This window comes from Paenibacillus sp. FSL P4-0176 (assembly GCF_037975265.1).
Lineage (GTDB): Bacteria > Bacillota > Bacilli > Paenibacillales > Paenibacillaceae > Paenibacillus > Paenibacillus amylolyticus.
Window position 1 is genome coordinate 5,359,097 of record NZ_CP150242.1, and the last position, 115,343, is coordinate 5,474,439.

98 protein-coding genes (1 of these 98 cut by a window edge) are annotated in these 115,343 nt (G+C 45.8%); 33 read left to right on the forward strand and 65 right to left on the reverse strand.

The features are described 5' to 3' along the window. Positions 1 to 609: 609 nt before the first annotated feature. The 5 genes from MKY95_RS24865 to hcp form a co-directional block, all read right to left on the reverse strand. Positions 610 to 1,641: an NAD(P)/FAD-dependent oxidoreductase gene (locus MKY95_RS24865; protein WP_076318799.1), complete on the reverse strand. Its 1,032-nt coding sequence runs from the start codon at positions 1,639 to 1,641 to the stop codon at positions 610 to 612. Then, positions 1,642 to 2,658, reverse strand: coding sequence for an ABC transporter substrate-binding protein (locus MKY95_RS24870; protein ID WP_339194896.1), 1,017 nt, complete (start codon positions 2,656 to 2,658; stop codon positions 1,642 to 1,644). A gap of 102 nt (positions 2,659 to 2,760) precedes the next feature. Then, on the reverse strand, positions 2,761 to 4,386 hold the full coding sequence (locus MKY95_RS24875) for a helix-turn-helix domain-containing protein (protein ID WP_339194899.1): 1,626 nt from the start codon (positions 4,384 to 4,386) through the stop codon (positions 2,761 to 2,763). 227 nt (positions 4,387 to 4,613) lie between these two features. Then, positions 4,614 to 6,023 carry a PTS transporter subunit EIIC gene (locus MKY95_RS24880; RefSeq protein WP_339194902.1) on the reverse strand — a complete coding sequence of 470 codons (1,410 nt, stop codon included), beginning with the start codon at positions 6,021 to 6,023 and terminating at the stop codon, positions 4,614 to 4,616. A 297-nt stretch (positions 6,024 to 6,320) separates the two neighbouring features. After that, a complete protein-coding gene (gene hcp / locus MKY95_RS24885; RefSeq protein WP_339194905.1) occupies positions 6,321 to 7,613 on the reverse strand; it encodes a hydroxylamine reductase in 1,293 nt (430 codons plus the stop codon). A 309-nt stretch (positions 7,614 to 7,922) separates the two neighbouring features. On the opposite strand from hcp, the gene MKY95_RS24890 reads away from it, so the two are divergent. Further along, on the forward strand, positions 7,923 to 10,574 hold the full coding sequence (locus MKY95_RS24890; protein ID WP_339194908.1) for a cation-translocating P-type ATPase: 2,652 nt from the start codon (positions 7,923 to 7,925) through the stop codon (positions 10,572 to 10,574). 63 nt (positions 10,575 to 10,637) lie between these two features. Here MKY95_RS24890 and MKY95_RS24895 read toward each other — a convergent pair whose 3' ends face one another. Next, the gene (locus MKY95_RS24895; protein WP_339194911.1) at positions 10,638 to 11,021 is read right to left on the reverse strand and encodes a VOC family protein; all 384 of its coding nucleotides are present in this window, start codon (positions 11,019 to 11,021) and stop codon (positions 10,638 to 10,640) included. Between the two features lie 284 nt (positions 11,022 to 11,305). Here MKY95_RS24895 and MKY95_RS24900 point away from each other — a divergent pair, with 284 nt between their 5' ends. Then, positions 11,306 to 12,646 carry an MFS transporter gene (locus tag MKY95_RS24900; protein ID WP_339194915.1) on the forward strand — a complete coding sequence of 447 codons (1,341 nt, stop codon included), beginning with the start codon at positions 11,306 to 11,308 and terminating at the stop codon, positions 12,644 to 12,646. A gap of 153 nt (positions 12,647 to 12,799) precedes the next feature. Here the strand turns inward: MKY95_RS24900 and MKY95_RS24905 are convergent, their stop codons facing one another. Beyond that, positions 12,800 to 13,456 carry a DUF2625 domain-containing protein gene (locus MKY95_RS24905; RefSeq protein WP_339194917.1) on the reverse strand — a complete coding sequence of 219 codons (657 nt, stop codon included), beginning with the start codon at positions 13,454 to 13,456 and terminating at the stop codon, positions 12,800 to 12,802. Between the two features lie 102 nt (positions 13,457 to 13,558). On the opposite strand from MKY95_RS24905, the gene MKY95_RS24910 reads away from it, so the two are divergent. Next, on the forward strand, positions 13,559 to 15,046 hold the full coding sequence (locus MKY95_RS24910; protein ID WP_339194920.1) for a DUF5123 domain-containing protein: 1,488 nt from the start codon (positions 13,559 to 13,561) through the stop codon (positions 15,044 to 15,046). Between the two features lie 130 nt (positions 15,047 to 15,176). Here MKY95_RS24910 and MKY95_RS24915 read toward each other — a convergent pair whose 3' ends face one another. Both MKY95_RS24915 and MKY95_RS24920 read right to left on the reverse strand, forming a co-directional pair. After that, positions 15,177 to 16,160, reverse strand: a complete 984-nt coding sequence (locus MKY95_RS24915) for a sensor domain-containing diguanylate cyclase (RefSeq protein ID WP_076328183.1) — start codon at positions 16,158 to 16,160, stop codon at positions 15,177 to 15,179. A gap of 25 nt (positions 16,161 to 16,185) precedes the next feature. Continuing rightward, on the reverse strand, positions 16,186 to 16,992 hold the full coding sequence (locus MKY95_RS24920) for an alpha/beta hydrolase (protein ID WP_036617433.1): 807 nt from the start codon (positions 16,990 to 16,992) through the stop codon (positions 16,186 to 16,188). 219 nt (positions 16,993 to 17,211) lie between these two features. Between MKY95_RS24920 and MKY95_RS24925 the strand changes: the two genes are divergently transcribed. Both MKY95_RS24925 and MKY95_RS24930 read left to right on the forward strand, forming a co-directional pair. Next, a complete protein-coding gene (locus MKY95_RS24925; protein WP_076328184.1) occupies positions 17,212 to 18,426 on the forward strand; it encodes an MFS transporter in 1,215 nt (404 codons plus the stop codon). Next, positions 18,419 to 18,982 carry a TetR/AcrR family transcriptional regulator gene (locus tag MKY95_RS24930; protein ID WP_076328185.1) on the forward strand — a complete coding sequence of 188 codons (564 nt, stop codon included), beginning with the start codon at positions 18,419 to 18,421 and terminating at the stop codon, positions 18,980 to 18,982. Before MKY95_RS24925 ends, MKY95_RS24930 begins: the two co-directional genes overlap by 8 nt. Positions 18,983 to 19,067: 85 nt before the next feature. Here the strand turns inward: MKY95_RS24930 and MKY95_RS24935 are convergent, their stop codons facing one another. Then, positions 19,068 to 20,702 carry a DUF1593 domain-containing protein gene (locus tag MKY95_RS24935; RefSeq protein ID WP_076328186.1) on the reverse strand — a complete coding sequence of 545 codons (1,635 nt, stop codon included), beginning with the start codon at positions 20,700 to 20,702 and terminating at the stop codon, positions 19,068 to 19,070. Positions 20,703 to 21,034: 332 nt separating this feature from the next. Between MKY95_RS24935 and MKY95_RS24940 the strand changes: the two genes are divergently transcribed. Genes MKY95_RS24940 through MKY95_RS24950 form a run of 3 tightly spaced genes read left to right on the forward strand, consistent with a single transcriptional unit; the run spans position 21,035 to position 22,978 of the window. Beyond that, on the forward strand, positions 21,035 to 21,685 hold the full coding sequence (locus tag MKY95_RS24940; protein WP_076328187.1) for a hypothetical protein: 651 nt from the start codon (positions 21,035 to 21,037) through the stop codon (positions 21,683 to 21,685). A 34-nt stretch (positions 21,686 to 21,719) separates the two neighbouring features. After that, entirely contained in the window at positions 21,720 to 22,277 is a 558-nt protein-coding gene (locus MKY95_RS24945; protein WP_036668647.1) for a DUF1697 domain-containing protein, read from the forward strand. Between the two features lie 53 nt (positions 22,278 to 22,330). Then, entirely contained in the window at positions 22,331 to 22,978 is a 648-nt protein-coding gene (locus MKY95_RS24950) for an Imm50 family immunity protein (RefSeq protein WP_036668648.1), read from the forward strand. Positions 22,979 to 23,100: 122 nt separating this feature from the next. On the opposite strand, the gene MKY95_RS24955 is transcribed toward MKY95_RS24950, so the two are convergent. The 3 genes from MKY95_RS24955 to MKY95_RS24965 form a co-directional block, all read right to left on the reverse strand. Next, positions 23,101 to 23,544, reverse strand: a complete 444-nt coding sequence (locus MKY95_RS24955; protein ID WP_047843886.1) for an Hsp20/alpha crystallin family protein — start codon at positions 23,542 to 23,544, stop codon at positions 23,101 to 23,103. A 191-nt stretch (positions 23,545 to 23,735) separates the two neighbouring features. Next, a complete protein-coding gene (locus tag MKY95_RS24960; RefSeq protein ID WP_076328188.1) occupies positions 23,736 to 24,938 on the reverse strand; it encodes an MFS transporter in 1,203 nt (400 codons plus the stop codon). Between the two features lie 111 nt (positions 24,939 to 25,049). After that, positions 25,050 to 26,009, reverse strand: coding sequence for an AraC family transcriptional regulator (locus tag MKY95_RS24965; protein ID WP_339194927.1), 960 nt, complete (start codon positions 26,007 to 26,009; stop codon positions 25,050 to 25,052). Between the two features lie 320 nt (positions 26,010 to 26,329). Here MKY95_RS24965 and MKY95_RS24970 point away from each other — a divergent pair, with 320 nt between their 5' ends. After that, entirely contained in the window at positions 26,330 to 27,916 is a 1,587-nt protein-coding gene (locus MKY95_RS24970) for a stalk domain-containing protein (protein ID WP_339194929.1), read from the forward strand. A 134-nt stretch (positions 27,917 to 28,050) separates the two neighbouring features. Here MKY95_RS24970 and MKY95_RS24975 read toward each other — a convergent pair whose 3' ends face one another. The 3 genes from MKY95_RS24975 to MKY95_RS24985 all read right to left on the reverse strand — a co-directional run bounded on the left by MKY95_RS24975 (position 28,051) and on the right by MKY95_RS24985 (position 33,293). After that, on the reverse strand, positions 28,051 to 28,263 hold the full coding sequence (locus MKY95_RS24975) for a hypothetical protein (protein WP_289390004.1): 213 nt from the start codon (positions 28,261 to 28,263) through the stop codon (positions 28,051 to 28,053). Between the two features lie 146 nt (positions 28,264 to 28,409). Continuing rightward, the gene (locus tag MKY95_RS24980; RefSeq protein ID WP_036617400.1) at positions 28,410 to 30,653 is read right to left on the reverse strand and encodes a carboxylesterase family protein; all 2,244 of its coding nucleotides are present in this window, start codon (positions 30,651 to 30,653) and stop codon (positions 28,410 to 28,412) included. A gap of 726 nt (positions 30,654 to 31,379) precedes the next feature. Beyond that, positions 31,380 to 33,293 carry an AraC family transcriptional regulator gene (locus MKY95_RS24985; protein ID WP_036617397.1) on the reverse strand — a complete coding sequence of 638 codons (1,914 nt, stop codon included), beginning with the start codon at positions 33,291 to 33,293 and terminating at the stop codon, positions 31,380 to 31,382. Between the two features lie 228 nt (positions 33,294 to 33,521). Here MKY95_RS24985 and MKY95_RS24990 point away from each other — a divergent pair, with 228 nt between their 5' ends. Continuing rightward, entirely contained in the window at positions 33,522 to 35,174 is a 1,653-nt protein-coding gene (locus tag MKY95_RS24990; protein ID WP_036617394.1) for an alkaline phosphatase, read from the forward strand. Between the two features lie 165 nt (positions 35,175 to 35,339). Continuing rightward, positions 35,340 to 35,705, forward strand: a complete 366-nt coding sequence (locus MKY95_RS24995) for a VOC family protein (RefSeq protein ID WP_036617391.1) — start codon at positions 35,340 to 35,342, stop codon at positions 35,703 to 35,705. A gap of 125 nt (positions 35,706 to 35,830) precedes the next feature. Here the strand turns inward: MKY95_RS24995 and MKY95_RS25000 are convergent, their stop codons facing one another. From MKY95_RS25000 to MKY95_RS25015, 4 genes are all read right to left on the reverse strand, one after another. Further along, the gene (locus MKY95_RS25000; RefSeq protein ID WP_081746085.1) at positions 35,831 to 37,054 is read right to left on the reverse strand and encodes a GNAT family N-acetyltransferase; all 1,224 of its coding nucleotides are present in this window, start codon (positions 37,052 to 37,054) and stop codon (positions 35,831 to 35,833) included. A 186-nt stretch (positions 37,055 to 37,240) separates the two neighbouring features. Next, positions 37,241 to 38,719: a methyl-accepting chemotaxis protein gene (locus MKY95_RS25005; protein WP_036617389.1), complete on the reverse strand. Its 1,479-nt coding sequence runs from the start codon at positions 38,717 to 38,719 to the stop codon at positions 37,241 to 37,243. Positions 38,720 to 39,020: 301 nt separating this feature from the next. After that, a complete protein-coding gene (locus tag MKY95_RS25010) occupies positions 39,021 to 40,049 on the reverse strand; it encodes a pectate lyase (protein WP_235200863.1) in 1,029 nt (342 codons plus the stop codon). Between the two features lie 305 nt (positions 40,050 to 40,354). Beyond that, on the reverse strand, positions 40,355 to 41,197 hold the full coding sequence (locus tag MKY95_RS25015) for an AraC family transcriptional regulator (RefSeq protein WP_036617384.1): 843 nt from the start codon (positions 41,195 to 41,197) through the stop codon (positions 40,355 to 40,357). 114 nt (positions 41,198 to 41,311) lie between these two features. Here MKY95_RS25015 and MKY95_RS25020 point away from each other — a divergent pair, with 114 nt between their 5' ends. Next, the gene (locus MKY95_RS25020) at positions 41,312 to 43,297 is read left to right on the forward strand and encodes a beta-galactosidase (protein ID WP_081746084.1); all 1,986 of its coding nucleotides are present in this window, start codon (positions 41,312 to 41,314) and stop codon (positions 43,295 to 43,297) included. A 119-nt stretch (positions 43,298 to 43,416) separates the two neighbouring features. Here MKY95_RS25020 and MKY95_RS25025 read toward each other — a convergent pair whose 3' ends face one another. The 7 genes from MKY95_RS25025 to MKY95_RS25055 all read right to left on the reverse strand — a co-directional run bounded on the left by MKY95_RS25025 (position 43,417) and on the right by MKY95_RS25055 (position 47,906). After that, entirely contained in the window at positions 43,417 to 44,556 is a 1,140-nt protein-coding gene (locus MKY95_RS25025; protein WP_036617383.1) for a DUF4179 domain-containing protein, read from the reverse strand. Continuing rightward, positions 44,546 to 45,094 (reverse strand): sigma-70 family RNA polymerase sigma factor, encoded by a 549-nt coding sequence (locus MKY95_RS25030; RefSeq protein ID WP_307720268.1) that lies wholly within the window; start codon positions 45,092 to 45,094, stop codon positions 44,546 to 44,548. Before MKY95_RS25030 ends, MKY95_RS25025 begins: the two co-directional genes overlap by 11 nt. Before the next feature lie 180 nt (positions 45,095 to 45,274). Beyond that, on the reverse strand, positions 45,275 to 45,676 hold the full coding sequence (locus MKY95_RS25035) for a hypothetical protein (protein ID WP_036617381.1): 402 nt from the start codon (positions 45,674 to 45,676) through the stop codon (positions 45,275 to 45,277). A 36-nt stretch (positions 45,677 to 45,712) separates the two neighbouring features. Beyond that, on the reverse strand, positions 45,713 to 46,039 hold the full coding sequence (locus MKY95_RS25040) for a hypothetical protein (RefSeq protein ID WP_051447478.1): 327 nt from the start codon (positions 46,037 to 46,039) through the stop codon (positions 45,713 to 45,715). 14 nt (positions 46,040 to 46,053) lie between these two features. Beyond that, positions 46,054 to 46,701, reverse strand: coding sequence for an SMI1/KNR4 family protein (locus MKY95_RS25045; RefSeq protein WP_036617379.1), 648 nt, complete (start codon positions 46,699 to 46,701; stop codon positions 46,054 to 46,056). 28 nt (positions 46,702 to 46,729) lie between these two features. Further along, the gene (locus MKY95_RS25050; protein WP_036617377.1) at positions 46,730 to 47,410 is read right to left on the reverse strand and encodes a hypothetical protein; all 681 of its coding nucleotides are present in this window, start codon (positions 47,408 to 47,410) and stop codon (positions 46,730 to 46,732) included. Between the two features lie 28 nt (positions 47,411 to 47,438). After that, the gene (locus tag MKY95_RS25055; protein WP_036617374.1) at positions 47,439 to 47,906 is read right to left on the reverse strand and encodes a DUF6386 family protein; all 468 of its coding nucleotides are present in this window, start codon (positions 47,904 to 47,906) and stop codon (positions 47,439 to 47,441) included. Between the two features lie 188 nt (positions 47,907 to 48,094). Here MKY95_RS25055 and MKY95_RS25060 point away from each other — a divergent pair, with 188 nt between their 5' ends. Next, a complete protein-coding gene (locus tag MKY95_RS25060; protein ID WP_036617371.1) occupies positions 48,095 to 48,472 on the forward strand; it encodes a PilZ domain-containing protein in 378 nt (125 codons plus the stop codon). A 75-nt stretch (positions 48,473 to 48,547) separates the two neighbouring features. On the opposite strand, the gene MKY95_RS25065 is transcribed toward MKY95_RS25060, so the two are convergent. Both MKY95_RS25065 and MKY95_RS25070 read right to left on the reverse strand, forming a co-directional pair. After that, complete coding sequence (locus MKY95_RS25065) at positions 48,548 to 49,855, reverse strand: uracil/xanthine transporter (RefSeq protein ID WP_036617608.1); 1,308 nt, start codon at positions 49,853 to 49,855, stop codon at positions 48,548 to 48,550. A gap of 85 nt (positions 49,856 to 49,940) precedes the next feature. Further along, positions 49,941 to 50,528: an ankyrin repeat domain-containing protein gene (locus MKY95_RS25070; protein ID WP_036617369.1), complete on the reverse strand. Its 588-nt coding sequence runs from the start codon at positions 50,526 to 50,528 to the stop codon at positions 49,941 to 49,943. A gap of 184 nt (positions 50,529 to 50,712) precedes the next feature. Between MKY95_RS25070 and MKY95_RS25075 the strand changes: the two genes are divergently transcribed. Continuing rightward, positions 50,713 to 51,615, forward strand: coding sequence for a LysR family transcriptional regulator (locus tag MKY95_RS25075; RefSeq protein ID WP_036617367.1), 903 nt, complete (start codon positions 50,713 to 50,715; stop codon positions 51,613 to 51,615). A gap of 72 nt (positions 51,616 to 51,687) precedes the next feature. On the opposite strand, the gene MKY95_RS25080 is transcribed toward MKY95_RS25075, so the two are convergent. From MKY95_RS25080 to MKY95_RS25105, 6 genes are all read right to left on the reverse strand, one after another. Beyond that, the gene (locus tag MKY95_RS25080) at positions 51,688 to 53,598 is read right to left on the reverse strand and encodes a beta-glucoside-specific PTS transporter subunit IIABC (RefSeq protein ID WP_036617365.1); all 1,911 of its coding nucleotides are present in this window, start codon (positions 53,596 to 53,598) and stop codon (positions 51,688 to 51,690) included. Positions 53,599 to 53,726: 128 nt separating this feature from the next. Beyond that, the gene (locus MKY95_RS25085) at positions 53,727 to 54,578 is read right to left on the reverse strand and encodes a PRD domain-containing protein (RefSeq protein WP_036617363.1); all 852 of its coding nucleotides are present in this window, start codon (positions 54,576 to 54,578) and stop codon (positions 53,727 to 53,729) included. A 233-nt stretch (positions 54,579 to 54,811) separates the two neighbouring features. Then, entirely contained in the window at positions 54,812 to 56,242 is a 1,431-nt protein-coding gene (locus MKY95_RS25090; protein WP_200868526.1) for a glycoside hydrolase family 1 protein, read from the reverse strand. Between the two features lie 42 nt (positions 56,243 to 56,284). Continuing rightward, the gene (locus MKY95_RS25095) at positions 56,285 to 57,967 is read right to left on the reverse strand and encodes an S-layer homology domain-containing protein (protein WP_036617359.1); all 1,683 of its coding nucleotides are present in this window, start codon (positions 57,965 to 57,967) and stop codon (positions 56,285 to 56,287) included. A gap of 135 nt (positions 57,968 to 58,102) precedes the next feature. Then, positions 58,103 to 59,560, reverse strand: a complete 1,458-nt coding sequence (locus tag MKY95_RS25100; protein ID WP_036617358.1) for a glycoside hydrolase family 1 protein — start codon at positions 59,558 to 59,560, stop codon at positions 58,103 to 58,105. Positions 59,561 to 59,847: 287 nt separating this feature from the next. Beyond that, on the reverse strand, positions 59,848 to 60,141 hold the full coding sequence (locus MKY95_RS25105; protein ID WP_051447477.1) for an antitoxin Xre/MbcA/ParS toxin-binding domain-containing protein: 294 nt from the start codon (positions 60,139 to 60,141) through the stop codon (positions 59,848 to 59,850). Positions 60,142 to 60,288: 147 nt separating this feature from the next. On the opposite strand from MKY95_RS25105, the gene MKY95_RS25110 reads away from it, so the two are divergent. The 3 genes from MKY95_RS25110 to MKY95_RS25120 all read left to right on the forward strand — a co-directional run bounded on the left by MKY95_RS25110 (position 60,289) and on the right by MKY95_RS25120 (position 63,031). Beyond that, positions 60,289 to 61,353, forward strand: a complete 1,065-nt coding sequence (locus MKY95_RS25110; protein WP_339194951.1) for a suppressor of fused domain protein — start codon at positions 60,289 to 60,291, stop codon at positions 61,351 to 61,353. A 26-nt stretch (positions 61,354 to 61,379) separates the two neighbouring features. Beyond that, a complete protein-coding gene (locus MKY95_RS25115) occupies positions 61,380 to 62,141 on the forward strand; it encodes a LuxR C-terminal-related transcriptional regulator (protein WP_076318764.1) in 762 nt (253 codons plus the stop codon). A 110-nt stretch (positions 62,142 to 62,251) separates the two neighbouring features. After that, entirely contained in the window at positions 62,252 to 63,031 is a 780-nt protein-coding gene (locus tag MKY95_RS25120) for a hypothetical protein (RefSeq protein WP_076318763.1), read from the forward strand. Positions 63,032 to 63,145: 114 nt separating this feature from the next. On the opposite strand, the gene MKY95_RS25125 is transcribed toward MKY95_RS25120, so the two are convergent. Next, positions 63,146 to 64,897, reverse strand: coding sequence for an ABC transporter ATP-binding protein (locus MKY95_RS25125; protein WP_305955670.1), 1,752 nt, complete (start codon positions 64,895 to 64,897; stop codon positions 63,146 to 63,148). Between the two features lie 150 nt (positions 64,898 to 65,047). Here MKY95_RS25125 and MKY95_RS25130 point away from each other — a divergent pair, with 150 nt between their 5' ends. From MKY95_RS25130 to MKY95_RS25140, 3 genes are all read left to right on the forward strand, one after another. Then, on the forward strand, positions 65,048 to 66,490 hold the full coding sequence (locus MKY95_RS25130) for an ABC transporter permease subunit (protein WP_256721293.1): 1,443 nt from the start codon (positions 65,048 to 65,050) through the stop codon (positions 66,488 to 66,490). A 36-nt stretch (positions 66,491 to 66,526) separates the two neighbouring features. Then, complete coding sequence (locus MKY95_RS25135) at positions 66,527 to 68,038, forward strand: ABC transporter permease (protein WP_076318760.1); 1,512 nt, start codon at positions 66,527 to 66,529, stop codon at positions 68,036 to 68,038. Positions 68,039 to 68,114: 76 nt separating this feature from the next. Then, the gene (locus MKY95_RS25140) at positions 68,115 to 69,935 is read left to right on the forward strand and encodes an ABC transporter substrate-binding protein (RefSeq protein ID WP_076318759.1); all 1,821 of its coding nucleotides are present in this window, start codon (positions 68,115 to 68,117) and stop codon (positions 69,933 to 69,935) included. Between the two features lie 61 nt (positions 69,936 to 69,996). On the opposite strand, the gene MKY95_RS25145 is transcribed toward MKY95_RS25140, so the two are convergent. From MKY95_RS25145 to MKY95_RS25155, 3 genes are all read right to left on the reverse strand, one after another. After that, positions 69,997 to 70,641 carry a sugar O-acetyltransferase gene (locus MKY95_RS25145; RefSeq protein ID WP_243391449.1) on the reverse strand — a complete coding sequence of 215 codons (645 nt, stop codon included), beginning with the start codon at positions 70,639 to 70,641 and terminating at the stop codon, positions 69,997 to 69,999. 58 nt (positions 70,642 to 70,699) lie between these two features. Continuing rightward, a complete protein-coding gene (locus MKY95_RS25150) occupies positions 70,700 to 71,707 on the reverse strand; it encodes an ROK family protein (RefSeq protein ID WP_076318758.1) in 1,008 nt (335 codons plus the stop codon). Between the two features lie 547 nt (positions 71,708 to 72,254). Next, positions 72,255 to 72,509, reverse strand: coding sequence for a hypothetical protein (locus MKY95_RS25155; RefSeq protein ID WP_143781056.1), 255 nt, complete (start codon positions 72,507 to 72,509; stop codon positions 72,255 to 72,257). A gap of 215 nt (positions 72,510 to 72,724) precedes the next feature. Between MKY95_RS25155 and MKY95_RS25160 the strand changes: the two genes are divergently transcribed. Then, positions 72,725 to 72,925, forward strand: a complete 201-nt coding sequence (locus MKY95_RS25160; RefSeq protein WP_026080945.1) for a hypothetical protein — start codon at positions 72,725 to 72,727, stop codon at positions 72,923 to 72,925. A gap of 263 nt (positions 72,926 to 73,188) precedes the next feature. On the opposite strand, the gene MKY95_RS25165 is transcribed toward MKY95_RS25160, so the two are convergent. The 3 genes from MKY95_RS25165 to MKY95_RS25175 form a co-directional block, all read right to left on the reverse strand. Then, positions 73,189 to 73,647, reverse strand: coding sequence for a GNAT family N-acetyltransferase (locus MKY95_RS25165; RefSeq protein ID WP_047843914.1), 459 nt, complete (start codon positions 73,645 to 73,647; stop codon positions 73,189 to 73,191). A 64-nt stretch (positions 73,648 to 73,711) separates the two neighbouring features. After that, positions 73,712 to 73,927: a hypothetical protein gene (locus tag MKY95_RS25170; RefSeq protein ID WP_256721304.1), complete on the reverse strand. Its 216-nt coding sequence runs from the start codon at positions 73,925 to 73,927 to the stop codon at positions 73,712 to 73,714. Positions 73,928 to 74,173: 246 nt separating this feature from the next. Further along, positions 74,174 to 74,911: a cyclase family protein gene (locus MKY95_RS25175; protein WP_339194963.1), complete on the reverse strand. Its 738-nt coding sequence runs from the start codon at positions 74,909 to 74,911 to the stop codon at positions 74,174 to 74,176. Between the two features lie 200 nt (positions 74,912 to 75,111). Between MKY95_RS25175 and MKY95_RS25180 the strand changes: the two genes are divergently transcribed. Beyond that, positions 75,112 to 75,747, forward strand: a complete 636-nt coding sequence (locus MKY95_RS25180; RefSeq protein ID WP_339200040.1) for a type 1 glutamine amidotransferase family protein — start codon at positions 75,112 to 75,114, stop codon at positions 75,745 to 75,747. On the opposite strand, the gene MKY95_RS25185 is transcribed toward MKY95_RS25180, so the two are convergent. Further along, the gene (locus MKY95_RS25185; RefSeq protein ID WP_339200042.1) at positions 75,731 to 76,657 is read right to left on the reverse strand and encodes an NADP-dependent oxidoreductase; all 927 of its coding nucleotides are present in this window, start codon (positions 76,655 to 76,657) and stop codon (positions 75,731 to 75,733) included. The two genes, MKY95_RS25180 and MKY95_RS25185, sit on opposite strands and share 17 nt — an antisense overlap. A 196-nt stretch (positions 76,658 to 76,853) precedes the next feature. On the opposite strand from MKY95_RS25185, the gene MKY95_RS25190 reads away from it, so the two are divergent. Next, the gene (locus tag MKY95_RS25190; RefSeq protein WP_339194966.1) at positions 76,854 to 77,732 is read left to right on the forward strand and encodes a PhzF family phenazine biosynthesis protein; all 879 of its coding nucleotides are present in this window, start codon (positions 76,854 to 76,856) and stop codon (positions 77,730 to 77,732) included. Between the two features lie 69 nt (positions 77,733 to 77,801). Here the strand turns inward: MKY95_RS25190 and MKY95_RS25195 are convergent, their stop codons facing one another. The 5 genes from MKY95_RS25195 to MKY95_RS25215 all read right to left on the reverse strand — a co-directional run bounded on the left by MKY95_RS25195 (position 77,802) and on the right by MKY95_RS25215 (position 82,092). Next, a complete protein-coding gene (locus MKY95_RS25195) occupies positions 77,802 to 78,749 on the reverse strand; it encodes an alpha/beta hydrolase (RefSeq protein ID WP_339194969.1) in 948 nt (315 codons plus the stop codon). 109 nt (positions 78,750 to 78,858) lie between these two features. Further along, positions 78,859 to 79,575, reverse strand: coding sequence for an expansin EXLX1 family cellulose-binding protein (locus MKY95_RS25200; protein WP_036668609.1), 717 nt, complete (start codon positions 79,573 to 79,575; stop codon positions 78,859 to 78,861). 338 nt (positions 79,576 to 79,913) lie between these two features. Then, on the reverse strand, positions 79,914 to 81,119 hold the full coding sequence (locus MKY95_RS25205; protein WP_076216431.1) for a cation:proton antiporter: 1,206 nt from the start codon (positions 81,117 to 81,119) through the stop codon (positions 79,914 to 79,916). Between the two features lie 3 nt (positions 81,120 to 81,122). Next, positions 81,123 to 81,629 (reverse strand): cation:proton antiporter regulatory subunit, encoded by a 507-nt coding sequence (locus MKY95_RS25210; RefSeq protein WP_036617317.1) that lies wholly within the window; start codon positions 81,627 to 81,629, stop codon positions 81,123 to 81,125. After that, positions 81,619 to 82,092 (reverse strand): GreA/GreB family elongation factor, encoded by a 474-nt coding sequence (locus tag MKY95_RS25215; RefSeq protein WP_076318752.1) that lies wholly within the window; start codon positions 82,090 to 82,092, stop codon positions 81,619 to 81,621. The genes MKY95_RS25210 and MKY95_RS25215 overlap by 11 nt, the downstream gene beginning before the upstream one ends. Positions 82,093 to 82,481: 389 nt before the next feature. Here MKY95_RS25215 and gdhA point away from each other — a divergent pair, with 389 nt between their 5' ends. Continuing rightward, on the forward strand, positions 82,482 to 83,867 hold the full coding sequence (gdhA, locus tag MKY95_RS25220; RefSeq protein WP_174806476.1) for an NADP-specific glutamate dehydrogenase: 1,386 nt from the start codon (positions 82,482 to 82,484) through the stop codon (positions 83,865 to 83,867). Between the two features lie 155 nt (positions 83,868 to 84,022). Continuing rightward, positions 84,023 to 84,877: a pentapeptide repeat-containing protein gene (locus MKY95_RS25225; protein WP_076318751.1), complete on the forward strand. Its 855-nt coding sequence runs from the start codon at positions 84,023 to 84,025 to the stop codon at positions 84,875 to 84,877. Between the two features lie 157 nt (positions 84,878 to 85,034). Here MKY95_RS25225 and MKY95_RS25230 read toward each other — a convergent pair whose 3' ends face one another. The 6 genes from MKY95_RS25230 to MKY95_RS25255 all read right to left on the reverse strand — a co-directional run bounded on the left by MKY95_RS25230 (position 85,035) and on the right by MKY95_RS25255 (position 89,671). Beyond that, positions 85,035 to 86,018, reverse strand: a complete 984-nt coding sequence (locus MKY95_RS25230) for a diaminopimelate dehydrogenase (RefSeq protein ID WP_076318750.1) — start codon at positions 86,016 to 86,018, stop codon at positions 85,035 to 85,037. 207 nt (positions 86,019 to 86,225) lie between these two features. Then, positions 86,226 to 86,804: a hypothetical protein gene (locus MKY95_RS25235; protein ID WP_076318749.1), complete on the reverse strand. Its 579-nt coding sequence runs from the start codon at positions 86,802 to 86,804 to the stop codon at positions 86,226 to 86,228. A gap of 32 nt (positions 86,805 to 86,836) precedes the next feature. Next, on the reverse strand, positions 86,837 to 86,983 hold the full coding sequence (locus MKY95_RS25240; protein ID WP_165790037.1) for a hypothetical protein: 147 nt from the start codon (positions 86,981 to 86,983) through the stop codon (positions 86,837 to 86,839). Between the two features lie 47 nt (positions 86,984 to 87,030). After that, complete coding sequence (locus tag MKY95_RS25245) at positions 87,031 to 88,014, reverse strand: alpha/beta hydrolase (protein ID WP_076318748.1); 984 nt, start codon at positions 88,012 to 88,014, stop codon at positions 87,031 to 87,033. Positions 88,015 to 88,247: 233 nt separating this feature from the next. After that, the gene (locus tag MKY95_RS25250) at positions 88,248 to 89,003 is read right to left on the reverse strand and encodes an exodeoxyribonuclease III (RefSeq protein WP_076318747.1); all 756 of its coding nucleotides are present in this window, start codon (positions 89,001 to 89,003) and stop codon (positions 88,248 to 88,250) included. A gap of 110 nt (positions 89,004 to 89,113) precedes the next feature. Next, on the reverse strand, positions 89,114 to 89,671 hold the full coding sequence (locus MKY95_RS25255; protein WP_076318746.1) for a GNAT family protein: 558 nt from the start codon (positions 89,669 to 89,671) through the stop codon (positions 89,114 to 89,116). A 131-nt stretch (positions 89,672 to 89,802) separates the two neighbouring features. On the opposite strand from MKY95_RS25255, the gene solA reads away from it, so the two are divergent. Then, positions 89,803 to 90,936, forward strand: a complete 1,134-nt coding sequence (gene solA / locus MKY95_RS25260) for an N-methyl-L-tryptophan oxidase (RefSeq protein ID WP_143781054.1) — start codon at positions 89,803 to 89,805, stop codon at positions 90,934 to 90,936. A 130-nt stretch (positions 90,937 to 91,066) separates the two neighbouring features. On the opposite strand, the gene MKY95_RS25265 is transcribed toward solA, so the two are convergent. The 8 genes from MKY95_RS25265 to MKY95_RS25300 form a co-directional block, all read right to left on the reverse strand. Further along, positions 91,067 to 92,911: an RICIN domain-containing protein gene (locus MKY95_RS25265; protein ID WP_076318744.1), complete on the reverse strand. Its 1,845-nt coding sequence runs from the start codon at positions 92,909 to 92,911 to the stop codon at positions 91,067 to 91,069. A 240-nt stretch (positions 92,912 to 93,151) separates the two neighbouring features. Beyond that, positions 93,152 to 94,498: a glycoside hydrolase family 43 protein gene (locus MKY95_RS25270; protein WP_076318743.1), complete on the reverse strand. Its 1,347-nt coding sequence runs from the start codon at positions 94,496 to 94,498 to the stop codon at positions 93,152 to 93,154. Positions 94,499 to 94,940: 442 nt separating this feature from the next. Continuing rightward, entirely contained in the window at positions 94,941 to 97,979 is a 3,039-nt protein-coding gene (locus tag MKY95_RS25275) for a beta-galactosidase (RefSeq protein ID WP_076318742.1), read from the reverse strand. Positions 97,980 to 98,279: 300 nt separating this feature from the next. Next, entirely contained in the window at positions 98,280 to 99,776 is a 1,497-nt protein-coding gene (locus MKY95_RS25280) for a glycoside hydrolase (RefSeq protein ID WP_081746080.1), read from the reverse strand. A 90-nt stretch (positions 99,777 to 99,866) separates the two neighbouring features. Continuing rightward, the gene (locus MKY95_RS25285) at positions 99,867 to 100,712 is read right to left on the reverse strand and encodes a carbohydrate ABC transporter permease (protein WP_036617294.1); all 846 of its coding nucleotides are present in this window, start codon (positions 100,710 to 100,712) and stop codon (positions 99,867 to 99,869) included. After that, entirely contained in the window at positions 100,705 to 101,592 is an 888-nt protein-coding gene (locus tag MKY95_RS25290) for a sugar ABC transporter permease (protein ID WP_036668619.1), read from the reverse strand. Before MKY95_RS25290 ends, MKY95_RS25285 begins: the two co-directional genes overlap by 8 nt. 101 nt (positions 101,593 to 101,693) lie before the next feature. Further along, positions 101,694 to 102,965, reverse strand: coding sequence for a sugar ABC transporter substrate-binding protein (locus MKY95_RS25295; RefSeq protein WP_076252824.1), 1,272 nt, complete (start codon positions 102,963 to 102,965; stop codon positions 101,694 to 101,696). Positions 102,966 to 103,146: 181 nt separating this feature from the next. Beyond that, positions 103,147 to 104,175, reverse strand: coding sequence for a LacI family DNA-binding transcriptional regulator (locus MKY95_RS25300; RefSeq protein ID WP_036617286.1), 1,029 nt, complete (start codon positions 104,173 to 104,175; stop codon positions 103,147 to 103,149). A gap of 275 nt (positions 104,176 to 104,450) precedes the next feature. Between MKY95_RS25300 and MKY95_RS25305 the strand changes: the two genes are divergently transcribed. Both MKY95_RS25305 and MKY95_RS25310 read left to right on the forward strand, forming a co-directional pair. After that, positions 104,451 to 104,825: an iron-sulfur cluster biosynthesis family protein gene (locus MKY95_RS25305; protein WP_237177085.1), complete on the forward strand. Its 375-nt coding sequence runs from the start codon at positions 104,451 to 104,453 to the stop codon at positions 104,823 to 104,825. Between the two features lie 538 nt (positions 104,826 to 105,363). After that, positions 105,364 to 105,957: an IS3 family transposase gene (locus tag MKY95_RS25310; RefSeq protein WP_143781053.1), complete on the forward strand. Its 594-nt coding sequence runs from the start codon at positions 105,364 to 105,366 to the stop codon at positions 105,955 to 105,957. 65 nt (positions 105,958 to 106,022) lie between these two features. Here the strand turns inward: MKY95_RS25310 and MKY95_RS25315 are convergent, their stop codons facing one another. The 3 genes from MKY95_RS25315 to MKY95_RS25325 form a co-directional block, all read right to left on the reverse strand. Next, positions 106,023 to 109,088, reverse strand: coding sequence for an S-layer homology domain-containing protein (locus MKY95_RS25315; protein WP_339194983.1), 3,066 nt, complete (start codon positions 109,086 to 109,088; stop codon positions 106,023 to 106,025). A gap of 409 nt (positions 109,089 to 109,497) precedes the next feature. Further along, the gene (locus MKY95_RS25320) at positions 109,498 to 109,896 is read right to left on the reverse strand and encodes an Ig-like domain-containing protein (protein WP_180361830.1); all 399 of its coding nucleotides are present in this window, start codon (positions 109,894 to 109,896) and stop codon (positions 109,498 to 109,500) included. Positions 109,897 to 109,997: 101 nt separating this feature from the next. Continuing rightward, complete coding sequence (locus MKY95_RS25325; RefSeq protein ID WP_144029824.1) at positions 109,998 to 110,315, reverse strand: hypothetical protein; 318 nt, start codon at positions 110,313 to 110,315, stop codon at positions 109,998 to 110,000. 195 nt (positions 110,316 to 110,510) lie between these two features. Here MKY95_RS25325 and MKY95_RS25330 point away from each other — a divergent pair, with 195 nt between their 5' ends. From MKY95_RS25330 to MKY95_RS25350, 5 genes are all read left to right on the forward strand, one after another. Beyond that, the gene (locus MKY95_RS25330) at positions 110,511 to 112,190 is read left to right on the forward strand and encodes a PucR family transcriptional regulator ligand-binding domain-containing protein (protein WP_339194987.1); all 1,680 of its coding nucleotides are present in this window, start codon (positions 110,511 to 110,513) and stop codon (positions 112,188 to 112,190) included. 241 nt (positions 112,191 to 112,431) lie between these two features. Then, on the forward strand, positions 112,432 to 113,208 hold the full coding sequence (locus MKY95_RS25335) for an ABC transporter ATP-binding protein (RefSeq protein WP_211082670.1): 777 nt from the start codon (positions 112,432 to 112,434) through the stop codon (positions 113,206 to 113,208). Next, positions 113,208 to 114,080, forward strand: coding sequence for an ABC transporter permease (locus tag MKY95_RS25340; protein WP_339194991.1), 873 nt, complete (start codon positions 113,208 to 113,210; stop codon positions 114,078 to 114,080). The genes MKY95_RS25335 and MKY95_RS25340 overlap by 1 nt, the downstream gene beginning before the upstream one ends. A gap of 34 nt (positions 114,081 to 114,114) precedes the next feature. Next, a complete protein-coding gene (locus tag MKY95_RS25345; protein ID WP_339194994.1) occupies positions 114,115 to 115,146 on the forward strand; it encodes an ABC transporter substrate-binding protein in 1,032 nt (343 codons plus the stop codon). Positions 115,147 to 115,157: 11 nt separating this feature from the next. Further along, positions 115,158 to 115,343 carry the 5' portion of a hypothetical protein gene (locus MKY95_RS25350; RefSeq protein ID WP_339194997.1) on the forward strand. Its footprint extends 6 nt past the window's final position, so only the first 186 of its 192 coding nucleotides appear in the window; the start codon lies at positions 115,158 to 115,160; the stop codon falls past the right edge of the window.

Sequence of the window (115,343 nt, forward strand, 5' to 3'; positions counted from 1 at the left end):
AATGGGTCGGAGAGGAAATATCTTTTCCAGTCAAGGCCAATAACACGGCAGTGATCTATCTCGATGGACCCTGCCATGGTTTGCCTGAAGCTTGATCAAGTCCGTGTCTTGGACCATTATCGTGGATTCAGGGTCGTTCTCTCGGCTCGCCGCCGGTTAGATCAAAACATGGAGCGAGCGCTAACGACTCTGAGGCGTCTTATTCAACGATTTGAAGCGCCTACAGAAATCGAAAGAACTTGAGACACTCTATATCCGATTAAAAAGCCGTTTTCAGTGTTTTTATAAGGGGATTTTGGTAGAAAACGTGTCTGATGTTCCTTACAATTTTAAAAAAGGACATGAAGGCCAAATAAGATGTCCTGAGCTCCTTAGAAAATCATCTATCCATTTCGCCAAGATCGGCAGTCTGGTGATTCAAGACTCTTTATCCATCTCGGCGTATCCTTATTGATAATAGTGACATGTTCAAACCAAATAAAACAGCGCCACCTGAATCCCTCTGGTGGGCGCTGTTTGTGTAAACTTTTTTTGAAGCCCGACACAAGTTCGAGGAAATCTCGAACTTGTTCGGGCTCTTCAGATTGCCTTCCATCTGTATAAACCTATCTACGTATTGGAGAGCGCTTTGTTTTTTTCATAAAACCGGGCATTGTGAGAAGATACACCCGCCATGTCGGAGGCAGCAGGTTCCAGATACGTCTTGGCACTGTTGACTGCGAGCACCGCATCGTTAAAAGCACCAGCGATCAGCCTGACTTTGCTTCCATAGGTAATGAAATCACCTGCTCCGAATATGCCTGGAATGTTGGTACGCATGCGCTGATCAACGGACACGCCGTAGTCTTCACGCGCTAGCCCCCATTGCACGAGGTTACCAAAATCACGATCATACCCGTGGCTTACGACGACCTCATCTACCTCAACATGTGTGATGTCACCGGTTTCTACATGGGCCAGCTCGACACGATCTATTTTGTCACCTGTACCGTATAAGCGTGAGATGCTAAATGGCGTCATGACGTTGGCCTGAGCTTTCATCTGAGCAACTGGCGACTCGTGTCCGGTAAATGCATGACGTCTGTGTGCCACCGTAACTTCACTTGCTATTTTGCCCATTTCATTCGCCCAGTCGACTGCGGAATCGCCACCACCCGAGATCAGAACACGCTTCCCGGCAAATCGGGACAGATCGGTTATCGTATAGTGCAGATTGGTCAGCTCATACCGATTGGCACCTTCGATATCCAGCTTTTGCACCTGAGTCATGCCTCTGCCCGCACATAACAGGATGGTACGTGTGTAATGACGCTCCCCTGTTTTGGAAATGAGTATAAATACACCATCCTCACGTCGTTCAAGCTCAGCAATTTCCTGCCCAAACACAATCGTTGGATCGAACGTTCTCGCCTGTCTCTCCAGCGATTCAATCAGCTTCTCACAGCGAATCGGATCAATCCCGCCCACATCCCAGATCAGCTTCTCCGGGTACGTACGCATGAATCCACCCAGTTCCTGTTTGGCTTCGATGATCTTGGTACGCATGGCTCTCATGCCACTATAAAAGGAGGCATACATGCCAGCTGGCCCACCACCAATAATAGTAATATCGTAGATATCCAATTGTGTCTCCGTTGTCATTTAAGGCACCAACTTTTCAACAACATAGTCCATCAATTTTACAGATCCAATCGGACCCACACCCGATACGAATTGGCTTGTCTTCAACGGGAAGACATGATCATTTTTCACAGCCTCCAGATTCGACCACACTTGGCTTGCTTTCAGATCTTCCATAGATTTCTTCGTGTCATAACCTACGAGGGTTCTGTCTTCCAGGAAAATATAATCCGGATTCATCTCAGGCAAAAATTCCAGGGAGAACTGGCTAAACCAATCTGTAGAGTCTTTGATCGCTTCAGGACTATTCAGACCCAGGATATCATAGAAGAAAACACTGCTGCTTCCTCCTTTGGGACCCATGAAACGGTAACGATTGTGCTCCACCCGGAGAACTAATACGGTCTTTTCTCCCAAGGCTGCCGCGATTTTCTCTTTCGCTTGTGAGGCTTTCTCATCGAATTCAGCCAGTACTTTGGCAGATTCTTCGTTCTTGTCAAATATGGCAGCCAGCTTTGGCATAGCACGTTTCATTTCACTGTTGGCATCAAGTGCCACTGTAGGAGCGATTTTGGACAATTCATCATATACGCCCTGTTCCATTCCTTCGCCAGCTGCAAGGATCATGTCTGGTGACAACGCAAGCAACTGCTCATAATTATATTGATATTGCTCAACTTCAATGATCTGGACCCCATGTTCTTTCAAATAATCAGGGCGGTATTCCGCTTCAACTTCTGGAGTTAACAAAACGATTTGGGGTGTAACACCCATTTCAATCAGATACTCGGCATAGATCGAATCAAACACAACCAGATTTTGAGGATGAGTTGGAATCGTTACTTCTCCAAACTGATCCTTCACCACCTTAGTCCCACTTTCAGTCACTGTTTCTTCTGCAGTACTCGCTACTCCTTCAGTTGGAGCACCTGCTGTTCCAGCTGTTGCGTTCTCTTCCTTGGTTCCACCGGAACATGCCGCCAGCATTACACTAATCACCAACAGCATGATACCAAACCCTTTAAATCTTCGTGACATGATATACTTCGCCCCTTATGTGTATTGATAATGATAATTATTATCAAATAGTATCAAATAAGAAGTGTTGCTTCCATAGCATATCGTGCGTATTCAGTTGGATTATTGTGCTCTCTCATGAAAAGGTTCCGTAAGATTGCGAACGATCTGATTCAGAATCAGAGTGTGTCCCGTAATTCCGTGACCGTCTACCCACAGGTGAGTATCTACGTAAAATACCCGATTATTTTTTACAGCCTTCAGGTCATTCCATTGCGGACTCTCCCATAGTTTCCTCATATTCTCTTCAGCACTGAAGTGCTGCATGATCCGCTTCTCCACAAACAGATAATCGGGATTGGCTTGTGTGAGTAGTTCAAGCGAACATGGGTTAAACCATGCTGTACCTGAATCCAGTGCTTGCGGCAGTGTTAATCCAAGCTGTTCATATAACAAGTGTGATACCCCGTGTGAATGCCCACCCAGATATCGATAACCAAACGCTTCTACCCTCAGCAGCATGACAGTGGACGCGGATTGGATGATGGGTTGCAACTGTCGCTTAGCTACGCTGACTTCGTGTTTCATCTGCTGATGCAGTCTATAAGCCTCTTCTTCTTTGAGAAACCAGGCTGCCAATTGATCGAGCATTGGTTCTACATCTTGATGAAGTCCGGTTAGAATCGGTGCAATTGTGCGCAGTTCCCTTTTGACCTCTTCCGTCAATACGTTTCCTATCAACATCTCCGGTTGAACTTGTCGAACAAGTTCTATCTCCACCTCATACTGTGTAACCTCCAGCATCTGCACTCCATGCGCTATAAATTGTTCATGGTGATGTGGGGACAGCAGGATTGGGGTGACCACTACGGCATGGGGGATGACACCCAGATGAATCATAATTTCTGCACAGATTGGAGAAAGTGATACGATCTTGCGCTGCGTCATCGTCTGCCTATATATCTTAGGTGATACGCCAGTCAGTTGTTTGAAGCGTCGGCTAAAATAATGAGCATCTTCAAATCCAGATTTTTTGGCAATATCCTGTGAGGTTGCCTCTGTTAATATCAATTCTTCTTGCGCACGGTAGATCCGGTAGTGTGCCAGATAATCCAGAGGTGGCTTACCATATCGCTCGCTAAATTTGCGGGAGTAATGCCAAGGACTGATCCCGGCAATCTGAGCTAACTGCGTACGTGTAATGACCTGATCATAATGCTCCTGCATGTAGTCAATGGAGCGAAGTATACCGTGTTCTGGCTTCAACTCGTCATCCGGCTGTTTCCGATATAGATTATTTAACAACTCATATAACAAATGCTGATTGCCAACCCTTTCTGCACTCTGATCCTGTGTATGCACTTCACTCCAATGCTGAATGATACTTGCCAGACTTCCACCGGACAGTTGCACTTTCTGATACGCCTCTCCTGACGGTAACCGCCATTCGAACTTCTCAGCTTCCCGTCTATCATGCAGCACCGAATATGTATCGAACTGAACATGCCAGCCTGCCAGATCCAGGTTGCCACCTTCAATGACCTCCATTACGGAGTTCTCTTCAACCGCAATTAATTCTCCATAGGAGACGTGAACTCGGTGTCCATTTATATTCCAGATCGCTTTTCCATCAATGATAAATATCAAGGTGTGACTGGGAAAGTAATGCAGCTCGCCTTTCGTTATCCATGCGTTGCTTAGTGCATTCGTTGACTTCCATTGAGCAATCCATTCCATGTTGTCAGACATAGGTTATCCTTTCAAAGGGATTAGTAATCCAGATTTATAGTTTTCACTATATCAAAATACATGACAACTCCATAACCAACAAGCTATGGCTTGAATAAAATGGTGGACAGCGATTGTACATTCCATACTTACATTAATCAGAAAAACACAACAAAAAAGCCCGCACCATAAGGTACAAGCTCTTTCTTACAACTTTAATGCTACTTTTCAATGCTACGTTTTACATATTAATCAATACTAGCTTTCGGTGACCCCTGTCCCCGTTTCTGTCCTTTTCCTGCCATCCAATACGTTAGTCCACCTGAGACACCAAATGCAATAACCACACCAATGCAAGTGTGTAACAGATTCAAGCTACCCTCTTCGATGAAGAGCGGGAGGCTGACCAAGCTCGGATTCCCCACCATAGCAAATGCCTTGACAGATAACAATCCAAAATACAGCCCACCGGCTGCTCCACCCAGCAATGCCGCATAGAAAGAGGATCTTTTTCTCATGTTGACCGCATACAATGCAGGCTCTACAACTCCAAGGAGGGCAGTTCCCGTTGCCCAGAAAGCAAGTCTTCTGGATGTTGGCTCTTTCGAGCGGATTCCGTTTGCAAGCGCGGCCCCCGCTTGTCCAACAATCGCCACTAACATGGCAGCAATCACCATAGAACCACCATTCATAACCATTTCATTAATGATGAGGGCAATCAGCCAGTAGTGTAACCCTAAAATTAACATCAGTGAGAAGACCGCTCCCAGTAACATCACCGACACCACTGGAGCATTAGCTACTAGTGAATCCAATGCTTCCGGCAGATATTCATCAATCCAAGTGCCAGCTGGACCAAGTATCATCAATACTAACGGAACAAGAATCAGTAACGTCAGGAATGGGGCAACCATCCCTTTGGAGAATTTTGGACTCCATCGTTCAACGGCTTTTTCCAGGTAGGCCGCTGCACAGATCGTTAGAATGACCCAGATCGCAGTAGTATAAAAAGCAGGCTGGGACACGAGTGGAAAGCCCAGGAAATGGACGTCTTGTTCACCTGACATCATCATGGTCATCTCCGGATGGTACATCAATCCACCAATAGATGCTGCAACATAGATATTGCTCTTCAACCGATAAGCTGTGCTGATTGCTACCAATACAGGCAGTAGATAAATAACACTATTTCCAATGATACTGAATATCGTAAAGGTCTGGCTGTCCATCAGTGCAGAAGAATCCGCTGAACCGTACGTATCCATTAACGTAATTATAGCAAGTAAAATCTTAATAACAGCGGCTCCGAGAATAGCAGGCATCAAGGGCCTGAACACATCGGATACAAAATGTAAGATCGAGAATCTGTTCTTCTTCGTGTGTCCTTCTTCCTGCAACGCTGTCCCTGTAGATTCCCAAGCGTCCATACCCAGTAACGTATTGTAGATGAGTGAAGATTCATCTCTTATTACCAGATGACAATGCTCACCTGTTACCCGAATATTTGCTACAACATCTGCGGAGGCAAGAACCGACATGTTCAATTGTGTACTTTCCTTCAGTGCTAGCGTCGTCGTGCCCTTATCGTGTTCTACGAGCTTGATGTTCTCCTTGCCTCCTGCGAGTTTCAACCAATCTTCAATCTGTGTGTCATGCATTATGTACGATCTCCTCATATTACGGTAAACCCGTGTTTTGTGATGTGTTATGATCTAATATGCCTCTATCTATATACACATTTCCATGAAAAAACTTCAATAGGATAAAAAAACTAATTTCCCTGACATTACATGTTCATTTATACAAGGTATATGGACCTATGAAAGTCGAAAAAGCAAAAAAGCCTACTCTTATGTAGGCTCTTATCCATCTGTACTTATGAGTCATACTCTTCATACTCACAACCGACATTCGCAGTCATCAGATGGCGATGCACGTAAATATACATCCTCATCCTATGACAGTGCCAACATCGCGTTCATATCTTCTTCTGCCGTTGTAATTAACTTCAGACCAAACATATCCACGAGTACATCCAAGACACCTTCCGATATGAACTCAGGCGGTTTCGGTCCAATACGAATGTCCTGAATGCCAAGGCTGAACAGGCCAAGCAGGATCGCAACTGCTTTTTGCTCAAACCAGGACAGCACAATGCTGACAGGTAACTCGTTCACGGTACAGCCAAAAGCATCCGCCAAAGCCATTGCAATTTTCACTGTAGAACCGGAATTGTTGCATTGACCCAGATCGATATAACGCGGTATACCCGTGTCTCCAACCGTACCATAATCCACATCGTTGAAGCGGAACTTGCCACAGGAAGTCGTCAGAATTACGGTATCATTCGGTAAAGATGTCGCGAGTTCACGATAGTAGTTGCCACCTTTCCCCGGCGCATCACAACCTGCAATAACGAAGAATCGACGGATATGACCGTCTTTCACCGCTTGAATAATCTCGGGCGCAAGCCCAATCACGGTCTCATGATGGTATCCTGTCGTTAAGACTTGCTCCGATTTTACATTAGCCGCAGGCAGAGACAATGCACGTTCAATCAGCGGTGAGAAGTCATCATCCATAATCTTGGCCACACCCTCCAGACCCGCCACTTCGTAGGAGAAAAAGCGGTCTGCATAGGTGCCTTTGATCGGCATAACACAGTTCGTCGTTGCAAGAATAGCACCCGGGAATTGTTCAAAAAGTCTTCTTTGATCGTACCAGGCTTTGCCGATATTACCCTTGAGATGGGCGTATTTCTTCAGCGCAGGATAACCGTGCGCAGGCAACATTTCCGAGTGGGTATAGATGTTGATTCCTTTCCCTTCAGTTTGACGAAGCAACTCCTCCAATGCATACAGATTATGTCCCGTCACCACGATGCACTGTCCTTCAATCTGGTTCTGGCTAACCGTAATCGGTTGCGGTACACCAAAGCGGTCCGTGTGTGCACGATCCAACACATCCATAATGCGGATTGCTGCATTACCTACCTTCATCGCCATCTCCAGATGTTCCTGTACATTAAAATTCGAGTTCGTTAATGTCATATATAATGCCTCATGTGTAATCCGATCCACCTCAGGATCAGAATATCCCAACTGGCGTGCATGTGTCGCATAAGCAGCGATGCCTTTTAACGCAAAAATCATCGTATCCTGCAAACTTGCGATTGTTTCGTTTTTGCCGCATACCCCTACCACGGTACACCCGCCACTCGGCGTCTGTTCGCACTGATAACAAAACATATGGTTTCCCCTCCAAACTTAGATTAAACGCAGTTCGTTATGTAATAGCGTAACAGACCCTGATATGAGCTAGTGTGATGGTGCACACAGTTTCTGATCCAATATCTATATATGGTTCTCCAGACTATCATCCAAACTGGAAATAATAACATTCAAAAAAAGGCATATCTCGGATCATTATGAAAAATACTGTGTACAGCTAAAAACGTATAAATCCATAATCTTAAAAAAATACGAAAATGAAACGATTCTAGATTTTGCCCGTAAGGGTAATACACAGAGAAATCTAATATTCAAGGAGCTGGTCAATTGCAACATTACAGACACAGTGCGGAGGAAACCCTTCAGGATGTACAGAGTTCCTCCAAGGGACTTACGACCTCCGAAGCTGCCAAGAGAATTGAAACGGAAGGATATAACGAGTTAAAAGGTAAAGATGCAACACCCGTCTGGAAATTGTTCCTCGAAAATTTCAAAGATCCGATGGTCATCGTGTTGCTGATTGCAGCCGCGGTACAGGTTGTACTTGGACATCTGATTGAATCATTGATCATATTCCTGGTTATTTTGCTCAACGCGGTGATCAGTGTAGTACAGACCAAAAAAGCCGAGAGTTCGCTTGACGCGCTGAAACAAATGTCTGCACCCGAAGCCAAGGTCATTCGTGATGGCCAGAAAAAGACCATTCCAGCGAGGGAACTCGTTCCCGGTGATATTGTTATGCTGGATGCAGGTGATTATGTCCCGGCAGACGGGCGTATCCTGGAATCAGGAAGTCTGAAAATCAACGAAGGCATGCTGACCGGAGAATCCGAAGCTGCGGAGAAACACGCGGATGCCATTCCGGATGAGGCTCCAATCGGAGATCGTCGCAATATGGCCTTCAGTGGCTCACTGGTCGTATATGGACGGGGCATGCTTGTCATTACAGGTACAGCTCTCAAAACCGAAATCGGCAAAATTGCCGAACTGATTGAAAATGCCGAAGCCAAGAACACACCATTACAGCGCAAGTTGGAATCATTCAGCAAAAAACTGGGCTTTTTCATCCTGGGCTTGTCGATTCTCATCTTTGGCATTGAAGCCGGTCGTGTATGGTTGACCGAAGGTATGGAGAATATCGGGCCTTCCATCGTAAATGCACTGATGTTTGCCGTTGCTGTTGCGGTTGCTGCCATTCCTGAGGCGTTATCCTCCATTGTGACTATCGTATTGTCACTAGGAACAAATAAGATGGCCAAACAACATGCGATCATTCGCAGACTGCCTGCCGTTGAGGCGCTCGGTTCTGCCAGTATCATCTGTACAGATAAAACAGGAACACTAACTCAGAATAAGATGACTGTCGTGGATTATTACATTCCCCATGGCACCAAGGACGAATTCCCCGATGATCCCGATCAGTGGTCGGAAGAGGAACGGCGTCTGTTACATATTGCAGTGCTCTGCAATGATTCGAATATTAACCAGGAAGGCAAGGAATTGGGTGATCCAACCGAAGTGGCCCTCATTGCCTTCAGCAACCGGGTGAACAAGGATTACAATGAAATCCGTGACCAGTTCCCGCGTGAAGCTGAGCTTCCTTTTGACTCGGATCGAAAGCTCATGAGTACGGTGCATACCTTCGAGGGACAGACGGCCTTGCTGACCAAAGGTGGACCGGATGTGCTGTTCAGCCGCTGTAGTCATGTGTTTATCAACGGTGAGGTTCAGCCCCTCACACCCGAGATTCGCACACAATTTGAAGAAAAAAATGAGGCCTTCTCCAAACGAGCCTTCCGTGTGCTGGCCTACGCGTACAAAAAATTCGATGATAAAAACCAGGTCACCATTGATGACGAGCATGATCTGACACTTGTTGGCCTGACAGCGATGATTGACCCACCGCGTGAAGCGGTATACGGTTCTATTGAAGAGTCCAAAAAAGCGGGCATTCGCACCATCATGATCACTGGAGATCACAAAACAACGGCTCAGGCGATCGGTGTGGATATCGGCCTTGCCGAACCGAATGATCTTGCCATTACCGGCGCTGAACTGGACAAAATGTCCGATGAAGAGCTGGATCAACAACTCGAACACATCTCAGTATACGCAAGGGTATCTCCTGAGAATAAAATCCGGATTGTGCGTGCATGGCAACGTAAAGGCAAGGTTGTAGCGATGACCGGAGATGGGGTCAATGACGCACCCGCGCTGAAACAGGCCGACATCGGCGTAGCGATGGGTAGCGGAACAGATGTCGCCAAGGATGCGGCTGCCATGATTCTGACGGATGATAACTTTGTCTCCATCGTGAATGCGGTCAGTGTTGGACGGATGGTATTTGATAACATCAAAAAAGCCATCGCATACCTGTTCGCCGGTAACCTCGGCGCGATTATCGCCATTTTGTTTGCCTTGATCGTCGGCTGGGTTAATCCATTTACGGCCCTTCAGCTGCTGTTCATCAATCTGGTGAACGACTCCCTGCCTGCCATTGCTTTGGGTACAGAGAAACCTGAGCCAGATGTCATGCGGCGTAAACCGCGTGATATCAACGAAGGTATCTTCGCAGGCGGAACCCTGCAGGCCGTGATAACACGTGGTGTCCTGATTGGTGTAGCTGTTATCGTGTCCCAATATATCGGACTTGGTATTTCGGAGGAAATCAGTGTGGCTATGGCCTTCACAACCTTGATTCTCGCACGCAGTCTGCAAACATTTGCAGCACGTTCCAACACACAAACCATCTTCCAGGTGGGCTTTACGACCAATAAATTCGTGCTTGGCTCCATTCTGGTATGTCTGTGTCTCTATGCAATCACACTGATTCCAGGTGTTCGCGGTGTATTCGCAATCCCGGATACATTCGGCTGGAATGAGTTCCTGATTGCAGGCGGACTTGCTCTTGTCGCCGTCATTCTGATGGATGTCATCAAGTGGATTCGCAATCGCGGTAAACAAGTTACTGTGGCGTAAGATTTGTAGATACAACATGCACAAACAGGCGCCCGTTATCGGAGCGCCTGTTTCTGTATCTAATTACCCCTGTTTAATGCCAAAAGCGATCCATCTTCCATCAATATCCTCGATCACAAACTCCTTGTTATTATAGTCTGTATGATTGAGAGCACGTACGATTTTCACATCTGCGTTGATCAATTCCTGCTGAAGCTCTTCCTGGTTCTGGGTAATAAAATATGCATCATATCCATAGCCATATAATTCTCTGTTGGGTATAACTTTCTGTCCATTGCTTTGGGTTAAAATAATCTCGGTAAGATCACGATACAGGCAGATATGAGGTTCCGTGGCATCAAGATATTCGACGACCCGAAAGCCCATCTTTTCTTCATAAAACTGCGCGGTTCGCTTCATATCCAGCGTCGGAAATACGCTATGGGACATTAATAATAAATGAGTCATGGGTATAATCTCCTTCATTTTCAACATGCTAATTACTTACATATCTAGTTACCTAACCGCTGATCCATCTGCTTATGTATGTTCAATGATCATTTTAGTTAAATTCAGGAAATCCGTCTATTGTTTATTATTAATATCTTTCTATGCTCATCACATCCGAATGAATTAGTATGACACTATTGCCATATGATAAATTTGGGCGTAAAATTATATATTGCTTTTCATCACATTTTCATCAAAGCTCAATCCGAATTCATATTCATACCCAAGACAGGAATGGTACCGTGAAAGATAAAATTGTCATGCCACTCTGGACGTGCTGCTTGTTTATCGTTGTGATGAACACCACCATGTTCAATGTTTCTTTGCCAGTCATTATCCATGACCTACAGATCACCTCAGACTTAGGGTCTTGGGTCATCTCAAGTTATTCGATTGGTTACGCCCTGTCGACGGTGATCTACAGTCGATTGTCAGACCGTATCCCGGTACGCAAACTGTTAACGGTCGGGCTTCTGATCCTGGGGTTATCTTCATTGCTGGGGTTGTTCGCGCATAACTTCGCGATCTTGTTACTGACACGCATTCTGCAATCTGCGGGTGCAGGAGTTATGGCCGGGCTGGGTCTCGTCATTGCAAGTCGTTACATCCCAGTGGAACGACGCGGAGCTGCCATCGCGCTGATCTCATCAGGTAGCGCCATGGCTTTTGGACTTGGCCCCATTGTCGGCGGACTCATTAGCGAGTACTGGGGCTGGAACGGACTTTTTGCCATAACGGTGCTTGTCCTGCTCGCCCTGCCTGTATTGCTCTATTTTCTCCCCCGTGAATCCGTCAAAACAGATCAGCCGTTCGATGTTATTGGCGCCATATTAACCGTCATTAACGCCACTACACTTCTGGTCGCGATCACCCAGCAATCCTGGTTCTGGTTTGCCATCGGCGTTATCTCGCTTATCGCACACCTCCTGTATATTCGGAAAGCGAGTCTTCCATTTGTGAATCCACAAGTGTTCCGAACGCCAGGATATACCCGGTTAATCCTTATCGGATTCTGCGTGCTGGTGGTGAATCTGGGCAATCTGTTTTTGATGCCGCTTGTGCTCGCTGATCTATATGGACGCTCTTCGCTCGCCATTGGTTTGCTGATTGCACCTGGAGCTATTGTTGCAGCATTCTGCACCCGTTTCGTTGGACGCTGGATCGACCGTTATGGCAATATGCGATTTATGATCATCGGACACACCCTGCTCGCAGCGGTACTTGCCTTATTCATGCTCGGACTTGATCAATCCGCCTTGATCATTACCAGTGGTTATCTCTTTTTCTCACCGGCACTGTCAGCCTCCATGGCTTCCCTGAATAATGAAGCGTCACGAGTGCTGCCCAAAGCCCAGATAGGTTCAGGTATGGGGATGTTACAACTGATCCAATTCTTCGGTGGTTCGGTGTCTGTAGCCGTGTGTGGGCTGCTGCTGCACAGCATTCCGGGAGTCTCGGTCGAGCAAGCTTATCATGTGGTGTATGCTTGTCTCTTGCTCGTCTGCTTTGTTTCACTCGGGTTGACCGTCTGGCATAGCAGAGCTTCACGCTCAGGCATTAAACCTGTTACATTGGACAATTGATAATTGATGTTTAAAGTTCAGAACAAAAAGGCCCGCACCAAGCGCGAGCCTTTTTTAGTTTGGAATAGAAATGCCGTTTTTTTTAAGTAGATCACTCAATGAACTTGAACTTACCGGTTACTTTCCTGAATTCATCCTACAGCAGCATGCCAACTATTTCCCGTCCAGTGCAAACTTCCAGGCCTCCATTATGCTAATTGGGGCTTTACTGCTGCTCTCGCCGTCACCTTCCTGCGTCCAAAGTGGTGGATAATACGCAAATACTTGTCCTGGCTGGAGCTGAGACATATCCTCTTGCCAACCTTTCCAGCGAAAGGTCTGATAGAACTGCTCTAGATCACCATTCGCCAGCCAGTTGATGAAACCTGAATATGCCAGTTCTGTCGATTCCCATTCAAGTGTATCCGGTGCAAAATAATATATGTGTCCCGTGCGGCCATACTTACCTGTGTCCAGTCCAAAGAAACCACCTGCCGCATCATATGCAACGACCATCATACCTTCCAGCACATCTACCCAAGGCTGCCCACTCACACCATTCCAACTGGTGAGACTCCCCGATGTACTGTCACCACCCGCACCAAGCAGAGTAATCCAGCCATGGTCCAGTACAATACCTTCTGTCTCATAAGCAACAGCCCCCAAATAGGATTTGGTGCTTATTTGCAGACGATAGAGGGTATCCTCTCCAGCCTCTTGTTTTGCTGGAACATACACATATGTATTTTGCCCACTATCCAGGAGTTCCTTGAGTTCTTCCCATGCGTGATTCTCCCGATCTACTAATTCAGCTATCGTTAATGTATTCATGAGCAGTCTCCTCGCTGATTTTATAAGAGCATATCATGGGTTATTAACCCGTTCAAATCTGCTATAATCTATCTTCAAAGCTAAATTCAAGGGGGAAACGATTTGATTCGCGTAGTTATACTTATGATTCCGATTCTGATGGTGCTTGTATCCGGTTGTCAGAATCATACATCTGCCATGAAGGAATCCGTTTCTGTTCAAAAGTCTGATCCCCAGGTCATCCATTACATATCACCCCAAGGAAACGACTCGAATAAAGGAACCATTCAATCTCCGTGGAAAACGTTGCAGCACGCAGCAGACCATGCTTCGCCGGGAAGTACGATCTATTTGCGTGAAGGGGTCTACCATCAGAAAGTCAAAATCACCAAAAGCGGTAATTCTTCCGCTAATCCAACCCTATTTTCAAGTTATCCTCAGGAGCAGGTTATCATTGATGGTAAAGGTTTATCTGTTCGGGGCATTGAAGGGTTGATTGAAATTGAAAATGCCAGTTATATCACGATTCAGAATCTCGAAATTCGTAATTTCACAACCACACTTGGGGGCCAAGTTCCAACCGGGATTTATGTCCACGGAGCAGGTGAGCATATTCAGCTGTTAGGCAACACCATACACGCGATCGCTAGTTACGCAACTCCTGAAGGTCCCGATTTGCGGGGCAGGGATGCCCACGGTATTGCCATATATGGCACAGAGCACCCTCAAGCTTTACGCGATATCATCATCAAGGATAATGAATTGTATGATCTTACACTTGGTTCAAGCGAGTCACTCGCAGTCAACGGTAATGTTGATACCTTTGCCATCCAGGACAATATCATCCATGATTCCGATAATATTGGTATTGATCTGATCGGGTACGAGGGTACGTCCGAGGACGACACGTACGATCAGGCTCGGAACGGCATTGTACGAGGAAACGAAGTATACGATATTACGTCCAATAACAATCCCTCCTACGGTACAGACCTGCCCAATGATACCAACTCGGCCGGCGGCATCTACGTAGATGGCGGGAAAGATCATATCATCGACCAGAACCGGGTATACCGGAGCGACATCGGAATTGAGATTGCCTCAGAGCATGCCGGACGTTCAACCAGCAACATTACCGTGCGTGATAACCTGATTTATTCCAACAGATTGACGGGTATTGCCATGGGAGGTTATGACGAGGAACGAGGAGCTACCGAGGATAGCAACATTATGTACAATACGCTTGTGGGAAATGATACCCTGAATGCAGGCAATGGACAGTTATTCATACAGTCACGGACAAAGAACAATACGTTCATGCGTAACATTCTCGTATCGGGCAGCTCGGAAGTACTGATATACAACGAATATACTAGCAATACCGGCAATGTGTTTGACCATAATGTCTATTACTCACCAGGTGAGCAGGAAGATGCCCTGTGGGTTTGGAAAAATAAAGCCTACTCCGGCATCGCCGCCTACATCAAGGGATCTGGCAATGATGCACACTCCATATATGTGAACCCGGCATTTATGGATGAACCGAGCGAAGATTTTCGTCCTCAGGCGAACTCTCCGGCTAAAGCATATGGTTACCTTGCACCGCGATAAATTAACCCTGAGTCTGCCATCTCAACTTAGTAAATCTTTTTCACGCAAATAAAAGGAGCCTGTGCATGTGGGATCATCTCCCTCATCATGCACAGACTCCTTTTTGCTTTCTTTTGATGTAATCCAATCCTTAACTTTTTACCATCTGAGCTGCATGTGTCACCCGGTTTCGTCCTCCGGTTTTGGAGGCATACAGGGCGTTGTCCGCTCTTTGGAACAAGGACTTTTCCGTATCATCCTCGACTACAGTGGCCGCACCGATACTCACAGTAATGTTATATTCACCCCAATCGGCTGAAGCAACCTGTGAACGATATCGTTCTGCAATACCGATCGCCTGCTCCTCTTCACAATCTGGAAGAATGACAACAAATTCCTCCCCACCGTAACGTGCAACCACATCCGTACTTCGCGATACCGTTTGCAGCAGCCCTGCCAGATTACCGAGCACCAGATCTCCGATCGGATGTCCGTACGTATCATTAATGTTTTTGAAATGATCAATGTCCACAACGAGAAGGGAGAAATAACGTTGTTTCTCCTGGAACATCAGTAAGCATTCAAGCATTTTTTCCTGGAAAAACCTGCGGTTCTTCAATCCTGTCAACAAGTCGGTGGAGGCCATTGTCTCCAACTGATCATTCACTTTGATTAACGCCTGCTCTTTAATTTTATATTCCTCATGCAGTCGTTCAAGCTCTTTATTCGCTTCTTGCGTCGCTTGATACAGCTCCTGAAGCTTCGTTTTGGTATGCAAAATATCCTTCTCATGTTCGATTCGCTTACGCATGACTACAACGACACAATCTACCACGCTTTCCCCGTTACGGGTCTGACGAACACCGTTAAGCAGAACAGGAACAGCCTGCTGATCACGGGTACGGAACGTGAAGTACATCTCGTCCACATGTCCATATAACTGGATGTAGGGATAGAAATACGTATGGAAAAACACCTTGTTGCTCACCGACATGGTGGATTCAATATGTTGCCCTATGAGCTCATCGCGTTCATATCCAAGCATCGTAAGCAAAGTTTGATTAATCGACTGTACGACGCCCGAATCAGAGATAGAGAAGTATCCACAGGGAGCCAGATCTAATTGTATATCCATGGAATAACTGCCTTTCTTCCGCGTTTTATGCGCTCGTTAAATAATCCTTAATCATTCGGATGGTTTCTTCCGGTTGACTTAGATGCGGATAATGTCCCTTGGCCGTCATCTGTTGCAACCTGCTATTCTTCAGATGGGCGTGTAGATAATCCCCTACTTCTACTGGGGCAATGCTGTCATCCGAGCACTGAAGAATTAATGTTGGCACAGTTGCCTGCTCCAGATCAATACGACAGTCAGATAAAAACGTCACTTCGGCAAATTGTCTCGCAATATGCGGATCTCTGGAGCAGAAGCTTTTCTCCAACTCTTCCGTCAGCTCTTTCCGTTCCGGATTGTTCATCACAATGGGTGCCAGATAACTCGCCCACCCAATAAAATTCATCTGCATCATCTCAAGCAATTCATCGATATCATTCCGATCGAAACCTCCATAATAATTCGGCAGATCATTCACGTAACGTGGGGAGGGCCCTAACATTATAATTTTTTTGAAATATTTAGGGTTCTGAATCGATGCCAGCATACCAATCATACTACTGACGGAATGCCCGACAAATATGGTGTCCTTTAGCTCAAGCGCTTCCATAACTTCCAGCACATCCTGGGCGTATCCTTGAAGGTTGCTATATTTGATAGCATCATAATAGTTAATTTGAGATTCGCCAGATCCAACATAATCAAACAACACCACACGGTAGTTCTCCATAAAACCTGGAATAATGTAACGCCACATATCCTGATCACATCCAAAACCATGAGCAAATACAATCGTTTGGCTACCCGAGCCAAGTACCTTAACATTATTTCTTACAAGTATATCAACCGTCATTGCATATCACCTCTCCGAGGTAGTATTCACTTGAATCATTTTATCTGATTAGTATACCGGAAAATGTTGGAATATGAATTAAAAATAATTAATAACTTCTCTCATCCACTAAAAAATCATGAACTCCTGCTCTGAATACGCGCTTTACAATCTGACGATCGTCAGGTAAAATCAGTTCAACATGTCGCGCGACAGAGATCAATATTACGGAGGAAAACCATGAGTACTTCAACACATAGCTCTACACCTCAGCAACTCTGGGGAAGATCATTCCTATTTATCATGTTAGCCAACGCATTATTGTTTATGGCATTTGAAATGTTGCTTCCGACCTTGCCTTTGTTTGTCTCAAGTCTTGGTGGCGAAGCCTCCCAAATTGGGCTTGTTACCGGCGTATTTATGTTTTCTGCCATCTTGATTCGACCCTTCACTTCTGTTTTGGCAGCTCGAATAGATAAAAAATATCTATTGATTATCGGCATCACTATCTGTGCATTAATGACAGGCGCATACTACCTATCGTCAGGTATTTGGATGATTCTTGTATTTCGAGTGATCCACGGATTCGGATTTGGTTTGGCAACGACATATTTTGCAACGATTGCCACTGAAAACATACCAAGAGATCGCCGGGGAGAAGGTATGGGGTATTTCGGCGTAGGGGAGACGGTCGCTATATCCATTGGTCCATTGATTGGAACAAGCCTGTTGTTTAGGTACGACTACCAGAGCCTGTTTATGGGAGGTATGTGCATTTTGCTGTTAGCTCTCCTAATGACAGTGTTTGTATCCAGAAAGCCGAAAACAGAAGGTAGTAGTGAGTCTATGCAAACTCATGTCCCTTCGGTGAAACTGATTGAAAAGAAGGTACTCTTCCCTTCCCTTCTCATTATGCTCGTTGGCATTGCAGCGGGTTCAATCATGTCCTTTGTGGCTTTATTTGCCGCCGAAAGAGGGTTCGAGAATATAGCCTGGTTTTTCTTCATCGTTGCCATTGCCAGCTTCGCCGTTCGACTGTTTTCGGGGAAAATGTTTGATCGATGGGGACCAGGTTCCGTGTTGTTACCTTCTGCCGTGTTTGCAATCGCGGGGCTACTGGTTCTGATTATCGCCCAGAGTGATGTGCAATTCCTGATCGCCGGTGCGTTATACGGCTTTGGTTTTGGTGCCATATTCCCGGCGATTCAGACCTGGTGTGTGAATCTTGTAGAAGAACATGAGCACGAAAGTGCGATGGCTTCCTTCTTTAACTTCTTTGACCTCGGAATTGGCGGTGGTTCGTTGATCCTGGGCGTTGTGGCTTCTGCATTTTCCTATACGGTGGTGTATGCTATCTCTATAGGCATTTTTGTGGTATATATCTTGTTATATTTGGTATACTCCCAAAAACAGCAGAGGTATTCAGCTCGCCAACTGGAGGTAGACATTGAGTAAAAAACGAATCAAGGAAATTGCCATTCAACATTTTAATCGTCTGGGTTACGAGGGGACCAAGATGGCGCAGATTGCCGAAGAGGCAGGCATTCGCAAGCAATCCCTGGCTTATCATTATTCATCCAAAAAAGCGTTATTGCTGGAGTTATATGAGGAAGTTGTGCAGGAGGAACAACAGTTTGTACGCCAATTCTTCAGCGAGTATGTTACCCAAACTTTGGATCAGCAGTTATATGCCTTTTTGCATGAACACAAAAATCGCTTTCTGACTCATCCAAACGTTGCTTTTATGTATATCTTGTCCTTTATCACACCGCTGGAGGTGCATGATTTTGTGCTAGCCCAGTATCGAACGTACCTCGGGACACTGAAGGAAGAGCTGGCAGCCGTATTTACCAGACATTCCGATATACGCCTGGGTCCGGAAGAAGCCACCGTAGCTTTTGTCACCGTGATGGATGGATTGGATGTACAGCTCGTGTATGAGACACGGCAATCCTATGAACAAGCTTTGGCAATCACCTGGAATGTCTTCTGGTCAGGCATCCAGCGTTAACGGATCAATTACGATCGGACTACACAAATAAGAGGGGCGTCCCACCAGCCATGTTGATTACTTTTGGGACAACCCCTCTATTTCTTTATTTCACAGTTAGGATCACACGTTGATAATGCTTCAACTGATGCTCTCCATCATCCTGTACTTCGGCAACGATATGAAGGGTATCACCCGATTTGGCATCGTCAGGAACGGTAAATGTCACCGCTTCGGTGTCACTGCCCTGTAATTTTATCGTATCCACCTGCTCATCCTTGGCAAGTTCACGATGCAACCCAAGCTGCAGGTCACCCGCCATTTCAGGCTTAACTTTGTTCGGTGTTACTTTGGAATCCTCATAAGTGTCCGCTTCGAAATATCTCCACCACGTATAGGTCAGTTGATCTCCATCCGGGTCTTTACCCTCCGCGTGAAGAGTAACTTCCTCCCCAGGACTAACACTAAGATCCACCCCTTCCTTAATCGTTAAAGACGGATTATGGTTGGCACCTTCGTAAGTGTCTGCAACTGCCCAGTCTGCACGTGCTGCAAAATCATCCTGCACATCGTCAAACCATCTCATCAGAGAGTATTCGGCTTCATAGCGTTTGGTGTACGGATCGTAATCAAGCACATTGTTTCTAAACAGCTTGTCGTTCACAACTCCAAAGCGTCCACCCCAACCGCCGTAGGAAGGGTCTTCCATACTGCGCAGCCCATTATCAATCAGATAAAAGAAGGAAGGAGAGTCACCCTCAGATATAAAATCGTACTTGTCATATTGTGGATTGTTCTTCAGATACTCAGCACTTCCCCGTTGTTCTTCGGCTAGTTCGCCTTCGATCATTTTGCCGTCACCCATCGATGCATACATATCCATCAGCTTGCCATGTCCGTTCAGGATATTCTTGACCATCCAGTCGCCATGAAGCTTACTGTTCACTTCTTCGGCATGCATCTTCCATGCATAGGCAAAATGCCAGAAGTTCGATTGGTCGTTGAGAATGCGGATATCCGGCCAATTCTTCGCAATGTATTCGTTGTAGCTGTCATCCTGATCGAGGATGATGTACAGGACCAGTTTGTCACTGACTTTTTTGCGAATCGCATCCCACTCAGCTGTGTCTTTGTACTGTTCCTCAATCGATTTTAGCGCTCTGGCTGTGGTATTGGTGCCCCCCCATGTCTGAACAATCAGGTCTCGGGAGTCATCATCGAGGAAAAGAGTTTCGAGGAACTCGGAACCTTCGGTTTCCTTCTCCATCTCCCCTTTATCGGAAATATTACCGATCTTGGTCATCGCTCGAAGCTGTTCCGGCTCCGGGTACCCATCCGCATGTTTGGATAAGTTCGGGTAGATCTCGCCATAGGCATCGATCATGTCGTACACCCACTGTGTGCCTGTCCAGCGGAACGGCTTGATCCCTGCTTCCTCGTCTCCAGCATAATGATACACCGAGCTGGTCAGTACAATTCCGGCAAGGTCCATCTCATTCGAATATAAGAGGAAACGAATGACGGAGTTCATATCATCCACTTCACCGTCGGTTGTAATCACTGTTCTGCCTTTGGCAGCTTGGTTGTTTGCAGGTTTCTGGGTTTCATTCTCTGTCTGTTCTGTCGCCTGATTTGGTGTGTCACTCGCGGTTTGTGGCGCTTTGGATGCGCATCCACTAATCACCAGGATGATACTGAGACAACCTACGGCAAAACCGTTTAACCATTTTCTCTTGTTCATAGTGCTCCCCTTTCTTCTGTACAGCGTGATGTTAGTTTGGTTGGAAATAAGTACGTCCTCTGTTTTTCTATCCTTAATATGGACCGTAGAATGCAAAAAAACCCGAACAACATTATGAATGGAACAAAGTCCACGCATAGTGATGTTCAGGTTTTGCCTGCCCGAAGCAGTAACAATCCTTATTTGAGTGAAAGTATATCATGTCCACTCATGAATGTAAACGTATTCAAATGTTTTTTGAATTTATCTTTGATATAGTATAATGCTTATAGCCAAGAATCAAACGAATCGGCTTGTTATTATATCAATGTAATTAGGAGGACTCAGACATCATGCAACAACTGGATGCGGCCTTGAGCCGTTTGGTGGAACAGCAGGATTTATATAATGAAGCTTATGGACTTTTCAAAAATCATGATCTGCGTCCCCGCGAACAACATCACCAGCCGGAAGTGGATACACGAATACCTCTTTCTCCAGAACTTCAGTATCTGTACAGTCATTATGAAATGATGGATGCGGATGCGGAAGGTACACTCAAAATGAAAAATGCCGCCGTCGAAATCGGTGATGCCGCACTTATTTCCTTTGTCGCACCTGAACATCTGCTTCGTCAGCAACTGGGGTTCCGCTGGATTGGCATGAATGAACCTTATGAGGAGTCCTCCACTTGGCCAAAAACTCACGTTGTCATCGCAAACTTTAACGATGATCCGTTAATTGTAGATGTGGAAGCACCAAACTCTCCCGTATATGCCGCTTTTACAGGTGGAGAACCAAACCGTGTTGCTGATTCACTATCAGACTTTTTCAGTGCACTAGCCATCCTGATTGAAGCGGCGCGTACCTATGCCGGAGAAGTAAAAGATGAAGAAACCTATGAAACCAAGCCCGAGTATCTGGAGCAAGTGGAACCTTTATTGCAAGATCTGTTGGGAGAAGAGTATACTGCTCATCTGTTCGAATATCTGTCCTTTTGTTAAAACAGTGAATTGAAGGAATTGGAGGGGCGCCCATATGATCTATGTGGCTTTGCTACGAGGCATTAATGTAGGCGGGAACAATAAAATTAATATGAAGCAGCTGAAAGAAACATTTGAACAAGCAGGCATGCTGGATGTCGTTACCTATATCAATTCTGGCAATATTATTTTTGCCGATCATCAGGAACGTGCCGATGCAAATTGGGAGATATCCCATGTGTTAGAACAGGCCATCGCCGCCGATTTTGGCTTACAGATCAGGGTAATGGTGCGGAATATGGATGAAATTCAATCCGTTATTCAGGCGCTGCCAGAAGAATGGGTTAATGATGACACAGCCAAAAGTGATGTGATGTTCCTCTGGGATGAGATCAATGAGCCCTCCGTGCTGGACCAGCTGCCCATCAAACCGGGAATCGGCACACTAATCTATGTTCCCGGAGCGATTTTATACTCAGTCAGCAGAGAAGATGCATCCAAAAGTGGCATGAACAAGCTTGTGGGATCCAAAGTATATGCCTATATGACGGTTAGAAATGTGAATACCACACGTAAGATCTATGCCCTGATGCAAGCAGCAGCAGAGAAATAATACAGACAGGTGGAGATGATGCCACGCAGCTTGTGGCAATTGGAGGTAGTCTAATGAACAGAGCATGGACATTAAACGTCAGCGTCCGATCCGTAGAGCGGGAACCATTCTGGTATGCACCCCAGACTCCCTGGCAGATACAGGGACAAGGTTTTCGAGTGAAATTCCATACCAATAGGGCAATCGACTTGCTTGCTCAAGATCAACTGCTTGTTACCGTTGGTGAGGAAGGTACCGCGAACTGGGCTGCTTTTATCGGAACAGTCGTGGAATGCGAACCAGACTCTCTCCTGCTCTATACAAGTCCTCAGTACGAGGCACAGTTAATGGATATTCGGAGGTTGGAACGTGAATTTTCTCCTTTGGCTTCCATCCTCGGAGCGCAACATGTAATTGAAACTCTGGGCTATTTCCCTCCCTTCCATTATGACGAAATTACGGATGTGCAGCTGGAAACAGTCCAAAATATACAATCCCTCTCTCTTGTGCTAACGCATAATGCTGATCAGGAATGGGAACAGCAGGTGCACTTCCATTTTGAACATATTCAGCAAGAGATGTTCTCCCCTGTGGAGGCATCTAACGTTTGTTTACAGCTAAGTTTCACTTATGCAGCCGATCAGATCCGTGTTAACTTGGATGCCGTATCCGGCTTCTCCGCTACATTCCTATGCAGCACAATTCATATTCAATTCCATTAACCCGGTTATGTAAAAAATCCCTTCATGGGACAACATGACAAAACATCTTTACAGATGTTCTTCCATGCCTATTACCATAAAGGGATAGCTCAACTTCTTCAGCTACACATTTTGCATCTGGTTTAGTCAATTTGAATGCGTCTGCGAGATTGATCATCACCAGGACGTTTTGGAATCTCGAGCTTCAGCACACCTTCTTCCAATCTGGCCTTAATGTGCTCCTCATCAATATGATCAACATAGAATCGCCGGATAAACTCGCCGGAACGGCGTTCCTGCCGTATGATTCGATTGGAGTCATCCTTCTGCTCCACTATATCATTGCGTTTGGCACGAATAATCAATTCATTACCTTGAACCTGAATGTCTATGTCCTCTTTGGCGATGCCCGGAAGCTCGGCTTCTACCGAATATTTGTCTTCTTCCTCACGAATGTCGGTCCGGAATGGCTGGGAGCCAGTTCCAAAAGGGGAGAGGAATGAGTTCTCAACCATGTCATTGAAGGATTTCAACATGTGTCCGAACGGGTCTTCATTTCGTTTACGAAACGGAATCAGATCAAACATGAAAATCAGCTCCTTTTGTGTGGTTGGTTTATTGGTGTTGCTTACATTGATTATTATAATACCCTTGCAAATAAGGCTCAAAGTCTGTAAAAGACGAAAAAAACCGATTTTCTTTCATCATGGTTCACTATTTTAAAATAGATCCTTTTTTCTTTTATTTTGACCTTATTTGATCTTCTGACTTTGTCTGACTATAACGAATGAATGGGGTCCGTTACAGTATTGGATTCATTCTTCCGCATTCCCATCATCATGATTGCCAGCAAGACAACCAGAACAGCTACGAGCATAAATGGAACATGTTTGTCCACCTGATAGAGTGTCGTTGTAAGTAAAGGGGTAATAACGGCGGATATCCCCTGGATGGCTGCTACCAATCCCGCTGCCCCTCCCTGCTGTTCTTTGCTAACTGCCAGCGAAGCACCTGCCATGAACCCCGGCATCATCAGACCCGAACCCATGCCAAACAGGAAAAACGAGAAATAATACATGGATAACACATGGAAGACTAAAAACAGGATCATGCTTGCGATCAGGAAAAGGGACCCGAGCAAAATCATTGGGCGTGGCTGCCATTTCAACCATTTCATCTGAATGACCTGCATGATCAACATCGCTGCTCCAGAGAACATGAGTCCAAACGAAACCATTCGGGCCGTCGCCGCTGAGGATAGAGCCAGTTGATCCTGAAAATAAAATCCCCCGACAACCTGTAGTGTCATGATACCCATCATCGTGACCAAACCGGCAGCAAGGTACATTCGTAAACCACGTTGGAACGGGTTGACTTTAGGCGGTTTTGCCTGAATGACCGGTTTGGCTGACGGGATTAACAGCAAGGCAATAATAAACGCAGCTATCGCTATAAAAATGCCGAAATAAAGCGGCCAGAGCAGACCGATAAGGGTAAATGCTCCTGCAATCGCAGGTCCAAATACTAGGCCAAGTCCATTCGCAGCACTGATAATCGCCATTCCACTTCCCCGCTCCTCCCCTTCTGTCACATCACCCATATAGGCTTGGGCAGAAGACAGCACCGCCGGAATGAACATGCCGATCAGACTGCGCGTCACAATCAGAAGGGTTAACAGGAGCCCCCCTCCGATCCATGCATTTAATCCCCCGTACAATGCCAGTGCAAATAATGCACAGCTCACAGACATACCTATAAATCCAATCAATATGATGGGTTTTCTTCCTCTTATATCACTCCATCTGCCCCATACCGGAGCCATGACAGCCATCATAATGGACCCAAGCGAGATAATAAGACCGGAATGACTTTCTTTCATGCCCAACTCGCGAATAAGTGGTGGCATAATGGGTGCAATTAGCATCAGACCCAACATGGCTGCAAATACGCTAAAAAAAATACTTCCTCTGATTCTATTCATGTTTGTACACTCCTCTATATTTCAGTACAGTACCCACTGTACCTGGAGTATACAAGGCGGAATGAATCCCCACTGCCTCTATACGGAACAATTCACGGCAAGACGGATTTATTAATAAATCTTTTTCATCTCGGAAGGCTTCACGCCGAATTTGCGATAAAATTGCTGCGAAAAGGCACTGACATTGCTGTAACCGACCGCAATCGCGGCCTCGGTGACGTTGTTATTCTGATTGCGCAGCAACTTCATGGCGTTGTCGAGACGAACCTGACGCAAATATTCGAACACCGTGCTTCCGAAAAGTGCTTTGAATCCTTTTTTTAATTTAAAATCGTTAAGACCCACCTGTCTGGACAATGCTAGCAAAGATGGAGGATCTACCATACAAGCCTCCATAATCTCCCGTGCCGTATGTAACTTCCGGATGTCCTCTCTGGAGAATCCTGCGGGAATTGGCGCCAGATCAAACAATTGGATCATAAATCGATTCAAGATCTCCAAGGCTGTCGCTTCCATCATTAAGGATGATCGATAACTGTTGTTTAATTCCACAATCAAACTGTCGATCATCGTTCGTATCCGGTTATCCAGTTGAAAGACAATCGGCTTAAACACCTTTCGCCCTAACACCTGATTAAACGCAATCGACTTGAAACCGCCCAGTTGCGCCGCAGCATAATTGAACAGAGAAACCGGAATCCCCAGCGAAAAGGACGTATACAGTTCCCTTGCCGGAGGATGGAACCACGCTTCGAAATCATGCATAAAAATAAGGGCCCCTTGCCCTATCGATAATGAATAATCCTGACCGGATATATCCACATTTCGCTCTCCTGACAAGGCAAATTGCAATTCCACAATGGGCGTTTCGGATGCAAAATACGTTGGATACGGCTGATGATATTCAACCTGGGAATATAAAATCTCAATGCCACTGTATGTCGTTACTCTTTTAATATTGCCACTTCCCGCCTTGGGAGAGAGCAGATACGTGTGTTCATCTTGCTGACTGTAAGGCTCCTGGGTCAGGTAATGCTGATATACTACGCCTAATGCATCATCCGTGCGCATGGGTATTCACCTCGCCTATATCTTGATCAGACTTGTCAGTAAAAAAGCCCGAATTAATTGATAATTATTCTCAATTATAATTCTAGCGTATTTTCGCCCGTTCGACCAGTCCTATATATATGAAGGCTCACGTCTGCTTTTTTCTTCATGTTGCAACATCATTTTATACACTAACTTACATATCCAATTTGGAAAAATATCTCTTATCTAACCTTTTACACAAATCACAGACTTCTCTTACCTCTCCTTAACATAAGCTCCCTATACTAAAACAATTGTACAACTCATTACACACGAAACGATAAAGGGGATCTGGAACATTGAAAAAGAGAAATCAATGGCTCGCCGTTCTGTCGATGACTGCCATTCTTACCGCAGGAGCAACCAGCTACACATCCATGATTCATGCCGCTGACGCAACTAAAACCACCAATGATCATGTCGTACTGCGCACAGCCATCCAAAATATGCAGGGTACGGTCACATGGAACGGAAGCAGTCGCAGTGTTAATATCCAGATCGCAGATACTAAAGTACAACTTCCTATAGGAACGTCATCAGCCACCATCAACGGTGTGAAAACTCCTTTGGACAGTAAAAGCTACATCACCAAAGGTACAACGTATGTATCTCCCCAAACACTAAAATTAATTACGGATCAACTGATCCTGAAACAAAATAAAACCGGTTTTGAACAGACCGCATCGTTTCAGATGCCTGGTGGCAAAGCAGAAATATCAGCCTCTACGCCAGATGGACAGCGCCTGCTCGTAACCGAAGCAGACAATGGCAGCATTTCCGTACTGGACATTGCTGACTTGAAAAACATCAACGTATTGAAGACGGTCAGCTTCCATGACCTCTCCGCCAAAGCTGAAGTTACAAGCGTAACCGTGTCCAAAGATGGTAAATACGGTCTTGCTGTTATTCGTACAGGGGATACAGACAGCGAAGCAAACAAAGGGTTGCTTGCCATTGTGGATCTGACAACCTACAAAACCGTCAAAACGTATGAACTGGGCATTGGTCCTGACTCGATTGCACTGTCACCAGACGGTCAGCATGCAGTGATCGCCATAGAGGATGAAGAGCTGAATAAAGCTGCGGATGAAATTGACTATGCCAGCACCAAACGTCCGGGTAGCATTATGGTTGTATCTTTTGCTGGCGGGAACGTATTGGAGGGTGAGATCACCAACTTGCCGGTATCTCTGGACAATGTAGAAGGCGCCATCTATCCGCATGATCCACAACCAGAGTATGTTGCTATTAGTCCAGATAGTAAAACAGCAGCCATCACGCTACAGGAAAACAATGTCGTTGCCATCGTAGATCTGGAGACAAAAAAAATCAGCTCAATCTTCGCTCTGGGTACCACTTCACATCAAGCAGATCTGAAAGATGATGGTATCGTTCAGTTTAAAGAGACGTTGACCGCTCGTTATGAACCGGATGGGATTGCTTTCTCGGCAGATGGCAAATACCTGCTGACAGCCAATGAAGGGGATTTGGGCAAGAATGAATTTGAGGATGGTGTAAAAGCAGGCGGACGTAATATCGCTGTCTGGAATCTGCAAGGACAGCGGATGTACGATAGCCAGAACCTCATTGACGAGGCAACTGCCATGGTTGGCTTGTATCCCGATGATCGCAGTCCCAACAAAGGCAGCGAAGTCGAGAACCTGACCGTTGCTACTGTAGATGACACTACGTATGCAGCCGTAGCTTCTGAACGGGCAGATGCCATTTTGTTCTTTGATCTTGCTGATCCAGTCAATCCGGACTACCTGGGTCTGATTCCTACAGCCGGAGAATCACCAGAGGGAATTCATCGTGTTAACGGACGCAGCCTGTTTGTGAGTGCAGATGAAAGCACGGGAACACTTAGTTTTTTTGCCAAGAAATAGTTCGAGTGCCCTCGGTATGTAAAGGCTGAACTGAGCGGTGTCACGTTGTATTGAGTAGGTGGGGGCGAAAAGCCCCTATCCTCTCATACTATTGTACGCGCTATTCCACGTACCCACATATAATGCTGCAAAGGTTATCGACGCTTCATATTTTCCAATTCCCGCCTGTTCCGCTCTACTTCCTCTTGTAACACTTGTACTTCCATCCTTAATGCGGATACTTCCTCTTTGACGCCAGACCTCTTCATCCCAAGATAGAAAACCAGATATAATACAAGACCAATCATAATAAAGAAAATTAATAGCGTTATAATACCTGCAATACCAAAATTACTAACTCCATCCATAATGTACGTTTTCCCCTTTCCCATATCCTATTAATTTATATTTACAACAATACCATATTTAAGTATAACGAACAGTACAAAAAGCCAAGAGAGCATGCTCCCTTGGCTTACATTATATCTATATATACCTTCCTATCCGGTGATCCTTATTCCCAGAAGAAACGGCCTGCGAACACTTTTTCCGTCAACAGTTTATACGTTTCTTCAGGCAATTCTTTTTTCATCTTTGCCATAACGGCGTCTTTGCCTTGATTATATTGTGTGGACATGCCAATTTCTGCCGTTGTATTGCTTGCATCCAGACGCATGATTGGGGCTTGAGCATCTTTCGTCCAAGGTGTCCATGCCGCTAGATCAGGTGATCCACCCGTACCTGGATTGCCTGTGTACAGGAACTGCTTCAGATAAGCTGCCATCGCGGCGGACAACTGATCACGTCCTGGTTTGTTTGTATCGCTAAAGTACCCATCAGGGAAATAGGCAGCAATTCCGTCTGCGTGTCCTGTATAGAAGTCCATATCCGCACCATGTGGTGCGCCCAGTAACGTGAGCAAACGCTCAGAGATGACCCCAGGTTGTGTGCCCCATGCAAAACGATACGCATATACCGGTGGCTGACCTGCTTCACTGGTCAATTGCTCCGCTACACGCTCTGCATTAAAGCCTGCATAAGCTTCGCTACCGTATTTCAACGCAGCAGCATATTGTTCCGCCTTGGTTTTATCAGTAAACAGAGTCTCATCCGTGATGGATGGAGAGAAGTTTGGATCACCGAAGGCAAAACCAGAGAACTCCGTTTCCAGGCTGCCGAGCAATACAGGTACTTTTTTATAACTGCCATTATTGATGGCGTCAAATCCTTCTTTTGGAATCACTGTGCCATCACGGAACAGATGCGGGAATGGGTCCATACGGATTGCCGTTGCACCAAACGCTGTGACCAACTTGTCCGCAGGCAGTGCACGCAGGTAACTCTCCAGCTGTGCCTGAGATTGCTTGCCAATCCATGCTTTTGCTTCTTCTGCATTAGCCGCTTTCCCCTCTTGCACGAGTAGCTTCACAAGCACATCCTCGGATTTTTGCTCGCCTTCTTCCGGTGATGCTGTCGTCAATCCTCCACTGAAAGCAACTGCTTTTTGATACAGTCCTTTGCTAAGTGGCGAGATCAGAGTTGCCAGAACATCACGTGCACCAGCAGATTGTCCGGCTAATGTAACATTGCCTGTATCTCCGCCAAATCCTTCGATATTATCCTGCACCCACTCCAATGCACGGAATGCGTCAAGCAGACCATAGTTACCTGAGTCATCCAGGGCATTCCCTGTTTTCAGTGCTGCATTCTCGAAGAATCCAAGGGCTCCCAAACGGTAATTCACTGAGATGATAATGCTGTTGGTGCTCCGTGCAAGCTGTTCACCTTGAAAATCTTTACCTGATCCGGTCATATTCCCGCCGCCGTGCAGGAACACCATAACCGGAAGTTTCGAACTGGTTGTGTCGGGACGCCAGATATTAAGATACAACGAATCTTCGCTTCCCGCTGTAGTCTTGCCGGAGATCTGCAAGCTGTTCGCTGCAAATTCCTTAGCCGATCTGGTTCCTGTCCATGATTCCGGTTCTTGCGGGGCTTTCCAGCGCAGTTCACCTACTGGCGGTTTCGCGTAAGGAACACCAAGCCAGCCGAGCGTGCCATATTGCTCATAGGTTTTGCCATCAATCGCGCCATACTTGGTCTGTTGCACCGTTTGAGGTTGGAACGCTCCAGCTTCTTTATGTTTCAACCAGTTCTGTTCCAAAGTTCCACTGCCATTCTTGAGCTGTATCTGCAAAGCCTGTGCGGTTGCCTCTGCCATCAGGCGGTTGGTAAGTTGACTCGCTCCCTTCCCTTGAAGCGCCTTGATTCCTTTACCAGCCGCATAGGTGGAAGCAGATCCCTGCTCATAATCCGTACCTGCTTCATATCCAAGCACCTTCAGCAGCATCTCGGCATAACCTTCCGCTGTAAGGGGTGCATTAGGTTCAAACTTCTCCGTTCCTGTTACGATCTCAGACACATATGGATGCTGCTTCAAGTAACCAACGACCGGTTGTAATACTTTTCCTGCCTGAGCCGCATCGTCATACGTTTCCGATCCCTGATAAGCGAGTGCTTCTTTCTCCAATCCGGACAAACGCAAGTAAAGTACTGCGGCCTGAATGCGTGTAGCCTTTTTGTTCAGATAAGCTGCATTAACACCTTGACCGCTGCCGCGAATAAGCTCGGATTGGATCAGCTTGTCCATCGCTGCAGAAGAAGTAGGTCCTGTATTGCCTGCTGCATAAGCTGGTAGAGCGGATACACATAACCCCAGAATTGTTGCCACTGCAATCGAACGTTTAATGGTTTTCATGTCATAAATCTCCTCGCTGTCGAATAGTGTGTGATGGGATAAGTTCATTGGAATGTCCATTTGAGATGCGTATCTAAGAATCAGTATTCCAATGTCTGGATGAGTCTATATCTAAATTTATGAAAAAATTAAATCTGCTGCGCTCCTTTCTGCTCGAAATATCTGCTACGGCGCTTGCGGTCATGCCATCAGGCATTTTTTTATATAAAAAAACCTGAACCGAAGGCAAACAGACATCGCTTTAGCGTGGTCTACTGCCCTCAATTCAGGTTTTGCCTGCAATCAGTAACAACCCTGAGGAATGAGGTTCATTCCATATGAAAATGTAAACGCAATCAATCGTTTGATGAACAAACAACCAACGAATGAACTGACACAGGTATTGCCCTGAACACGGTTACAATCCTGTTGTTATGGTGATGTTAGCACATAATGTAAGCGTTCGCAATATCTTTTTTTAATCGTCAATATATCTCTCTGAATGGGTAACATTAAAAACAAGCTCTGCAAGTTCCATATCATATCGAATCGGAACCTACATTGCTTCGGGTATCTGCCCAGCCAGAAGCCCATATATATTGAGCATGGCGGTCGCTGTGCCCAGAGGTTGTAAGCTTTAATCATACAGAACCGCCGACATAACAAAACAGGCCATAGGCGCATCCACCTATGAACCTGCTCTGATATAACGTGATTTGCGTCAAATTTGTAGAATGAAATGTTTTTTTATTCCTGTAGCTTGCTCACTTGCTCAATCAGGCTATCCAGCCCCTTGTCGACCAGATAAGGTCCATAATTCCAATAGTTGCGAGAAACATTAATGATCCGATGATTTTTGATCGCAGGAATACTCTGATACACCGGCTCATTGAATAGCTCCATCATCTGCTCCATCTCTTCATCGTCCATCTGAGTGAAGAAGTAGTCTGCAGGTTTATCCGCCAGCTTCTCCAATGAGAGCACGGTTCCACCATCTGCATAGGCTTTGTACTGTTCAGGCATAACAAATCCGAAATCCTGGTATATCAACTTGCCCAATGTGCCGCCTTCTCCCCCAAGTAATACCTCCTTATTGTAGATAACGAAGGACATGGCCGTTGTTCCCGGTTCAATATTGATGTTCAGTTCATCCCGGATCCCATTCAATTTACTTTCGAAAGTAGCAATCCATCGCTCTGCTTCCTCTTTTTTATCCATAATCTCACCCATCGTTCTCAGGGTGTTGATGACATCTGGGTCACCGCCCCAGGCTACCGTAATCGTAGGCGCAATTTTCTCATAGGTGCCGATCACTTCCGTGCTTGTATAATCAGGTACGATGATCAGATCTGGCTCTAGATCCGAGACCACTTCTACGTTCCCCGTTCCTGATCCGATATCCGGTACATTAGCCATCTCTTCCGGGTACAGATCCAGTGTTTCCTTGTTGGCACCCGCCGGCTTCATTCCGAGTGGCAGCAAATACCCCCCATATGTGATCACAACCGGTTTGGCTGATTGGGCTGGAATCTCAACCGTTCTCCCCGATGCGTCGGTATACATTTTGGTTGCAGGCAGTGAAGCATCTTCATTTGCTGTTGACTGTGGATCAGCTCCTCCCCCGCAAGCTGCTAATAGCAGGGATAAACTAAATAATAAACTGACCGCCAAAGTAGGCTTAAAACGAACATTCAAGTCATTCACGCTCCAAGTGTTGTATTGATAATGATTATCGTTATTATCAATATAGCGTTGTGTGAGTTCTCCAGCAATGAACGATTCAGACTTCTTATTAGTACGATTTGAACCTTTAAACAGATGACTGTGCATTTTATATTGAGCAGGAGTTTCTCCCATCATTCGTTTGAAGATTCGGCTAAAGTAGTACAAATCTTTATATCCAACGCTCTCAGCCACATCACGAATCTGAGCCTCTGTCTCTGTTAGCAATACTTTGGCTTGGTTCATCCGGGTTTGGATGACGTATTCCATCGGACTGCAACCGAATTTTCGCTTGAATACCCGTGCCAGATAATGACTGCTGTAATGAAATTGGGCCGCCATATCCTCCATGGACACGGGATGTGCGTAGTGCTCCTGAATGTATGCTGCAATCTGCTCGGCTAATTCTGGAGGATCAGCTATCTGATCACTCGCCTGCTTCCATTGACGAAACTGTTCGTATACAAACTGATACAACAGTCCTGTAACCTGCAACCTGTCCAATTCTTCGCTGCTTGCCCAGCATTCATGCATTCTCTCCATTATGGGAATTAGCAACAGCGGATATGTTGCTGCAAAATAATACTGCTGCGGGGAAAATTCATACTCTTGTTGTACGTTTTCTACTCTCGACGGGTCGGTACCAGTGGAGCTTGGCTGGGGTTTATATAAAATAAGATAATATTCCAAGGGGAGATCCAGACAATGGATATGTATAGTTGTGCCTTTGCCAACATGCAGAACCTGCGTCTGGTTGGACCTGAGCTTTTCTTTACCCAAATGAACAATGGCTTCTCCTCTGACCATCAGCAAAAAAGCATGGGCTGGCAAAACATACGGCTTAATTGCCTGTCCCGGCTTCAAGACCAGATGACGAATGTCCATGAGCTTCACCTGATTTTTATTCCACCACTTAATGGCTTCTGACCATTCTTTCATTACAAACCACCTCAAAGCCGATCATTAGACGAGGGGCATTCCCTAGCCCGATTTTCTCCTTAACATACAAGAGTGGTCCTCATTTTGTCCAGTTCACCTGAATTCCAGCATCCTTCACTAATCGTAAATTTTACATATAGTTAACCCATTTCATACGTTAGTTTAGCAATTGTTGTATACACTTGGTTTGGGATACCAACTATACATATATTCTAGGAGGATGCATTCATGTTAAACCGGTTTAATGTCCGTGCAGCCAAAATGATGCTCGCGGTGACAACAATTGTTACGGCTACACTCGGAGGAAGCAGTGCAGCGTGGGCTGTGGAAGATACCACCTCAACGACATCTGCATCACCGATTAAAAATGTGATTATTCTGATTCCTGACGGTATGGCTAACGATGCTACCGCTCTGGCTCGTTGGTATAAGGGCTCGTCCCTGACACTGGACTCCATGGCAAGCGGCATGGTTCGGACTCACTCCGCCGATGCGCCGATTGCCGACTCAGCTCCTGCCGGAACCGCTTTTGCAACAGGTTATAAATCTCATACCGGATTTGTTGGTGTACTGCCGGACAAGGCTACGATGCCAGGGCAAAAGGCGATTGCTCCTGGAGACGAAAGAAAACCTGTTGCTTCCGTACTGGAAGCATCCAAACTGGCGGGTAAAGCAACTGGCATTGTCGCTACATCCGAGATTATGCACGCCACACCAGCGGACTTCTCCTCTCACTATCCGGACCGTAAAAACTATGATGCACTCAGCAAACAGCAAGTCTATAATGGCATGGATGTTGTGTTGGGTGGAGGTAGCAAATATCTTGAGCCAGCCGGACGTAAAGACGGTGAGAATCTGATTTCGTCCATCAAGGCACTGGGTTACGATTACGTCACTACACCAGCTGCAATGAAAGCATCCGATTCGAACAAGCTATGGGGTATGTTCGCGCCAGCGGGCATGGCTTATAATATGGACCGTGATCTTGCAAAACAGCCAAGCCTTGCCGAGATGACATCCAAAGCCATTGAAGTTCTGTCCAAAGACAAAGACGGCTTTTTCCTGATGGTCGAAGGCAGTAAAGTGGACTGGGCAGCTCACGCCAATGATCCGATTGGCATTATCAGTGACGTGCTGGCTTTTGATGATGCCGTAAAGGTAGCCATGGATTTTGCCAAAGCCGATGGAGAGACTGCCGTTGTGGCTGTTACGGACCATGGTAATGGTGGACTCACCATTGGTAACAACGCAACTAGCGGCACATACGATAAAGAGCCGTTATCCACATTTATCGGACCTTTGAAAAAGGCCAAACTGACAGGCGAGGGCGTTGAAGCGAAGCTGAATGCCAAGCGTACAAACATCAAAGCAGTGATGAAACAATACTATGGCATTACCGACCTGACTTCCGAAGAGATTGCCACCATTAAAGCGGCCGAGCCAGGCAGTCTTAACTATGCAATCGGTCCAATGATCAGCAAACGTGCAGGGATTGGCTGGACAACCGGTGGTCATACAGGTGGAGATGTTGTGCTGTACACGTATGCTCCGAACAATGACCGTCCATTCGGTGTAATCGACAACACGGATGTAGCAAAGTATATGGCACGTGTACTGGATCTGGATCTCGACAGCGTGAGCAAACAATTGTTTGTACCTGCCAAACAAGCATTTACGGCCAAAGGCGCGACGTACAAACTGGACCTGACGGACGCCAAAAATCCGAAGATCCTCGTTACAAAAGGCAACACCAAACTGGAACTGCAAATCTACAAAAATATTGCACTGGTGAACGGCAAAAAGACAACTTTGGAGGGTGTCATTGTGTATAACGGTGTAGAGGCATTTGTACCCCAGACGGCCGTTGATCTGATTCAATAATTCGTTAGAACTACTGGAACCACAAGGAGATTACACCATCTGGCTGCCGAATATTTCGGCAGCTATTTTATTGTTTACTGATAAGGAGTAGGTTCCTGCTAACACCTATCGTATAATGAACGTAACAAAAATACATACCATGCAAGAAAAAGGAGAGATTCACCCATGTTGATCAAATTAAACTGGATCACGCTGAGGGTCAGTAATTTGGAAGCTTCACTCGGGTTCTACCACGACATGCTTGGACTTCCAATTCAGCGCAGATTCGAAAGCCGTGGACGGCAGATTGCAATGCTCGGCATGGAGAATGAAGCCAAGCTGGAACTGATTGAGGGCAGTGAATCCATTCTTAAACCAGAGGCTGGCGTGTCGATCGGTTATGAGGTGAACTCGCTGGATGAAGCCATGGAAAGACTGGCAGAGCTGAATATTCCGATCGTGCGTGGCCCCATCCAGCCCAATCCGCATCTGCGGTTTATTTACATTACAGATCCAGATGGCTTCGAGGTGCAACTCTCAGAGCATGTCTAATTAGGCGAGTGTAACTAAGCACTAAGTGTACGTATCAGGATGATCAGTTGTGTGTGCAAGTGTGCAGTCAAATCAGATGCAAGCTCACACCTACATCGGGCAGCGCAAGCACGTTTTTTGTCTGTTTACAACTTCATGCGGCGCATCAGCGGCACGCCTACGCGATTCAACAACCGATCAAGCAGCAGCCAGCACCAGCGTCTGCTCCACGGAAGATGGCGCTCATACACAGCGGAATATTCAAAATCCGCCACAGCACCGCGATTGCGTTTGAACTGCGCAGCCCCGGCGCTCTCATGTAACAGATGCCCGTTTTCGCGAGCCTGTCCGATCAGACAAGCTGATAACATGCGGTATAGTCCGACGGATTGGGGCACCGCTGTGTCGTAACCAAACAACGGCGTTGTCATGATTCCATTTCGGCAGAAATAACCCATCACCGCGTCCAGGCACCCTTCCTTCCGCAGTCCATAGAGTCTGAGTGTTCCTGATGCCAACGCAGCAGCAATGAACCGCTCAGTGAATTGCGGATTGTGATAGGAGTACTTTTCAAGGTATAACAGCTTGTACAATTCCACAATTCGCGGAATATCTGCATCCGTCATATCTAATTCGGAAACGAATTCGTATCCATGCTTGCCCAATAATTCGTAATCCCGCTTCAACAGCCAACGTGACTTCGAGTTGCCAAAATTCGGATCATGCGCATGGTACAGGTAGATTTGTCGGCTCGGAATTAGTCGACACCCCACTTCCGTTAGCCTCACCGTCAGATCGGGATGAAGTCCAGGGCACAAAGAGCGAAACACAATGACATGTTCAGGGTATCGCTCTTGTACCGCTGTAAGCAAACATTCTGCTTGTTCACCGGACATGGCTGGATACAGATTGGTGGACAACAACCAGTTGTTCACATGCACAACTTTGTTGATTTGCGATTGCTTCATTCCCCAACCTATTAGACTGAGCAGCACAGAAAGACCTTTTTCCAACACAGGCTTCTGCAACATGGTCAATTCTTGCTTGGCGTAACTCACATAATGCGTATATGGCGAACAAACGTAAGCATTATCATACTCTGTATCATTCACCGTCAACGGAATAACGAGATCATCAATCCGGGCGAGCAACAATGTCGTTTCCACGTTGGACATAAAGCTTCGGGTCCCGTCCAGCATCATAGGTTCCAGATAGGCTCTGGCATATCTTCCATCCTCCGTATCGGGCCAGTCCATGCCTTCGAACGATTGCTGATCATACAGCTGCACGCGTGCAGTTCGATTATCATTCCTAACTTCATATGTACGGTCATCGTAGGCCGAGCTGTCTTTCATTCCTTTATTCTTCAACCTTTTACTCCCCCATGAGGTAACATCTTCTTTTAACTACCATTTACATTGTTAGTTCTACTCTCTTCATACTCTATACAACACACTGTATAGGAAAAAAATGTCGGCATCAAGCTGTTTGGAAGATGAAAAAAAAGCCCGTCCAGTACGCTAAATACGCACCGACAGGCTCTCAACTATTAATTATTAATTTTTGTTCTCAACGGAAGAAACCTGATGATCCGAGACTAACTCATTCAGGTCTACAATCAGTTGCTCCAATTCTCCAAAGCTCTCTACCATCTTCTGTGTCAGGTTACGTTGTTCTTCCATGCTCGCCAGAATCTCTTCTGTCGCTGAACTGGATTGCTCCGTTACACTCGAAATCTCGGAAACTTCATTCACAACTCTGGTGGAAGATTCCTTCATTGTAGCCGAACTAGTCTCGATATCTGTCGCTTGATTCAACACATGCTGAGAGTTGCTGTTGATCGTACGGAATACTTCCTCTGCTGTATGGACGCTATCTCTTCCTTGTTGTAACGATAGACGAATACGTTCGAATCGATCTGTCAGTGCCTGCGTCTGTCCTTTTAATCGAGACAGGATGGTTCCGATATCACTTGCGGACTGACCCGAGTTCTCTGCCAACTTGCGAACTTCCTCTGATACAACAGCAAACCCGCGTCCATGCTCACCCGCACGAGCGGCTTCAATGGCTGCATTAAGCGCGAGAAGGTTGGTCTGACTCGCAATATCCGCTATGCTGTTCAGCATAAGCGTCATGGATTCACTTTCCTCGTTGAACTTTCGCATGTCATTTGCAGTTGTATTGATCGTTTCATATAGATCTTGCATCTGGATGTTTAGCTGGTCCATCTGTGTGCTTCCAGTTTGCGTGCTCGTTGCCATACTTGCGGACAACTCTTTCATCTGCTGGGAATAGGACGCAACGTCCTTGATATGCTGATCCGACACAGATAAGGATTCCGAGATCTCGGCTACACTGGTCGCCTGGAACTCAACACCTTTTGCAACCTCACTGAACCCAAGCGTCACCTCATTGGTGATGGAGCCAGTCGCATTCACTTTTTCCTTCAATTGATCTGTATAACGTGATAAACCTTCGACCGATTCCTTCACACGCTCCAGCATGGTTTCCACTCTTTGTTTAGAGTGCTCCACCTCATTCTGGCGCACTTCACTTTCATGGAAGAGCCTTTGATTCAGCTGTGAGACCAGCATCAGAATGGCCCCCGTGAGAGCGAATAGTCCCACATTAACGATATTACCTATTAGCTCAACAGAGTCAACGGTATTCATAACAAATAACTGAAGAACACTGTTGACTAGTAATACCGAAAATCCAACCACAAAAAATTTCTTGTTAGGAAATAACAGTAGAACTGCGGTTATAACCAAACTTAAGGCAAAATTGACCGTTCCCCAACCGACATAGACTCCACATATTGTAAGTAATACAGTAATCAGCCATGGAATGAGATGAATATGTTTCTTTTTCGCATTAGCGTATGTAATCCAAACTACAAAGACTAGAGCTACTCCATTGGACACAAGTAACTTCGGCATCGTAAAGGCCAGCCCCATACCAATGGCAATAATAATCCACAAAATGATACCGATTAATTTGTTCCTTTTCCAAATAATTTCGTCCATACGATCCATGTATACCCCGTCCTTTTAAGTAGGTTAAATGTGAGTTGTAGGGCCTTTCTGTACTACATCTAGTAGTCTTTGGTCCTGCTTATGTGCAAATCGCAAATACGCAGCGCCTTAGCATAGTACATATTAACTTCATAAGTATGAAACCAGCGCTACTTTATGTATATCGGTATTCAACATTTAAAATGAATATGAAATATAAAATGATATGTAAGCATATCATTTTACAAATAAAAAAGGTCTGTCTCATGCGTTATGGCGCACAAGACAGGCCTTTGGGTCGTGAAAGGATGTGCAGCAACTATTACTTTCCGAATACAAGTGTCGTATTAGAGGAGCCTGCATACTTGGTGACGAACTCACGCGCGTAGCTGGCACTTTCTACCTGATAACTGTAATTGGAGCTTGGTCTCCAGTTCGTTTTAGGAGAAGTCGGACTATTAAGCGCTGGTGTACTTCCCGTATCCGTAAACTCACCTTTTCCCTTGTCATCCAGGATGCCACCCTTTTCAGCGCCAGCACCAAAGTAGTTGTTTTCGGAATAAATCCGTGCTTTTTCACCAATTGTGATGGCCTGGTTAAAGTTATTTGCATAGTTGTTTTTGAGATGGAAGTAACCATATCTTAAAAGTCCAGGACCACGTACATATAAGTTTTCGAAGTAATTGTTGGACATTGTCACATGAGGTACCCCATTGTAACTGCTGTTACCATCATTCGGATGACCGAGGATAACGCCATACTTATGGTTAGCAAATTTGGAATTGCTAATCGTAATATAATCGGCGCGATCACCAATATACAGAAGTTTGTCCAAATCACTACCACCAGAGCTGTAGCTGTGACCAGCAAACGTCACATGATCAATCCAGTAATTGGAGCCTGAAGTGATATACATCTGGATATCATCATTGGCATTAATATTGGAAGCGTGTTCAAAAGTCAGATTCTGAAAGATCACATTGCTTGAACTGCTTGTGGATCTGAAATGAATATTCGTTAATGTATGTTTGCCAAAGGAACCTACAAGTGTCTTGTTCGCTCCGAATTCAACCTTTTGCAGCGTGGAGGAAGAAATATTCTGTTCAACGACGACAATCTTAGCTGTAGAGCCCGCCATATGTGTTCTCAAATCATTGAGATTACTAACGTAAACCACCTGACCGTTCTTGCCACCTGTCGTAGCCGACTTGGATACACCATTTTCATTCTTGGCACTGCCTGCAAAACCAGTCAACCCGTTCGTACCTGTGTTTGGATAACTGGCCGCACCATATGTAGACGGGGCTGTGGAGACAGTTAACAACAATAGAGTTACAGCGAGTAAAAGCATCGAAAATTTCTTCAAAATTTCACCATCCTTTATAATATTATCCTCAAAGACAACTCGATTATATCGTGTAACTTTGGCTGTGACAATACAAAAATTGCAAAAAGACAACAATTATCACTTTTATGCAACAGCAGATCAGATATAGTGAAAAAACGTAAAACCAGGCCATTTTTTTACACAAAATAGAGCCGCTAATTAGCGGCTCTATTAACGAGTACTATGTGATCCAACTTGGAACTGATCCACCCTTGGATCAGTTCCTAAAGCCTCTGACGAAAAACCATTCGCTTGCGGATAATAATATGTCACGACTTCTGATAGCTGCGGCGGAAGGCGCCAGGTGTGATTCGTTCCAGCTTCTTGAAGATGGCTCCATAATAGCTGGTCGATTCGAAACCGACTTGACGAGCGATATCCTCCATCCCGCGTTGCACATTATCGAGCAGCAGTTCCTTGCTTTTGTTGACTCTTACCTGATTAACATAGCTGATGGGACGAATACCTGTCGTTTTCTTAAACAAATGACAGAAATATTCTGGTGTGACACAGATCAATCCAGCCAGCGTTGGCAAAGTGATCTCTTCAGCATAATGCTGTTCAATATAGTCCAGAACCGGTTTTAATCGCTCATACTGCTGCCCGACCGTATCGCTGCCCTCAACAGATACGCGTTGAATAATCTCTGTCAATAAGGTATAGAGAATGGCGGAGCAGGCGTAATTGCTTAATGTCTGCTCTTGTGGTGTTAAGGCAGCTTGCAGCAACTCCCGCATTCGGGATAGAAGGTATTCAGGTTGTGCAAGCGTGTATACGCATGTGTCGACAATGCCAACGGTTTCAAACAAGCTTGCTGACCCGTTGCCATCGAAAATGATCCAGTCGACTTCCCAACTGTCGGATAGCGCATAGTATTCGTGCTTCTGTCCAGGGAATAACAGCATGCCCATACCTGGCTTGACGATATGTTCCGTTTCACTGAGCTTGAGCTTACCCACACCGCTGCGGCATTGTATCCACTGATAATCCTCAATGCCTTGGTCTCGGCGTATATGCTCCTGTTCATGATGCAGGCCGATGCCAAGTAAATAAAAAGGGAGCAGCTTGTCTCGGGAAGATAACACCGGAAAATTACGATTGGGATGAGGCATACGGCTAACTCTCCTAATCTTAATATTGTTATATCATATTAATTATTTAAGATATTCACTCGAATTAATATAACATATAATCGCAATATATTGATAAATAAAGGAGATCACAGGATGACAATTAAGATCGGAATTGATTATTATCCAGAGCAATGGACCCCGGAGTTATGGGAGAAAGATGCCATACTTATGCAACAGACAGGGGTTGCAGTTGTGCGAATGGCGGAGTTCGCCTGGAGCCGAATGGAACCGACTGAGGGTAATTATCAGTTTGAATGGCTGGATGCGGCCATAGAAGTATTCGCTTCGAGTGGTATGGAAATTGTGTTATGCACTCCCACCAATACCCCGCCAAACTGGATGACAACCCGTTATCCGGATGTGCTACCCATGGATGAACAACGCCACATCATTCGGCCAGGTGTGCGTGGACATCGTTGCAACAACAGCCCTTCCTTGAGAATGCTGGGCTCCAAATTTGTGGAAGCGATATCACAGCGCTACGCTAAGCATCCCGCCGTTATTGGCTGGCAAATCGATAACGAGATGCACTACCAGGAATGCCATTGTGATACATGTAATCGTTCGTTTGTCGCTTGGCTGCAAAAGCGTTATTCCAATCTGGAGGAGTTGAACCGGGAGTGGGGTACGGTCGTCTGGAGTGGTGAGTACAGCAGCTGGGCTGAGGTAACAACGCCACTCGGTGCCAGCAAACCGATGAATCCTTCCTATCTTCTGGAGTACAAGCGATTTTGTTCTGACAGCGTAGGCTATCTGCTGGGATGGCAGCTTGAGATTTTACGCCGTAACTGTCCAGGCCAATTTGTGACGCATAACATGTGGCAATATCCGAATAGCCTGGACTATTATGATATGCACAACGAATTGGACTTCGTCTCTGTTGATTATTATCCGAATGAGCTGTATCGCGATTATGGCGATCGGTTTCCGAGGAACGGAGCGCTTACGCTGGACTTGGTTCGCGGCATCAAACGCCGGAATTTCTGGGTAATGGAACAACTCAGCGGGGCACAGGGCGCCTGGATGCCGATTCAGCGCACGCCCTATCCTGGACTGATCCGAGCTCGCTCCTGGCAGACAATCGCTCGCGGTGCGGATATGGTTGTCCATTTTCGCTGGCGGAGTGCTACCGTCGGAGCGGAACAGTTCTGGCATGGGCTGATCGACCACAGCAATGTTCCTGGACGCAGGTTCAGGGAGTTCGCGGAACTTACTCGCGAGGTGAACCAGTTAGGAGAACTCTTGGCCGACTCAACCATTGTTACCCAGGTTGCTATTCTGCATTCGCATGATCAGCACACAGCGCTTTCCCTTCAGCCGCAGGCGGAAGGGGGAATGCACTACTTAGACAACTTGTCCTCTATGCATAATGCATTTCTGAAAATGGGCGTCGGTACAGACGTTATCAACTGGACTGAGGAGCTCGATGGGTACAAGCTGGTCATTGTCCCTTCCCTCTTCCTGTTAAGTGAAGAAGTAGCACAGCGGCTGGAGCGATTCGCAGCCAAGGGTGGTACGGTTGTCCTTACCAATCGGACTGGCGTGAAGAACATGAGGAATGTATGTGAGATGTTGCCTCTGCCGGGGCTACTGGGTGAAGCGGCGGGTGTTGTCGTAAGTGAATATGATGCCATCGGCAACAGTGAGCATCGGATACGGAACGCGGAGGGCAAGACATTCGCTGCGAAGCAATGGTGTGATCTACTGGAACTGCGAGGGGCAGAGCCGATCGCCTGGTATGACAACGACTTTTACGAGGGTGTACCGGCAGTTACTGTCAATAAGTTTGGTGAAGGTGAAGTGTATTATGTCGGCACTTGGCCGGAGCCATCGTATTTCTATCAGTTGTTTGAAGGCATATTGAAGGAAAAGGATTTGGCGGCCAAAATCCAGTTGCCGGAAGGTGTCGAGCTGTCGATTCGAACGAAGGGGGAGCAAAACTTCCTGTTTCTGATCAATTTGACGAATGAGCAACGAGAGATTACGCTGGACGTTCCTTATCGCAGCTTGTTGACCAGCGAGAGGTTGGATCAGAAGTTGACCCTTCCAGCTCTGGGAGTAGATATTTTAACTGTATAAGATCAGCCGTTTTCATATTTAAAAAGGGATGTCTCACAAGGCTTACGACCTTGAGGGACATCCCTTCTTTGCTTTCACTAACACCTAATCTGAATAAGAGTATTGCCAGTTAGTTCATCTTATTTGATTTTGATTTCCAGTTCATCATTCTTGGCTTCCTGCAAATCATCATAGACCTTATCTGGTTTACCACTAAGTTTTAATACCATGGACTCTGGATGGTCCAACAGATTGCTACTGAAAGAATACATCATTCCATCTTCCGATCCGCTTCCACCTACCATGGATAACTTGGTCTGCTTCCCATTACGGGAGGTCGAAATGATCTCGATAGGCCGAACAATCTCGTTGAGCGACAACTTCGTTTTGTAATCAATTTCTTGATCAGGTGCACGGACAAATTTGACCCGAGTTACCAACGGAGACACCTCCACCTCCGACAAAAAGACCTCATACCCTCCAAGAGTAAAAGTCCGATTAACGTTAATGACTTCCGTTTTGGGGATAGAAAACTTGGGATCCAGAGGGAAAGAAACATTCATTTTTTTGGAGAATTGATATTTTCGTTCCTTCTCCCCGTTGCCTGTATAATCCACCACATCTGGTACAACTGAAGACAGCTGGAATTGTAGATTCACTTGATCAGGCAATGGTTTATTTCGATTTCGATCAATTGTACTTCGACCATACACTATATGCTTATCCTTCGAAAAATACACACCGCCTGAGCTTCCGTTGTCAAGCAAATCGCCTGTCAATGCATCCGTCATCTTCATATTGACAGTCGAATACATCTCCTGCGAAGCATCCGTTTTGGCAGTATACAATACCGTTATTCTATTCTCATCTGCCATAACTGCATTCACAGTAAACGCATATATGCCCGATGTAACCGTCTGATCTACAAGTTGCACATACCCATTATTAATTGCTGATGTTATCGTGGTTTTTTCCACATCGGTTGCCAACTCACGAAAGGGTTCAAGTACTCCCCAATGGGTCACAGGCTCAGTATATGTTGCCTGCTCTTGACCATAACTCCCAAGCGGACCTAAGAGAAACCAACCCGCAGCCAGAACCGTGACCAGCACTGCCGTGATCCATTTGACACGAAAGGTCCTACCTGATCTTTTTGTTCTGGCCATCGCGAGACCACGTTGAATTGCAACAGTCGTATCCGCCGGATTCCATTGCTGTTTCTCTCTTTTCACCTGATATGCATCTGCAAGAAGTGCTTTCTCCTCCGGGTTAGTGGTCATGCCAATCCCTCCTATTCCTCATCAACTTGCGCAACTGCTGGAGCCCCTTGTGCTGCCAGGTCTTGATCGTCCCTTCCGGTTTGCCGAGGATGGAGGCAATATCCGTCAGTGTCATGTCGTTATAATATTTCAGCAATAATACATGGCGATATTTCGGTTTCACCTTTTGCAAAAGAGATTCCATAGCGATTCGATTATCGTCAACGCTAATCATCCATGATGCCGGAATACTGTCCTCCATATCCTCCTTCGCCAGAGGTGTTGCCCGCTTGCGGCGCCTCTGTTCATCGATGCAGACATAGATCAGAATCCGAATGATCCAAGACTTGAACGCCTTCTCATTGTTCAGCGTACGACGTTTGATCCAAGCTCGGCACGTCATCTCCTGTACCGCTTCCAGCGCATCTTGCTGGTTACGCAGATAACTGTAGGCAATGGAAATGAGCGTATCTTGATGTTCCATAATAGATTGCACAAATGCCGTCTCGTCTTCGGTCTGTACATAGATCCTCTGGTTCATCTCTGCTTTTGTTTCCACCCCGCATCCCTCCTTCTCTCTCTTTCTGTGGTATAAGACGGGTGAGTGAAGCAAACGGTTTTTAATATTTGTTCATCATAAAAAGCTCCGCCATCATCATGAGGGAGCTTGATTACGTAAAAATTCGGCCGCCGATATACTGAATTACGTACACGCATGAACAATCCAAGATCAACTAACTTACAAATTGCCGGTGACTTCGATCCCGTCGGCCAATTGCAGATGATTTCTCACCCAAGTGGTGAACCGATTCAAAAAAATCCGTAATTCTGGCTCTGCAACCACCTGTTGATCCAGCTCTGATAAAATCCCCACCCACACTTCCTTCGTAATCGGATTCTCCCAGCAGGGATCAAGTGCCTTCATCTCTTCTCCAGTTCGCGGGTCAGTTAAGGGAAATGTGCGATCCAATGCGGGACGAATATAGTCAAAGTCTTCATTATATATGAACAGCATGTCTTCCATCTCTACTTCAACCGATTCTTCTATATATAAAGGGGATAAAACAAAACCCACATTCCGCTGTGGATCTTGATACTGATACATGAGCGCAGGAATTGTTCTCTTTGATTTTTTAGCCATATATGCTCCTCCTGTTTCAGGCAAATCTCTTACCGCTCAGAGTTCAAACCAGATTAAACCACCATCAACCTGTCTGGTTTCTTGCTCCATCTGATGCATCCAGCTCCGCGCCTCTTCACCCCAGATATGAAACAAACAGTAGATATACGAATCCCCATCCACAATCTCTTCTAACCCGGAAGCCTTTTCTATCCACACTTCAAGGGCTCTAGGCCAGGAAGGATCTTCACGTTTCAATACAAAGCCGTTGGCTTGGTGTTCCAAACTATACACTTCGGTAAATTTTAATGAACTTGCCAAACACTTCACGGCTTCAGGTAAAATCGCAGGCTCCGTTGTTCTAATCCCATATTCCCAGCCCATATGTACAACCTCCTTCAGACTTCGTTCGCTCCAGATTGTTGCTTTTGTTCATGCATTTGATGGATCGAACGATTCAACCACAACTCGTACCAGTCCAGAAAATGTAATCGATTCGTATTGCCCCAATACTGATCAGCATAGATTCCATTGCGGTTAGCCCGGTCATCAACCCAGATCTCTCCGTAGGAGGCTCCCTTAACAATCAGATTCATGGAGATGCCACAGCCAAAATCACTGATGCGCAGCATGCCTGCCGACCATTTTGGATCAAAATATTCATGTTCCAGCGCTTCCCATTCCTCTTCTTCCTTGCTATCATCGAACCAGTCATAGTTCCAGTTCCATGCTTCCGTGAATTGGAAAGGGTCCGAGATCGCATTCAGCTCATCATTATAACCCAGCACAGCGTATACGCCATCATCCGGGTTTTCCAGACCATAATAAGGTCCTGTACCACCCGTTCCCATATGAAGAAGCCATACCTTATAGTCCTCCGGCAACTCAATTCGCCATTTCTGTTCAAATTGCGTAATATCCTTCTGGGTCCACACAGACGCCATTTCATATTCATGGTTTTCTGCACCAAACAGCTCCAGATCCGGGTCCAGACTTCGGAGAGTGATCAACTTTTCACGCATACGTTCCAGTTGTACACTGTACATGGCCTAACTTCCCTCCTTTGCTACTCCATTACGTTTGTTCCACGGCGTACCCGCGTTGCTGTAACTCATCCAGTGAGGCTGCCACATCTCGCTCAGGACACAACTGCTTAATCAGTCTGGCGGTCACCGGTTTTCCTTCATATACATCAGCTACGGCTTCCAACGGCAGATCCGGCAAGTCATAGTACCCTTTGGCCCAATCAACGTAATCTACCGGGTTCTTCTCCAAATATCCCAGTAAAAATTCTGCGCCACCTCTGGCGTCCGCTTTGTCTTCCTCGGCCATCGCCATCTGAATCCAATTACCAACCTCCCATGGCAAGTCGTCCCCTTCCTGCCATAGGCAAAAGGTCACATCCTCCAGATCCAATGTTTCCTCCTGATCTCGCAGTACAGCCATCAACGTCTCCGGTACTTCATCGTACATGCCCGGGTAGATCTCACCATCCTCACGAGCATGCGGGCTTAAAGGTGACTCATGATCAAATCCTTTGATCAACGTGCCTGAGTTCGTAAACAAGACATGCAGATGATCACCTGCGCCGTTATTGATGCTTCCCCATGCCACACCTGGCTGAAGTTCAGCTTCATAATGATGTACGCGTAACCATTTTTCCTCCGAAAAGATGATATCCAACGCAGCGAGCATTCTCATTTGTTTACGCAGGGCATCTGCATTCATCATTGTTATCTCGTTCCATTCCTGCATATGAATCCCTCCTGTTCGTATATGTACACTATATCCGGATTAATTCATCCAGCGTGTTATTTCCCTGAATACTTGGTGTCATGACAATGGTGATCCGACTGGCTTCTCTGGAGACGATACACGCATAATTTCCCGGCTTTAACTGAAACAGAACCCCTTCACACGTCTCATCCGGCTCCAATTCACCGCCAGTGACATCATCCGCCGCTCCCAGATAGACGTGCCCAGACGGAACTTGCAGATGATACACCTTTTCCCGTTCCGCTGCGTGATCTGGATCTGAATCCTCCTCCACATCCTCCAGGCTCCATTCCACCTCATACACTCCATCCGCACCCAGATTCAAGAACAGACAATGACCTGCATTCACCTCAGCCAGCTCATCCACTGGAATGGACCACCAGTCCGAAGTATCCTCAAGCCGATGTTTTAACGCTGCCAGATCATACAGGCACAATGTTGCCGTATCTGTAACCATTTGAAATGTTCCTCTCATATTCACCCGTCCCTTCTGTCTGATCCAAGTCTGACCTCAGAAATATATTCCATCATTATATCAAGCCTGATACACGTGTAAAAGGAACCCATGGACCATCTCTGCTTGCGCAACTCTTCATTTCTCGCTCCAAATGGTCGATATAAGCATAACTGACTTTTTTTGAACCTGATGGAGGAAGCCAAGCCATGTCAATTAACAATAGAAAAGAACCCTTTCGATACACATTGAAGGAACCGATCCACTTTGAGATCTATATTCTCAGCATCAACGGGGTTAACGCGCCAGCCAAGCCCATTCAGGCTGAACTCTGTGACATCAGTCGATCCGGCTGTCAGCTGTCATTTCCGCTATCCCTTCCTGTAGAGAATAACGATATTCGGATTGGAATGAATATGCTGCTTTTTGAAGACCCTCTATATATGGAAGGCACTCTCCGCTGGGGTCAAGAAAAAAATACCTCATGGCACTATGGTGTTCAACTCGAAATGCAGGATGGGAACCAGGACCGTCTCTCTAGAGAGATGCGAATGCTTGCAGGACAAGGCAAAATTATCGTGAAATAGTTAAATAGCCTTAAAACCTGTAACAAAAACAAAAAAACAGCCCAATCAAATTGGACTGTCGCAAGATGAAACTCTTTATGCCGCTTTACTAACTGTCGCTGGTTGTTCCATTTTGGACCAGTTCACGGTTTTTTCAAGAACCAGTGAAACCAATACCCCTATGACGAGACCATTACTTATGATCGGAATGAGGTACATGGGCAAAGTTTGAAAGGCCTCCGCAGGAATATTCATGACCGCAACTCCCGTGAGGACCGGCAACGCTACACGATAGATCGTTTTAGAATTAAACGTCGTACCTTCAAGCGTTCTAAGTGCCGTGCCGAACATCTGAAGATAAGCCACGAACAAAACCGCACTGCCGACGCTTGGTGGTATTTGTGCAAAAAATGCTGTCACTGAAGGTGTAAGACCTATCACACATAACATCCCCGCTCCAATAATCAAGGCAGCACGACGCAGAATGCGAGTACTCTCCAGGAACCCGATCGATGATGCAAATAAACCAAAGGGCAGCACACCTACACAGGCTGACAACATCGTGAACAGACCCGTTAGCGCATAGGAATGCCTATACTGACGACTTGTTGTTTCTGTCCGGTATAGTTTCTCAACTGTGCTTAATGTGGTGATCGAATTCGTCATGTTCACCAGTCCCACGAAAAATGCAGTAATGACAATACCCGGTTCCCATCTGGGCGCTCCCCACGGAAACAGTTCGAGACCAGCCGGGGCCTGATTCGGCTGTCCGCTATGTTGTCCAGGAAACAATAGACTATAAGCGATCCAGCCTGCCACAATCCCAATCAGGATCGCGTAGTTCCCCAGTTTCCCCCTACCCTTTAATTGAATCCATGCCACCAAAAATGCAATGACAACGGACAATGCGGCAACAGGCAGATTGAAGCGGCCAAACTCCGTATATCCAATCATACCTTTGAAAAAATTCATGGTTAATTGAATCGTCATTAGAAACAACATGGCACTCTTCACCATGGGTGTAAACAGCTTTTGCAGCACTTGCGCCGCTCCCAGCCAGCCCAGAATCACCATCGTTAATCCCGCTAACAGAAAACCTGCAGCCAGTCCACCGCCAATACGCTCCAGACTCATACCGGCCGATGAAGCAGATACCGTCAAACTTAGCGTCAATCCCCACCATAACCCTGACGGACCATCCATAATCGCATATCGATGACCAAATACGGCTTGAAGAATACACACTGCTCCGGTAAGGATAAATGCGTGCTGCATGGAGGTAGCGATGGCATCCGGAGACAGATGAAAATTATGTCCAATGGATAGCGGAACAACAACGGTATTGGTAAACAGGAAGAAAAACCACTGTATACCTGCCAAAATCAGTGAAGATACGTCCTTCATATTCTTTTGTAAAAAATGCTCTTGATGTCTGTTCATTCGTTTGGAATATCCTTTCACTGTTCTGTATCATAAATGTATAGCCTTTTCAGACTTGGGTTAATAGTCGTTCCATCTCGGCATACCGATGCCGGCTCGCATGTGCAAGCGGTGTAATCCCGTCCCGATCCGCAATCTTTGGATCTGCACCATATTGTAAAAGCAAGGCAACAATCTGCTGGTGACGCGGCCCACCATCTCCCAAAATGACCGCTTCCAGCAAGGCTGTCCACCCCAGGTTGTTGATATGGTTCACATCCACATCACTGCGTGTCAGCAGAAGCTCCACAATGTCCACATGGCCCCGATCCGCTGCTGGGATAAGAGCTGTGCCGCCAAAACGATTTGTTAACCTCGTATCTGCACCTGCTGTAATCGCCAATTCGACCATGTCATACATACCCTCAGCACTCGCGTATAACAGCAGGTTGTCCAATCGTGCATCCCGAAGATTAATGTCGGCTCCGGCGTCCACTAACATCCTTGCCGTGTCTATCTTGTTACCGTGCACCGCTGCCAGCAGAGGTGTCCGCCCCAATGTATCCCGTTCGTTCAACCGGTTACCCTGTTGTGTGATAAATCGAATGACCTCATCGGTATGGCCCGCTTGAGCAGCATCATGTATTGTTCTAACCACGTTGTTTTATCCTCCAATTCAAGGTCTTTCTCATGCAGTAATATTCATATAGAAACCAAACCCTGTTAGTCAGGTATGCAAATCTAATGTATGGTAACATAAGATCGTAGTATATTAAAAATACATGTTTTGTTGCCTTTCCATACGAATTACATATACATTGCAGGCGAAGGAGAACAACCACTTGGATATCAAACAATGTCGCTATTTCATTGCCATTGCTGAGGAGAAACAGATTACAGCAGCAGCTCGAAGACTTCACATGGCTCAGCCACCCCTAAGCCAGCAGCTTAAGTTAATGGAAGAAGAGCTTGGCGTGATTCTATTTGAACGCAAAGGACGTATGATGGAACTAACGCAGGCGGGTCGCAGCTTCTATGATTATGCGGTTACCTTGACCAAATATATGGAGGAAGCTGTAATGGAGATGCAAAGTTTCCGTCACGGCATACGGGGCAAACTCGCCATCGGCATCAATACCATATCGGATCGCCTGATCCCGCAAGCACTGCAACAGTTTCGCACCACCCACCCACAGGTTACCTATAAAATTCAACAAAATGAATCTGCGCAATTATGCCGATTGCTGGAAGATGGCAAAGTTGAACTTGCCTGTGTACGCATGCCTGTCCAGACTGAACGTTATGAGGTGCTGCATCTGCCACAGGAGCCGCTCTTCTATATTTCTTCGATACCACTAGAAAGGCCGACAGAGATGGGACCAGGAGCGGAGATGGGGACTTATTTTGAGCAGCTTACAGGTATCCCTCTACTGCTTCCAAGCACAGAAGGACTCGGTATGTTCGAGCTAATTTTGGACAAGTTTCGGGAGCATCAGGTTACCCCCTCCATCATGGGTGAGTGCTCAGACATTAATATGTTACTCGAGCTGGTCCGACTCGGCTTCGCCAGTTCCATCGTGCCTCACACGGTACTACACCTATATCACGAGCACCCATTCCACGTATATCGCATCCAGGATCAGCATTCCACGGTCGGTTCGGCGCTGGTCTGGCTGCAGAACCGTTATCTGTCCAAGCCTGCACAACACTTTGTGCAACTGGTGCAGGGTATGCTTCCCGTGTAAAAGGCTATAAGCAAAAAAAACAGCAGCTTTACCGGATTACATTCCAGTGAAGCTGCTGTTTCATTTTTATGGTTAAGCTTTAGCTGTGAACAACAAGTCTTTTTCTTTGATCGTAGTGCGACCAGCAGACTCAATCGACTCATACTGATGCATATTTGTAATAATGACTGGTGTAATCGTTGTGTAACCGGCTTTTTCGATCTGTTCCCGGTCAAACTCCATCAGTACATCACCTACAGCAACCTTCGCACCTGCTTGAACTTTAGGAGAGAAGAATTGACCTTTCAGCTTCACGGTATCAATCCCGATATGAATCAACATCTCTGCGCCTGTATCACTTACCAGACCAATGGCATGTCCACTCTTCGATAACGAGAACACGGTTCCGTTGATCGGAGATACGACGCGACCTTCAGATGGTTGAATCGCGAATCCTTTACCCATAATCTCTTCAGAGAACGCAGGGTCTGGCACTTCGCTCAGCGGTTTAACTTCACCTGTGATCGGGCTGAATACTTGCTCATCTTGTGCTTTTGCTTCTTCAGTTACAGCAACAGAAGTTGTTGCTGCTGGTGTTGCCGGCTCAGCTGCTGGTGCAGCTACTGGCTCCGATGCATTTTCTTCTTGGAAGCCCAAGATATACGTAATGATTGCTGCCGCTACGATGGCAATCAAACCACCAACCAAAGCATAAATCAATGTGCTAATTGCTGGACTGACAAATGCCGCAATACTCGGCAGACCTGCAAGTCCTGTAATAACATACGATTTAACATTGAAGATTCCCATGAATGCACCAGCAATAGCACCCCCGCTGAGAGCTGCGATAAATGGTTTTTTGAACTTCATGTTGATACCATACATCGCTGGTTCCGTGATCCCCATAATAGCCGTAAGACCTGTGGAATAGGCCAGGGATTTGGTTTTGCTATTTCTCGATCTGAGACCTACACCAAATGCTGCACCACCTTGTGCCAAGTTAGCTGCAAACATCAGTGGAATAATAAAGTCGTAACCCAGTGTTGTCATTGAACCAACAACGATTGGCAGCAACGCATAGTGCATACCTGTAATGATCAGCAGTGACATCGTACCACCAATCAGGATACTTGCGAAGATGGACATGTTATCGAACAACCATGAAATACCACCGGACAAACCATTACCAAGAACCGTACCCAATGGACCTACTGTCATCAACGTCAGTGGAACCATAATTAACAAGGTAACTGTTGGAACAATGAGTAACTTAAGTGAAGCATGTATAACACGATCAACGGCTTTCTCTACATATGAAGCAATCCAAACGGCCAGAACAATTGGAATAACTGTAGAAGAATACGTTGCCGCTATGACTGTAATCCCCATAAAGGATGAGTTATGACCATCGGCCAGCAATGCTGTAATGGTCGGGTGCATAATGCCCGCAGCAAGCGCCGCGGCAATATACATATTACTACCCAGCTTACGTGCAGCACTGATCGCCAGAATGATTGGCAGGAAGTAGAAGGCACCGTCACCAATTGCCGACAAAATGATATAGGTTGAACTAGTATTGGACAACCATCCAAGTGCGACAAGGATAGCCACGATCCCTTTGATCATACCAGCACCTGTAATCGCAGGCAGGATTGGTGTAAACATACCTGAGATGAAGTCGAACAACGCACTTATCGGATTTCTCTTTTTCTTTTCTCCAGTTGAAGCGCTTGAGGTTGCATTATCTGCGTTTGGTGATTTGGACATGTTGCCAACGAGTGCGTTATACACGATAGGCACATCGTTACCGATGATAACCTGGAACTGTCCACCGTTCTCCATAACGCCCATAACGCCTGGTGTATTTTTTAGCGTCGCTTTGTCCGCTTTTTGGTTGTCATTCAGGTTAAATCTGAGTCTTGTCATACAGTGTGTGACTTGATCGATATTCTCTTCCCCACCAACAAGCTTCAAAATGTCCTTGGACAATTGTTGTTTATCCATTGTGTTTTGCTCCTTTTATGTGTAATGAAGGTTAAAAAAAAACCTAAACACTGAATAATGACAAAGCAGAAAAGCTTATCATTATTCAACGTTTAGGTTTTGCCTTTTTAGCAGTAACAATCCCAACTTTATTCAATTGTTTGTTCATTTCTGACAATCCGTTCAATATGAATGGTAAGATACAGTATTTCTTCCTTGGACAATACCCGATTATAGATCTTACGCGTATAGTCACTGATCCTTACTGCACATGCATGTGCTTCCGGATACTGCTTGCTCACCAAGTCATGAAGCGGATTATCTACTTCTTTATCTTCAATCGCCGTTCCTTGCAACACACGTTGGGCAAAGAACTTCAGATGAGTTAAAAACCGATAATAACTCAATGAATCTTCATCAAGTTCAATCACAAAGCTACGTCTTACGATGTTAAGTATGTCCTTAACGATGTTCGTAATACTGATCGTTTCCCTCATCTCACCGTTCATCTGGGCATTAACCAGATGCATTGCAATGAATGCGCATTCGTCTTCGGGTAGCAGGACACCTAATGTTTCCTCAATAATCTGTAGCGCCTTGAGTCCAATGGCATATTCCTTCCGGTACATGCGCTTGATCTCCCAGAACAATGCGTTACGGATCTGCAATCCTTGACGATGTCGATCAATGGCAAAATGAATATGATCCGTCAGTGAAATGTAGATGCTTTCATGCAGCTTCTCACCTAACACCGTCTCGGCATAACGGATAATCTCATCCGAGCACTCGACATATTCAACCGGGATATCAGACAGAAGTGTTTTAAGTTTCTGTGATACTTCCTTACTTTCAAGCGAGAATATTTTTTCGACGAGACTCTCGTCAATCGATTCACCAGTATGCTTTTTGAAGGCAATTCCACGTCCCATAACGACCAGTTCGTTTCCTCCCGGATCAATTACGGTAACTACGTTGTTGTTCAGCACCTTCTCAATTTTCATTTCTTCACATCACCTTGCACCGTCAAAGTAGTAAAAGGCAAAACCAAAGCAGGTCACGAAATATGCCCCGCTTCTGGTTTTGCCTGATTGAACAGTAACAATCCAGTATTCATTAGCCTTAGGCCCATCTTACCATATAATTATCCATATGACAATGTTTTTGTGAAAGCGGTTAATGTGCGTTAATGTGACATCAGAAGGTGCTTGCACAACTATGCTTATAGAACTAGTATTTACTCGTTGTTGTTCTTAAGACTTGCGCCATTTGTACTAATAACTTCCTTGTACCAATGGAATGATTTTTTCTTGTAACGATCCAATGTTCCTGAACCGTCATTGTTGCGGTCTACATAGATGAAACCATAACGTTTCTTCATCTCTGCTGTTGAAGCACTTACCAGGTCAATACAGCCCCATGACGTATAACCCATCACTTCTACGCCATCCTCAAGAGCTTCGCCAACCTGTACCAGATGGTCATTCAAGTATTGAATACGGTAATCATCGTTCACCGTTTTATTGCCATTTTCGTCCGTAATCAGCTCATCGACTGCGCCCAGACCATTTTCGACAATAAACAATGGTTTTTGATAACGGTCCCAGTATTTGTTCAAGGTTACGCGCAGTCCTTGCGGATCGATCTGCCAGCCCCACTCACTCGCTTTCAGATAAGGGTTTTGCACACCTGCGAACAGGTTTCCTTTGCCTTCGATACGTTTCTCGGGATCACCAGTCTCACAGATACTTACATAATAACTGAACGAGATAAAGTCTACGGTATGCTTCAGAATTTCAGCATCGCCATCTTCAAACTTAATATTGATATTATTCGCTTTGAAATAACGATTAATGTATTTCGGATAATAACCACGTGCATGGATATCAGCAAAGATATCATTGCGCTGTTCCGCATGCATCGCTGCAACCACATCATCCGGGTTTGGAGTCAACGGATAGGTAGGCATGCTCAGTACCATACAGCCGATTTTGGCTTCAGGCATAATTTCATGACCCAGTTTCACAGCTAACGCACTGGCTACCAATTCATGATGGATCGCTTGGTACAGATCCTGTTTGGACAGTTCAGCTTTTGGCGTATAGATGCCGCCACTCATGAATGGTTCCTCCAGGATGGAGTTGATTTCATTGAATGTCAGCCAGTATTTAACTTTGCCTTTGAAACGGTTGAACAGCACTGTTACATAACGCTCGTAGAAATCGATCATTTTACGGTTAACCCAGCCATCATATGTTTTGGACAAATGCAGCGGTGTCTCATAGTGAGAGATCGTTACGAGTGGTTCAATCCCGTATTTGTGGCACTCATCGAACAGGTCATCATAGAATTGCAGACCTTTCTCATTTGGCTCCAATTCATCACCTTTAGGGAAAATACGGGACCAAGCGATAGATGTACGGAACACTTTGAAGCCCATTTCAGCAAACAGTTTAACATCCTCTTTGTAGCGGTTGTAGAAATCGATACCGATCAGTTTCAGGTTATCTTCTGTAGGTGCTTCCGTTCTAGGCGTTGTAATCCCGTGTGGCATTACATCTTGAACAGACAGACCTTTGCCATCTGTATTATAAGCTCCTTCAAGTTGGTTGGCTGCTACAGCGCCGCCCCATAGGAAGTCTTTCGGAAATGGTGTAGTCATATCAATCATTCCTCTCATTATTTATCATTATAAAGTTGGTTATTGAACTTAGTTTGTTGGCAATTGTTCCAATCGTTGCAGAATCAGCTCCAGCTGAGCACCTGTAACCGACTTCGATGAATCAAATTGATCTTTGGACATACCGGACATAATACCGGCTTTGGCACTATTTTGAACGGCTTCATAAGCCCAATGCTTATCATTCAAATCCCTGAACAATACTACAGTTGACTCGTCTGCAGCATTCCAGCCGCTACTCGTCAAAATATGGTCTACGATCACTGCCATCTGTGCACGTGTTACTTCCTCTCCCGAGGCAAATATCTGATTGCTGACACCTTTCATCAACCCTGCCTTGGTCACTGTTGCAATGGCCTGACGAGCCCATTCAGGAGCAGAATCTGTGTAAGGGTAAGCAGATTCGGATACTTCAGGAAGATTTAACTTGTCGGCAAGCACGAGGGCGATCTGCGCTCTTGTCACAGGCTCAGTTGGTTTTGTTCCATGTTCTATGTTACCTCCATCCTGTTCCCCTGAAGTACCTTTGCTTAGTTGGAACAGGTCGGCAAGTACTTCCTTGTTGTCAAAAGCCGGTACCCATGACCAATGCTTCATGCCACCGTACAGTCTTTGGCTATCCATGTATGCATCGTCATACAGCGTCATATTGACATGCTTGGCTCCAAGCTCAGTCAAAGCCTGATAAGCCAAAGAGCTTGTCCGGCTGTCAGTGGTTGGATCATTTTTGGCATGCATAATCCATACTGGGACATCCACAATATCTTTCAGTTCTTTTTTGAATGCTTCAACAGATCCGGTGTAATCCGCTACCGTATCCTTGGCCGCTACAATAATCGCTCCAGCAAACAGATCGGGATATTGTGTCAAGAAACGGAAGGCACCACCACCGCCACTGGAAACACCAGACAGATAGATCCGATTCGGATCAACTTCACCTTCAGCAACCAGCTTCTGAATCAACTCATACTGCGCCACGAAGTACGCCTGCATCTGGGCCAGTTGCTCCGGGTTATCATAGATTTTGAAGCTGTAATTCTCAGGATATTGTACGGCAAGCACGGAAGTATCATACCCCGATTCCGTCCAGACTACTGCTCCACGATTAGCCGTAAGATGACTTCTACCATCCGTACCTACTTCACCCCCGCCATGAAGCCATACCATGAGCGGCTTCGGTTCTTCGGACGTGCTTCGTTTCAGTTGATAGGACAAGTTCGCACCGTTACTGCCTGTAAATTGTCCTTTTTCAAACTCATCGACCGTACGCGTTTTGACTACATTTACATTTTTATCGTCAAAAGAAAGTTCAGGATACGCCTTGCTTTTGACTGCAAATGCTGACTTATATCCACCTGGATATTTAAAAGGCTTTACCGCCATATGGATGGTATGATCCGTAATTGTCAATTTTATTCCGTCATCTTCATACTCATTTTGTATGATCTCTTCCGCTTCATTTAAAGGATAGCCATCATAATTGCCAGTAATTTCGAAGTCTGAAGCTTTCAGATTCTGATATTTCTCCGGATTCGCTACAGTAATGTCAAAGGACTCTACCATCTCTCCAGGATCACCAACATAGGTATTGGCCTGGATTTGAGTAACCTGGGTGCTTTCCGCACCAACGGTTGCTGGCCAGATCACACTCAGACTTAGTGTCAGGGCAAGCATCCATCCCATACTTTTTGTGTTCATACTCCATCTTTTCAAAAGATATCCCTCCATATGTAATGTTTGCAGCACATAAAAAAGCGGACAAACGCTAATCAGCAGGCCCTCAGGAACATTAAATTCCATTAAACACTAACTGTTATATCAGGTTTGCCCGCTCAGAAAACGTGAGAACTACAGTTGCTCACCATTACTGGAGATTACGTTTTTGTACCAGTCGAATGAATCCTTTTTGGAACGTTTGAGTGTTCCGTTACCTTCGTCATCCAGATCCACGTAGATGAAACCATAACGTTTGGACATTTCGGAAGTGGACATGCTCACAAGGTCAATCGGGCCCCATGCTGTAAATCCAATCAGATCGACGCCATCTTTGATGGCTTCTTTCATTTGTTCAATGTGTTTTCTCAGGTAATCCACACGATAGGAGTCATGGATCGAACCGTCTTCTTCAACACGGTCATATGCACCCAGACCATTTTCTACGATGAACAATGGTTTCTGGTAACGATCCCAGAAGTTGTTCAAGGTTACACGCAGACCGATCGGATCGATCTCCCAGCCCCAGTCGGATGCTTCCAGATAAGGGTTTTTCACGCCGCCAGTCAGGTTACCCGATGTTTCTTCCTTGTCTGCAGATGCAGATTTGGTTACGGACATATAGTAGCTGAAGGAGATGAAATCAACGGTATTGTTCAGCAAGATCTCGTCATCGCCTGCTTCTTTTTGAATCACGATGTCGTTTTCTTCAAAATAACGAGCCATGTAGTTCGGGTATTTACCACGAGCATGCATGTCCGTGAAGAAGAGGTTGATTTGATTCTCGTGTTGAGCCAGACGAACATCTACCGGATTACATGTTGCTGCATAAGTTTCCATACGAGCAAGCATACAACCCACTTGGGATCCAGGCATAATCTCGTGAGCAAGCTTCGTTACCAATGCACTTGCTACAAATTGGTGATGCAGCGCTTGATAAGTGGTTTGCAGTTTGTTGTCCACTTTATCGATCAGAATGCCGCCGCCAGTGTAAGGGCTGAACAGCATGACGTTAATTTCATTAAACGTCAGCCAGTATTTCACTTTATTTTTATAACGGTTGAACACCGTTTCTGCATATCGAACATAGTGCTGGATTACTTCACGGCCAGCCCAACCGTTATATTTTTGCGTCAAGCCAAGCGGTGTCTCATAGTGAGACAATGTAACGAGCGGCTCGATGCCATATTTCAACAATTCGTCGAATACTTCATCATAGAATTTCAAGCCTGCTTCATTCGGCTCTTGATCATAACCGTTCGGGAAAATACGTGCCCAGTGAATGGACAAACGGAATACTTTGAAGCCCATTTCAGCGAACAATGCAATATCTTCTCTAAAGTGATGGTAGAAATCGATACCAAAACGTTTCGGGAAACGTTCTTCAAATTTGCCGGAGAGGATCTCTTCGATTCGGGAAGAGGAAATTTCCATAGCATGTCCGCCTGTACGCTTCTCTTTGGGAACATGAGCGATCATGTCCGCTGTGGAGAGGCCTTTGCCGTCCTTATCGAATGCACCCTCCAATTGATTGGCAGCTGTAGCGCCGCCCCATAGGAAGTTTTCGGGGAATCCTTTTTTTGCCGTGGTCATGAACAACAACCTCTTTTCGAAATTTATTTTGGTTTTTCCAGGTAAAAAACTGTAATTTAGAGCAGAAAACAAGAAAAACCTAAACTCAAGGTAAAATAGCACCAAAAAAGGAGCTTTCATTTCACCATCAGTTTAGGTTTTGCCTGTCTTCACAGTTACAATCCATCAAAAGATGTTATTGCATATTCTGTTGTGTTTGCTCTTGTAATGTAAGCGTAACATATCTATTTTGCAAAATCAACTTCACTGGATCAACTGATCGTTCGCACACCTCTTTATCGGAGAAATTAACGTGGCATACGCATAATGGCTGCCCTTAATGCCTGCGCTCCCTCCTCCGTTTCCAGGTAAGCGGCGGGACTTTTGTCCCCTAAAGCCGGGATATCTTTCGCTATCCATTCAAAAACGTACTCCCCCATTTCACACAAAAGCACCCGACTTATATCTGCCGGAATCCCTTGTAATCGCGCACGTTCTACCCACGCGGGGTCCAACTTTTGTCCAAGTTCTTCAAACCCTTCGGAAAATGAGTCCCAGCTTGTATGATTAAACTCCTTTAAATAGATACCTTTCATACTCATGTAATTTCACTCCCTGAATTGCAATTAATAACACCCAAGTCCTATCTGACACAATTCATCCTTAAGCCGCTTGAATCCGTTTCTGTAACAGGTAGACTTAATTTTAAATGTTTTTCGGGGGAAAGAACAGTCAAGGAGGATTCAATAATGACTCAGGAAGAAAACACATCCGGTTGGGATGCGATTGATCAATCCATGCGTGAATTGTATGGGGAACAAGAGCCAAAACACTACGGCACTGCCCTTCCATATATTCTTGGAGGTCCCGATCCACTCGATGGCATTAGCGTTTATGAGGTGAACACACCTATGCCTCACTGGCATTTTGTTACCTACGGTTTCTCAGAATTATATGAAAAAGAGATGCAGGATGCATCCAAAAGCGGGTATGGATTTGAAATCACCTTTCGTCTTACACGCAGTGAAGCAGAGACTGATCCGCCAGCCTGGGCGCTGAATCTGTTACAGAATGTAGGACGATACGTGTTCAACAGCGGAAATATCTTTCAGCCAGGGGATTACATGGACGCCAATGGCCCCATCTGTCTGGAATCCGATACTTTGCTGACTGCTCTCTCGTTTATTGAAGATCCGGACCTACCCGCGGTCTCAACGCCTAATGGTTCAGTGCAATTTATTCAGATGGTTGGCATTACAGGTCGGGAACTGGAAATGATTCAAAGCTGGAATGCTCGTGGCTTCCTGTCTGCCTCCTCCATGTTCATGCCCAAATATGTGACGGATCTGATGAGAAATTCGTACGCAGATATTCCTTCGATTATACAAGCGGTTGAGGATGGAATGGAACAGGACGGGTCCAGCACAGCATTTTTATTCATACAACAACTGGCTTGGGAATCTCCTCGCAAAAAATTGCTGCAAAAATCGGTTCCGGCCAAACTCCAGCTTGGAGCCAAACAAGCCGTATTAGTTGGCACCATCCTTCGTAGCCGAATTTCGAAAGGTGCCTCTCTATCCTTGATCGGACCGGATACTAATATTCTGTTCGAAGCAGGAGAACATCCAGCTGTATTGGAATCGGACAGACAAGTTACCCTGACGGTGAACAAACAAATTGTTGATAAGCTGGCAGAGAATCTTCGTCCGGTTGAAGGAACATTTGAGATAACTTCATTGGATCATATTCTCGTTCAGATTGTTAGAACAGAAATCAAGGACCAGGAAGGACACGTCATTCAAACGATTGGATGAGAACTGTGCAGCAAGGAGGAAACAACATGCCTGCCATTACATTTGCCACACGACACGAAGAGTCCCCGACTTGCTCGCACGCAGCAGGAACGGCTCCGTTCGACTATTTACCAAAATCCAGTCTGGACAGGCTTCGTAAAATCAATCATTTCCTGATTCATGCATTCCAAAACAGTATCTCGGTTATTCAAGAGAATTTAACGGGCACTTATCTTTTTCTACTCACAGATAGCAACGGTGTGCTCCTCTCGATGAATTATAGTTCAGATCTTAAAGCTGTAGTAGAACATTCCCCCATTCGTCCGGGCATGTTCTTCACTGCACAGAGCTGTGGAGTTAACGCCATATCTGTAACGATGGACAGCAACGAGCCTGTAGTGCTGTTGCCCGAGCAGCATGAAAGTCCTTTTTTTCAAAGCTGGCATTGTTACGCCGCACCTCTGTTCATGGGATCCCAACATGTCGGTTATCTGGATGTGTCCACCATTAATGCAGATATGCAAGGTGAACTGATTGCCATTGCCAAGCTAATTCCAGCGTACATGCAGAACTGTTATCAGAGTCAACAGACTGCTGAAGCGTGCGACAAACCGGCGGTGGAGTTCACCGAGCGTCAGTTAACCATTCTGGAGATGATAGCCGGAGGCCTCACGGTAAAAGCCATTGCTTTGAAATTAAAGATCAAGGAATGCACCGTGAATCATCACAAAAAAGTGATTTTTAACAAATTAGGTGTGCAATCCAGCACAGAAGCTGTTTCAATTGCCAGCCGAATGTCTTATGTATAGAAGACCCCTATAGATTCCTATAGGTAGTATATGAGAACGTTTGTGCTACAATTTAGGAAGCAGGCAACATGTAGAGAGAGAAACAAACACACACATTTCAGGAGGGTAATATGACAATTCCAAAAAAAGCTTCTTTATTCGCCATGCTCATTATGATTATGCTGGTTGCAGCCGCTTGCGGTGACAAAGCAGATAACACAGCCGAAACAGAAGAGCCTACCCCGACAGAAACAACGACGGGTACTGATTCTGATACAGCGACTACAGAAGAAACAGAGAACACAGAACCAGCAAGCGAAGAGTCCAAGGAAACTGATAATTCCCAAGACGTTGAGCTGGGGACTACGGAAAAAGGTTCTTACACCAATGACTATTTTGGCGTATCTCTGAAATTCCCGGAAGCATGGGAGTTCCAGGATGCTGCAGGCATGAATGAGCTGACAAGTGCTTCATCCGAAGCGATTGCTGGTGATGATGAAACAAAGAAAAAACAAATTGAACTGTCTCAGACCAAAACATTGAATCTGCTTATGGCTTCAAAGTATCCATTAGATGCAGGCCAAGTTGGTCCTTCCGCAATTGCGGTTGCTGAGAAAGTAAGCTTGTTGCAAGGCATTCGTACAGGTAAAGACTACCTGGAAGCAACCAAAAAATTCATGATGGATAGCCAGTTCCCTTACGATTATAAGGAAATGACAACGGAAACTATCGGTGGTAAAGAGATGGATCTGATGCAAATCACGATGGATCCAGGTGACGGTTCAACCGTTACTCAAGATTACTATAGTACAATTATTGAAGGATATGCTTTCAACTTCATATTCACTTACGTGGATGATAAGACCAAAGCCGAGATTGATACCATCAAGAAATCGGTTCAATTCAAATAATCGCTTTTGATTACTGCCATTATACGAAGAACATATAACTCAACCCCGATAACGATCTGTAGAGATCATCGTCGGGGTTCTTTTGTCGATGAAACAGACTATATATTGCACTATCTAACTAGATATGGCTACCCAGTGCCCTTCCGTGACTTCTACCCACTTGGAATGTTCCAGATTATAACGGTCCTCTACTTCAACATTTTCTTTAGTTGTTTCTTTGACAACATGTCTCTTTTTCTTCGCTTCTACCGCCGGATCAGGCACGGGAATAGCAGATAGCAAAGCCTTGGTGTAGGCATGTTGCGGGTTGGAATAGAGTTCTTCACTCTCGGCCAGCTCTACAATTTTCCCGTTATACATCACCGCCACTCGATCACTGATATGTTTAACCATGGACAAGTCATGAGCGATGAAGAGATACGTCAATCCGAGTCGCTGCTGCAACTCTTCAAGCAATTGTACGATCTGAGCCTGTATCGACACATCCAGTGCAGACAATGGCTCATCACATACGATGAATTCAGGTTCCACAGCCAGAGCTCGTGCAATACCGATCCGCTGTCTCTGCCCACCCGAGAATTCATGTGGATAACGCTGCGCATGGGTGGGATCAAGACCTACCATCTCCAGCAATTCCTCCACACGCTTTTCCCGCTGAGCGGCAGTGCCTGCAAGTTGATGAATATCAAGCGCTTCTCCAATGATATCCATAATCCTCATTTTGGGATTCAGAGATGCATAGGGGTCTTGGAAGATGATTTGCATATGTCTACGCATCGTTTTCATCTCCGAAGCCGACAAGCGATTGAGCGGGACTCCTTTAAACAGTACATCTCCACCTGTTGGCTCATGCAATCGCAGAATCGCACGGCCCGTGGTTGATTTTCCGCTACCGGATTCCCCTACAACGCCAAGCGTCTCTCCTTGACGAATATGAAAGCTAATATCATTCACGGCCTTTAAGGTATTGCCTTTCCCCAGATTAAAATGTTGTCTGAGTGATTTCACCTCAAGCAACGGCTGATCATCCTCCAAATCTCTCGGGACCAACGATACCGGTTTGGGCTTTTTCTTCTGATCCAGCCGTGGTAATGCATTCAGAAGTCTGATCGTATACGGGTGTTTGGGATTAGCAAAAATCTCTGTTGTTGTCCCGGTTTCCACAATCTGTCCTTCTTTCATAACAACAACCCGATCACACATGCCTGCTACTACGCCCAAATCATGCGTGATCAGGATAATCGATGTGCCCAGTTGGTCCTGCATATCTTTCATCAAATTAAGAATTTGTGCCTGAATCGTAACGTCAAGTGCGGTTGTCGGCTCATCGGCAATGAGTAATTCAGGACGACAAGCAAGTGCAATACCGATCATGACCCGCTGGCGCATGCCTCCGGAGAATTCGTGTGGATATTGGTTGTAGCGTATTTCACTACGAGTTATCCCCACCCGCTCCATCATGGCAATCGCCTGTTTCTTGGCTTCCCTTTTGGACACCTTCTGATGTTTGATTAGACTTTCGGAGATCTGTTTACCCACTTTAATAGTCGGATTAAGAGAACTCATCGGGTCCTGAAAGATCATGCCAATATCACGCCCACGAATGCTCTCCATCTCTTTCTGCGTTTTATTCGCCATATCGACCCCTTTGAACAGAATCTCTCCATTTTTCATCTGTGAAGGCGGCGATGCAAGCAGCCTCATAATGGAACGTGCGGTTACACTCTTGCCACTACCCGATTCGCCTACAATGCCTAGTGTCTCGCCTTTTCGCACTTCAAAACTTACCTCTCGTACTGCATGAAACTCACTCTCTCCAGAATGAAAAGAGACCGATAGATCATTAACTTTCAATAAAGGTTCCATGTTATCACCAGCTCTCATCCGTATTTCACATTCACTTATCTCATATGTATACCATTTAATTCCTTGACAATTGTTTAGACCCTAAATAATATATACTATATCAATCGGAATAATGCAATTTAAACCTGAATGAAAGGAGGCACGCTTGGTTTGAATCTTGCAGAAAGCAGCAGACTCTCGCGGTTGGTGCACAATTTAAGTTTTATTTATGGCAAAATGCTGCTTCATCCTTCCTACCGATATGTTCTGTTCATTCTTGGATTACCGATCAATCTGGTCGTGTTTCTAATATGGCGTTCGAATCGAAAAAATGACGGCTGGGTAGCTGCCAGGCAGGCGGCTGAGCAAGAACTACTCACTTCTTCCTACAGGAACAAGCTGAAGTTGGAAGTGGAAGATCAGCTGCGACGCAAACATCGTTTTTTCCAGCAGCAGGTCAGTGAGGAAGAATTCAGACGTCAGACCGAGGAATGGTTAGAAGAAACGGTTCAGAAAGAGTTGAAGGAGCGGACTTCTCGCATACTTCAGGAACAGGGAAGTCAACGTCTTACGATGGCCGATACATTCCACACCCTTATCGACAAACCGTGGTTTTTCGCGATATCGATTATTCCTGGCTGTCTGATGTATGGCATCCTCTTTTTGTATGGAAATCCTTATCTAAAGTACATATTTGAAAGATTACTGATGACGGTATTTGTCATTCTGGGCGTAGCCACACTCGTATTTACGATTTTGTATCTGTCTCCGTTCAACCCGGCAGCTAACATTCTCGGAGAGACAGCAACGCAGGAACAGATTGCAGCATTCAATCAGGTGTATGGCTTGGATCAGCCTTATCTTACACAGCTCTGGAACAATATTAAGGGAGTTGCTCTCTTCGACCTTGGCAAGTCTTTTGCAGGAAATGAAGACGTAACAGCAACGATTGCAAGGAAGTTTCCAATTACATTGACGCTGGCGGTTATCTCCCTGCTGCTAGCACTCGTCATCGCATTGCCCATCGGTATCATCTCAGCGATTAAGCCTAATTCATGGTTCGATTATACGTTTATGTTCATCGCTCTGATTGGATTATCGATCCCGAATTTCTGGCAAGGACTTATTTTCATTCTGAACTTTTCGATCAAATTACAGTGGCTTCCCGCCACCTTCAACCCACAGAACTGGCTGTCGATCATTATGCCAACCATTGTGCTGGGCACAGGACTTACGGCTGCGGTGGCACGGATGACCCGGTCTTCTACACTGGAAGTCATTCATGAGGATTATGTGATGACCGCCCGCGCCAAGGGGTTAAGCGAACGTCAGGTCATGCTGAAACACGCTGTACGTAATGCATTAATTCCAATCGTAACTGTGGTTGGACTTCAATTCGGAGCCATGCTTGGCGGGGCAGCAGTGACGGAGAAAGTGTTTAATATCAGCGGTCTCGGCAGCTATATTGTAGATAAACAATTCATCCCCGATATTCCGAGTATCATGGGCGGAGTAATCTACACAGCAATTACGATCTCCATTATCAATGTAGCGGTTGATCTGCTCTACGCTTTTATTGATCCAAGAGTGCGCTCCAAGATGAAACAATATTAAAGTGTGTGTTGAACTACCTCTTAAAGCAGGTGTATTATGACAAACTCGTCCTTAACACAAGAAATGCGTTTCCGGCTTAAGTCTTCTCGAGAATACAGTCAGGCAAGCTTCGCCTGGATCACGTCCCTTCTCTTGACTGCCTTGTTGCTGTTCAACAGTTATGACTGGAGCGGGCAGACGTTCAAACCATTTCTGCTAACGATACTTGGGATCTATGTATTCTTCACACTGGTCCAAAGTGTCATCACCCTTCGGATTCGAAAAGACTTGATCCGTACGGGTACGATCTCTACTTTGACCCGCAGGTTAGCCTGGGTTCAGCTACTTGCCATCATTTCTGGCAATATATTTATCGTAACGGCAGCCTTTCATCTGATTCGAAAAGCCAGGAATGTGGAGTACACCTTTGCGGTATATATGCTGTTAACCCAGCTGTTCGTCATCGGTGTATCTGCGTTAAATGTTTTAAAACCCTATGTGGCTGACAACTTTCTGCCAGCTATGGCGGTGCTCATATTTATTCTGGTCATCGACCTGGTCGTACTGATTATCGTATCCCGATATAACGCGACCTCTATCCTCCCTCGCTGGATGATCGGTGTCAGTGTAGTACTGATTCTGACCTCAATCACAGGTAATGTATTTGCCCTATTGCTCGGCATTTCCATTATTGGGCGCATTCGCAGACAGGGGAAACAAAAATCAAACTTCTGGAATGATCTGTGGGAGCGACTTGCTCCGAATATGACTGCCATGTCCGGTTTGTTTTTTATCATTTTTCTGTTCTCGATATCGATTTGCAGCTTCTTTACTTTTGATTACAGCATGGCTGTGGAAAACAACTACTCCGCTCTGCTTCAACCCCCTTCCCTTGCGTATCCCTTGGGAACGGACGACTTCGGACGATGTTTATTTTCCCGGATTGTATTTGGTGCCCGGATCTCCTTAATCGTAGGTTGCATGTCGACCATCATTCCTGTGTTGATCGGTGGAGTCCTCGGAGCATTCTCCGGTTTCTACGGAAGGCATACGGATAACATCATCATGCGGCTGCTGGATATTCTCTATGCGATTCCGGGAATTCTGCTCGCCATTGCCATTATTGCGGCGTTTGGAGCCAATACGGTCAATCTTATTCTGGCGCTGAGTCTGGGTTCGATCCCAACTTACGCCCGTACCATGAGAGCCAGTGTGCTCTATGTATCTACTTTTGAATTTGTGGAAGCTGCACGTGCACTGGGGTACAACAATCGTACGATTATTTTCAAACACATTATTCCCAACTCCCTTGCGCCCATGATTATCAAGTCCACACTCACGATTGGTGGAGCAGTTATTGCTACCAGCAGTTTGAGTTATCTGGGACTCGGCGTGGAGCCACATATTCCGGAATGGGGTAACATTCTGAAGCTCGGCAGTACATACCTGGAGACCCACTCTTATCTGGCGATTTATCCAGGCTTGGCTATTATTCTGCTGGTTCTTTCGTTTAACTTTCTCGGTGACGGTCTGCGTGATGCGCTTGATCCCAAGCTGGAAAAGGCATAACTGATTCGTCATTGAAATGAATGATATAGAAAAAAAAATTCACACATCACACATTCAAGATATGGAGGGTAATCCCATGAAAAAACGTACACTGATCTCATTACTATTAATTCTCGTCATTGTGATTTCCGGCTGCAGTGTAAAAACGAAAACTGAATCCCAGGCGGAGACCGCACCAGCGGACACAACTGAAACTGCACAAAAACCGGCAGACATTGAACTGCTCGCCATGAGTTCTTCCGAAAATGATGTAAACATTGTCCGCGACCAACTGACTAAAAACGGCTTCAATGTGAAGCTGAACCTGCAGCCGGATTACGGTAGCTTCAAATCCCAGCAAGATGCAGGGAATTATGACATTGCCTTGTCCAGCTGGACAACGGTAACGGGAAATCCCGATTATGCGGTGCGTTCCCTTTTCAAAACAGGTGGAGATTACAGTATCCTTGCCGATGGGGAACTTGATAAGCTCATCGATCAGGCAGCTACTCAAACTCCGGATGAGTACAAAGACACGTACAAACAATTGGAAGATCGCTTGGTAACGGATCAGGCGTATATCGCTCCTTTGTACATTTCCCTGAAAAGTCAGGCTGTGAACCAAGACATTCTGAATGTCGACACCGTTCGTCTCTCCAAATCCCGCGCCATGGCTTGGGAACCGATCGAGTTCAAGGACAGCTCCAAAAATGCCAAAGATCCGTTGATTCTGACGCAAAGTGCATCCGTACTGACTTCCCTTGATCCGATCAAAGGAAACGACGGTTCCATCAACCAGTTGAACACCAATATGTATGTACGTCTCGTTAACTTGACGGATGACGATCAGCTGACAGCAGATGGATCACTGTCCCATAACTTCAGTATTGCTGAAGGTAATTCGGACTACTACTTCATTCTCAGAGACGATATCAACTTTGCGAAGATTGATAACAAAAAAGCTGTAGATACAGGAGAACGTGTCGGTGCAGATGATGTGATCTTCTCCCTGGATCGTGCTAAAAATAAAGATTCCGTTCCGGATCACCGGACGTACAGTCTGCATGAACATATCAAAGAAGCTGAGGTTGTAACGGATCTGAGTGCATTACAATCCATCAAACAATCCAGTGGTAATGGCACAATCCTCGAAGCATTGGAACAAGGATTGGGCAGCAAAATTACAGAACTCGTGACGGACAAAACCAAAGCAGATAATAGCGCAGGTAAATATCAGGTCGTTAAACTGACCACAACTGAACCTTTCCCGCAAGTACTGAACTATCTGGCTCACCAATCTGCGGGTATCGTGTCCAAAAAACAGGTGGAGAGCATCAACACATATGATGTAGCTTCCTTTGACGTCAACAAAGATATTCCTTACGGTGATCAGAACACGGTGACTGAAGGCGCAGCATACAATAACACCCTTTATACTAGCGGACCTTATATTTTGTCTTATAAAAATGACTATGAAGGTGTATTCTTAAAAAATCCGGCCTACCGTAAAGGCACGAAAGATGAGCCAAAAATTGCTCAGGTTAACGTCCGATTCATCGCGGATGCAGACAGCGCCCTCTCTGCTCTTCGCAGCAGTGAAATTCACTTATACTACGGTGTACCTGAAACCAAGTATGACATCATCGAAAATGACAGCAAACTGAAACTGCAAAGTCTGCCAAGTAACGCTGTCTCCTATCTGTTGTTTAATACGGCCAATCGTGAAGTTGCCAAGAGCAGTGACCTGAGAAAAGCCGTGCTGTACTCCATTAATCAGGATGAGATTTTGAGCTTCTACAAGAACAACAAACTCAAAGCATACTCTACAGTAAGCCCGCTCGTTCAGACCGGGAATGAATTGAAAGCTGATCCTGCAAAAGTAAAAGAATTCTTGAGTAACTACAACGCCTCCAAGTAAACGCATAACAAAAAAAAGGTTGTCACCAGGATCATCTATTTGATCCTGATGGCAGCCTTTTTTATTCTTCCAGCACACGGCAATCTGCCAGAACATCGGGGTAGTTTCGCATGCTGTCCGCATCAGTAATTTTACGAATAACTTTGCACGGTACGCCTGCTGCAAAAGAATGCGGTGGAATATCACGAGTCACCACGCTACCTGCTCCAATGACACAGCCGTCTCCAATCGTTACGCCCCCGCACACTGTGACGTTTGCCGAGATCCATACATCGTTACCAATCGTGACCGGTTTGGCATAACATAGCGACTTCACATCACCGTTCTGGTCCACCATCTGTCTCCGCTCGCTGGCAATCATGGGATGAATGGGGGTAACAATCGTAACGTTGGGTCCAAAACTGGTATAGTCCCCGATCGTCACTTGCGCGTCATCTTGTATCGTCAGATTGTAATTACCGAAGAAATGCTCGCCTATCCGGGTATGCACACCATAATGAAAGAAGATGGGGCCTTGCATGAATCCACCTTCACCGATCTGCCCCAGTAACTGTTGTAATATCTGATTCCTCTCCTCAGTCTGTTCTTCAAAGGTCTGACTGTAACGCTGACTGAGATTATGGGCTCGCCTTTTGATGATCTTTAATTCGGGATCACTTGGACTAAACAACACGCCCTTCATGATTCTCTCTTCTTCACGCATCATGAATCCTCCTCTACAAGGGTTAGCTTATAAAATAAAAGCCACAGACATGGCCTGTGGGTTACAAGGCTTCTGATAGAATGCCTGACTTCAACGCCTGAAGCACCATTCCTCGTAACCCAGCATCAAAATCATGTTGGAACGAGTCCTGATGTACAATCTCGGGCAACGTCGGCATGGGGTGATCCTTCCCGTACTGTTTCCACGCCATATCCAGCTCTTCTCTCTCCACCCGTTCCTGATAAATGACAATCTGGTGCGGGGCAACGACGGCATTAATCGTTTGCAGGATGTGACATACGTTCAGTACAAAATCATCTTTGCTCATGTCACGGTGCCAATCAGGTGAATAAGGAAGATACTTGATCTCACCAAACATCCCGTTTTTCCCACGGATCATCTGTCCATTCAACATCATGCCCATACCCGGCGGGTATCGGTTCGGAAAATAAATTCCCGCTACACTCCGTTCCTTCATATCCGCATGCTGTGTACAGTATCCGCTAATCGCTGCATTAACATCATTCTCCACGAGAACGTTCAGTTGGAACTCGCTCTCGATCTCCCGTATCAGATGTGAATGGATAAGCTCTTCATGACTGCTCACCGTGATGTCCCCATCCACGGCTTGCCCCGGAATACCGATGCCGATCATATCAATGGAGGGATACTCCTTAATGAAACGTGCGATAAGTTGCAGCATATGCTGTTTATCAAAAGCAGGCAAGATGCGCTCTTCCTTCAACACAACCTTATTCTCCAGATTCATGACCGTTGCCGAAATCAACTCCTGGCCTTTCATCTCTTTGATGTAAAGAACCAAAGCAAGCTTGAAGTTATAATTATATCGATATGCCTGAGCAGGACGACCGCCGTTAGAGGGAACCACTTTATCCTGGAACAACTCTCCGCCATCACATAATTCCTGAATCAGCGCATTAATGGTAACAACACTAAGATTGGTTAATAAAGCTAATTGCGGTTTGGTCGCCGTCTCAATCTGCTGCATGACTTCACGCACATTATTCAAATTGATGTATTTCATCATTGTAGCGTTGGCTTTTTTCATAACCCTCTCGTTTCTACTCTGGTTCAATTGAGCCAAAGCAATGGTATGGATGTCATTCACACCATATCATAACATAATGCCTTACTTGAACACATGAGTTCCATCGTGCTGGCAATGGATCGAAATCGGCAGAGCTACTTTGTTCACTCAAACAAATCATCCATCGATTTCACAGGCTTCACTTCAATCGGTTGCTTTGACAAGACCATACTTGCATAGGTACCCGCCCATATTATAACTGCCATAATAACGTAGACCATCCATACTTACCTCCCTGTTTCATGCGGATTATGATTTTGAGATACTTACCACATGTGACTATTCCTCTAGTTAATAAACAAACTTTATAAAGTATATTACGTAAGTATGCGAGGATAATAGTTCTTTGTCAATATGATTTAGATTTATCCGAGCCCTTTTCAGTCCAAGGAACATGTGGACAACAAGACTACAACAACGCGTATTATCTCGATGCCCATAAAAAATAACTGCCGAAAGAATCATTCAACGATTCTTTCGGCAGCTGTTTGTTCAATATACAAGCAGTTTATTTTGAATATATTCGTTGTACCCCGGGCAATAAGGTCACAACTTGAATACCCACTCCCCATGCAAAATAGACCAAGTGAATGATAGAGACATCCTGAATCCAGTACACCTGCGCCATAATCCAGATGATGAGAGCAAACCCCGTATACAACGAAAAAGTCCAAGCCCAATAGCGGTCAGGATAGAGATTCAGTCTCTCACCCAGCCCCCAATGAACGTAGCGGATGAGCGAAATAGCAATTATTGTAGGCATCACGCCAAGTACCAGCAATAGGATGATCCCCGGGAACAAAAAACTGGCAAGAGGATTATGCTCAAACCCTCTAGTACCATTCTCACACATGAAACGTATTGTTCCTGTGCTTCTTTTCACTATATTGATCTCGAAAATCATTCGTAATGGAAAAACTTGATAAAAGAACGTACGTTCGGTATAATGAAATTATCCTGAATAAGCGAGAGGCAGATATGGACGACAAATTTATTAAGGAATTACGCGAGATTAGTCGGGATGACAGACGAAGATCGGAATTTATGATTCAAGGTTTGAAGGAAACACTGCAAGAACGCAAAGAAGAAGGCATACTCAAGCGCTGGATACGGCGTAAGAAAACAGAGAAAAAAATCTCTCAAAGATTTAATCAAGATCCTCACTCGGATCAAAAGTAACAACATAAAAAGGAGGCGGAATACGCCTCCCTTGCTATTTACATATTTGAATTATTTAGAATTCATTAGTTGTGACTTAACCCATAAGTTTGCCAAAATTCACATTATGCTTTCAATAGGTCAAATCCCAGCTGGACTTGGTTCCTGATAAGCTTACTTACCTGTTACCAGTTAGCTAAATGAAAAAAGAGCAGCCTGCCAACCTGCAGTCTGCCCCGTGCTCTATGAACTAACGTTTCCAGTTAGCTTATAAGTAAGGGTCTCTATAGCTCTTTTACCATCTTCACAACTTCAATTTCATAATTTAAATGCTTATAGAAATTTACGGCACGAAGGTTATTGTTAAAGACATTCAGTATAAGCTGTCGATAGCCTTTTTGCCTTGACCACTCTTCTGCTTTGGTCATGAGTCCCTTGCCGACCCCTTTTCCTTCTCCTTGTGGAGAAACCGCAATCGCCACAATATAACCTTGTTCTATATCGTTCAATTTATCTTTATGCGGCTGTACTTCAAGGAAACCCAGTAGCTCTCCTGTTTCATCTTCCGCCACAAAAATCTCCGTACCAGGAGAAAGATTGTCTACTGATTCTTGGGCTAGGCTGAGCTGTGATTCTTCCATTTTGTCTGGATCACGCCAGCTCATCAGCTCAAAGTCCATAAATCGTAAAGCCAGACTTACAATGAAATCTTTATCGGACTCTTGAAAAGCTCTAATCTGCATACACTTACCCCTTTTATATAATATAAATTATGGAATACCTGTTCTAATCTTAAAATTAATGCCGTTATTTCTCCCAAAGCTCGACCAGTCGACCTTCAGGAACTTCATTCAAAATAAACTTTCCAAATTCACTAATCTCTTTTTTCTTTGCAAGAAGTACACTAATCTGTTCAAGATGCTTCATAGTCTCGTTTAGATTATGTACTTGGAAATTTAACATCACTTGTTGTTCTGTTGGAAAATAACTGTCATTCTCGATAAAGACTGTACCTTTTTCTATAACTTCAAGATTCTTAGTTCTCCAAAATGCTCCTCCGAAACCTTATATCATCGTATCTAACTCCTGTCTATCATCAAATTTTTAGCTATCCGATTACATTAAATATTCGAGGTTTAAATAAAAATACCTTTTTCAACTATTCTGACCCTTAGCTGAAAAACAGCCGACTATTTAGCCGGCTTTCTACTTGAGTATCATTCTGAGTTCTGTGTCTGATTTATCTTATAGCTTTTGATCTACCCCGTATTACGGCAGAATGGCAAAGGATCGAACTGGAAAACCAGAAGCTCTCTCCGCTTTGGGTACAATGTTGAAGATTACCGCGCCTTTAGCCGGCACCTGATCCAGGTTTGTTAACAGCTCCACCTGGTATGTATCCTGGGCAAGTACATAATATTCTGCCAGAAGTGCTCCATTCTTCTGATAATCCACGGCGGAATCCGTATCAAAGGTTTCATGACCGATCGCCTGTACCTTTCTTTCCTCAAATAAAAACATGAGCGCACTAACCGACCATCCAGGTGCATGACTGTTGCCCTTATCATCCTTGTTATCAAATGTTTCATGGTTAGGCCAGCGTTTGCTCCAATCGGTACGTAAGGCTACAAAGCTTCCAGCTTCAATCAGGCCATGCTCTCTTTCAAATTCAAGAATATGCTCCACATCCAGTGTGAAATCCGGATTGTTCTCTACTTCGGCAGACTGGTCAATGACCACAAGCGGGAGCACAAGCTCCTTCAAACCTAGTTCATCCAGATACCGGGTATCCCGAACGAAGTGGATCGGCGCATCAAGATGTGTCCCGTATTGACCTGGGAACTTGAAGCTCTGGGCAAAGAAACCTTGATCGTGATCAAACAGGGTATCGAATTGTGCTGCCTCAAAAGCTGAAAAATGTGGAGAGCCTGGACCAAACGTATGGGTCAGATCCACCCATTTCTTTTCTTTTAACAATTGAATGGCTTGAATGAGTTCGTTGGACATCCTAATCACCTCATGCACAAAATGGAATAAATTTCTCCTATTATATCTTATTCCACTCCAATTGGGGAGCAGTCCCTATATTGGTTCTTAGGGCTGTTAATTTTCAAATTTAAAAACTTCACTGACCGTAGATGTCAGTGAAGTTAATTTATAATACAAGAGTAATCCATTCAATCATGAAAACAAAAGGAGCATGTATGATGCAAACGAAGAACGTATATCTATATGTATTTGATACGATGGCAGATTGGGAGGTAGGATATCTAACTGCTGAATTGAACTCGGGAAGGTATTTCAGGAAAGAGATCAAGCCTTTACAGGTCGTAACCGTAGGCGTGGATAAACATCCGGTAACTACCATGGGCGGATTGAACATCCTACCTCATATTTCTATTGATGAATGTACATTGAAAAGTGACGACGTCATCATTCTTCCAGGAGGAAACACCTGGATGGACACCATCCATGATCCCCTATTGAACAAGGTTGCTGCCTCTATAGAAGAGGGTACGGTTATTGCGGCGATTTGCGGTGCGACAGTTGCACTTGCAAAAATAGGAATACTGGATTCCAGACAGCATACAAGCAATGATTTAGAATACCTGAAGATGATATGCCCAGATTATACTGGAGAAACCTATTATGTAACGGAGCCTGCAGTAACCGATGGAAATGTAGTTACTGCATCTGGAATAGCTCCGTTAGAATTTACGATGCATGTGTTGAAGCTGTTGAATGTCTATACACCAGAAACCTTACAGGCCTGGTACAATCTATATCAGACTCATGAGTCCAAATACTTCTACGAGTTAATGAATTCTATTGCACCTGAATAACCAGTTTCCCGCGGGTATGATGGGTTTCACTCTTCTCATGTGCTTCCCTTACTCCCTGTTGAGTTAGCGGGTACGTTCCATCAATAATCGATTTGAGCTTGCCTTCTGCAGCCAGTTCAGCCAGCTGATCCAGTTGATCCCCTTTGGGCTCCATCATGAAGACGTTGGCCGTTACTCCGGCTTCTTTGGCAAGCTTCTCATCCGGTTGTTCCACCAAGGATACCAGATGCCCGCCAGACTTTAACACCTTGAAGCTATTGCGCTGAATATCACCGCCCATGGTGTCCAGCACAACATCATAACCGGAGAGAATCTCCGAGAAATCTTCTTTTTTATAATTGATAAAATGATCTACACCCAACGAACGAAGCAACGCTTCGTTTGATTCACTCGCCGTGGAAGCCACTTCAGCGCCGAGGGACTTGGCGATCTGAATGGCATACGTTCCCACACCACCTGCACCAGCATGAATGAGTACCTTCTGCCTTTTGCCTAAACGTCCGTGATCCACAAGTGCCTGCCATGCCGTCATCGCCGCCAGCGGGATCGCTGCTGCTTCCTCGAAACTCAGTTGCTCCGGTATACGGGCAATAATATCCGCATCAACAGCAACATATTCTGCATAGGTTCCGAATTGACGCGGACGCGCAAATACCCGATCACCTTCTCTGAACCTCGTGACATTTGAGCCTGCTTCAGCCACAATACCGGCAACATCGCCGCCCAGAATCAACGGAAAATTCTCCGCTACTTCTTTCATATAACCTTGTCTGATTTTGAAGTCTACCGGATTCACCGACGTGGCATGTGTTCGAATTAATACCTGATTCACTCCACATGTTGGCTTGGCTACTTCTTGTTCCTTCAATTGTTCCGCTCCACCAAATTCCTCAATCACAATTGCTTTCATTAGAGATCCCAGCCTTTCCATTGATTATCGTTATACTCTCTCTCCCTTCATTACCCTTTCCCAGCGATCACTTGACCTAATCATTCAAAATTCACAGCAATCTGGGATTCACAAGCCCGTTCAACAATCGTGATATAATGCCGATTATCGATTACGTTAAATCTTAACCCAATAACTGAACAAGCGAGGTAACACGATGGAAGTAGAAGTAAATACATTACATGCATTTTCGGACAAGGCTCAAGGCGGAAACCCCGCAGGTGTTGTTTTACAAGCAGCGCATTTGTCTGAAACCCAGATGCAGGAGATTGCCAGACAAGTCGGTTTTTCAGAGACTGCATTTGTTATGCCATCGGATCAGGCTGATTTCAAAGTGCGTTATTTCACCCCAAGTGATGAAGTCGATCTATGTGGACATGCCACAATTGCTTTATTTTATCTAATGAAGACACAACATCTCGTTAATGTTGGTACATATACACTGGAGACACTGGCCGGAATTCTTAAAGTCGATATCGAAGTCAATGGAGAAGTCTATCTGTCTCAGACTTTGCCGGAGTTTGGGGAGATCGTGGATCGACAGCAGATTGCCGATTCGTTACGTATTTCTATGGAGGATTTGCATTCCGAGCTACCTGTGCAGATTGTGTCTACCGGGCTACCCGATATCCTGATAGCTGTTAGAGATGTTGATGTTCTGACCAAAATCGACCCTGACTTCCAGCGTATCACTGAAATAAGCAAGACTCATCATGCCGTAGGTTATCATGTGTTTACACTCGAATCAGATACTGAGGACGTTCTGGCAGAATGCCGTAATTTTGCACCGCTTTATGATATACCGGAAGAGAGCGCAACGGGCACATCCAATGGTGCCATGCTCTGTTATTTATCCCAGTACAACCAGCTTACAGATCCTCACCTTCACACGTACACGATCAGACAAGGGTATACCATGAAACGCCCCTCTGAGATCCGAGCCAGATTAACTTTGGACAGCTCTAATGAAATCACACAGATTCAGGTTGGCGGTAGCGCAGTTCATATCAGAAACATTCAAATACACCTCCCTTAGTGGGAGGTGTTTTACGTACTTAGGATATGTAAACTATCTTATGCGAAGCAGTGTAGTAGCCAGTGTTCATCATTGAATTTGTTGTAAAAATCGTAGTACCGCTACCTCCAACTGGTTCAGCCCTGGCTGCTCTATAGGAAAATGACCTGCCCTTTCCAAGATCACACATTCCTTCTCCACCACCAGACGATCAAAAAAAGATTGGCTGAACCTGATCGGTGTCATGGGGTCCAGTTCAGGGTGAACCAACAGGACCGGACACTGGCTGAACTGTTCCGGGCTTACCTCCGGTTTTTTATTAAGGAATGTTCTTAATAATTCCAACGGAATACGTGTAGCTGCCGCTTGTGGATCATCCATAATAAGCCTGGTTAAGTCCTTGTTATTAGTAATCAGTTGCATTCGGGATACCTGTTTGACCGAAATACGTACATGATCCAGTAGACCAGGAAACAGATCCATCATCCGTTTTCCCGCCCGGCTTACCAGACGATTCGGTGCAAGCTGGTCTCGCATTTCCTGATTACTCGTGTCTACAAATGTAGTTGCGATTAAACCCTTAACACGCTTGCTGCGGGCACTGGTGTGATAGGCAAGCATACCTCCGATGCTACTTCCCAATACAACGATTGGCTTTCCGTCATTTTTGTATTCCCGTTCGATGAGTGACACAAGCAGCTCTATCCAAAGTTCGTAGTTAATACGTGTACCAGACATTGCGTAACTTAACCCATATGGCGGAAGATCTGGCGATACCACCTCGTATCCATGTCGCTGCAACATGCGGGCATACGGAGCGAGCAACCTGCCATTGCCTCCCGCACCATGAATGAACAGAATTTTGATTGAAGACTCCGGCGCAGGCAAGCGATCGATATGCAGATGAACCCCATTTGACTCCCACCATTCTTCCTCAGGAGCTGTATGCTCCCCTAACCTCACTTCTTCCGGGAAAAAGCCCTGATACTGTTTCCAATAGGGATGTGTTGTCTGATATGAAGGCAAACTTTTTTTCATACGTTATATTCTCCTCTTTTCGTATACAAAAAAAGCCGTACAGTGTACGACTTTTCGTTAAAAATACGTCTATGACCATACTTCTTTTTATAACAACTCCGTATATCTGTCAATCGGGAAACTGTACATTGCCCGGTACGATATATGCACCGCCTGACCCATCATTAGGCAGAGCTGGGATCGTGTCATTTAATACCTGACCGCGAATATCGGTAATACGAACGTTTAATTTTTCTTTGCCCAGTCCAGTTCCGAGGAAATGATTATAGTCTTGCTTTTCAAGATTGAGCCACGTACCATCCTTCTGTTTCACTTCGAACTTCAGCACCGGATATTTGTGATTACGAACCTGAATGGCTGCCCACCACTGACTGCTGCCTTCCTTGATCCGATAGGAGACGTTGCCTTGAATTGGAGCTTTGACCACTTTCCAACTGATATCGATTTTGCCTGCCTTTGGGTCACCGATCAGGTTAAAGGCATTCGGTGAGAGATCCAGCGCTCCGCTGGCGCCTTCTGGATAAAGGTCTGTTACATAGACGGTTGTTTTGCCTTTAGGACCCTGCACCTCGAGATAGGCTCCCGCTAAAGCGGCTTTGACACCGTTATAATTGAGTTGGAACGGATTAAGTGCAGTAATCTTCATGTCCGCCGGGATGGGATCAAGCAACACCGCACCTCCCGAGTAACCTGAGCCTGTATACGTCGCGTAACCCTGATATGTATCGTTCCATGCGGCAGATGCAGGTAGAGCAAATAATACGAGACTGAGCAACATCCCTGTACCGGCCCATTTTAACCGTTGAAATCTACTTTTCTTGTTCATAAGCTATTCCTCCTCGTCCGTTCTCGTGTAAATGGTTGGTTCAACTGCTAGATTTGAATATAACATTATTTTACATAATAACTTCTTATTTTCAATCCCTCTCTACCAAATCACATCTATAGTCCTGCCTCTGGACTTGAACATTCACGACCACGCACAAGATATGGATACATACCATAATTTGGTGGAATAGGTATAATAACAAGGCTGTATTCGATGGGTTCCCCGTAATAAAAAAACGCCACACCCCGGAGTAATTTCGCTCTCCAAATGGTGTGGCGCCTATTAAACACTACGGTCAGAATACCCTATCTGTCCTAGGACAGACAGCGTTTGACTCAACCCGTTTCCCTTCGTTTCATCCGCTTCCTTAGTCGCTCATACGATGCGTAAATCCGCGGAGATTCTTTGGTCAGGATAGGCCCCAGCACAGCCAGAATTAACACATACAACACGGCAAACGATTGGATGGATGCCATCAGCCCTCCGGCCTTGCCGATGTTCGCCATGATAATGGAGAATTCACCCCGCGAGACCAGGGTAAAGCCCACATTCAATGAGGCCTTAGGGCTCATTCCAGCCAGTCTGCCAGCGATCATACCTGCACCATAGTTACTGGCAATCGTCAGAATAACGGCAATAATCGTCATCCCAACAGCTCCGCCAAGTGAAGCCGGCTCGATGGTCAGGCCAAAACTGAAGAAGAAAATTGCACCAAAAAAATCTTTGAAAGGCATGATCTGATGTTCAATCCGACTCACATGTCTTGATTCGCCCAACACAAGCCCCATCATCAATGCTCCAATGGCTTCTGCTACATGCAGTGTCTCCGAGAAACCAGCCACCAGGAAGAGCAGTGTCATGACGGTAAGCAGAAACAACTCTGATGACTTGATATTCAGTGCCTTATCAATATATTTGATGCTTTTCCTGCCAATAATCAGGAACAGCACAATAAACAGCAGGGCAGACAGCGATACTAACAGAACACTTAGGAATGAAGTTGCCCCGCTGAGCACAAGCCCGGTCAGGATAGAGATATGAATCGCGATGAACAAGTCATCGAACATGATCATGCCCATAATAATCTCTGTTTCAGGGTTTGCCGTGCGTTTCAGATCAACGAGCACTTTAGCTACAATGGCTGTAGAAGAGCTGGTCATGATCCCGCAGACAACAAGTGTCTCCTGAAGGGGCAGATCCATGAACCACCCCAACAGCAATCCAGAGACAAAATTCAGGCCCACATAGAACATGCCCCCGGTCAGAATGGCTTTGCCAGACTTTAATAACCGGGAGACCGAGAACTCCAAACCCAGATAAAATAACAAAAACAGAATGCCAAGCCTGCCCATAAATTCAATAAAGGTCGAACTTTCGATAAAACGTAAATCCACTATGCCAATTTGTGGTGCATGTGGTCCAACAGCCATACCAATCAGGATATAGAAAGGAATGACCGAAAATCGTAATCGTGAAGATATCAGCCCAGTAAGTGTAATCAGCGCAACGGCAATTCCCACTTCGAATATGAGCATATCCATAGGCTAAGTCCGTCCATCAGTTAACAATTGTTTGAGATGTTTGATCTGATTCCGTTCACCGGCAACTACAATTGTAGCTCCAGCGGTAAAAGCATAATCCGGGCCTGGATTAAAATGCTTCTCCTTATCCTTGGTCACAACAGCGAGAATTACGGCGCCCGTGGCCTGACGGATATCCAGTTCACCAATCGTCATGCCTACGCTTGCGGCGTGAGGCTCAATCCGTAGCCATTCGATTAACAGCCCTTCAAGCATCACTTCACGCTCATCCTGAAACTTCGGTTTATAGGTCATACCACCAACAATAGCGGCTACCGCCCGGGCTTCATCATCGTCCAGGGTGACAAGAGATACCATATCACCCACCTCTTCAGGTGTATCTCCTGACTCCATATGGAACAGGTCACGTCGCTCGTCGTTATGAATCACTATGACCAAATGCTCACCACTACGGGTATGCAGCCAGTATTTACGTCCAATCCCTGGTAAGTCCGTCTCTTTAAAGTGCATGATCTGCCCCCCCTAGCGCCGGCTCGTTCAAGGTTTCGCTTTTCAGCTCGATCCCCGTAATGCGGATTCTCATGGAACCTGATGGTGTATGAACGGACTTAACTTCCCCTTTACTGCCAAGCAGTAATTGACTCCCTACTGGAGAGAGGAAGGAAATACGACCCTCATCAGGATTAGTATCCTCTGGCATGACAATCATGAAAGAATCTGACGTATGAAAATCGAGATATTCAAAATCAATATGACTGCCGATCAATACAGCTGAGTCCAGATCTTCATCAGGACCCAGGAGCAGTTTTTCCACATACTCTGTATATGCGGACAATTGTTTTTCCAATTGTATCCGCTCTGGATCACGCGTGTCGAAATAGGCGTCGAGAAATGTTCTTTTCTCTTCACCGAATGTAAATAGCTGGCTCACCAGCTTCTCTCTGCAATTATGGCGGGAGGTCCTATGGTTCATAATAAATTTCACCCCCTATACAAGCCTTGTTCTCCATGTTGATTGGCATGTTTCTCTTCATCATCTTGTTTTCCTCCTTTTTATTTTAAAAAAGACCCCGGGATACGAGACCTTCTTACCATCTTACCAAAACTAATATTTTAATCCAGTATATTCGTCTAACTTGCTTTTTTATTATCATTTGTGGTCATATCTTCCATTTAATAACTTAATTCTTCACATCATATGGTAGATCCATAGAACATTTTAATTACTGCATAAAAAACATTTTATGAATTTTCTTCTCGTATTTTTATTTGCTTTCCTGTATATTTAACTACAAACTTTTATTCAATTTATGCAAATAAGCCTCTACAGACTTTAACACAATAAAGGAGTGCATCGAAAAAGTGTCCACGATAACAAAAGAAACTACAGAGTCCGTTCAAGTTACTGCCGCAGAATATGTTCATTCCGTTTATGAGTCGGTTGTCGCCAGAAATCCGCACGAAGATGAGTTCCATCAGGCTGTCAAAGAAATTCTGGATTCCCTTATTCCTGTTATTGAAGCACACCCCAAGTATAAGAACCATAGTCTGTTGGAACAGCTTGTTGAACCTGAACGTGTAATCACATTCCGTGTCCCATGGGTAGATGATCAGGGCAAAGTTCAGGTTAACCGTGGATTCCGGGTGCAATTCAACAGCGCGATTGGCCCTTACAAAGGCGGACTTCGCTTCCATCCTTCTGTATACTCGGGCATCATCAAGTTCCTTGGCTTCGAACAGATCTTCAAAAATGCTTTGACCGGTCTGCCCATTGGCGGTGGTAAAGGCGGTTCCGACTTCGATCCCAAAGGAAAATCGGATCTGGAAGTCATGCGTTTCACGCAAAGCTTCATGACTGAACTTTACAAATATATTGGTTCCGATACCGATGTACCAGCAGGTGACATTGGTGTAGGTGCACGGGAAATTGGTTACATGTTCGGCCAATACAAACGTATCCATGGCGGGCATGAGGCAGGCGTTTTGACAGGTAAAGGACTGCTGTACGGAGGAAGCTTGGCACGTAAGGAAGCGACTGGCTTCGGCTGTGTGTATTTCGTGAAGGAGATGCTGCAATCCAAAGGGCTCAGCTTCCAAGACAGCACAGTCGTTGTCTCTGGCTCTGGTAATGTATCCATCTATGCCATTCAGAAGGCACAGGAGCTTGGAGCTACAGTCGTGGCGTGTAGTGACTCAGGTGGCTATATACACGATCCACAAGGCATCAACCTGGATACCGTGAAACGTCTGAAAGAGGTTGATCGTCTTCGCATCAGCGAATACATCAAAGAACACCCGCATGCTACATATACCGAAGGTTGTGAAGGCATCTGGTCTATCCCTTGTGATATTGCTCTTCCATGTGCAACGCAAAATGAGATCGATGAAGAAGCTGCGGCCCTTCTAATCAAAGGTGGCGTGAAGGCCATTGGCGAAGGGGCGAATATGCCTTCCACCCTGGCTGCCATTGACGTCTTCCACGGTGCAGGCGTGCTGTTCGGTCCAGCCAAAGCGGCTAATGCCGGAGGTGTAGCCGTGTCTGCTCTTGAAATGTCACAGAACAGCATGCGGTTGTCCTGGTCATTTGAAGAAGTAGACGCCAAGCTGCATGACATCATGAAGAACATCTACACCAGCTGTGTAGAAGCTGCTGAAGAGTATGGCTGTGAAGGCAACCTCGTAGCCGGAGCGAATATCGCCGGTTTCCTCAAGGTAGCGGATTCCATGATTGCTCAAGGTGTAGTTTAATTTAAATACGTGATTCTCCACGATCAAAGGGCGTTCCCATCCATTTGGGTAACTGCCCTTTTTTCCTTGTCTTCAATTGCTCTAAACGCAATGCAATGGTAAAGTGGTACTGACGTAATTCCATCTATTTGTACTATTATAAGGAAGTGTTTACATTGTCTAACCAACCATTTGCCAGCACTGCGAGTCCTCATCTTAGCGCAGACTGTGAGCAATGTTTTGGCCTGTGCTGTGTTGCCTTGCCCTATGGCAAGTCATCTGACTTTGCTTTTGATAAAGCCAGCGGCACACCCTGTCCCAATCTGCGCACGGACAATCGCTGCGGTATCCATACCCAGCTTCGGCAGAAAGGGTTTAAAGGTTGCACGGTATACGACTGTTTCGGAGCTGGACAGAAGCTGTCCCAAGTGACCTACGCGGGCAAAGATTGGCGTGATCATCCAGAGTCTGCAAACGAGATGTTCGATTGTCTGCCTGCCTTGCGACAACTTCACGAGTTGCTCAGTTATATGAAGGAAATGATGATGAGACCGGAGACGTCATCCCTTCACTCGGCATTTGGTGAGTTATATGAGGAGGTTGAGCGCTTGAGCAATCTGGAGCCTGCGGCACTCCTCCGTCTGGACATCGCCAATTATCGGTCCAGTGTGAATCAACTCTTGGTCCAGGCAAGTGAGATGGTACGCGCGAATGTGCCACCCACCGCTCAAGGACAAGGGCAGTCGAAGAAGAGTAAAAAACGTACCGGAAGTGACTTTTTTGGTGCCAATTTAAAAGGGACTGACCTGCGGGGCGCAAGCTTCCGAGGGGCTTTAATGATCGCAGCCGATCTCCGAAATGCAGACACAAGAAATGCGGATTGGATTGGCGCGGACTTGCGGGATACGGATCTGGGCGATGCAGACCTGAGAGGTGGCATCTTCCTGACGCAATCCCAGATTAATGCAGCCAAAGGTAATGTGAATACCAAGTTGCCGGATCATCTTAACATTCCCTCACACTGGGTGTAGGGTGCCATTTCCGCAAGAACATGAGCAGAGCTACAGGCAATATAGTACCTGCCAATTCATATGAATGTATGAATCCTATACAGCAACAGCAAAAAACAGCTCGTCCTATACATCCAAGGACGAGCTGTTTCTATAAAATCACTGGAACGAATCAGAATTATAACAAGTCGCGGCGAAGATCTTCAGCCGATTTTGGAGACAAATGACCGAGCGGAATATCAAATACCGTTTTCGCTCCCTTATGTCCTTCCACGCTCAAACGTTGTGCGGCTCTTGCATACGCTACAAGTACGCTTGCTGTAAATTCAGGATTGCTGTCGAGTTTCAGACCAAATTCAATAATTTGCTTTTGACCAGCACCTGTAACCCCACTGCGAATTACAAATCCACCATGCGGCATACCTTCATGCTCGGATTTCAATTCTTCTTCGCTAATGAACGTTACCGTTGTATCGTAATCTGCAAAATAGTTTGGCATCGACACAATCGTCTCACGGATCTCATCCTGATTAGCACCATCTTCTGCTACCACATAACATTGACGCAGATGTTTTTCGCGTGTAGACAGCTCTGGTGTCTCCCCTGCACGAATGCGGTTGATTACCTCTTCAACAGGTACAGTATACTGTACACCCGCCTTAACACCTGGAACACGACGAATAGCATCCGAGTGGCCTTGGCTCACACCTTTGCCCCAGAACGTGTACTCTTTTCCTTCTGGCAAGATGGACTGTGCAAGCAGACGGTTCATGGAGAACAAGCCTGGGTCCCAACCTGTGGAAATGACACTTACGTGACCGCCTTGCTCTGCCGCAGCATTAACTTCCTTGTAGAATTCAGGAATCTTCGCATGTGTATCGAAGCTATCTACCGTATTGAACAACTTGGCGATGGCTGGTGTCTGCTCTGGAAGGTCGGTTGCAGAACCACCACAGAGGATCATAACATCAACCTTGCCTATGTATTGCTCCGCTGCAGAGATATGCTCAAAACGTACTTCTGTGCTTTCAGCGACCATCTGCTCCGGATTACGACGTGTAAACACAGCAATCAGTTCCAGATCCTCGTTCTGGGAAATGGCTTTCTCTACACCTTTACCCAAGTTACCGTAACCAACAATACCCACTCTAATCATGTTCAATCCTCTCCTGTCTTCTTCTATAGTTGTCTATTACTCTGTTTATAATGATATAACATAACATGTAACCTGTCAGGTTTCCAGTTCGAAATAAAAATACCTTGCAGCGGTGCAGCAATAATGCGGCTCCGTATGCAAGGTATTATGGCGTTCAATCGTTATTTTAGGAAGAAAAAAAAGCAGGAAAGAAAAGTAGCCCTTATCTTCTGCTTATGATTCTGTCCAGGTCAACGTCAGTTCAATGACGCCTTCCTGTCCCGCCAATGTTCCTCCAATCAAGGACCAGACATCCTGCGATTCCGGATCGGTTCCCTGAATGATAATATTTTTGTCATCGATCGTCTGACCTGCATCCGTCAACTTTTTGGCGTTGAAGTAATCTTTATACAGCTGGGATACGGTTTTCATATCTTGTTCAGTGGAGAAAATCACCATGGCCGATTGCTTGCCTTCATTCTCACCAGAATTGGCTAAACGAATCGTAGCATCTTCCGGCAATGGGAAATCACTTGGCAAGTTCTCCGGCAACTCATTGGTTCCAGCAGTCGCTTCCTCAACACGATCTGAATCCGAGTCGGTTGGTGCAGTCGTACCCTCCGTCTCGGTCACTGTACTTGTTGTTGCTTCGCTTGCACCTTCATTAGTCGCTTGTTCACCAGTTCCGGAGGAAGCTTCAGTGTCCACCTTCTCCGTATCACTCGGTTCATCTGCCGCGCTGCTGCAAGCACTCAGGGCCACCATCATCGCCAGTGCGGCACAGGCCAATACATATTTCCTTCTACTCACCATCTGTTACCACTCCTTCTTCTTCATTTTATGTGCTAATCTCGTTCAAACGGCTGGATCACAGGCACCGCATGAACGTTATTCTTAACCCATATCACAGATACAGATAATACACTTAGAGACAATAGACAACTGACTACAAGAATGGACAGGAAGCGGGTGATTACTTTAAACTTTTTCATCCATCCCTCCTCCTCCTGTTCATCATGTATTTGTGGAATCATGTTACTCATAGGTCACTGGACGGTTTCACTAATTTCATGATCTCGGCGGCGACAATATCCGGTTGACTGTTGTGGATACTGTGTGTCGCTTGTGGAACTGTCAGCTGTGTTCCGTGTCTTGACCATGAAGCAAAATTCGCTTGGTCGGCCTGCCAAGCATGACTGTCCTCATCCGACTCCTCCGAACCGGCTGTGAGGATCGTCAGGGGGAAGCCAAACTTCGTTTTGTTCTCAAGCACACACGCTGCATTTGTTCTGGAATTCCGAACCTCTTCCATGACATTGTCATTGTACGCATGTCTCAGCGTGGATATCGTAACGGCTTTTTTCATCGGTTCCGTTACCAGATTTGGGTCAATGACCAGAGATGCCATCATACGATCCGATTGCAGCAATGTTCGTGCGATGCCTGTTTTCACCAGAAAACGGGACCCATCCATCATCCATTCCGGTGTATTCAAGTCTGTACGACTGTAATACTCCGGGCTTCCGCCATCGATCACGACCATGCCAGCCACCTCATCAGGATACCTTTGCGCAAACCGCAGTGTCTCCAGCGCACCCAGGGAGTGACCAACCATGATGTAAGGTGGACGTTGACCGGATGTGCGCAGCAATTGGTGGATCTCTTCCGAGATGGTATCAACATCACGAGGGTCATCCGTATAGTCGCTGTATCCATACCCGAACCGATCATATACCGCAATTTTCACCTGTGATTTCAATTTGTCATATAGCGGACTGAAATCCACATACGGATTGGGTGTACCCCAGCCTGAGGCAAACACCACGGTTACCTCTCCTTTGCCGGCGGTGTAGAGGTGCATGTTGCGACCACTCACTTCATAATACTTGCCTGGCGGGGGATAGGACTTCATATCCTGCGTGGATTGATACGCTTCATACGCTGTACCTGCCAGCAGCAAAAGTCCTGTGGCAAGCATGATGCCTCCCAGCACTTTTAACCCTCTCCGTAACCCCTTCTTCATCTTCTCTACCCCTTACCCCAAAGGTTCATCTATATATGTATGCTTCAATCGTACCCAAGAAATAGCGGGATTGAAACAATCCCGAGTCCAGTTCTTTCCCCAACCAAAGTCCAGTGTCCCTCCCCTACCTGTGACGCAAAAAAAACTGCAAATCTCCCATTCAGGAAACTTGCAGTTCATCTATACTTGTATTCTAAAACTCTTACCTCAATCTATCTCACAACGATCCTTACCTATAGTTGCAAAGTAAGACCCACCGGGCAATGATCACTGCCCATCACGTGGCAGTCGATATGCGCATCTGCCACCTTAGGTGCCAATTGATTGGATACGAGAAAATAATCAATGCGCCAGCCCACGTTCCGTGCTCTAACCTTCGGCATATAAGACCACCAGCTGTATACATCCGTACGATCCGGATACAGATGGCGGAAGCTGTCCACATACCCGGAAGCAAGCAAATCGGTCATCTTGCCGCGCTCTTCAAGGGTAAATCCGGAATTACCCAGATTGGGCTTCGGATTCTTCAGGTCAATCTCCTGATGAGCCACATTCAGGTCTCCACATACGATAACCGGCTTAGTCTGCTCCAATTGCAGAATGTACCCCCGGAATCGATCCTCCCATTCCAGACGGTAAGGCAGCCGGGTCAGATCCCGCTTCGCATTAGGGGTATAGACGTTCACCAGATAAAACTCATCATACTCCAGTGTAATCATCCGTCCTTCCGGCTCGCTGTCCTCCTCCATCCCGTAACGAACGGATAAAGGCTTGATTCGGCTAAATACAGCCGTGCCGGAATATCCTTTTTTGATCGCATAATTCCAATATTGATAAACATCTTCCCCCAGGTCCATCTCAATCTGTCCGGCTTGTAATTTGGTCTCCTGAAGGCAGAAAATGTCCGCCTGACTCTCCTGATAATAATCCATGAATCCTTTGGTCACACATGCCCTTAAGCCATTCACATTCCAGGACACCAGCTTCATATCCTCATCTCCTCACATCTCTCCAATATAGCACGGGCTCATTCAGAGGGACAAGCCTTACGGCTCTGGAATGAGATGGAGTCATTGGAATTCTGATGGGGCTAGGTTGCCTATATTTCGCTTCGTAACTTAGAGAACACCGCAAGGTCAATATATCTGCCTTTCTCAAACTCATGCTGCCGCAGTACACCTTCCTGTTGAAAATCAAGTTTATGTAACAGGCGAATTGACGCCTCGTTCTCCGGTTCAACCTTTGCTTCAATCTTGTTGAGCTGCATGCTTGTGAATCCAAAATGTAACACTGCACGGGCCACTTCCGTCATAACACCGCGGCCCCAGAAAGAGGAACGCAAATCGTATCCAATCTCTGCACGGTTATGTACATCTTCATAGTTCAGGAACCCACAGGTTCCGATCACTTTACGAGTTTCACGGTCTTCAATCATCCAGCGTAAACCCGTGTGTTCCTTGAAAATCTTCGTATACCAATTCATCTCACCCTGTGCATCCTCCACGGATTCAAAGGGAGTGAATGGCATATATTGAACCACAGCTTCATCGGAATATAACGCGAGCAGATCATGGCTGTCTCCAGCCTCGGCTGACCGGAGGATGAATCGTTCTGTCTGAATTAATGGAAATAGATCAAACCTAAATTGCTCACTCATGCGAGGTCTCCTTTGCAACATTCATTGTAGAAGTCCATTTTACTACACTTGCCTTCATCAAGCTTTTACTATTAATATGTTCTATTAAGGCATTACTGTAGAAAAGGATACATAGGAGAGGACGTGCTATTATTACACAATCATATGACGTTATTATCGTTGGAGCCGGCTCCATGGGTATGAGTGCAGGTTATTATCTATCGCGCAGTGGATGCAAAACTTTATTAATTGATGCCTTTGATCCTCCGCATACGGAAGGAAGTCATCACGGGGATAGCAGACTGATGCGCCATGTGTACAGTGGTGGACCTGACTATATCGCCATGGCATTACTTGCACAGAAGTTATGGCACGAGCTGGAGGAAACGACCGGAGACCAACTGTTTGTTCCTTCCGGTGTAATAAATGTGGTTGATCCGGAGACTCATTCCTTCCACAACCGATTGAGCCATGCAGATGATGCAGGTATTCGGTATGAAACGTTGCACGCAGCCGAGGTGATGAAACGCTGGCCAGGCATTACAATACCTGAACATTACGAGGGTATGTATGAGCCTGATGCCGGTTATCTGTATAGCGAACCCTGTATTCGTGCCTTCCGCAAGGCAGCCGAAACTCACGGTGCCACCTTGTTAACGCACACGCTTGTGGAGCATATCGAATACGGACCACATTCCGTTGCAGTTCAGACTTCAGGTGGTGAGACATACCATGCAAATCAAATCATCCTGAGCGCTGGCGCCTGGTTTCAGACATTGAAACCTTTCGTGGATCTCCCGATCCAGGCTGTACGTAAAACGGTTGGATGGTTTGATGCACCAGAAGCCTTGTATGGCGAGGCACACTTCCCCGGTTTTACACTGGCAGGAAAAGAAGGTACATATTATGGATTTCCAAGCATTGGCGGATCAGGTCTGAAGATGGGTCGTCATGATACGGGTCAGGTGTGGACACCAGGAAGTACAATGGCTCCTTTTGGTACGGAAGAAACGGACGAGGGGGATCTGCGCAGGCTGCTCGAACTTCACATGCCTCAGGCAGCAGGAGCATTGAAGCGTGGTAGTGTATGCAAGTATGAATTCACTTCGGATGAAGATTTTATTATCGACCGACACCCTGCCCATGAACGTGTGTGGCTCGCAGGCGGTTTCTCCGGTCATGGCTTCAAGTTTGCAAGTGCCATTGGGCAGATTCTATCCGACTTGGTGCAAACGGGGCACACGGATCAGGATATTGGAAGGTTTGCATTATCCCGTTTTCGTTAAGTACCAGCTGGATGGATGAATATATGTATGTCTAAAATTGCTACTTTCCTTGAGGGTGCAGTGTTGCTTAGAGCACTGCACCTCCAAGAAAAAAGGACACGTAATAACGTTTAATTCATGCGTACTCACACTAATTAACTTTGACTAGGCTCCATTGCTGATTGGCCCCGCCATTGTCGGCCCACTGAATGGTGGAGGCACCTGCGGTCAGAGAACCCTGATTGATGTCAACTGTCAGGCCACTGTTTCGATTCGCAAGTACCACATATCCTCCCACATCAATTGGCAGCCATTGCTGATTGTTGCCCCCGTTATCCTGCCACTGAATCAGAGCGGCTCCGCCTTGTGTAGAACCCGAATTCACATCCAGCAAAAGCCCACTGCCCACATTGCGGATGTTGTAATATCCGTTACCTGCCGACTCCAGCTTCCACTGCTGGTTGGCTGCTCCATTATCATTCCACTGAATGATTGTTGCCCCACCCGTAGAAGAAGCACCGTTAACATCAAGTGCAAGTCCACTGTTGCGGTTGATTAATTTGTAGATGGCCCCGGATTCATATCCTGTACCGCCATTGTAAGTTGCACCGGAAATGACGTAGGTTGTGACCGAATTGGCCTTGGCCGTAGCGGTAAAGGTTTTGTTTTGCACCGAAATATTGGTCAGTTGCTGCAACTTCTCTGTTGAAGAGGTCCGATATACTTGAGCAGACGTGCCTGTGTTCGTAAAACGACTGAGATCATAGGTTACCGTTGTATCCGTCGATTCCGAATTGGTTGTTACCAGCACAACTTTGCCGGAGGCTGCATCATAGGCTGCAAGGGTATTGGCATCATTCATGCCGATAATCTTGTATCCAGGACGAATAAACTTGCTGTAATTGCCCATGACATAGTATTTTTGGTTCACGGTGTAACTGGTCGTTTGTGTATTGTTCAACACGTTCTTGAAGAATCCCCATCCTTCTGCACTATCGACGGCTTGCCAATACACCCATCCACTTGCGCCCATATTGCGAATATCCTTGAGGATGGTCCGTGACATCGTAAGTCCGCTTGCATCTCCGTCTCCATATTCCGAGGTCCACAGATGTTTGCCCGCAGACGTCGCTGTGTTGCGCAAAGCAGTACGATTGCTTCCGCCATACGTATGGGTGTTGATCTGAGTGATCGCTGATTTAACCGCATTGCTGTAGCTGTTGAACGACACATCGGTATCATCGATACTGTATTCTTCCGGTGCGCTCAGCTTTGTGGACAGGCCCTTTGCATTCAACGAAGCTTGTACCTGACTCAGAATTGTGTTCTGATCCGCACGGTCAAAGTGCATGCCCTCCTGGTCATTGCCCTGCTTCCACCATGTCGAGATCGGTTCATTCAGCGGAGTTACACTATCAAATGTGATCCCCCAGTTATCCCGAAAATGCTTCACAACCTCAGTTAAGTAATCGGCAAAATCATCGTAGTAATCGGGCTTGAGGTTGTTACCACCATTGGCCGAACCGGACACATTACCACTGATCGTCATCCAGTAAGGTGCGGAATTCGCAAAAGCTTCGATGACATTCACGCCTTGAGCTTTGGCAGCTTGCAGCATATATCGTTGGTTTGCATCTGCATTCCAGTCATACACGCCGGGAGAAGGCTGGTAACCAGGAACGGCTTTGCGATATTCAAGGATATTGGACGATGGATTATCCCCGCCTCCAATGTTGTACCGCAGGATATTCAGCCCGAGTCCGGTATTCGCGTTGAACATTTTCTCCACATACTCATCCCGATTGGAATATTCTCCAACCACTTTGCCCCACCACGCGAGGGATGTCCCCCATCCTTCCATCGTCTGATATTGCTTCGATGGATCGGCAACAGCCGTATAGGCTCCTGCAGCAGATACCTCTGTGCCCAGACCTAAACTGCTTGTTAGCAGACTTCCTACCAGCAGCAGCGAGCTCATTCGTTTTAACCACTTCATCCGCTTCACTCCTTATGAATTTACACTTGCACTCCGATGTCAGAACAACTTTCCGATCGCTGTTATCCCCAGATTTTTTTAATTATTCTCTAAAAGGGGGAAATCCGGGGATAGCGTATGCTTCCGATGTAGCTTTCTTTCAGAAAGCTTGTAGGCGCACGCTTCGCTTCTTCAAGTTATTTCTGACCTCTCCGTTATCGTGTAAATGTATATTTGTATTTTCCGGAACACAAACACCAATCATTGTGCAACCTCTCGGAAGGTCGAGTCTGACTTATCGAGTGCGGTAACAACAGCTTCCAGTTTCAGCACATTATTATAATGTCTCAGATACAGGTTCGGGTTACTAAACGAGGCATACGATGTCCAACTAGCGTTAGCAAGTCCACTTACACGTTTGAACGTGGCGTCATTTCGGAACGTAGCGCTGCCGTCATTTTTCACGAGTGTGATGTTGCCATTATTATTGCGCAGGAAATAACCCGGATAATTCATGGACTCAAACGAAATGCCTGTTGCATTTGACAGCCCAGGAACGATACGGAATTGTGCATCTTCCGCCGGACTGACATTGGCATCAATCCGTGCCTGATAGTTGTAATGACGAATGAAGCTGCCTGGTACATTGAATGACTCCAACTTGCGGATATCCCCCGGTTGTCCGGACTCTTTCAATACGGTCATATGCCGGACGAGTCCGGTAAGACCTGCAATCTCTTGTTTGGCACCCCAAGTCTGGAAGTTGTCAGCAGAGTCGCTGTAATAATATTTTTGTGTTGCATAGCCGTCAAAGTAGATTCGCCATGAACCATTATCCAGCTGAACAAGCGCCGGACCTTCCACCCAAGAACCCCAACCTGCCCAATCCCCTGTACCTTTAAAGGTATAAGGACCTGTTAGCGAGGTTGCTGTCGCATATTCAATGTATTTGGTGGTCTCGTTCTTGGTAAAAGCATGATAGGTTGAGCCTGTCTTCACGATAAAAGTGTCGATATAATTGGGAGCAATGCCTGCCAGTTCAGTAGGTGCAGACCATGAGGTAGATGTTAGATTGCTACCTGAAGCTGTGAGTACATAAGGTTTGAAATTCTGATAGTTGCCTGGTGAGAGGGACACGATAATGTTCAGACTGCCGTTGCTGTCTTTGAACCATTCTGGTGCCCAGGTGTGTGCAATTGTGGTAGGTGTGGATAATGTAATATTACGGACAAATGTCCAGTTTACCTTATCCGGGCTGGAGGCGATGCCGATGGTGTTACCCGACCAGTTCGTGGTGTAAACAACGTAATATAGACCATCTGTGTGCTTCATGATGCTGGGATCGCGGATCAGATCGGCCGGAGGTGTATAGGCTGGCCCTTTTAGCAAACCATAGTGGGTCGCATTATAGGATTCATAGATATACATATTGGACTCACTTGTGTTCGTAAAAGCGGATATCGTATATACACTTGTTGCTGCTCTGGCTGTATTGGGGAATAACATCGTTAATAGAAGCAATGTTCCAAGCAGCAGAATCATTCCGGCCTTGAAACCTTTGGACTTTCCTACTCCTATTCCTATTCCCTCTTCCTTCTTCGTCAACATTGGGTCATCTCCTTATTCATGAGTGATGAACAGAGGAATACCTTACTGTATTACCAATGACAAAGCGTACCTGGGACTGCCACTGATGAGCAACACCTCACGACTACCTGTTCAAATTCCAATTACATGAAGCATCACTCCCTTCAAAGATCATGGATGAACACTCTTTATATATGTAAACGGTTACAATTAATTAAACTACAAGTGTTACCTTAGTTCGTTGTACCAACCTGATCACCACAGTTCCCCCATTCCCTTAGCTAATTCACTCCGCAAGACTGAATCCAAAGATTCACAAGCTCGAGTTATTTGACTAAGAAAATGAGGTAGTGTGACTGTAGTAAAAAAGGTGAAATGCTGCGCCCAACTCGAACTATCTCGATCCAGTTATTGTTCTCAACTATAGTTGGATCAGTAAGACAGCTAACGATCCATGCATGAACTATTCCACCACAACCCACGGATAACGGGATAACGCATCCAACAGGAATCGTACACGTTCTGGTGTTCTGCCTTCTTCATCGAACAAAAGTAATTCATTCTCTTCCTGTAGCCAAGCTACTGGAATTTTGTAATCCTCTTGCGGACCAATCTGCCAGTAACGGCCCAGATGATGTCCGTTCAGGTGAATGGTTCCTTTGCTCATCCCGGTCAGGCGAAGCATCAGGTTCACTTTATGATGCTCGGAAATAGTAGGTTTCGCGAAACGCCAGCGGTACCAGACCGGCTGACCATACGATCCTCTGACTAGAGTATGATTGGATACAGGGTGAAACTTCTCACTCAATGTAGCACGATTAACCGATTCATTCGTGGTGTGGGGCACCAGATTGGCAGTACAATTGCCACCTGCGGCGATACCAGGCTGTCCTGCACGCTGGATTGACCCCTGTGCTCCAGGATGGATCGATTCCGGTCCTACCTCGTAGCTCTCCCATTGTTGCGGAAGCAATGCATCCGTCCCCGCCATACGCCAATCCTTCAGTTCTCCCTGACTCGGATATGTGATCAGTTCCAGTCGATTCAGCGAAGAGCGGCTATACGGCATTTCCAGTGTATTCGTCTCTCCGGGCTTGATATACAAGGAGATGTCTAACGTCTGGAAGGCAAACCAATCCTGATATCCTTCCATCGGAACTTCGATACCATTGATACGAAGACCTTTACTCAAAGCACCCACAAGAATCGCCCGATCCATGCCATCCAGCGTAAAACTTCTGCTCAGAAGTGGCGCCCCATGTATAGAGTTCACCTCATCGAGATGCACAAGTCCACGCTCCATACGCCAATCCCGACGAATATCCTGAACCTTGCCATCCAGATACACAGCACCAGCCAGACCTTTGCTCTCACCCAAATACGGGGAGAAGTTCAATCTGCCCATATGCTGCACCAGAATCTGAAGTATATTTTTCCCTTTGGCCACCTGCAACTGTACTCCAGCGGCACCTACCTGACGCACTAATGTTTGCTGAACACCATTAACGATGATTCTGGCGGTATCCTGTATATCCGGTAAAATGAGACTGGTAATTCCTTCGGTTAAACTCTCGAAATCACATTCGTACAATAGATAACCAAAATCTTGTCCGTACCGGGAAAAGTCTTCGGGTTGTCCACTCGCCGGACGCTGCTTCGCTCTTAACGTAACACGTGACAACTCTGGAGAATCAGACAATGTCGGCGCACTCGGTAATGTCCACGGAAGCTGCTGCTGTATTCCAGCGATGGACTCCTGACTGACGAGAAACTCGTGACCTGTTAACGTTTGTTCTCCATCGGTCCAGTCACCAAGCAGCGTAATTGTGCGATCGGGATCAGTAATCATGCCCTTGACCTGACCAGATGGCAACACGTCCACGTCGTCAAACCCGATCACATAACGTAGTCCCTTCTGATCTGTTGCTTCCAATCGCCATGTTCGATTCATCGTTTCTTGATCCAGAATGACGAAACGGATCGGTGTGCTGTTTGCTTCCAATTGGATCATTCCCGGCTCTTGGAAATGGAACACATCGAAGCGGTATACGTTCCTGGCTGAATCATGTTCGACCAGCACTTGCACTGTACTGCCCGTGACGTTTAATACCTCGGCTTCCAGTTCAACAACAGAACGCTGCCCGGCAGCCGCCACGATGAACAGAGTCAATTCTCCATTTATCATTTCATTGCCCGTAATCATCGTACCCGCAGTCAGGTATACGTGTTCAGCAATCTGTACTCGATCCAGCAAAGGAACAATCTGTCCTGGATTCAGCGATACGGGAAGAGTACGGCCTTCCTCCAAAGTAATGTGCATCGTCTCGCGTTCATCCTTGTGACTCTCCAGGAACCAAATCTTCTGGTTGTCAGCCTGTCTGCCTCGTACAGATATGCCTTCAGGATGACGTACAACGATCTGTTCTTCTGGAATTTCCTCTGTTTCCATCAGAAGGGCCCCGAAAGCATGGACGAAATAGGACAAATTCTTGGTTACTGCATATTTCGGTGTCACCCGTCCATATTCGTTCAGCGGTGCATCATAGTCATAGGACGTAATCATGAAGATGTCACTGCTACCCATCGTTCTGCCGCCATATCCACCAAAGTTCGTGCCACCATAGAACATATAATGACTGATTCCGGTATACCCGGCACGCAAAATCTCCATGATACGTCTCTCCAGCAAAGGCGCCGTCTTCTGAATGGCTGAAGGCCCTCCCCAATTCTCGAACCATCCGGTCCAAAATTCAGTGACCATCTTCGGGGTGTCCGGCTGTTTGACTCGAAGTTTCTCATAATGCCCGTCAGCACCTGACCAGAAATTAGCCCCTTCAATTGTGCCTTCCGCCCCGCCAACGCAAGTGATCAGCGTAGCGTCAATGCCACGTTGCAACAATCCATCCCTCAGTGTATTCATATGGTCACTTGCAGCAGCGTCATCCATCAAATACCCGTACTCATTCTCCACCTGTACGAGAATAACCGTACCCCCGGCCGATAACTGGCGTTCCCGAATGATCGGCACAATCCGGTCAAAATACAAATTCACATAGTTCAGATACGTCTCATTATTTTCCCGGAATTTTACGCCGTCCTTCGTACCAAGCCAGTATGGAAAACCGCCAAAATCCCATTCTGCACAGATAAACGGACCCGGACGCGCGATGACCCACATGCCCAGTTCTGCGCACAAATCCAGAAATGCTCCGCAATCGTTGTCCCCTTCAAAGGACCACTGTCCTTCTTCCGGTTCATGCACATTCCACGCAAAGTAAGTGTCGATGCAGTTCATGCCTGCCAGCTTCGCCTTCAGCAGAACCTCACGCCATTCCTCCTTTGGCATACGGAAATAATGGATCGTGGCACTGTTCAGAAATACACGCTTTCCGTTTAGGAAAAAGCTGCGTGCATCGTATGTTAATTCAGATAGAACACCGTTCTCAGCCCTTGCGATGTTCTTCGCCTGTTCCTGCAGCAAAAGGGATGCTTTCTCTGTCAAAGTTATCCCCTCCTTCTCTTTATTTAGGTTCATATGTCCTGTGATTCATTTAAAATATAAGTTCAACTAATGAATGTTTACACTGGCACTCCGATGACAGAATAACCTTCCAATCGCTGTTATCCCCAGATTTTTTTGATTCCCTTTTCTCAAAGGGAAAATCCGGTGATAAAGGCGAACGCTTCGCTTTTTCAGGTTTTTTCTGTCCTCTCCATTTCTGTGTAAATGATTAGTTCAAAATGATATTGTTCATATTCATACCAGCACTCAGATGACCGAACAACCTTCCGAGTGCTGCTATCAGTTCGCCTGCAACGTCACGCCTTCCAGTACAACGGTTGTGATGGAATTGTCTGCCGTAGGTACCTCCAGTCCGTTGGCATACACCGGGATGTCTTTCTGCTGTTCCATGTTCCGTTCCGGTGAAGTTTGATACACCTGCGCGGTGGCTGATTTTCCATACGTATACCCTGCCAGTTCAAACGCTGTTGTACCCGCTGACAATTCGTTACGAATCACTAGCACCAATCTCTGGTGTTCCCCGTCGTAGGCAGCCAGCGTGCGTCCACCATCGGTTGGAATAATTGTCGCGCCGGGACGAATGAACTTTGTGAACTGGGCCATGCCATAATACTGTTTGGTCATCTCATACTGCTCTTCTCCGTTGAAATTGGCATGAATGAAGCCCCAGTTATTATTGGCGCCTTCATCTTCAACGGCCTGCCAGTATACCCAGGCGGATGGCTGCATGATTTTCAGATCAAACATGATCCGCTCCGCCAATTCTTGCACCGAGGTCATATCCTCATGACTGTGCGGCTCGCTGCCGCCGGTTCCGTACTCGGACATCCACAACTTTTTACCCTGGCGTTCTGCCAGCGTGCGCAGCTCTTCCATTTTGCTACCATTATAGGAGTGAGTATTGATCTGCTGGATTACGTCCAGCGTGTCCTGATCATAGAGGTTGAAATTAAACACCGTCTCATCAATGCTGTTATCGTCCGCGGCACTAATGACGGTTCCATCCAGTCCTTTGCTCTTCAACGATGCAGCAACTTTCTTGATAATCTCGGCCTGTTTCTCATTGGTAAAATGACTACCTTCCTGCATATTGCCCTTCTTCCACCAGTCGGAGGAAGGTTCATTGAGTGGATTCAGTGTGCGGAAGGTGATCCCCCACTCGTCCCGATAATGCTTCACGACTTCAGTCAAATAATCGGCAAACGCATCATACTGGTCGTCACGCAGATTATTGCTGCCATCCACAGCTCCGGTAACGGATCCACTGATCGTCATCCAGTAAGGTGGTGAATTGGAGAATGCTTCGGCAATGTTCACACCACGCTCCATCGAACCTTGTAATACAGCACGCTGACCTGCATCAGCATCCCAGTCCCACTCTCCAGGTTCAGGCTGGAAGCCAGGTACATCCCCGCCGGGACGAAGAGCTTTCATGTCTGGATTTTCCTCACCGCCAATATTGTAACGAACGATGTTCAGACCTAATCCTTTCTCCGGATCAAAGACCAAATCCATCACTTCACTCACCTTCGCCTGATCCTTCCATCCACCAAGATTATTGGCCCACCAAGCAAGTGACGTACCCCAACCTTCAAAATGATCATAGGATTGATCCAGCTTCAGACGTACTGGTTCCCCTTGGAACTCAAGTGTTTTGGATGATTCATTGGCAAAATGATTGATAACAATTCCTCCTCCTGCCAGCAGCGCAATCAGAGCGACACCCATGAGGATATAACTCCGTTTGCCTCTGCTGCGTTGTTCTTTATGCGCCATGGGCTATACAATCCTTTCTCCATGTACGTTGATTACTCCATTGACCTTGAACATCAGGTTCAATACATACAACCACTACAGACACCTCGGTTACTTGATTCCGCTACTTCCGCCGCTAATGTTCGCTTCATAGACATAACGTTGTCCGAACAGATATACCAGCACCATCGGAATGGTGAGAAACAGGGAAGCAATCATCACGAGGTTCCATGGCGGCATCTGCCCGCCACCTACCGTAGTCAACAGCTGCACTCCAAGTGCCAGCGGCATTTTTTCCGGATCATTGATATAGATGAGCGGTCCCATGAAGTTGCCCCAGTTATAGGAGAACGAGAAGATCGCAATAGCCGCAAGTATCGGATAAGTCAGTGGCATGATGATCTTCCAGTAGATTCCCGGGTGTCCCATACCATCGATCATGGCGGCTTCATCCAGTGATTTTGGAATACTCATGACAAACTGCCGAATCAGAAATACGTTGAACGCTCCGGCGAAGAAACTCGGCACGATCAGCGGGTAGAATGTATTAATCCAGTCCAGATGACGGAAGATGATGAACTGCGGTACCATCGTAACCTCACCCGGAATCATCATCGTACTGAGCAACACAATAAACAGGAAACGGCTTCCTTTTGCTTTGATTCGGGCAAAGCCGTAGGATACGATCGAAGCTGATAATACCGATCCGACAATCGTAAAGATGGTAATGATAACCGAGTTTTTGAGATATGTTCCAAGATTGTTATTCGTGAAGATGGTATAAAAGTTCGACCATTGGAACTCCATTGGAACAAAGGTAAAGGCTGATTTGACGGTTGTTGCGTCACTTGCCAGTGCAATGGAGATCATGTACAGGAAAGGCGAAGCAAGCAGCACCCCGACCAGAATCAGAAAAATATAGGATATCGTCTTCTCCACAGTCGATGGATTACTCATTGGCTTTTCCCTCCTCGTAGTGCACCCACAGCGCCGATGAACGGAATACAACCAGTGTCAACGCCATGATGATGATGAATAGTACCCAGGCAATCGCCGATGCATATCCCATTTTGTAGAATTGGAACGCATTCTGGAATAGGTAGGGAACGACCATCTGACTTGAATTATCAGGTCCACCGGCAGTGACGATGAATACCTGTGCGAAGGTCTGGAGCGCTCCAATCATGCCAGTCACGAGATTGAAGAAAATGACGGGAGTTAGCATTGGGAATGTAATATGGAAGAACGATTGTGTACTCTTCGCTCCATCAATGGCAGCGGCCTCGTACAGCTCCTGCGGAATGCCTTTCATCCCTGCAAGCAGCAATACCACGCCACCACCTACACCCCATAAGGACATGAGAATCAATGCAGGCTTAACCCAGTTCGGATCAAGAAGCCAGGCGGGACCCTGAATACCGAAGATCGCAAGTGCCTGGTTGATCAAACCTTCCGTCGGCGCAAGCAAGTGGATGAAGAGCAATGAACTCGCAACCACCGGAACAACCGACGGCAGATAGAACAGAATACGGAAGAAGGTGATCCCTTTGATTTTTTTGTTGAGGTAATATGCAATCCAGAGCGAGATCGACATGCCCAGCGGAATGGATATTAGCGCATAGAAGAATGTATTGCCGACAGATTTCCAGAAGATCGGATCATCGGTCAGTAACGTTTTGTAATTGTCGATACCGATGAATTCAGGGGACTGGAACAGATCCCAATTCGTGAAGCTCATATAGATGGAAAACAGGATCGGACCCAGAGTCAGCCCCAGAAACCCGATCAGCCAAGGCGAGATGAAGATGTAGAACCATTTCCCGTCCTTTTTTCTCACGTTAAGCCCTCCCATGACGCAGAGAGCAGATGGAACCCGCATTCACGCCGATTCCACCTGTCCTGCTGTCGCTGCTATTTGTGCATGTTCAGAAAAAACCTCTATTTGTAGAGTCTTTCCAGTCCACTCTGAATTTCGGTTACGGTATCATCAAGCGAGGCTTTGTTGTTGAAGTATACACCCAGCTTATCGTTAATGAGCTTCATCATTTCGTTCCATTGCGGGTTGAATGGTTCTGCATAGATCGTTGATTCACTGAACGCAGCCATGTTGATTTTTTTGCCACCGTATTCAGCATTCAGGAATTCATCACTGGACAGACCCGCTTTGGTTGCAGGAGCATCCTGACCGGCTTTGACCATTGGCATCTGTGCTTCCGGTGTGGTCAGTGCTTCGATGACTTTGAATGCTTCTTCCTTGTGTTTGGATGCGTTGGTAATCGTTAACCCGTTGAAGAATGCGTTGGTTTCGCCCCATACCGGAGAGATATCCCAATTAATGCCTTCCACCTTGGCAAGTGAACCGATGTTCCAGAACCCTGTCGTTTCCATGGCGATCTTGCCTTGCGCGAACAGCGGATCAGCTCCGATATTCCCCATGTCGGCAATCTCGGTTGGCGTTGGTCCCGCACCGTGTGTGAAGGTCAGGTCATTCATGAATTGTAATGCTTTCCGCACAGGCTCTGTATTGAAGGTTGGTTTGCCACTCTCATCGAATAGTGAGCCACCGTTCTGGTAGATCAGCTGCATCCATTGCGGCCACCAGCTACCCGGATAGTAACCCCATTGAGTCGTTTTTCCGTTCTCCTTCACCGTCAGCTTCTGAGCTGCTGCCATCAGATCATCCTGCGTCCAATCTTTGGTTGGATATTCCACCCCAGCCTTGTCGAACAGATCTTTGTTATAAAAGAGGACCATCGCGCCTGCCCGATCCGGCAAACCAAATTGTTTGCCATCATACTTCATCAGGTTGGCAATATCATCGGAATAACGCTCGGACATGTTCACATTGTTCGCCTGAATCATGTCATCCAGCGGTATAATCTGATTCTTGGAGGCGTAAGCCTGATAGTTCTCGGCAATCATCATGATGTCCGGTGCCGTTCCTCCGGCGATCATGGTCTGTACCTTCTGGTCATAATCTCCTGCAACCACGTTCAGCTTCACGTTAATATCGGGATACGTCTGCTTCACAATGTCGAGTCGTTCCTGATAAATTTTCTTCTCATCTTCTGAGCCCCAGATTGTCATGCTCAAATCAACCTTGCCACCGGACTCACCGGAAGAACCGTTTTTACTTCCGCTGCTACAGGCTGTCAGACCCATTACCATGACCAGCATCAATAACGAAATGACCTTTAAACTTCTTCTCATACGTTACGCCCCCTTGATATAATGAATGGATGACTACACTGAAACCCGTTTCATGAAATGGGTTTCATTAAGCTGAAACATAAAACCCGTTCCACTTTATGAAAGGGGTTTCATTCACGCACTCATTATATTTCACCCTTCGAGGAAATGTCAACGCTTTCTTTTCCAATTACAGGCCCCTTTATCTTGCAGCAGGTCCTGTACTTTGACGCACAATCAGCTCCGGTTGCAGAATGATCTGCTTCTTCGGTTTGCCTTGGTTAATCAACTCATGCAGCACATCCACAGCCTGTTTGCCAAGCTGATACGTGTTCTGGGATACGGTTGTCAGTTCCGGTATAACGGCACTGGCGAGCGGTGTATCATCAAAACCTACAATGGATATATCCTTCGGAATTGAGAGCCCATGCTCAATCGTCGATTTGATGGCGCCAATCGCTGTATTGTCATTGACACAGATAACTGCGGTAGGTGGATTGTCACGATCCAGCAGTTTGGACATCTCCCGTTTGCCGTCGTCGATGGAGAAGCTGCCGAGCAGTTGCCGTTCTTTGGGTATTTCGAGCCCATGTTCCCGAAGTTTCTTCTGCACAGCTCTGACCTTGACCATGGTGGTGGATAACTCTTTCAGGCCGCCAACAAAGGCGATATCACGATGCCCCAGTTCAAGCAAATGCTCCGCTGCAAGGGCTGCCCCTGCACCTTCATCCGTGTACACCCGGTGGAACCCGCCTTTGGCAATATTGCCATTGACCAGCACGATTGGCATACGTTTGCCCATATCAATCAATTCCTGCGCCATGTCATCCGGACAGACCTGCATGTTAATACGCCCGCCGAGAAAAATAATCCCGTCTACCCGCTTCTCTCGTAGGATGGACAAATATTCAGATTCCCTGTTATAGTCGCCTGCGGTATTACACAGAAAGAAGGTATACCCCAATCCGCGAGCCTCATTCTCCGCGCCCCAGAACACTTCCGGGAAGAAGGGATTGGTAATGTCCGGCAGGATGATGGCAATAGTGCCCGTCTCTTTCTTGATCAGACTGCGCGCCTGCGCGTTGGGCTGAAACTGGTGTTTTTCAATGATGGACATAATCTTCTCTCGGGTGCTTGCACGCACAGGTGCCGTATCATTCAGTACCCGGGAGACCGTCGCTACAGATACATTTGCTTCTTTGGCGATGTCGTATATGGTGATCGGTGTCATAGCGGAACCTTCCTTTTTCTCTAATTTTCCCTATTTTCCCTGCTTATCATACCAGATAAGGAATGGCGATGAAATGGGTTTCATTGACGGGCGAATGATTTCACACTGAACCCATAGAAATTCCGGGTATAACATTCATACGTTAATTATTCTTTGCATTACGCATTAGCGTCAATATATACAGGACATGTTTGCTTTTCTTTATTTCACCTTCTAATCTGCGTTTATGGTCCATATATTAAATTGTAAGCGAATTCATTGGAGATTAGAGGAGTGTGAACAACGTCATGATCATTCAAGTCAGTCCGCTGGCAGAAGCAAGACTTACTGAAAAGCTGGGAGATCGACCAGGCTATTTCAAATTGTTTTATGATACCGATGGATGCGGTTGTGACGGAATTGCGGTACTTCTGATCTTAAACGAACCGGATAGCGATGATGTTACCGTAGAAGCGGGGTCGCTTCCCTTTGTAATCAACAAACAGCAGCAGATTTACTTTGAACCCTCTCTGCGTCTGCAATCCGAGCACAGTTTCCCTTCATTCCGACTGAGCAGCGATTCCATGATCTATGGCAGTAATGTCAAAGTCCATGATTTACGAGATACCGCAGACGTAGCCCCTCAGCCCACTGGATGGTTTGTACGATAAACGTTGAATTAGCACTATAATCAAAACCTCCCAAGCCCAGATGTCATGCGGGACGGGAGGTTTTTTATCAATTTTAAAGGCGAAGAAGCAAGACCAGAATTTTGTGACCGGCTTTAAGCAATACCGAATTGATAAGCGCTGGTTGTACCTTTCACTAGTAAAGACTTATATATCAACGTAATTGTCGTTTACCGGATCGGGGAACGAAACGTTAATGAGCTTTTATATCACAGACTTTTGCCAGAGCATTTGCCAAAAAAAGACGTGATTAAATTTGTCGTTCACAGCGACAAATTTAATCACGTTTATCAAGACATGCTATCAAAAGGATTGCGTCTAGATCCAGCTTGTCTCGTCGGGCTAACTGCCCGGCCAACGAGCACCTTCTCGCATCTTAAAACGAAAGTGCCCTCCCTAATTCAGTCATCTCTAGCATTCGCTCTTGTGGGGTTGTTATAGATCACTAGAGTTCTATAAGGATTGAATTTTCTTTCCCTATTTCCGTTTATGTTCCAGTATCCGGCAATCCGAACATCTCATGATGCGGGAACTATCGATCCAATCGGTGATTCGCAGGAAGCGAAAGAAGTCTTTCTATACGCCATCTGTCATCTATCCAAATCGCCTGAAGCGTAAATTCCATGCCACAGCACCTCAGCAAAAAATGGTGACGGATATTACGTATATTTCGGATGGAAACACGTTTGTTTACCTGTCCGTGATTCAAGACTTGTTCAACAACGAAATTGTAGCTTGGCAGTTGTCTAAACGGAACGATGTTCAGCTCGTATTGGATACGGTAGAACAATGGACACAAAGAAGAGACGTTTCGGAAGCCGTGCTCCATTTGGATCAGGGCTTCCAGTATACGTCTCAGGCGTACAACACACGATTAGAAGAATTTGGCGTCAAGGGCAGCCACTCTCGCAAAGCAACCTGCCTGGATAACGCATGCATCGAATCCTTCTTTTCACATCTCAAGACAGAGAAGCGGTACCTTAACCAGTGTAATTCAGAAGCAGAGATTCGACAAGCCGTGGAAGATTACATGTACAATTACAACTACCGACGATTTCAAGCCAAACTCAAACAGCGCGAACCGATTGAATATCGATGCGCGCTGGCAGCATAGCTTTTTTCATCTGTCTACTTGACAGGGGTATGACCATGTATGACATGTTTTTTTTGTTTATTCATTTACTCCTGATAGACAACTATACTTACATTAGAATTGTTATCTTCTGGCGTACTTGCTGTAAAAATGACATTATGATCCATCGTGGTGACATTCCACCCGGCCATCGAATTCTCAAATGCAGAACCAATTTTCTCAGCCAGTCCATTTAATGTCTCTGTTCCTGACAATCTTAAACGTTTGGAAACTTCATTCGTACCGTCTCGAAATACAACTCTAATAATCCCTGGCGCGCTGGGGCCAGAATCAATTTTTAAACTTATAGCTTGCTTTACTCCTGCAAAGGTCTCCGATCCTGGTGTAGTAATCGAGCTTGATACCAATCCAATACCTGTTGTCGCTTCCACGATTGCCACGGATAGTTTAGGATTGTTAGCCGAAGGTGCTCGGGCTGTAAATATAACATTTCTATCATTTGACGTAGCGTTCCAATCAACTAAAGACGTGTTAAATGCCCAAGCTATCTTCGTTGCTACTTCGGCAGCAGTTTCTGTACCTATTAATTCAATATCTTTAAGAATGGTTGTGCTACCGTCTGTAAATGTAGCAGTAATCGTTCCGGCAGCTGTAGCCCCTGAATCTATCACTAAGGTAGCCACTTGTGCTTCGCCAGTAGGGTATGGAGCTCCTACGGTTGTTATTGTACTATCTGGCATGCCAATTCCTGTGTTTAATCCCGAAAGTCTCGCCATAGCTTTTATGTTATTCTCTGCCGGAAACTCGGCTGTAAAAATTACATCTGAGCCCCGTGACGAAACGATCCAATTCGGAATCATGCTCCCGAATGCTGCTGCTATCTTGTTAGCAAGATCACTTCCTGTTTCAGGACTTCCCATCATAGACACATAGGCTGTCCACGAGGAGACTCCATCCGTAAATTTGACGCCTATCGGCCCATGATCACTTTCTGAATTGGGAAGACGCAGCGTAATCACTTGGGATGTGTTAGTCGTAAGATTTCCTGGAACTTCAAGTGTACTTGAAGGCGCCCCTACTCCTGATGCTTCCAAAGCGTATATTCGAACATTTTCATTATTAGTACCTGGCGTTTGCGATTTGAAATGTATTCGACTCCCATCAGCTTCTGCACCCCAACCAGCTACAGATGTTCCAAATGCGGCTGCTATTTTAGATGCTACTTCAGCCGCTGTTTCTGTTCCCAAGATGTAGATATTTTTTTGAACTGGCACTCCTCCATCTGTAAAATAAACATAATATGAACCCGGAGCCGTTGCACCGTTCTCTATCACTAGTGTTGCTATTTGTGCTGTACCCTGTAACGGTGCTGTTCCTACAGATGTAATCGAACTATCTGGCATACCAATCCCTGTGTTTAATCCCGAAAGTCTCGCCATAGCCTTTATGTTATTCTCTGCCGGAAACTTGGCTGTAAAAATCACTTCTGAGCCCCTTGACGAAACGATCCAATTCGGAATCGTGCTCCCGAATGCGGATACTATCTTGTCAGCAAGATCACTTCCTGTTTCAGGACTTCCCATCATAGACACATAGGCTGTCCACGAGGAGATTCCATCCGTGAATTTGATGCCTATCGGCCCATGATCACTCTCTGAATTGGGAAGACGCAGCGTAATCACTTGGGATGTGTTGGTCGCAGGATTTCCTGGAACTTCAAGTGTACTTGAAGGTGCCCCTACTCCTGATGCTTCCAAAGCGTATATTCGAACATTTTCGTTATTAGTACCTGGCGTTTGCGATGTGAAATGTACTCGACTCCCATCAGCTTCTGCACCCCAACCCGCTACGGATGTTCCATACGCGACTGCTATTTTAGATGCTACTTCAGCCGCTGTTTCTGTTCCCAAGATGTAGATATTTTTTTGAACTGGCACTCCTCCATCTGTAAAATAAACATAATATGAACCCGGAGCCGTTGCACCGTTCTCTATCACTAGTGTTGCTACCTGAGCCGTACCTACATTGTTATAAATACTACCTGGGACAGTTATGACACTTCCACTCGAAACCACACCTGTCATAATGCTTTCAACGGTGGCTTTAACATGATCGTTGTTAACAGCTGGATTTAATGATGTAAAATAAATGTTTGCACGCTCAGCATCCACATTCCATCCTGTTAGTGCATTATCAAACGCTTGTACGATTTTAGCAGCTACCTCAGTATCCAATTCAGTTCCATCAAGCTCTACGTAAACGGTCACTGGATTGACTCCATCCGTAAATGTGGCACGCAATGAACCTGCCGTATCTGCACCACTTGTTATTGTCAGAGTGGCAACTTGAGATATACCTTGAACGGCTTTGACTCCTTCAGTGGCGATTAATGTGGAGGTCTTCACTCCAGTAGTAATCGAAGGTGAACCGGATCCATTAGATGTAGTGTTTGAATCTGAATTTAAACTCGCAGTAGGTATAGATGGTGAAGGTATATTATCTTTATCTTCACTTTCTGTCTCTTGTTCTTGTTCTTGAATCAAGCTTATCGCTTTATCCAACATCACAACTGCCTCAGCTCGCGTAATTGGAGATGCCGGTTTGAATGAACCATTTGTATAACCAGTAATGATATATTTTGAGAATGTAGCACCTATGGCACCCTTACTCCAATATGTAAACTCTGAAGAATCCTTAAATGCTAAAGCTGCTTTTTCATTACTAGGTAATTTCAGTAAGTCTGCTACAATAACTGCAGCTTCTTGACGGCTTATCGGTTTAGAAGTACGTATAGTTTGATCTTTATAACCTTGTATGTAACCTGCTTTTACCGCTTTTTGCACTTCTAGATAGCTCCAATTTGAAGACGACAAGTCAGTGAAATGTAGTTCTTCTACCTCATTAAAATCAAACTGACGATTAACCAATGCCATAAATTCTCCACGTGTAATTACATCGTTGGGTTTAAGTGTTTGGTCGGAATATCCTTTAATCAACCCTTCTGAGAGCCATTTGCTAAGGGTATACTCGGCCCAATGTCCTTCAATATCTAAATTGGTTTTCTGACCATATGCTACCCCACTCAAGACGGATACCAAACTGGTTGCTAATATGAATGTGCTTACTTTTTGAATCACTTTTCTATAAAACATATACTTCCTCCAGTTCAAATATAAAGCTATTTATTTACTCAATAGAATAGATTAGTCTGTGCCTCCCCTCCAGTTACTCTTCCTTAAAGCGAATTTGAATTAAGGTATAAGCTTCAACCATCCGCCTTTTTCTTAATGCTATCTTATTATATCGGTTTACACTAGTTCACGAGTTATACTTATTACTTATGTTCTTTTACTCAGCACTATTTTTTTCTGAATTAAGCGAGCCTTGTACTCAAATTTGCGTTCTTATAATGAGCTATCTATAGGGTGGTATCAACCGCCCCGGCATTCGTGATGATTAATTTCTTGGCTGAAGCTTGCTCATAATTAAGTTACCGGTTGGGGAGATTGTTGGGGTAGCAATAATCATGCCACCTACCAAATTGTTTATCGTTACAGTGTATTATTCTATTTTAGTAACTACGTTAATTGTAGCGTTGCCCGACTTACTGCCGTTGGCCGTTGAGATCGCGGTGATCGTATAAGGACCAGGTGGAGTATTTGCTGCTACACTCACCAACCCATTCGCATCTACAGTAACATTGTTGTTCGTGTTACTACTGGTCCACGTAACGGTTTGGACTGCTTCACCGCTGACATTCACGTTAGCTGTTAACTGTTCCGTATTGCCCTGCACCACACTCTCACTGGATGGACTGACTGTCACACTGTTCAATACAGGTGCTGAAGTCACTGTAATCGTTGCACTATCGGACTTAGTCCTGTCAAACGTTGACGTTACTGTAATTGTATAAGGACCAGGTCGGGTATTTGCTGCTAATGCTTGATGAAATTGTAACAAGATCAATTTTATTTTTGAAATCCTCAGATCCATTTAACTCCATTTTTAATCTTTATAAAACTATGATGACATCGTCTACTGATAGTGAATTAGATTCAATTCTACGTAAAAACATTATTGTAAGCTCTCTCACTGGCAATATCATTTGTTAGGTAATGTAAATCAACGTTCACCTTGGTTATCTTTATAAAGGGATTGTTACTGTTTGCAGTTCTCCAATCTCTCATCAAATTTAAAACAACACCTAATGAATAATAAATCTCTGTGAGTTTTTTTAATCTTTTCTTCTCCCACTTCTCCCTGTATATTTGGCCTACAGTATCAAATATAATGAAAGTCAAAAATGCTTCCTTGATTTTAGGTAAAAACTCTATGTACATACTGTATTGATTTAATGTGTATTCCTGTCCTATCATCATACTCACCCAGCAAATAGTGTTATAAAAAATATTTGAAAAGATTGCTGATGTAAAACCATCTTATTTGGAATTTTTTTATATTTATGAGAAATATGTTTACTATCTTTTAGCCTCTTTATCCAAACACTTCTTTACGCCCACCTCACTTAATGTTAGATTTTATAACATATCATTATGAAAGCGAGTGGGTTGAAGATGGATCTGCAACAGTTATTGACTATCCCCATTCTCTCCAAAGCAAAGGTTATTACCGGACATCGTGGCCTTGATCGCTTGGTGCAATCGATTAATATTATGGACGCACCAGATATTGTCCAATTCCTGAAGCCGGGAGATATGCTGCTGACGAACGGTTATATCCTAAAAGATCGTCCCGATGCTCATCTTGCATTCATTACAGACATGCATGCAATTGGTTGTGCGGCGCTTGCTGTCAAGACACAGCGTTTCTCTCTTGAATTATCTCCGCAACTGCTTGAAACAGCCGACAGGTTGGGCTTCCCGATCATCGAGCTGTCTGAAATAGACAATACACTCGGTGAGATATTTCAACATTCGATCAGTGCCATCCTTCAGAACAAAACCCATGAGCTCCACTACGCCTTGTCTATTCACAAGCAATTTTCCACGATGGTGATGCAGGGAAAAGGCATACCATCCATCGTAGATACGTTGTCTCAGTTGCTATCCTCACCTGTACTTCTGCTTGGTTCGAAGAAGCAGATTACGGCAAGCTCCCATTATGCACAACAGATGGATCACCAGTCTCTCGCCGCGCCCTTACTGACTTTTATAGATGAGTACCCTTCCTTCCACACCGCAATCTCGATCTGTCTACTTACTGCTGATAAATATCGACACGCCGAGCTTCATCCCATCTTCACGGATCGGCACGAGGGCTATTTGATCGCACTATACGACAGTTCCACAACCTCTAAGCTCTCCACTCTGGCACTGGAGCAAGCGGTCAATGTGATTGGTCTGGAGTTAACCAAGAAGCAAGCCGTCAAGGAGCGCTCCCGCCGTTACAAAAATGAATATTTCTCCGATCTCATTCAGGGTTTCATTCGTTCGGAACAAGAAGCGCTGCATCGCGGCAAGAAATATGGGCTGCAAGCCAAAGGAAGTTCCGTTCTAATCATCGCCAAAAAGGATGAACCCTTAGCGGGCATACCTAAACAGAACTCTACTTCCTCCGGGGAAGAGCGGTTCATCTCGGAACGAGACGCTAATTATGAGCTGATTAAACAGGAATTCGCCAGATTGGATCTCTCCTTTGTCATGTTCACTAAGAACGACCAGTTCGGCATACTCGTTTTTTTGGCTGAATCGTCTTGGGACGAACACACCGTTGTTCAGCAGCTTGAGCGGATAGCGAGCAATCTGTATACAGAGTCGCAGCTCAGCCTATCCTTCGGCATAGGTAATTCCTACACCAATGTATTGGATATTGGACTCTCCTATAAAGAAGCAGTCAAGGCGCTCCAATCCGGTTATCAGATGCGAAAGACACGCTTCGCTCATTCCTATCAAACCATGGATATAAGCCGTCTGCTGCGCATGATCCCCCACGATGAGATGCTGCAGTTCCATCAAGAAACCTTTAAGCCCTTCAACGACCGAGATCCAAACGAGCGTAACGAGCTGATGAAAACCTTGTCCTCCTTCTATGAGAATCATTGCCAGATCGTTGATACAGCCAAAGAGCTGTTCGTACATCGCAATACAGTGATCTATAGGTTGGAAAAATGCGAGAAACTAACCGGCAGGAACATTAAGGACCCAATGGAGAGCCTTCGCTTCCGACTTGCCTTCGCACTTGAGTCCCTTTTGAATGTTAATCCAGCCCCTAGTGAAGCTAATCATACGTCTTAAATCGAGAACGTGTCATGTATAATGACACGTTCTTTTGTTTTCTTTTCATATTCAATTCACGTTCAATCCTCATTTGGGCATTTTAACTGATTTAATTCTATTTTTATGTTCAGAGTAACTAATGACAATGATGCAAACAGTCTATATGATTAGGAATATATTCATTAATGTCATGTTAATTAACATCAAATTACATCAAGAAACGAAAAAACATCAGGCTGTAGGAAAGGGGCTACCTATCATGGCTATACAGATACAAGGCGTATCCAAATCATTTGTCAGTGCAACTGGAGAAGATATTCAGGTCCTGGCTGAGGTTTCGATGCAAATCAAGAAACAGGAGTTCTTCAGTATCGTGGGACCGAGCGGTTGTGGCAAAAGTACGATTTTCAATATTATCGCAGGTCTGCTTAAACCAACAAATGGCAAGGTTATCGTCTGTGGCGAAGAGATCGATCAGACCACCGGGCATGTCGGTTATATGATGCAGAAGGACCTGTTACTTCCTTGGAGAAGCATCCTGGACAATGTCACGCTAGGCTTGGAAGTGAAGGGCATGTCCAAAAAGGATCGTGGCGATATTGCCATGGATTATCTGGATCGTTATGGCCTGGCTTCATTCGCAGGAGCCTATCCCTCCACACTATCAGGCGGTATGCGCCAACGTGTAGCCCTCATTCGTACCCTCGTTACCCAGCCCGATATTATATTACTGGATGAACCCTTCTCCGCACTTGATTATCAGACCAGACTCATTCTGGAAGATGAAATCTTGTCTATCCTGAAATCCGAGGGCAAAACAGGCGTCCTGATCACGCATGACATTGAGGAAGCCATCGCCATCTCCGACCGTATTGCCGTTATGAGTAAACGACCAACAACCGTGAAGCAGGTGTATGACATTGGTCTCGCCTCGCAATATGGCTCAGCACTAAAAGCCCGCTCTGACCAGAAGTTTAAACAGTATTTTGAATCGATCTGGTCAGAGCTTGATATCCAAATGGGGAGGATCAGCTAATGAAGATCACATCACCTGAAGTTACCCTTGCCGGAAAGCCTGCTGGAGTTACGAAGAGCAAGAGCAAACGCAGACAGTCCACCTTCTCCAAAGAATGGCTGATGACGATGCTGTGGCGGTTCATTATTGTAGCGGTCATCCTGGTGATATGGGAATCCGCCGTTCGCTTGGAAATGGTTAACGGTTTCCTCATGGGTTCACCAAGCGCCATTCTTGATGCCGCCATCACGATGGCCAGCTCAGGGCAACTGCTTACAGACGCGTTTGCAACGGTGAATGCTACCGTTATCGGATTCGTAGCCGGAAGCTTAATCGGTTCATTGGCAGGACTGCTCATGTGGTATTCCAAGTCCGTTGCCCGTGTGCTCGATCCGTTCATTGTAGCGATGAACGGTATTCCGAAGATCGCACTCGCTCCCATGATTATCATCTGGTTTGGTTCAGGCATCTTCTCCAAGATTGCTCTGGCCTCCGTAGCAACGTTTATCGTAGCACTGTTATCCGCCTATCAAGCGACGCATCAAATCGACGAATCCCAGATTAATCTGATGAAATCCTTCGGTGCAAAGAAATCACAAATTTTCCGCAAGATTATCGTTCCTTCCTCTCTGCCATGGATCATCTCGGCCTTCCGGATCAATATCGGTTTGGCATTGGTGTCTGTTGTAGGTGGAGAATTCATCTCTTCAGATAAAGGACTTGGACACATGGTATTCGTCGAAGGTAATCTGTTCAACCTTCCGGCCGTATGGGTTGGCGTGTTCATGCTAATGCTGGTCGCCATGCTCCTCTACACCTGTGTCGGTTATATCGAATCCCGTCTCCTTCCATGGAATGACAACAAGACCAGCAGCAAATCCACATCTGTATAGCTGACCTACAACGATTAAAGGGGACTGATGACTAATGCGTACATTCAAAAAGATAGCTTTTCTAGCAACGATGACGGTTATTTTGACTACACTGCTCAGTGCATGCGGAAGCAATGCCACAACACCCGCGAGTGGTGCAGGTGCATCTAATAGCGGGGGGCAAGCAAATACGCAGGTGGACAAAATTATGGTCTCCGAGGTGTATCACAACCTGCTCTACCTTCCCTTATATGTAGCGAACAACCAAGGTTTTCTAAAGGAGAATCGCATTGAGCTCTCTTCCATACGTGCTGCCGGAAGCGGTCCAACAGCATTGTCTTCGGTGATCTCAGGCGAGTCGGCGTTCTCCTTCCACGGTCCTGAGCATGTCGCATTTGCTAATGCAAAGGGCGGAGATGCTCGCTCACTGGTCCTTCTATCCGGCAGTGCCCCAGTCTGGGCAGTTGCGCGAGAAGGAGTAACCGTGAACTCGACAGCGGATTTCAAAGGTAAAACCATCGTGGTGGGTTTGGCACCTACAAGTTCGAACAGCTTACTGCGGAAGCTGTTCGCTGACAATAACATCGATATCGACAAGGATGTGACGATCACCGAGGTTCAGAATGGCTCCGAGCTTGGTGCTGTATTAGCTGGCAAAGCCGATATTGCTATCGTTTACGAACCTCAGCTGGATCAAGGCATTGCAGAAGGACTGCATATTGTCCACGATTTCACAAAGGATTACCCTGACTTTGCCTTTGCAACGATGAATACAACCGCAAGTTTCATTGAAAAGAATCCTGATCTCACCCAGCGCTTTGTCACCTCTATTGAACAAGCCCTGGACTACATTCAATCGAATCCTGAAGGCGCAAAAGCAGTTGCCGTGAAGGAGTTCCCGAATTTGGACAAAAACGTCGTAGAGCAAGCGGTACAACGCATGATCGACAGCAAGGTATATCCTGCGGAGGGACTCATCAACGAATCAGCCTTCGAGACCGCAATCGATATGCAACGCTTCATCGGCAATCTGAAGGAAGACCTCGCTTATGAGGACATTATCGATTCAAGCTTCACCACCAAATAGAGAGAGAAAGGGTGATTACTCTGAACCAGGACGACTATCTCACACACCGCCGTACAGAAAGCACCAAATATGCGGACGGAGTTATTACAAGCGAGGAGCTTGCCCTATTTACAGCAGACTTGGAGCTGATTCGAAACTTCAAGTTGCCAGAAGAAGTAGGACCCAATCCCCCGCACCCGCATAGGAGCGTGCCGCTG

What these genes read in the sequence shown, in the direction of transcription:
- MKY95_RS25185 (WP_339200042.1), bottom strand. Translation starts at nt 76,657, where the DNA reads ATGAAAGCAATTGTGATTGAGGAATTTGGTGGAGCGGAACAATTGAAG.
- MKY95_RS25190 (WP_339194966.1), top strand. Translation starts at nt 76,854, where the DNA reads ATGGAAGTAGAAGTAAATACATTACATGCATTTTCGGACAAGGCTCAA.
- MKY95_RS25315 (WP_339194983.1), bottom strand. Translation starts at nt 109,088, where the DNA reads ATGTTTTATAGAAAAGTGATTCAAAAAGTAAGCACATTCATATTAGCA.
- MKY95_RS24980 (WP_036617400.1), bottom strand. Translation starts at nt 30,653, where the DNA reads ATGAAAACCATTAAACGTTCGATTGCAGTGGCAACAATTCTGGGGTTA.
- MKY95_RS25105 (WP_051447477.1), bottom strand. Translation starts at nt 60,141, where the DNA reads ATGAGTATGAAAGGTATCTATTTAAAGGAGTTTAATCATACAAGCTGG.
- MKY95_RS24985 (WP_036617397.1), bottom strand. Translation starts at nt 33,293, where the DNA reads ATGAAAGAATGGTCAGAAGCCATTAAGTGGTGGAATAAAAATCAGGTG.
- MKY95_RS25120 (WP_076318763.1), top strand. Translation starts at nt 62,252, where the DNA reads ATGACAATTCCAAAAAAAGCTTCTTTATTCGCCATGCTCATTATGATT.
- MKY95_RS25265 (WP_076318744.1), bottom strand. Translation starts at nt 92,911, where the DNA reads ATGAAGTGGTTAAAACGAATGAGCTCGCTGCTGCTGGTAGGAAGTCTG.
- MKY95_RS25100 (WP_036617358.1), bottom strand. Translation starts at nt 59,560, where the DNA reads ATGACCACGGCAAAAAAAGGATTCCCCGAAAACTTCCTATGGGGCGGC.
- MKY95_RS25080 (WP_036617365.1), bottom strand. Translation starts at nt 53,598, where the DNA reads ATGGATAAACAACAATTGTCCAAGGACATTTTGAAGCTTGTTGGTGGG.
- MKY95_RS25135 (WP_076318760.1), top strand. Translation starts at nt 66,527, where the DNA reads ATGACAAACTCGTCCTTAACACAAGAAATGCGTTTCCGGCTTAAGTCT.
- MKY95_RS24960 (WP_076328188.1), bottom strand. Translation starts at nt 24,938, where the DNA reads ATGAATAGAATCAGAGGAAGTATTTTTTTTAGCGTATTTGCAGCCATG.
- MKY95_RS25250 (WP_076318747.1), bottom strand. Translation starts at nt 89,003, where the DNA reads ATGAAGCTGGTGTCCTGGAATGTGAATGGCTTAAGGGCATGTGTGACC.
- MKY95_RS25200 (WP_036668609.1), bottom strand. Translation starts at nt 79,575, where the DNA reads ATGAACAAGAAAAGTAGATTTCAACGGTTAAAATGGGCCGGTACAGGG.
- MKY95_RS25065 (WP_036617608.1), bottom strand. Translation starts at nt 49,855, where the DNA reads ATGAAGGACGTATCTTCACTGATTTTGGCAGGTATACAGTGGTTTTTC.
- MKY95_RS24870 (WP_339194896.1), bottom strand. Translation starts at nt 2,658, where the DNA reads ATGTCACGAAGATTTAAAGGGTTTGGTATCATGCTGTTGGTGATTAGT.
- MKY95_RS25140 (WP_076318759.1), top strand. Translation starts at nt 68,115, where the DNA reads ATGAAAAAACGTACACTGATCTCATTACTATTAATTCTCGTCATTGTG.
- MKY95_RS24875 (WP_339194899.1), bottom strand. Translation starts at nt 4,386, where the DNA reads ATGTCTGACAACATGGAATGGATTGCTCAATGGAAGTCAACGAATGCA.
- MKY95_RS25025 (WP_036617383.1), bottom strand. Translation starts at nt 44,556, where the DNA reads ATGACCACTAACCCGGAGGAGAAAGCACTTCTTGCAGATGCATATCAG.
- MKY95_RS25285 (WP_036617294.1), bottom strand. Translation starts at nt 100,712, where the DNA reads ATGAGTAATCCATCGACTGTGGAGAAGACGATATCCTATATTTTTCTG.
- MKY95_RS25035 (WP_036617381.1), bottom strand. Translation starts at nt 45,676, where the DNA reads ATGGCTAAAAAATCAAAGAGAACAATTCCTGCGCTCATGTATCAGTAT.
- MKY95_RS25160 (WP_026080945.1), top strand. Translation starts at nt 72,725, where the DNA reads ATGGACGACAAATTTATTAAGGAATTACGCGAGATTAGTCGGGATGAC.
- MKY95_RS25210 (WP_036617317.1), bottom strand. Translation starts at nt 81,629, where the DNA reads ATGCACTTTAAAGAGACGGACTTACCAGGGATTGGACGTAAATACTGG.
- MKY95_RS24965 (WP_339194927.1), bottom strand. Translation starts at nt 26,009, where the DNA reads ATGCGCACGGATGATGCATTAGGCGTAGTATATCAGCATTACCTGACC.
- MKY95_RS24955 (WP_047843886.1), bottom strand. Translation starts at nt 23,544, where the DNA reads ATGTTTGATCTGATTCCGTTTCGTAAACGAAATGAAGACCCGTTCGGA.
- MKY95_RS25310 (WP_143781053.1), top strand. Translation starts at nt 105,364, where the DNA reads ATGATGCGGGAACTATCGATCCAATCGGTGATTCGCAGGAAGCGAAAG.
- MKY95_RS25145 (WP_243391449.1), bottom strand. Translation starts at nt 70,641, where the DNA reads ATGATGCGTGAAGAAGAGAGAATCATGAAGGGCGTGTTGTTTAGTCCA.
- MKY95_RS24945 (WP_036668647.1), top strand. Translation starts at nt 21,720, where the DNA reads ATGATCTATGTGGCTTTGCTACGAGGCATTAATGTAGGCGGGAACAAT.
- MKY95_RS24865 (WP_076318799.1), bottom strand. Translation starts at nt 1,641, where the DNA reads ATGACAACGGAGACACAATTGGATATCTACGATATTACTATTATTGGT.
- MKY95_RS24915 (WP_076328183.1), bottom strand. Translation starts at nt 16,160, where the DNA reads ATGGATATACAATTAGATCTGGCTCCCTGTGGATACTTCTCTATCTCT.
- MKY95_RS25195 (WP_339194969.1), bottom strand. Translation starts at nt 78,749, where the DNA reads ATGAAAAAAAGTTTGCCTTCATATCAGACAACACATCCCTATTGGAAA.
- MKY95_RS25055 (WP_036617374.1), bottom strand. Translation starts at nt 47,906, where the DNA reads ATGAGAGGAACATTTCAAATGGTTACAGATACGGCAACATTGTGCCTG.
- MKY95_RS25330 (WP_339194987.1), top strand. Translation starts at nt 110,511, where the DNA reads ATGGATCTGCAACAGTTATTGACTATCCCCATTCTCTCCAAAGCAAAG.
- MKY95_RS25270 (WP_076318743.1), bottom strand. Translation starts at nt 94,498, where the DNA reads ATGTTGACGAAGAAGGAAGAGGGAATAGGAATAGGAGTAGGAAAGTCC.
- MKY95_RS25115 (WP_076318764.1), top strand. Translation starts at nt 61,380, where the DNA reads ATGCCTGCCATTACATTTGCCACACGACACGAAGAGTCCCCGACTTGC.
- MKY95_RS25245 (WP_076318748.1), bottom strand. Translation starts at nt 88,014, where the DNA reads ATGAAGAAGGGGTTACGGAGAGGGTTAAAAGTGCTGGGAGGCATCATG.
- MKY95_RS25235 (WP_076318749.1), bottom strand. Translation starts at nt 86,804, where the DNA reads ATGGTGAGTAGAAGGAAATATGTATTGGCCTGTGCCGCACTGGCGATG.
- MKY95_RS25085 (WP_036617363.1), bottom strand. Translation starts at nt 54,578, where the DNA reads ATGAAAATTGAGAAGGTGCTGAACAACAACGTAGTTACCGTAATTGAT.
- MKY95_RS25300 (WP_036617286.1), bottom strand. Translation starts at nt 104,175, where the DNA reads ATGACACCGATCACCATATACGACATCGCCAAAGAAGCAAATGTATCT.
- MKY95_RS25045 (WP_036617379.1), bottom strand. Translation starts at nt 46,701, where the DNA reads ATGTACAGTGTACAACTGGAACGTATGCGTGAAAAGTTGATCACTCTC.
- MKY95_RS25005 (WP_036617389.1), bottom strand. Translation starts at nt 38,719, where the DNA reads ATGGATCGTATGGACGAAATTATTTGGAAAAGGAACAAATTAATCGGT.
- MKY95_RS25215 (WP_076318752.1), bottom strand. Translation starts at nt 82,092, where the DNA reads ATGAACCATAGGACCTCCCGCCATAATTGCAGAGAGAAGCTGGTGAGC.
- MKY95_RS25325 (WP_144029824.1), bottom strand. Translation starts at nt 110,315, where the DNA reads ATGATGATAGGACAGGAATACACATTAAATCAATACAGTATGTACATA.
- MKY95_RS25150 (WP_076318758.1), bottom strand. Translation starts at nt 71,707, where the DNA reads ATGAAAAAAGCCAACGCTACAATGATGAAATACATCAATTTGAATAAT.
- MKY95_RS25125 (WP_305955670.1), bottom strand. Translation starts at nt 64,897, where the DNA reads ATGGAACCTTTATTGAAAGTTAATGATCTATCGGTCTCTTTTCATTCT.
- MKY95_RS25335 (WP_211082670.1), top strand. Translation starts at nt 112,432, where the DNA reads ATGGCTATACAGATACAAGGCGTATCCAAATCATTTGTCAGTGCAACT.
- MKY95_RS25180 (WP_339200040.1), top strand. Translation starts at nt 75,112, where the DNA reads ATGCAAACGAAGAACGTATATCTATATGTATTTGATACGATGGCAGAT.
- MKY95_RS25255 (WP_076318746.1), bottom strand. Translation starts at nt 89,671, where the DNA reads ATGAGTGAGCAATTTAGGTTTGATCTATTTCCATTAATTCAGACAGAA.
- MKY95_RS25110 (WP_339194951.1), top strand. Translation starts at nt 60,289, where the DNA reads ATGACTCAGGAAGAAAACACATCCGGTTGGGATGCGATTGATCAATCC.
- MKY95_RS25295 (WP_076252824.1), bottom strand. Translation starts at nt 102,965, where the DNA reads ATGAGAAGAAGTTTAAAGGTCATTTCGTTATTGATGCTGGTCATGGTA.
- MKY95_RS25240 (WP_165790037.1), bottom strand. Translation starts at nt 86,983, where the DNA reads ATGAAAAAGTTTAAAGTAATCACCCGCTTCCTGTCCATTCTTGTAGTC.
- MKY95_RS25020 (WP_081746084.1), top strand. Translation starts at nt 41,312, where the DNA reads ATGACAATTAAGATCGGAATTGATTATTATCCAGAGCAATGGACCCCG.
- MKY95_RS25155 (WP_143781056.1), bottom strand. Translation starts at nt 72,509, where the DNA reads ATGCCTACAATAATTGCTATTTCGCTCATCCGCTACGTTCATTGGGGG.
- MKY95_RS25015 (WP_036617384.1), bottom strand. Translation starts at nt 41,197, where the DNA reads ATGCCTCATCCCAATCGTAATTTTCCGGTGTTATCTTCCCGAGACAAG.
- hcp (WP_339194905.1), bottom strand. Translation starts at nt 7,613, where the DNA reads ATGTTTTGTTATCAGTGCGAACAGACGCCGAGTGGCGGGTGTACCGTG.
- MKY95_RS25165 (WP_047843914.1), bottom strand. Translation starts at nt 73,647, where the DNA reads ATGCAGATTAGAGCTTTTCAAGAGTCCGATAAAGATTTCATTGTAAGT.
- MKY95_RS25040 (WP_051447478.1), bottom strand. Translation starts at nt 46,039, where the DNA reads ATGGGCTGGGAATATGGGATTAGAACAACGGAGCCTGCGATTTTACCT.
- MKY95_RS25205 (WP_076216431.1), bottom strand. Translation starts at nt 81,119, where the DNA reads ATGGATATGCTCATATTCGAAGTGGGAATTGCCGTTGCGCTGATTACA.
- MKY95_RS25010 (WP_235200863.1), bottom strand. Translation starts at nt 40,049, where the DNA reads ATGCTTTTACTCGCTGTAACTCTATTGTTGTTAACTGTCTCCACAGCC.
- MKY95_RS24975 (WP_289390004.1), bottom strand. Translation starts at nt 28,263, where the DNA reads ATGGATGGAGTTAGTAATTTTGGTATTGCAGGTATTATAACGCTATTA.
- MKY95_RS24895 (WP_339194911.1), bottom strand. Translation starts at nt 11,021, where the DNA reads ATGACTCATTTATTATTAATGTCCCATAGCGTATTTCCGACGCTGGAT.
- MKY95_RS25340 (WP_339194991.1), top strand. Translation starts at nt 113,208, where the DNA reads ATGAAGATCACATCACCTGAAGTTACCCTTGCCGGAAAGCCTGCTGGA.
- MKY95_RS24935 (WP_076328186.1), bottom strand. Translation starts at nt 20,702, where the DNA reads ATGAACAAGAGAAAATGGTTAAACGGTTTTGCCGTAGGTTGTCTCAGT.
- MKY95_RS24950 (WP_036668648.1), top strand. Translation starts at nt 22,331, where the DNA reads ATGAACAGAGCATGGACATTAAACGTCAGCGTCCGATCCGTAGAGCGG.
- MKY95_RS24990 (WP_036617394.1), top strand. Translation starts at nt 33,522, where the DNA reads ATGTTAAACCGGTTTAATGTCCGTGCAGCCAAAATGATGCTCGCGGTG.
- MKY95_RS24905 (WP_339194917.1), bottom strand. Translation starts at nt 13,456, where the DNA reads ATGAATACATTAACGATAGCTGAATTAGTAGATCGGGAGAATCACGCA.
- MKY95_RS25280 (WP_081746080.1), bottom strand. Translation starts at nt 99,776, where the DNA reads ATGGCGCATAAAGAACAACGCAGCAGAGGCAAACGGAGTTATATCCTC.
- MKY95_RS24880 (WP_339194902.1), bottom strand. Translation starts at nt 6,023, where the DNA reads ATGCATGACACACAGATTGAAGATTGGTTGAAACTCGCAGGAGGCAAG.
- MKY95_RS24925 (WP_076328184.1), top strand. Translation starts at nt 17,212, where the DNA reads ATGAGTACTTCAACACATAGCTCTACACCTCAGCAACTCTGGGGAAGA.
- MKY95_RS25050 (WP_036617377.1), bottom strand. Translation starts at nt 47,410, where the DNA reads ATGCAGGAATGGAACGAGATAACAATGATGAATGCAGATGCCCTGCGT.
- MKY95_RS24920 (WP_036617433.1), bottom strand. Translation starts at nt 16,992, where the DNA reads ATGACGGTTGATATACTTGTAAGAAATAATGTTAAGGTACTTGGCTCG.
- MKY95_RS25345 (WP_339194994.1), top strand. Translation starts at nt 114,115, where the DNA reads ATGCGTACATTCAAAAAGATAGCTTTTCTAGCAACGATGACGGTTATT.
- MKY95_RS24940 (WP_076328187.1), top strand. Translation starts at nt 21,035, where the DNA reads ATGCAACAACTGGATGCGGCCTTGAGCCGTTTGGTGGAACAGCAGGAT.
- MKY95_RS24995 (WP_036617391.1), top strand. Translation starts at nt 35,340, where the DNA reads ATGTTGATCAAATTAAACTGGATCACGCTGAGGGTCAGTAATTTGGAA.
- MKY95_RS25175 (WP_339194963.1), bottom strand. Translation starts at nt 74,911, where the DNA reads ATGTCCAACGAACTCATTCAAGCCATTCAATTGTTAAAAGAAAAGAAA.
- MKY95_RS25060 (WP_036617371.1), top strand. Translation starts at nt 48,095, where the DNA reads ATGTCAATTAACAATAGAAAAGAACCCTTTCGATACACATTGAAGGAA.